The organism is Kosakonia sp. S42, from assembly GCF_016624785.1.
Lineage (GTDB): Bacteria > Pseudomonadota > Gammaproteobacteria > Enterobacterales > Enterobacteriaceae > Kosakonia > Kosakonia cowanii.
The window spans coordinates 115344-230686 of record NZ_JACVTW010000004.1 but is presented as its reverse complement, the minus strand read 5'-3'; the positions used below and the strand labels follow the sequence as shown (position 1 = coordinate 230686).

Genomic DNA, 115343 nt, shown 5'->3' with positions numbered 1-115343 from the left:
AAGAAATCTCCTCTTCTTCACTCTGAATAAATATCCGATTTCTCTGTTCCTGGCGGGCATTACGCCCGCTTTGCTTGAGGCTTGACAGATTATTGCTTTGCAGTGTTTAGTCCGGTTTCAGCCAGGTATTTCGCCAGCCCTGCAATGACTTCAGGGAAGTCTGCGCTGATGCCTTCGCCGAAAGCCTGCGCATTCGGGCCTTCTGTGCTGATGGCATAGACAACCCGGCTCTGGTCGCCGCTTAAGGGTTCAATCCGGTGTTCCACAACGACGCGGGTTTGATCCACCCAGGTCTCATCAATAAAGTATTTTCCGTCGCAGACATCCACGAGCTGGCTGCGGATGCTGTCACCGTCCGGCAGTTCCATCGTGAACCAGCTTCCTGTTACAAATGGCCCCTCGGCGTGAATGGCTTTCACGCCTGGATTCCAGCGCTTCCAGTTCGCTGTGTCGGTAAATGCCTGCCATATCGCTTCAGGGCTGCTGTCGATGGTGAGCGTATAGGCGTGATTCCAGACGTTATCGGTGCTCATATTTTTCTCGTTAGATTTAGGAAATGAATAGTACCCGCTATACCTATAATCCAGTGCCGCTCACCAGGTCAAACCACCTGTCGCTGTCAGGCGCTGTTAATACAAAAATCACCGCAGCGGAGTGAGGCTTTATGCCCGCCACCCGGCTGCGGTGTGCGCCATTTATTCAGCAAACTTCAGCAGCGCGTCGCCATCAAGGCGGTAGCGTACCCATTCAGATTGCGGCAGCGCGCCGATGCTCAGGTAAAAATCAATGGCCGGCTGGTTCCAGTCGAGCACGCTCCACTCAAGGCGGCCGCAGCGGCGCTGCACGGCATATTGCGCAATCTGTTTCAGCATCGCTCTGCCCGCGCCCTGGCCGCGATAATCCGGGGAGATATAGAGATCTTCCATATAGATACCGTTGCGGCCAAGCCAGGTGGAGTAGCTGGTGAAGAAGACGGCATAGCCGACGATGTTACCCGCGATTTCACAGATTAACGCTTCGGTATTGCTGCCCGCGCCAAAAAGCGTCTCGCGGATCTCATCGGGGGTGGTGACCACCTCTTGCGGCGCTTTTTCATACACGGCAAGCTCATAAATCATGTCGTAAATAGCGGATGCGTCTTCCGGGCAGGCCGGGCGAATGGTAAGGCTCATCGGGTTTCCTGTTGGTTTGGTCAAGAGGTGAGATTGCTGGCGCTAAGCATAAGGGGTATCGTCTGAAGAATTAAGTGCAATGAAATCACACAATGATGAATATTATGCATCCGGCGCTGCGGCGTCTTGATCTCAATCTGCTGCCGGTTTTTGATGCCGTGTACCGTTACCGTTCGGTGCGCCTTGCGGCGGATGAACTGGCGATGAGCACCTCGGCGCTAAGCCATGCGCTCTCACGGCTGCGCACCGCGCTCAACGATCCGCTCTTTTACCGGGAAGGGCACCGCATGTGCCCCAGCGTCTATGCCACCCAGCTCGCGCCCTCGATCGCCTCGGCGCTGAAATTCCTTAATCAGGAGCTGACGCCGCAGCCGGAGTTCTCACCCGCTACTACGACGGAGCGTTTGCAGATCGCCATCACCGATTTCACCGCCTTCTGCATCTTCCCCGCGCTGATGGAGAAACTGCAATACGACGCGCCCGGTCTCGGTTTTGACCTGATCTATCTCCCGCACAGCCCGGCGCTCACTGAATTACTGGCCGGAGAGATCGATCTGGCGCTGGGCTTCAGCACGCCGGATGAAGCTCGCCATCCGGAGCTGGATGAGATCGACTGGTTCAGGGATGAGTATGTCGTTATCAGCAATCAAAGCCGCTCCGCGCTGACGCTTGAGGATTATCTTGCCGCGCGGCATCTGGTGGTGACGCCGTGGAATGAGAAGCAGGGAGTGATTGATTTACAGCTTGAGCAGATGGGGTACACGCGGCAGATAGCGCTTAAAACGCCGTCGATGCTGAGCGCGCCGTTTATCGTCGCCCGGAGCGACTTGCTGATGGCGATCCCGCGTTTTGCCGCCGAGAAAGTGATGCCCGCCGTGGATATCACGCTCTTTGCCCTACCTTTCGACATCGCGCCGTTTGAAGTGAAGATTTACTCCCATAAACGCAGCGGTAAGCGAGGCGCGACAAGCTGGTTGCAGGCGACGCTGCAAACGCTGGCGCAGGAGATAAAAAGCGGGCGGTGAAACAGGGGGAGGAGAGGACGCCGCCTGGCGATGCGGGCGGCGTCTGAGTCGACGGCTCAGAACGGGTTCATTCTGAGCAGCAGACGATTACTGCGTTTTGAAGACGGCAACCAGCTGGCGCAGGCGCGCCGCGCGCTCGGCGAGATCGTCTGCCGAAGAGGCTGACTGCTGAACCAGCCCGGCGTTCTGTTGCGTCACCTGATCCATCTGGCTTACCGCGATATTAATCTGCGACACCCCGGAGCTCTGTTCGGCAGAAGAGGCGGAGACTTCGTTGATCAGCATTGAGGTCTGCTCAATTGCGCTGACGCTCTGCTTCACTTTGTCACCGGCGTTTTCCGCCATCTTAATGCCCGACTGCGCATCGCTCACCGAGTTTTCAATCAGCTCTTTGATCTCTTTCGCCGCCACAGCGGAACGCTGCGCCAGGGCTCTCACCTCGGAGGCGACAACGGCAAACCCTTTACCGTGCTCGCCCGCGCGGGCCGCTTCAACTGCGGCGTTCAGCGCCAGGATATTGGTCTGGAAGGCGATACCATCAATCACCGCGATGATCTCTTCAATCTGACCGGCGCTGTTGCTGATCTTGTGCATCGAGGCCAGCACAGACTCCATCGCTTCACCGCCAAGCAGTGCGGCACTGGTTGCCGAGCCTGCCATCGACGCGGCATGGCGGGTGTTGTCCGCATTCTGCTGAATAATCGAGGCGAGCTGCTCCATACTGGCGGCAGTCTGCGCCAGCGAAGCGGCCTGCTCCTCGGTGCGTGAAGAGAGATCGCTGTTGCCGCTGGCGATCTCTTCAGAGGAGGTCGCAATGGTCACGGCGTTGTTTTTAATATCATTCACCAGCGATGAGAGGTGTTCGCTCATCTTCATCAGGGACTGCAACAGCGCGCTCATCTCATTACTGCCGGTGACGGCAATACGGGAGGTGAGATCGCCAGTTGCCACTTCCTGCGCGATGCGCGCCGCTTCATTAACCGGGCCGGTAATCGAGCGGATGATAAATACCGTCAGGGCAATGCCCAGCAGAGCGCTAAAGATCAGCACCGCCAGCAGGGTGATCTGTGCGCTACGCTGCGCCGAAATCTGTTTAGTTAACTGCTGCGAGAGCTCATCGCTCATGCCGTTACCCAGCACGGTGAAGTTGTTAATGGCTTCGGTAAAGATCGCCACATACTCCGTCGGTGCCATCGCCGGGCGCGAATGGGTAATAAAGATTTCGCGGGCAGTAGAGAGCGCCTGCGCAGCGCCCTGAACGGCACCTTCCGTTTTACGGCCAAACAGGTTGCGAATCTCTTCGTTACCGCCCAGGTATTTCTTCATGCCGACGTCAAACAGCTGCAGCGCTTTTTCGCCGTTGCCAATCTGAAACTCCATACGGGCATTGTCGGTCTCGCTGATGCCATCTTTCTTCGCCAGCAGGGAGGTGCCGCTGGCGCGGATTTGGCCCAGGGTCTCGGTCAGCTCCGGCAGGTGAAAGAGCGCCGCCGTAATCAGTTGCGAGGTATCTAAATCAGGATCCAGCGACAGGCCATAAAAATCCAGCACGTCGATATTAAAGTCCAGCAGGCTGCGGATAAGCGCAGCATGAGAGACCAGGCTTTCCGGCGCGGTCAGGCTGCGGCTGTCGATCTGGTTTTGCAGCGCCTGCCACTGCTGATTGACCTTATCGAGCTGCTGTAAAGGGTGTGCCTCCGGGCTTTCAGCGGCGATATCTTTTCTGATCTCATCAGCCAGCACATTGATCTGGTCACGCAGCGCAATACGCGGCGGATAAGCAGGGTTCCCTTGCGTAACCGCAATAGCGGACTCGGCGCGGTGGCGCTGGATCAGGTTAAGCAGCTTCAACAATTTTTTCTCAACCGGAATCGCCTTCAATTCAACCTGTTTGGCCTGCACTTTCTGGCTGCTTTCATTTACAAATAAAGCAGTCGGCAGTGCAAAGAGGAGAAGCGAAATGATACCCAGCACCATAAACTTCGTGGAGAGGTTAATTTTATTTAAGAGGTTTTTCATTTTTACCCTGGTGATTGTAATGTTTTAAATGGCATCAATAAAATGGTTAATGCGCTCACGATAAAAATTACCCCTATATTTCGGGGGTTTTAATTTAAAGAAATCTGGCGACAGGGGAATTATAGGTACACATTGTTAATTGTCCATGAAGTAAATTGTTTAAATTTTCTAATTAAAATGAATATTTAATTTTTATTAAAATCAGTTAGTTGTGCCTGCTGATTGGCAAGGGTTGACCGAAAGGGTTCACTTCGCTTAATGGTTTATTTTTATTTGGCAAAAAGCATAAAGTTTTCATTTCTCTTGCCGATAATCATCCCTTTAATTTTATTTTCTGGGGTTTAATAATTGAATAATAAGTCGGCTGGTGATTATATTTATGATAATGAGTCGCAATCAGAAAATAAGCTTACGCAAAGTAATGCTATTTAATAATAATTACTAAATTATTTTTCTATATTAGCTACAATAAATTATTAACCCATTATTAATGGGGTTATAGGTGTGAAAAATATTTTATGGCGGTGAATTAAGTAAACGCCGCGCAATGCGGCGTCATTTAAACTCGCTCAACGACTTCAAACTCTTCCGCCACCAGCTCCATCTCTTCAGAGAAGATCCCGGCTGCGCTGAAAAAGCGCTGATGCTCTTTGCGCCAGTATTCGAGGCTTAAGTCGCCTTCACCCTCTTTACGGGCAAACGCTTCGGTGACATCACAAAAGCGCGTCAGGCGCAGCGAGATGATGCGGATCACGCACACCGGCTCATCCTGGCCGTTAAGAATAATATTGTAACTGCCCAGTTTGGGCGCGGGATCTTCTGCCTGCCAGCAAGAGAATGCACCGCAGGAGGCGGTTTTGATGCCGCTGGCGACTAACGTTGCCAGTTCATCAGCTAGCGCCGGGCTGTCGCCGATCTGCCACGCCTGCGCGCCGGGGTACTTTGCTTTTAATTGTTCGAGCGTGCTCATCATAAAACCTTTTTTAACAGTCTGTTAACGGTTGACGATAGCACGTCTTGATGCGCAATGAATGCGCCGAAAATTGGGGGGGGCAGGGAACGCGCCGACGGATTAAGCCAGCGCGTTCAGGAAAGAGAGAAGAGTGAAGTTATTTCAGCTCAGCCCAAGAAAATACTGGGCAATTTTGAAGTAGATAATCAGGCCGGTGCCGTCTATCAGCGTGGCAATAAACGGCGCGGAGACCACCGCCGGATCGATACCGACGCGTTTAATCACCATCGGGATCACGGAGGAGACTACCGCGCTCCAGAGCGTAATGCAGAGCAGCGTCAGGCTAACAATTAAGGTGATCTCCGGGCCAATGCCCATCATCCATGCGCGCAGGCATCCGGCAGCGGCAAGGGTGACGGCAATCATCAGCGCGGTAGTCATCTCTTTACGGATCACCCGGCCCATGTCGGCCATCCTGACTTCGCCCAGCGCCATCGCACGCACCAGCGTAGAGGTGATTTGCGTTCCGCTATTGCCCCCCGTGCCGATCAGCAGCGGAATGAAGAACGCCAGCGCAATCGCCGATTCCAGCGCCTCTTCAAAGTGCTGGATCACGCTGCTGGTATAGGCTTCTGCAACAAACAGCAGTAATAGCCAGAGCGCGCGTTTTTTCCATAACCCGACCGGGCTTATCTCCAGATACGACTTCTCCAGCGGCAAGGTTGCACCCTGGCGCTGGGCATCCTCTGTCGCTTCATCGGCAAGCAGGTGGGCAATCTCTTTCTCTGCCAGGCAGCCAACCAGCCTGCCGTGCTCTGTGACCGGAATCAGTGTCATCCCCCGGCTTTCGATCAGCCGGGCGGTTTCATGGCGCGTATCATCAGGCGCGGCGTGAACCAGATCGCTGGTCATTAAAGAGGTGATGGGCTTCGCGACATTCTCCTCCTGCAACAGCGCTCTGATGGGCAGAGCGCCGCGCAGCATCGCACCGCATACGATAAACACGTATGTCGGAAAATAGTCATCGCTAATCTGTTGCAGAAATGTCGAGCGACCCTCTTCAACGGTCAAATCGTCAGAGAGTGCAATAAAGTCGGCAGACATATAGTGGGCAAGCTTATCGCTAGCCTGATGCGCCTCTGGATAGTGTGCGCCGTGAGTATAAATATGTGACATACAACGTTCCCTATAGAAAACTGCTTACAGGGCGAACAAAACAGGAAGATATAGAAGAAGATCCCTACGTCCCGGTTTTAGCACTGAGCAACGTATCCGCGATAAACACGCCGGAAGTTACCTTGGCAACACCTTGATTCGATGGATGCCTGTATTTCCCTGTGTGGTCTCTCTCGACACCATCAGGGCGGTAACTTGTTTTTGCTCAGGAGCCTCGCCATAACAAGATCGAACTGCGGGCGGGAGTATACCCCTATATTTAAGGGGGGTTAATGTGAACGTGCAGATGATTGAGGGAGTGTTTAAGTTCGCAAAAACGTTCCTGAATGAGACGATAAATACAAAAAGTTTGCCGTTTGGCTTAAGCGGCTGAAGCCGCGCCACTCAAGCCTTCCGGCTCCTGCAGACAGCCGTCCAGGTGTGTAAGCGTTTAAAATAATTAAACTTAAACGTTGCCAAAAGAAATTTGCTGTGTCTTAATAGCGCCATCGGTTTGGAAGACAGACCTTATGAAAGCAGTTTTAGTAAAGCAGTCCTCAGTTCAAGAGTTATCCAAAGATACCCTTCTTCGTGAGCCTCCTCCTAAGTGCCAAATAAGATACTCTCTAATTACAGGCCATTATCGCCGCGCTAAGTGGCTCATCTATTAAGGAATTATCTATGTCTAATAAAATGACTGGTTTAGTAAAATGGTTCAACTCTGATAAAGGTTTTGGCTTTATCACTCCGGACGACGGCAGCAAAGATGTATTCGTACACTTCTCTGCAATCCAGAGCGACAGCTACAAAACCCTGGATGAAGGTCAGAAAGTTTCCTTCACCATCGAAAACGGCGCTAAAGGCCCTGCAGCTGGCAACGTTACTGCCCTGTAAGCCGCGCTGATTATCAGCAAGCCTTACAACCGCGATGACGGCGATAGCCTGAGCAGTAAGCGCAACTGATAATGAAAAAAACCCGCCATGTGCGGGTTTTTTTATGCCTTCGTTTTACTCAACCTTACTTCTTCTTGCCCAGCATCGACTTTAAATCCGCAAACGGGTTGTAGGTCGCCGCGCCCACATCTTTTTGCGCATCCTCTCCCGCAATTACGTTAGTGCCATACTGATCCGCTTCGGTGTATTTCGAGTGCTCATGATCGTGGCAAAACAGACACAACAGCTCCCAGTTGCTGCCATCTTCCGGGTTATTGGTGTGATCGTGATCGATATGATGAACCGTCAATTCACGCAGGTTTGAGTAAACAAACTCCCGCGAGCAGCGCCCGCATACCCACGGATAGATTTTGAGTGCTTTCTCACGATAGCCGCTTTCCAGCCGCGCGTAGTTTTTAGGGATTAAAGCCATTACCGACATTACCTGTGTTTTAGAAGAGGGTATTTGTTGACGCAGGCTAGCCTGCCAGGCCTGCGAGTTCAACCTATTCTCTTCGCCTGGGCGCAACCTTCTTACCCGCGATAGCTTCCGCCATACTCTACCGGCACCAGATCGCCGCGCGCCGCGCCGCTTTTTATCAGCGCCAGGATCTCGTGGGCGACCTGTTCCGGCGCGTGGATAAACGACGCGCTCTGCGCTTCCTGCGCGCTGGCCTGCCCTTGGCCCGTCTTCACCGCGTGGTAAAATTCGCTGCGCGTCATAAAGGGTAGCAGGGTGGAAACGGCGATCCCCGCGTCTGCTAGCTCAAGGCGCGCAACGTCGGAGAGCATATTGAGCGCCGCTTTCGAACTGGTGTAGGCCGCTGAACCAGGCCATGCCGCCAGCGTTGCGCCGGAACTGATATTAATAATGCTGCCCGCGCCCTGCTGGCGCATAGCAGGGATCACGGCCTGCATCATCATCAGCGGGGCGACGAGATTGAGATCCAGCAGTGCCTTAAAATCCGTCTCCGTAATCTCATCAATCGCGGCGTACAATCCTTGCCCGGCGTTATTCACCAGCACATCAATTCTGCCGAAAGTGGCAAGCGTGCTCTCAATTGCCCGCTTTACCTCCTCCGGGCGCGTTACGTCACACGCCACAGCGAGCGCATTACCGCACTCCGCCGCCAGCGCATCTAATCGCGATTTGCGCCGCGCGAGCAGCACCATGCGGGCACCCGCCTGCGCCGCAGCGCACGCGGTCGCTTCACCAATCCCGGAGGATGCGCCGGTAATAACCACAACTGCGTTCTTAATCTCCATCGATCCCGTCCTCTTTTGCGAACATTGCCAAAAGAGTAGCCACTCAGCGTTTGCCCTGCGGCCACAATCCTGTCTACTATTTGCCTGATTATGCTTTTATGCTGCCAGTCTCAGGGTGCGGAAAATGAAGAGGGGTGAGATGAACGCGTTACTCAATGCGCTGCGCCATCAGGTGGCAGAGCAAGCAGGGGAGGGGATGACAAGCACCCTGATTCCCCGTGTCGACCTCTTTAAAGTCACGCGGCCTTCAGCGCTGCCCGCCGAGGTCTATCCCCCCTTTATTAGCCTGATTGTGCAGGGAGAAAAAACGCTGCGCGTAGGTGATCGGCTTCTTACTTATTCAGCCGGGCAGGCCTTTAGCGCCTCTTTTGATCTGCCCGCAACGGGTTATATCCCTGCGGCAAGTGAGGCAGAGCCCTATCTGGCGGTGCGCCTGACCCTCGATTTCACTCTTCTTGGCGACCTGCTGCACCAGATGCCGCTTAGCGCAGAAGTTCCTACCGCCCCGGCATTTGCTATCGGCACAGTTAGTGAGGCACTGTTAGATGCCTGGCTGCGCATGGTGCGCCTCAGCGATCGGCCAGAGGAGATAAAGGTGATGGCCCCGTTGCTGGAGCGCGAAATCCTTTTTCGCACTCTGAAAGGGCCGCAGGGAGAGAGCCTGCGCCAGGCGGTGGATATTCAGAGCCATTTCTCGAAGCTGCGTGCGGCAATCGCTTTTATACGAGCCCACTCTGCTTCGCCGCTGCGTATTGCCGAGCTGGCGCGTCTTGCGGGAATGAGTCTTTCTGTTTTTCACCGGCGCTTCAAAGCCAGCACCGGCCTGACGCCGTTGCAGTACCAGAAGCAGCTACGGCTATATGAAGCGCGGAGCTTGCTGTTATACCGACCCGGCAACGTCGCCGCAGTTGCCGCGCAGGTTGGCTATCAAAGCCTGACGCAGTTTACCCGTGAATACGCGCGCCTTTTCGGCAAGCCGCCAGCGCGCGATAGCAAAAATCTCAGGCAAGCAGCAGGGGCAAATTAGCGCCTTCCCGGGGGATGAGAAGGCGCTTGCCGTTACTTAAACACTTTCTGCACAAACTCGGCGTAGGCCGGGCGCCAGACATCCATCTCATGATTGAGGCCCGGGTACATTTTGTAGTCGAAGTGGACGCCTTTGCTCTCCAGCTCCGTTTTCAGCCCGGCGATATCCTTGCCGGTAACGGAGTCTTTTTCGCCGACCACCACGGTGAAGTTGTGCAGCTGCTTATTCACCGCCTGCGCGTTATCAAGCTGGCGGGTAATTCCGGCATCCGGCACCGTTGCGGTGGTCACGCCGCTGAAGGTTGCCAGCCAGCCAAAGTGCTCAAGATGGTGCATACCGGAGTAGAGCGCCTGGAAACCGCCCTGCGATAAGCCCGCCAGCGCGCGCCCGTCGGCATCTTTGCGCACGTTAAAGCGGCTATCAACCAGCGGAATAATGTCCTGCATCAGTTCACGGTCAGCGGCCTGCGCATTCAACGGATAGAACGCCTTACGCCGCTCTTTCGGCGGGAAGTTCTCCGGGATCGCCGCAGCAATATCCCTCTCCGTATCCGGCACTACCACCAGCATCGGTTTGATTTTCCCCTCCGCCAGCAGGTTATCCATGATTTGCGGCAGGCGACCCTGGTCAATCGCCGACAGGCCGGTATCACCAAAGCCATGATAGAAGTAGAGCACCGGCAGCGGCTCGCCTTTGCCGTCATAACCCGGCGGTGTCCAGACATACATCCGGCGCTCGGCCCCCAGCGCTTTCGCGTGGTAGGTAACCGTCCGCAAATCGCCATGCGCCACCGCGCGATCGTCAAGCATCGAGCCCGGCACCAGAATCAAACTGGTGTTTACCTGGCGCTGTGGCTTCTGAAAACGGCTGCCGGTATCCACCGAGCGGAAGCCGTCAACGTCGAAGTAATACTCATAGAGGTTGGGTGTCAGCACCTCGCTTTTCCACGACCAGACGCCGCGCTCATCTTTACGCATATCATGTGAAACATAGCTGTCCGGGCTGGAGCCGGTTACCACCGAGACGCGCTTTGCGCCCGGTGCAAAAAGGCGAAAGGTGACGCTCTTATCAGCGTTGAGCTGCGTAATGTAGTGACTGACCGGCACCGATTGATCCGGCGTGACCGGAAGCGGCGCAGCCAACGCGGGCAGCGTCGAGGCACCGAGCAGGGCGGAAATAGCGAGTGTCAGGCAGGCGAGGTTTCGTTGCATTGTTGATCCTTTTTATCGTTATAGGGAGCATTCACCGGGCATCATGCGCTAAGCCCGGCGAACATCCGGTAAGGGATAAAAACAATACCATCTCCTGGGGCTGCGAACAGCCCGCTTAATCCGGAATGCAAACCCGGATGCGGTGGCCGTCCGGATCGCGGGCGACAAAGGTCCGGCCGAAAACCGCCTGCGCGGGCGGCAGCTCGATCTCAACGCCCAGCGCCAGCCACTGCTGGTAAAGCGCATCAACTGCCGCGCTATCCTGCACCATAAAACTCATCTCCATGCGGTTGCCTTCGCCACCGGAGAGAAAATCCGCGGCGTGGGTGGACCACAATCCGAGATTCAGCCCGTTGGCAAAAGAGAACGCCGCCCAGGTGGGCAGCACCACATCGGGCGCTTGCTGGAACAGCGTCTGGTAAAAATCGCTGCTGCGCTGTGGGTCGGAAACATAGAGGATGAATAAATTCGGTATCATTGGGCACTTCTCTCCTCAAGGTAATGGGGAGATGACTATCGCAGGGAGGAGTGACAAAACATGTCAGCATCAGGACCCGCGCGTGCCGGAAGATTGCTCGCGCTTTTGCAAATCCTTGCCCGCCACCGCTATCCGGTGAGCGGCGCAAGCCTGGCGGAGGAGCTGTCCATCAGCCTGCGCACGCTCTATCGCGATATCGCCTCGCTGCGCGCGCAGGGTGCGGATATTCAGGGCGAAGCGGGCACCGGTTATGTGCTTGCTCCGGGCTATCTTCTGCCGCCAATGATGTTTACCCCGGAGCAGCTGGATGCGCTGGCGCTCGGCCTGCGCTGGGTGGCGACCTATGGCGATGCGGAGATTGGTAAGGCGGCCAACGAGGTGGCGGGCAAAGTGATGCAGAGCATCCCGCCGCCGATGCAATCGCTGTTTGAACACGCCACGCTGCTGGTGGGAAGGGCAGAAACGGCGGTGGAAAGCGAGCACGTTGCCGGGCTGCGTGCTGCCATCCGGCGACAGTTGAAAGTGAGCATTCGCTATACCGACCGCCAGGGAAACCACCAGTGAGCGGGTGATCTGGCCTTTCGCCCTCGGCTACTTATCCCGCGATCTGCTGCTCGCCGCATGGTGCGAAACCCGCGGCGATTTTCGCCACTTCGCCGTGGCGCAGATTGAGAGCGTGCAGCAGCTTGCGTGCGCCGCTCCTCATTCGCGCCAGCGCCTGCTGCGCATGTGGCGCGAGGCGGGGCGCGATACGCTTGATGAGATCAGTGGCGCAGCGCCTGCGTTGCGCCTTGATAGTACGCCGTAAGCTTATCGAGAAACTGGCACAGAATATCGTTCATCTCGCGGTAATCATGGGCGCGCAGCGCGTCAGCCGTTTCGACAAAACGGAACTGCGCGGCGCGGCTCAGATCCGCTTCGGAGTGGGCGATAAGCTGCTCGACCACCTCAGGTGTTAGCTCCATATGGCACTGGAAGCCGAACACGCGATCGCTGTAGGCGACAATCTGGCGCGGGCACCCTTCACTGAAAGCGAGCACCTGCGCGTCTGCCGTCAGGCCCGGCATATCGTTATGCCAGTGCCCGACCGCCAGCGTTTCAGGGAAATGGGCAAACAGCGGGTGATTTTTGCCCGCCGCCGTCAGCGTAATGGGGAATTTACCGATCTCTTTCTCGGGGCTATGTGCGAAAGCTGCGCCCAGCGCCTCGCCAATTAATTGCGACCCCAGGCAGATGCCGATCACCGCTTTTCCGCCCGCGATCGCCGCAGCAATAAGCGCCTGCTCGGCACGGGCATCAAAATGGGGGCACTCCGCCTGCGTAGTATCCGGATCCTGAGGGCCGCCCATAACAATGAGCAGGTCAAAAGCGTCAGCCGTGGCCGGAAGCGCATCGCCCGCATAGACGCGGGAGTGGCTAACCGGGTAACCGCGCTGCTGCGCCCAGCTTTCATAGGCGCCGGGCGCTTCAAAACTTTCATGAATGATAAAATGAACCCGCATTGATGTTTGCTCCAGATTGCGATGGGGTGATATAACCCGGCCAATCATAAATGCAGGTTTTGAATCTCAAATGCCAAACAGCATAGATAAAGCGCCAAGACATGACGACGCCATTGGCTGGTCAAACCTCGCCAGAGGTTATCAACGCGGAGAGGTCGATCCGCCCCATTACCATCTGGAAGGGCAACTGCTGTTTGCCACCCGTGGCGTGTTGCTGGTAGAGACCGGCGAGCGCCGCTGGGTGATCCCGCCGCAGCGCGCGCTATGGCTGCCGCCGTTACAGGAGCATAGCTATACGCTGCTCTCGCAGACTGACCTGCGCACCCTCTACTTCAGCCGCTCGCTGATTGCGGAATGCAGCAACTTTACCAAGAGCGAACTGGTGCATGTGATTGGCGCGACGCCACTGGTGAAAGAGCTGATTGCGGGGTTGTTCAGCCATGAGTACAAAGCGCCAAGCCAGCGGAGAATGGCGCTGCTGTTGCTGGAAATCCTCAGCGAAACAGAACACCTTGCCGCTGAGCTTCCCCTGCCGCAGGACGAACGCCTCGCCCGCGCCGCCAATGAATTACTGCTCGGTCAGCGCTGGGACGCGTCGCTAAGCGATCTGGCCCATATTGCAGCGATGTCGGAACGCACCTTTTCGCGCCAGTTTATCCGCGATACCGGTTTTAGCTTCAGAAGCTGGAAGCAGCGGGCACGCATCTGCGCTTCGCTGGATCTGCTCTCTAACGGCATTCCGGTGAAGCAGGTCGCTTACCAGCTCGGCTTTTCCTGTCCCACCGCTTTCACCGCGGCCTTCCGGGCGATTCTTGGCGCAACGCCGCACGAGTTTTTGCCCTGATCTGCTTGCCATTACTCTCTACCCGGCTTCTTGCTGTTGTTGGGCATAAACCACCAGCCGAAGGTGGCGATCTTCGTCGATAATCAGCGTGGTGTGCTCGAACGGCACGGAACGCTCATCAATCCAAAAATGGCGCACGCCGTTGCACGGGGCGTGGACATCATGCTGCCGCCACCAGCCGCTGAACTCAGGCGACACGCGCTCCAGCTCCTCTACCAGTTCGACAATATCGGTGCTCTGGCTGGCGCGGGCGAAGTCGCGGCGAAAGCTCGACAGCATCAGCGGAGCCTGCTGATGCCAGGCGACAAAACGCTCCTGCAGCAGCGGATCGGTGAACAGCAGCCAGAGCAGGTTACGCCGCTCGGGCGCGTGGCGACTGAAGCCGAAAAGCCTATCCGCCGGGGCGTTAAAGCCCAGCACATCCCAGCGCAGGTTGAGTACAAAGGCGGGGTGGGGGAGATCGTGCATCAGGCGGCGCACCAGCGGCGGCAATACGCACCAGGTTTTGCCCGGTTCGGCCGGTGGGCGCGCGTGGGTGAGCATAAAGAGATGACGGCGCTCGGCCGCATCGAGTTTCAGCACCCGCGCGAGGTTGTCGAGAAACTGCGCCGAGACGCCAATATCGCGCCCCTGTTCAAGCCAGGTGTACCAGGTTAAACCGACCCCGGCCAGCGCCGCCACCTCTTCGCGCCGCAGCCCCGGCGTGCGGCGTCGGTTGCCGCTCGGCAGGCCGACATCGGCGGGCGACAGGCGCTGGCGGTGCGCGCGTAAAAAGGCTGCCAGATCGGGGCGGGTTCGTTCCAGAGTTCGCATCTCGGCTCTCGTTGCTAAAAGTAATAGTATAAATGGTTAAATTGTAACGGCTTAATGAAGCAGGGAGAATCGTCGCACACTCCGCTGATAATGGAAATGCGTTATGAAATCCTCTTCTTGTGCTGCGATCCCCTGCGATCGCACTCCCGCCGCCGCACCGCCGTGGGCAGGCTTAGCCGTGCTGCTGCTGGCAGGCTTTGTCACCATTTTCGATCTCTTTGTGGTTAACGTCGCCATCCCGAGTATGCAGAGCGGGCTGGGTGCCAGCTTCGCGCAAATCAGCTTTATCGTCGCAGGCTACGAGCTTGCCTTTGGCGTATTGCTGATCACCGGCGGGCGGCTTGGCGATCGCTTTGGTCGCCGTCGCCTCTTTGTCTTAGGTATGGCGGGCTTTACCCTCGCCTCGGCACTCTGTGGCCTGGCACCAGGCAGCGAGACGCTGATCGCCGCCCGCGTGTTGCAGGGGCTCGCAGCGGCGCTGCTCTTCCCGCAGGTCTACGCCTCGATTCGCGTTAACTTTGACGGTAATGACCGACGCCGCGCGTTTGGCCTGCTCGGCATGACGCTGGGGCTGGCGGCGATTGCCGGGCAAGTGTTGGGGGGAGCATTGATTCACGCCGATCTCTTTGGCCTGGGCTGGCGCACCATCTTTCTGATTAATATCCCGGTTGGCGTGATTGCCATCGTTGCGGCTCGCGCTATTCCCGAATCTTTCGCGCCGCAAAAACCGCTGCTCGACGGGCGCGGCGTGCTGCTGATTAGCACCGCGCTCGCACTGTTACTGGTGCCGTTGATCGAGGGGCCAACCCAGGGCTGGCCCGCGTGGACGCTCTGCTCACTGGGTGCGGCAGCGGCGATGTTAGTACTCTTTTATCGCCAGCAGGAGCGGCGTCGGATTGCAGGGTTATGGCCGCTGGTGGATATGCGTTTGCTGGCGCAACGCCATGTCGCGCTCGGTGTGGTGCTGGTGCTGCTGGTCTACTCCACCTCCAGCTCCTTCTTTCTCTGCTTTGCTCTGCTGGTGCAAAACGGGTTTGGGCTGGACCCGTTACAGGCAGGGCTGATTTTTGCACCCTGTAGCGTCGGTTTTGTGCTGGCATCACTCGCTGCACCGAGGCTGGTGGCGCGCTGGGGGATCCGGGCGATTATCGGCGGGGCGCTGATCTACGCGCTGTTTATTGCCGCGCTGATTGCCCAGGTGGCGATGGCGGGGGCGCAGCTGAACCCCGTTACCCTGATCCCGGTGCTGGTGATTGTCGGTGCCGGGCAGGGAGCGATCATGACGCCGCTGCTCAATCTGGTGCTCGGCTACGTTGACGAAGCGCAATCCGGCATGGCGTCCGGCATCATCTCTACCGTCCAGCAGGTCGGTGCCGCGCTGGGCGTAGCGGTAGTGGCGATGCTGTTCAACAACGCCCTGAGCAATGCCGGGCCAGTTGCGCAGGCGGGGCAGTATGCGTCGGCGTTTGTCGCGGGCATGCTCTGTAATCTGGCCGTCTCGGTGGCGATCTGCCTGCTGTTACTGGCGCTGGGCACGCAGCGGCGGGCAGTGTAGGGCAGCCCGCCGGGGCGAGTGCATCACGCTTTCTCCTGCCGCTCTTTTTGCACTTTGCGCAGCAGCAGCCACATTCTGACGGTGCGCACCGCCACATTGCGCGCGGCGGCGCTGGGCGGCAGCGGATCGGGGGTGGGGGCGTGGTGGGAGAATTTAAACGGCGCGCTGCCGTTGAGGGTCAGATTGGCGACAATCGCCGTCAGCGTGCCGATGGTGATGCCGCTGTGCAGAAACAGCTGCACCGTTGGTGGAAACTGGGTAAAGAGCGTCGGCACCAGCACCGGCATCATCCCCAGCCCGAGCGTCAGCGCCACCACCATACCGTTATTGTTATTGCGATAATCGACCTGCCCGAGGGTGCGAATGCCCGAGACGGCAACCATGCCGAACATCACAATCCCCGCGCCGCCCAGCACCGGTTTGGGGATTAACACCACCAGCGCCGCCAGTTTGGCAAACAGCCCCATCAGCATCAAAATCACCCCCGACATGGCAACAACAAAACGGCTGCGCACGCCGGTGAGGCCGATAAGCCCGACGTTTTGCGCAAAGGCGGCATAGGGGAAGAGGTTAAACAGCCCGCAGATCGTGGTTGCCAGCCCGCAGGTGTTAAGGCCGTTACGCAGCATCCGTGCATCGACGTTTTTACCGACAATATCGCCGGTCGCCATCATCGACGACATCGTTTCCACCATTACTACTACCATCACCATCGATAGCAGGGCGACGGGCAGCAGGTGAAACTCCGGTTTCGCAAATGGCAGCGCCTGCGGCAGATGCAGCCAGGGCGTCGCTTGCACCAGCTGAAAATCGAGCGGTTTAAACACGCTCCACAGCAGCGTGCCGACCACCAGCCCAATCAGCACCGAGGTGTTTTTAATCACCCCGGAGGCGAAGGTGTAGATATTGAGGATCACCACCAGCGTCACGGCGGCCATCAGGAGCGAAATCAGGTCGCCAAAGCCATGCATATCGCTTGCGCCGCCGCCGACCCAGCCACCGGCGACGGGCAGAATCGACAGGCCGATAAGCGTGACGATACTGCCCATCACCACTCTGGGAAAAAAGCGGATCAGCTTACTGATCCACGGCGCGCAGCAGAGGATAAAGATCCCCGAGATAATCACCGCCCCGGAGATGCCGCCGAGGCCATACTCCTTCCCAATCAGCACCATTGGGATTAGTGCTGCGAAGGTGCAGCCCTGGATCAGCGGCAGCCGACAGCCAAGCCACTGCGTCACCCCCAGCGACTGCATCAGCGTTGCGCCGCCGCAAATAAACAGATCGGCGCTGATAAGCAAAATAATCTGTTCTGCCGGCAGCCCGACCGCGTTGCCCACCACTAGCGGCACCGCCACCGCACCGGCATACATCACCAGCACATGTTGCAGGCCATAAAAAAACATCTGCGTAACGGGCAGAACCTCATCAACGGACGCGGTCGATGCCGCCATAGCACTCTCTTTCATGAGTTCTCTCTCCTGTGCGGATCGGGCAAACCACTCAACCCTACCGTGTAGCGCCAGCCCGCCCGGCTTGCACCAACGGGCGGGCTGGCGGGGTCAGTTCAGGGCATCCATCCTTGCCCATAGCCGTTTCGCCACCGCCTGCGCCTCGGCAAATAGCGGCGCGCAGTCGAGGGTAAAGCGGCGATCCTGGTAAATCATCCTGCCGTTCACCATCACGCTGTGCACGCTGTTGGAACTGAGGCCAAACGCCAGATGCCCGTCGACATTCGCATCAACCAGCGGCGTCGGCGGCAGATAGTCGCAGATGGTCAAATCCGCTTTATACCCCGCTTCGATACGGCCAAAGCGGGCGTTGAAGTTGCGGTTCAGCACTTCGTTGCCGTTATAGAGCGCACGGGCGAAGCTGTCGGGCCACAGCGCGCCGCCCGCATCGCGGTGCTTGAAGAAGGCGAACTTTAGCTCTTCAAACATATCGGAGCCGATGCCGTCAGTGCCGAGGGCAAGGTGGCGGAACTGCGCCAGCCGGTGGTTATAGCCGACGTGGTTATTCATGTTTGAACGGGCGTTATGGATCAGAAAACCGTCGTGGGCATTGAGCAGCGAGATGTCGATGTCGGAGAGATAGAGCCCGTGGGCGACAAGGGTTTTGTCATCAAGCAGGTCATACGCTGCCAGCCGCTCCAGCGGATCTTTTCCGTAGTGGTGATGGCTATGGGCGACATCATAGCGATCCTCGGCGACATGAATATGCAGCCCGCGCCCGGTCGCTTTTCGCGCCTCACTGAGCATCACCAACCCTTCGTGCGGCACGGTGAAGGGCGCATGCGCGCCAATACAGGCCTCGACCAGATAAGGTTCCTGCTCTTTTTGCCGCGCGGCGTCGATCTCTTTGGCAAAGCGGATATTCTCCTCCACGCCTTTACATACCTCGCGCAGCCCCTCGTTGCGGTCGGTGGTCTCAAAGCAGGTCATACCGCGCAGCCCGACGGTGAGAAAAGCGCGGCGCAGCTGGCTGAGCGAACCGGCGATATACCCCGGCGAAGCGTGATGATCAATCACTGCCGTGCAGCCGCTGCGCACCGCTTCCAGCGCACAGATAAGCGCGCTGTAGTAGAGCGACTCGGCGTCGATGGCCCGGTCGAGCCGCCACCAGAGGTTTTTCAGCGTCGAGATAAAATCGGGGCTGGGGGCGATTTTCGCCTGAATCCCGCGCGACAGACCAGAGTAGAAGTGGTTATGGGCGCAGACCAGGCCGGGCATCACCAGCCGACCCTGCATCTCAATCACCTTCGCGCCCATATAGCGCTGCTCCAGCCCGCTGTCGACCGCGAGGATCAGGTCATCTTTAATCGCGATATCGACCTGTTGCCACACTTTCGCCGGGAAGAGCTGCGCGGCGGTGGCATTTTTCAGGATGGTGAGACTCATTGTTCTACCTCGCTAAGCAGATAGTGATAGTGCTCATGGACGTGGCCGATAATGCGGCACATCGCCTCCAGCTGCGGCGGCACATGATCGAAATGGCCATCCGCATCGATATCCAGCTGCCACTGCTGATCATGCTGGCGGATAGAGACGCGCTGGTTGTCGATGAAAAAGCCGGGATTGTGGCTGTTGAGGAAATCCTCTTCGAGGCTGAAGAGGGTCACTTTGTCCTGATAGGGTTTCCCCTGCCACGGGCAGAACTGCGCGCAGTTGCCGCACTCGTTGCACCAGGCATCCAGATGCAGGGTCTGGAAACGGTTGTTGAAGCCGGGGATCGGCAGCGAGATATTCGCCCGGTTCGGGCAGACATCGACGCATTTGCTGCAAATGTAGCTACAGGCCAGGCAACGGCTCGCCTCCTGGGCGACAAAACTTTCCCGATCCGCCTTATCCGCCTGCGCCAGGGCGATGTCGCCTTTGCGCTGATAAATCTCCGCCGGATCGACATTGCTCCAGTATTTGCTCTGTTGATGGCTGGCGAGACTTTCACGTGCGAGGATCGCCTCCGCTGCTCGCCGGGCATTGCCGATGGCAGCGACAATCGACGCCGGGCCATGTTGCACATCGCCAATTAAAAAGACGTTGGTGAGGCGCGTTTCACCCTCGGCATTGACCGCCACGCGGCCCTGTTCATCAACAGGCAGGCCGAATGCCGCCAGCGCCGCTTTATTCTGCTGCTCGCCGATGGCGGTAATGACACTATCGACCTGTATGGTGCGCGTTTTGTCTGTAGCCAGCGGCTGGCGTCGCCCTGCGGCATCAGCCTCACCGAGCTGCATCACGCGCAGGGTCAGCGTGCCGTCTGGCGCAAACTGCTCCGGGTTGCTCAGCCACGCAAACTCCACCCCTGCACGGCGCGCCTCTTCATACTCTTCGCGCCAGGCGGGCATCTCTTTGCGCGAGCGGCGGTAAACCACGGTGGCACGCTCAACGCCCGGTATGCGCAGCGCCGCGCGGGCGCAATCCATCGCCGTGTTGCCCGCGCCGATAATCGCCACATGTTTACCCGGCTGCAAAGGCTCGCCGCGATGAAAGGCGCGCAGAAACGCCAGCGAGGCGTGAATATTCGGGTTATCGCCGCCCAGCGGCACCGCGCGGCTCTGATCCGCGCCGGTCGCCACCAGCACATAGTGGAAACCCTGCTTTCGCAGTTGCGCAACGGTCAGGTGCGGGTCGCAGCCATAGACGATCTTCACGCCGTGCTGCACCACGAAATCAATATCATGCTCAATCAGCTCCGGCGGAATACGAAATGGCGGAATGATATTTTTCACCACGCCACCGGCGCTCGCTTCGCGCTCAAACAGCGTCACCGGATGCCCGGCGCGGGCGAGAAAGTAGCCGGCCGCCAGCCCGGCAGGCCCGGCACCGATCACCGCTACCGGATGGCGCGAGCCGGAGCCTGCCGGTTTATGCCAGCGGCGTTGATACGCTTCCCACCCCTTTTCCAGCGCCACCTTCTTCAGCTCACGAATATTTACCGCGCTCTCATAATCCAGCCGCGTGCAGTTGTACTGACACTGGTGATCGCAGATATGACCCGTCATCGCCGGGAGCGCATTGCTCTGGTAAATCAACGCCAGCGCATCGGCGTAGCGCCCCTCGCCAAGCAGGCGAATATACTCGGGGATATCCTGTTTGATGGCGCAGGCGCTGACGCATGGCGCAACATAGCAGTCGGTGGCGGGCAGCGGGCTGGCGACCTCAATGCGATCGTCTGGCTTCCACCCTTTCTGCGTGTACGCCATGGTGATGGCGCGCTCGGCCAGCGCGTCGAGGCGCGCAACATCAATAGCGGTCATCTCCCAGCCCTGCGCCTGCTCCAGCTCGCGCAGGCAGGCGGTGAGGCGCAGATAGCCGCCCGGTTTCAGCAGATCCGTTGCCAGCGTAATCGGGCGAATGCCGGTCTCGAAGATATCGCGGATGGTGAGCTGGCTGGCACCGCCGGAGTAGGAGATCGGCAGCTTGCCGTCGAAGGCGCTCGACAGCCGGGCGGCAACATTGATGGCGAGCGGGAAGAGGGCGCGCCCGGACATATACATCTCGCCGCCCGGCAACACGCCGCGGGTATTGACCGTGCCGAGGGTGTTGGTCAGCTTGACGCCGAAGCTGCGCTGCTGCCCGGCTGCCAGCGCCATCAGCCGGGTCAGCATCGCCACCGCCGGGGCAAACTGTAAGTCGTGGGCGAAGGACTCCTCATTAAGCACAATCTCCTCAAAGCCGCAGCGGTCGAGGATCTCGCGTACGCGCCCATAGCCCAGCAGGGTCGGGTTGAGTTTGACGAAGGTGTTGAGCCGCTTCTCCACCAGCATATAGCGGCAGATGGCTTCAATCTCATCCGGCGGGCAGCCGTGCATGGTGGAGAGCGTCACCCCCTGCACCAGCGTGGCGGGAATGCGTTCAGAGAGGGATTGCAGCCTGGCCGAGCGGGCATGATTTGGCAGGCGGGCGAGGAAGTCGGCGTTATTCAGGCAGTGATGCAGAGTGGTGCGATAGAGGTGAAATTTTGGCTCTGCCGAGGCGTCCATCATGCGGGCGATAAAGGTCTGCATCGGCGGCTGCTTGATCCCCTCAAGGTTGTAGCCGACGCTCATATTGAAAATAAACGATTTCTCTTCTGTTCTCGGCGTCTGCGGGAACACCGCATCGAGCAGATGCAGCACAAACCAGGCTTTCAGGTACTCATCCCAGGCCTTTGCCAGGGTGAACTCCGTCGACCACTCGGTATTAAACCCGGCATCTGCGGCATCAATACAGGGTTTTTCAATCTCAAGGCGATCGAGGATCTGCACGGTTTTTAATTCGATAAAACGCCCGCCCGTCAGCCAGGCGGTAATAATATTTTGCGCCAGCTGCGTATGCGGTCCGGCGGCGGGGCCAAGCGGGGTGGCGCAGGTTTCGCCAAATACCGTGATGGGCCGCGAACGATCGGTTGAATAAAATTGCTGTTCGGGAATGCCAAATATTACCGCTGGCTCTGATACTCCGCAAAAATACGCGTCAGCAGCGCCTCAAACGGCACGGGGCGCATAATATCTCCCATAACCCTCTCCTCTGGCTTATTCAGATAAACGACATTGCCGCACTATTTTTCATCGCAGCGGCGAGGGGAGAGAAAGCAACAATCACACCACTCCTGGTTTAAGTGGTTGAAAGAGCGTGAAAGTGTGAGATGTCTCTAAAGTTATGCCGGTTGCGGGTGTTCACGTAACCGGTTATCAGGCAGGCGTGATTTTCATTTTCTCAAAAAGCGCAAAGAAACTATCAGAGTGATAATTTCCCGCCTGCCGCTACGTATTAGCGTGGTTATTACTGATTAATCTTCAGGCAACTATCAGGTTCGTTTACGACGCGGCTCACGCTTTAAAAAATAAAACGGCAGACGAGTATAAATATTGCATTACTCAAAGGTGAAAAAGCGTGCCACGCGCGGACTAAATAACCTTGAGGATGTTATGACGATTTTTGCAGAAGCAGCAAAACTTGAAGAGCAGAACCGGCCTTTTGCCCTGGCGCAGATTATTGACAGCCGTGGGTCAGCTCCCCGGCACACTGCGCAGATGTTGATTCGCGATGACGGCACGATCATCGGCACCATCGGCGGCGGCGTGATTGAGCGCCACGTTATTAACGAGGCGCTTGAGGCGCTGCGGGAGAAAACCGCCCGCGTTTTTCATGGCCGTATGGCGCGCAGCGGGCAGAATGCGGTTGGCGCGGACTGCGGCGGCGCAATGACGGTACATATCAGCGTGCATGGCCTGCGCCCCCGGCTGGTGCTGGTTGGCGCAGGCCATGTTAACCGCGCGATGGCGCACGCGGCGGTGCCGCTCGGGTTTGATATCGCCGTTGGCGACACCTATCTACAGAGCCTTACCTCTGATGCTTTTCTCCCTTCCATTCGGCTGGTGTATGGGCAAACCTTCGTCGAGGTGATCGACAACCTCGCAATTCAGCCGCAGGACTACGTGCTGATCGCCACCCATAACCAGGATCGCGAGGCGCTGGAGCTGCTGATTGACCAGCCGGTCGCGTGGCTCGGGCTGCTGTCGAGTCGGCGTAAGGTGCAATCCTTTCTGCGCCAGCTTCGCGATGCGGGCGTCAGCGACAGCGCGCTTGCCCGGCTGCGCGCGCCGGTAGGGTATGACATTGGCGCCGAGACGCCGCAGGAGATCGCCATCAGCATACTGGCGGAGATCCTGCAGGTGAAAAACCGCGCGGCGGGCGGGCTGCTCGGCCTCAACATGCCCGCACACCAACAGAGCGAAACGCCCATCGCGGTGAGCTGATCGGGCAAGCCCGGCCGCCGGTTACTGGCTAATCAGCGTGCCGGTTTTGCCCTCAATGCCCGCTTTTGCCTGGCGTAGCCCGGTGATCAGCGCCTGGCGGCCAGGGCGCGAGCGGGCAAAGGCGACGGCGGCCTCCACCTTCGGCAGCATTGAGCCTGCGGCGAAGTGGCCTTCGGCGATAAAACGCTCCGCATCCCTGACGGAGAGCCTGTCGAGCAGTTGTTGGTTGGGTTTGCCGAAGTGCAGCGCCACTTTCTCCACGGCGGTGAGAATGATCAACATATCGGCATCGATCGTGTCGGCGAGCGTGGCGCTGGCCCAGTCTTTATCGATCACCGCGCTGACGCCGCGCAGATGCTGCCCCTCACGTACCACCGGAATACCGCCGCCGCCGCAGGTGATCACCACCTGACCGGCGGCCATCAGCGCTTTTACCGTCTCTTTTTCAATGATATCGACAGGTTTTGGCGAGGCGACAACCCGCCGGTAGCCGCGCCCGGCATCCTCCTTCATGGTGTAGCCCTGGCGGATAAGCGCCTGCGCTTCAGCTGCTGAAAAGAAGGAGCCAATCGGTTTGTCCGGCTGGCTGAAGGCGGCATCGCCCGCCGCCACTTCCACCTGGGTTATCACCGTAGCGACGGGAATATCGAGGTTACGGGCGAGCAGGGCTTCACGCAGGGTATTTTGCAGATCGTAGCCAATATAGCCCTGGCTCAGGGCGACGCAGACCGACATCGGCAGCATCGGCGTGTGCGCCTCGGTTCTGGCGGCGGCCTCGAAAGCGAGGGTGATCATGCCCACCTGCGGGCCGTTACCGTGGGTGATCACTACCTGGTGCCCCTGGGCGACCAGCTCTGCAATGGACTGCGCGGTCTGCTGTAGCGCCTGCATCTGCCCGGCGAGATCGCACCCGAGCGCATTTCCGCCGAGGGCGAGAACAATCTTTTTCTTCATAGCACACTCTCTGGTAGCAACGGCTCCGCTGACGGCAGCGTAAGCGGCTGAAAAGGTTGGCGGCGTAAAAAGCGCCCCTGACCGGCGCTGCCGGTAAAGACGCCGTTATCGAAGATCACCCGCCCGCGCGACAGGGTCTGGCGGATCGCCCCCTGGCAGATAAACCCCTCCCACGGCGAGTAGTCCGCATTGTCATGCAGCCGGTCGTGGCGAATGGTGGTGGTGCGCTGCGGATCGATAATCACCACATCGCCATCCGCACCGGGAGCCAATAGCCCTTTTTGCGGCCACATGCCGAACAGTTTGGCCGGGTTGGCGCTGGTGAGCGCCACAAAGCGCTCGGGCGAGATGCGCCCGGTCATCACCCCGTAGGAGAAGAGCAGCAGCAGGCGGTTTTCCACTCCCGGCAGCCCGTTCGGGCAGCGGCTGAAATCGCCGCCGGAGAGGGTCTGGCGCTGCGTCAGCGAAAAGGCGCAGTGATCGGTGGCGACGGTATCAATCGTGCCATCGGCAATGCCGCCCCACAGCGCATCATTGTGGCGGGCGTTACGCAGCGGCGGGCTGAGCAGATACTTCAGCGCGTCCTGGCGTTCGTAGTAGCGCTCGTCGAGCAGCAGATATTGCGGGCAGGTCTCCACCCATACTGGCTGCTGCTGCGCGCGGGCCAGACGCAGGTACTCCAGCCCCAGTTGGTTGGAGAGGTGCACGATATAGAGCGGCGCATCCCCGGCCAGCCGCGCGAGGTTAATCACTCTGGCGATCGCTTCTGCTTCGCACTCCGGCGGACGGCTCAGAGCGTGGTAGCGCGGCGCGGTTTTCCCGGCATTAAGAAATGCCGCGCGGCGCTGGGCGATGGCGGCATCGTTCTCCGGGTGGACGGTGGTCAGCGCACCCGCCAGATGCAGATGGCGCATCGCCTGCAAAATCTCATCATCGTTCAGCTTGTACTGGTAGGTGAGATAGAGTTTGAAACTGCTGATGCCGCTCTCCACCATCATCGGGATCTCATCCAGAATGCCGTGGTTCACATGCTGGATCACGCCGTGAAAGCTGTAGTCGATCACTGCTTTATAGGCGGCATAGTTATGGTAAACGCCGAGCTGGTGGCGCAGATGGCAGCCGGGCGGGCCAAAGCCCATATGGTCGACCACCGTGGTGGTGCCGCCGCAGGCCGCCGCGCGGGTGCCGGTAAAGAAGTCGTCGCAGCTGCGGGCAAGCCCGGTATCAATGTTGAAATGGGTGTGAACATCGACGCCGCCGGGCATCACATAACAGCCCGCGGCATCAATCACCTTGCAGGAGGCATCGGCCTCAATCGTGCTGGCAATCTGCTTAACCCGTCCGGCATCGATAAGCAGATCCGCGCAGGTTCTCTTGTCAGCGTTGACGATAAGGCCATTTTTAATCAGTACGCGCATAGAGACTCCAGAACGCCCGCCGCCAAATCAAGCGGGCGTGACATCGACAAACTACGCAGTCGCCAGCCAGCTCAGCGGGATCGCGGCATACATCGCCGCGCAGGTGACCAGATGCGACTTCCAGGTCTTCTCATTCGGTGCATGGGCTTCCGGCTCCTTACCGGGGCCAAAACCGATAACCGGAATGCCGTGCCGCCCCATAATCGAGACGCCGTTGGTGGAGAAGGTCCACTTATCCACCACAGGCGCGCTGCCGAACAGCCCCTCATAGGCGTTGTAGAGCGCGCGCACCGTGAAGTGATCCTCCTCCACTTTCCACGTCGGGAAGTAGCACTCGGTAGGGTAGATAAGCCCGGTCCACGACGGGCGGTCATAGCTGTACATCGACACCACCGCTTCGGCCTTTTTCACCGCTGGCAGCGCGCGGATCTCCTCCAGCGCCCCCTCCCAGCTTTCGCCCCAGGTGAGGCGGCGATCGATAGAGATGGCGCAGCTATCCGCTACCGCACAGCGGCTTGGCGAGGTAAAGAAGATCTCCGACACGGTGAGCGTGCCTTTGCCGAGAAAATCATCATTTCCCAGACGTTGCGCCAGGCGCTCCAGCTCGCTGAGAATCGGAGCCATTTTGAAGATGGCGTTATCGCCGCGCTCCGGCGCGGAGCCATGACAGCTGACGCCATGCACATCGACGCGGATCTCCATGCGCCCGCGATGGCCGCGATAGATCTGGCAATCGGTCGGTTCAGTGCTGACGACAAACTCCGGGCGAATGCCGGACTGCTCAATGATGTACTGCCAGCAAAGCCCGTCACAATCCTCCTCCTGCACGGTGCCGGTCACCAGCAGGGTGTACTCATCCTCAAGGCCAAGATCTTTAATGATCTTCCCGGCATAGACCATCGAGGCCATGCCGCCCTCTTGATCGGAGGCACCGCGCCCGCCGATCAGCTCATCGGTTTCAATCCCGTGATAGGGATCAAAGCCCCAGTTTTTGATATTGCCGACGCCGACCGTATCAATATGCGCATCCATAGCCAGCAGCCGTGGGCCGTGGCCGATATAGCCGAGCACGTTGCCCATCGGGTCGATCTCCACTTTGTCGAAGCCGACGCGCTCCATCTCCTCTTTGATGCGGTGAACGACGCGCTTCTCATCACAGCTTTCGCTGGGGATGGCGATCATATCGCGCAGGAAGCGTGTCATTTCCGCTTCGTAAAGTTGTGCTTTTTCAACAATCTGTTTAAACGGGATAGCTTTAGCCATCGCTCTCTTCTCCTGTTATGACGCTTGCCGCCTGGCGGTAACGCCGGGGAAATTATTCAGCCGCCGGATGCTTGCCTGCCCACACCACCTCGCGGTAGTGCTGTGCGTCGGTATCGCCTTCGGTGCTGATCAGCAGCACTACCGAGTCGCGATTAAGCTGTAAGCTTGTTCTCAGCGACTCGCCCTGCGGGTGCAGCGGGATGGCGGCGAGCAGGCCCGCGCCGACGGCGCCGGATTCGCCGGAGATGATGCGCGGATCGTCACCCAGCGGATGGCCAAGCACGCGCATACCCAGCGCGGCGACGGCATCTTCACAGGCGATAAACTGGCTGGCGCAGTTGCGCAGGATCGTCCAGCCGAGCGGGTTGGGTTCGCCGCAGGCGAGGCCCGCCATAATGGTCTCCATCTCGCCACCGACCTTGACGATCTCCCCCTTCACGGCGGAGCGGTAGAGGCAGTCGGCATGCTCCGGCTCAATAATCACGCTGTGCAGACGCCGGGCATCAAAGGTTTCTGCCAGGTAGTTGAGGACGCTGGCCGCCATGGCGCCGACGCCCGCTTGCAGGAAAACGTGAGTGGGGTGGGGAGAGCCCATCGCGGCCATCTGTTCGATTGCCTCATCGATCAGCGTGGCGTAGCCCTGCATAATCCAGGTGGGGACTTTGGTGTAGCCGGGCCAGGCGGTATCCTGCACCACCTCCCAGCCATTTTTTTGCGCCCGTTGCAGGGTAAAGCGCACGGTATCGTCGTAATTCATATCGGTGACGATGCACTCAGCGCCGAGGCGCAAAATGGCATCGACCCGCGCCTGCGCGGAGCCTTTTGGCATATAGATCACGGCGTTCTGCCCAAGCTGCTGCGCCGCCCAGGCGACGCCGCGCCCGTGGTTGCCATCGGTGCAGGTGGCGAAGGTGAGCTTCTCTTTGCTGCTTGCTTTGAAGTGCTAAAACGAGAAGGCGTTGATATCAAGATGATATTTCTCGCACAACAGCTGGGCGATGGCGTACACGCCGCCGAGCATTTTGAAGGCGTTAAGGCCGAAGCGCTGCGACTCATCTTTCACCAGAATCGTATCCACACCGACGCACGCCGCCAGCGCGTTCAGGGCATAGAGCGGGGTGGGCTGATAGCCCGCCAGTTTTTGATGGAACTGGCGCGCCTGCTGCGCCTGCTGGCGGGTGAAGCGCGGCGAGGCTTCGCCGGTAAAAAAGTGGTTTTCTGCAATATTGATACGCAATGGAAGTGCGGACATGTTCTAACCTTCTCCATAATGTCAGAAACAGTAAGTGGCCGACCGGGCTGCCGGACGGTTACAAAATGCGTTTTTGCGCGTCGGTAAACAGTTGTTCCAGCAACTGGCCCGGCTCGGCATATTTGCGACAGAGGATCATCGAGGCGATGATGTAGGGCTTCCAGCTCGCCTCTTTGTAGGTGGCAATGCGGTATTTTTCGAACACCTCAGCCGCGACTTCGCCTTCGTCGCAGGAGACGCCGCTGATATCCGCCGGCAGGCAGTGCATATAGAGCGCTTCGCCGTTGCGGGTGGTCGCCATCAGCGCTTCGGTACACTCCCACTCTTTATGGCGGGCATTCTGCGCCAGGCACTGCTGCTCCAGCGCTTTAAGCCCCTGATGATCGCTGGCGCGCAGCAGGTCCGTGCGCTGCTCCATCACCGTGTAGGGCGCCCAGGATTTCGGGTAGACGATATCGGCATCTTTAAACGCTTCTGCCATATCATTGACCTGGCGGAAGCTGCCGCCCGAGGCTGCGGCATTGCTTTTTGCAACTTCAATCACATCCGGGATCAGGTCGTAGCCGTCGGGGTGCGCGAGGGTGACATCCATTCCAAAACGCGTCATCAGCCCGATGATCCCCTGCGGCACCGAGAGGGGTTTGCCATAGCTTGGCGAGTAGGCCCAGGTCATGGCGATTTTTTTGCCCTTCAGCGCCTCCAGCGAGCCGAAGTGTTCGCGCAGCCAGGCGAGATCCGCCATCGACTGGGTCGGGTGGTCAATGTCGCACTGTAAGTTAATCAGCGCCGGACGCTGCGGCAGCACGCCCTGTTTATGGCCGTCATCCAGCGCTTCGCCCACTTCCCGCATCCAGGCGTTACCGGCACCGAGATACATGTCGTCACGAATACCGATAGCATCCGCGCAGAAGGCGATCATATTGGCGGTTTCGCGTACCGTTTCGCCGTGGGCGATCTGCGATTTTCCCTCATCAAGATCCTGTTGTGCGAGGCCGAGCAGATTCAGCGCCGAGGCATAGGAGAAGCGGGTACGGGTAGAGTTATCGCGGAACACCGAAATGCCCAGCCCGCTGTTGAACACGCGGGTGGCAATATTCTCTGCACGCAGCGCCTTTAGTGCCGCGGCGACATCAAGCACCTGCCTCAGCTCATCCGGCGACTGCTCCCACGTCAGCAGAAAATCTTTCTCATGCAGATGCGAGTGAAGGGTGCGGATCTCCTTGATTAATTCATTAACAGTTTTCATTTTGCAATCCTGATTAAGAATGACGGGCTTACGCGTGGCGGTGCGGTTGCAGGGGGAGTGTGACGCGCGACGGCCAGCGTGTAGTGGCACCCTAACAATAAGCGTGCCACTTCCCGCCGGCTGCGCTGGCGGGCGGGTAAAGGACCGGGATAATGCGAGCCACATCACGGATTTTTGCGGAATTGCGCAGAAAACAAGCAATACGCTGCGGCGTGTGAACAGACGATGCGGAGGCGATATAAAGGCGAAACGGGAAATGCGGGAAAAATAACCGGGAAATAACCGCTAAATTGATAAACTGCGCAGCGTAATTATCATATTGATAGCGAAATGTGATAGCTATTACATATTTACCATTCGTCACAAAGCGGTCGGGTGTGGTTATTCCGTAATACGCGAAGGGGAGTGTTATCCTGCAACGACGGAAAGCAGAGCGGAAAGATGCTGTTAAAAGTTTGTGAGCAATAAATAAGGACGATTATGATTCCATCCACCACGCCCTCCATTTTGATGCAGATTCAACCTAAGATACAAAAATTCGCCGGAATGCTGGCGAGCGTTCTGCAACTGGAAGTGGAAATTGTTGATAATTCATTATGCAGGGTCGCCGGAACAGGAATTTTTGATACGCAAATTGGGCGTAAATTAAATACAAGTTCACAACTATTGCGCCACATTGTTGAGACAAAAAAGGAAAAAGTGGTTACCCACTCGCGCTTCGATCCCTTCTGTAATGGTTGCCACAGCAAAGCGAACTGCAAAGAGAAAGCCTTTATCGGCACCCCGGTTATCTATCATGGGCAGTGTGTTGGAGTGATTAGCCTGGTGGCATTAACCCATGAGCAGCAAGTTCGCATCAACGATAATATTCAGGCCTTCTCAGATTATGTTCGCCATGTCTCGTCGATATTTGTCTCGCGCTTTCTTCAGGATCTCTCCAGCAACGATAATATTCAGAAAGTCTTTTTGACCATGATTGAATTTATGGATCAGGGCGTGCTGGTGGTCGGCCACGATCATAAAATTAAATTCGCTAACCCTTCGGCGCTGAAAATTATCGGTGCGTCAGCGGGAAATATGATTGGCAAGAGTATTCACTTTCGCCCGCTAACCTTTGAAGACCATTTCCGCCACGGCCATATGCTGCACGTCGTTTCATTCGATGATAAGAAAGAGCTTATTATCGGTCAGCTGCATGCGGTTCAGGATCAGTGGTTATTTTTAATGGCCTTTCACCAGTCCCACTCATCAGCAGAATTAAGCGCCGCCCACGAGGAGCCCTTAATTGAGAGCCTGATCGGGGAGTGCCGCCCGATGCGGCAGTTGAAAAAGCTGATTCACCGCGTCGCGCCCGTCCCCTCAAGCGTGATGATTGTTGGCGAGAGCGGTACTGGCAAAGAGGTGGTCGCCAGAGCGATCCATAAACTGAGCGACCGCAGCGTCAAACCTTTTGTCGCTATCAACTGCGCGGCGATCCCTGAGCATCTGCTGGAGAGCGAGCTGTTCGGCTACGTTAAAGGCGCGTTTACCGGCGCATCGGCCAATGGCAAAACGGGACTTATTCAGGCGGCAAATCATGGCACCCTGTTTCTCGATGAGATTGGCGATATGCCATTAACTCTGCAGGTGAAGCTGTTGCGCGCTATTGAGTCGCGGGAAGTGCAGCCAGTGGGCGCCTGTCATCCGGTGCCGGTGGATATTCGTATTATCTCCGCCACCAATCAAAACCTTGCACAGGTTATCGCCGAGGGTAAATTCCGCGAAGATCTCTACTATCGCCTGAATGTGATCCCGCTGCGCTTACCGCCGCTGCGCGAGCGCCAGCAGGATATTGAGCTGCTGATCCACTACTTCCTTCATCTGCATACGCACCGGCTGGATCTGGTCTATCCCGGCGTTGCGCCGGAGGTAGTGGCCTTTCTGCAACGCTACCGCTGGCCGGGCAATATTCGTGAGCTGAGCAATCTGATGGAGTATCTGGTCAACGTCGTCCCCTCCGGGGAGGTTATCGATATCTCGCTTTTGCCGCCCAATCTGTTGAGCAGCGACAACGTCAGCGCAACCGGCGCGCACGTTACAGCAGCTGCCGAAGGGCGCGCAGAGAGCGTTACGGCGCTGGAGGAGATGGAGCGGCAGATGATCTGTGACGCGCTTTCACGCTACGGCAATAAAAAGCAGGCGGCGGATGTGCTGGGGATTGGTATTGCCACGCTCTATCGCAAAATTAAAAAGTATGCGCTGGAGGGGGTGTGAATAAAGGGGAATGGTCGGGGGCAGAATATCAGTATGTCCCCTGCAGGAATCGAACCTGCAACTAGCCCTTAGGAGGGGCTCGTTATATCCATTTAACTAAGGGGACGCAGAGCGGGGCCGTGAATTGGCGTGCGTATGCTACCGTAACTGTTTGCTGCGCTTCAAGGTTTTTGTTCTTTTGTTTTAGCGTGGGGCGATATGGCGTAGGGGCAGGATGCCATCCTGAGATGGCATCCTTCTGTTCAGGCTTTTTTTAATAAGTACTTTCTGAACAGCGAGCTGAGCTTTTTCTCTAACAAATAGTGAGAGATGACGGCAAAGATAAATGAGAGGATCACCGCGAGCACAAAGAGCATTAAACCGCCCCAGGCAGATTGATTATGGTGCAGCGCTTTGCTGAGCAGTGATTTCGCACGGTAATGCACAAGGTAAAGAGAGAAAGAAATTTTCCCGGTATAGAGCACCGGCTTCGGTGCCCAAAAAGCGTACTGCGCTTCGTGATTGGTCAGGGAAAATACCAGTGTAAAGGCGGCGAGAATATAACCGAGGCCGCCAATCTTGCTGTAATGGGTTAACAGAATAAAGAGGAACAGCGCGAAGCTAAGCACGATTAAGGCAATGCTGACGCCTTTGCCGTAGGTGATCTTTTTATTCACTACCAGCCAGCCGATAAAGGTGCCGACAAGAAATTCGAGCATCAAACTATTAGTGAGGGTGGCGAGATAGCCCGGGTAGTTATAGTGGTTTGAGGGTGAAATCGCCACGTTATGCAGCCAGGCAGGGATGGCGACCGCCAGAGCCACAATCACAAACAGCACACTGTTTTTACGCGTTTTGAACAACATGCAGAGGGTAAACAAAGTGTAGAAAATAAATTCGTAGTTGAGCGTCCAGCCAACAAACAGTTTAGCCACGCCAAACCAGGGTGCGATTTGCGTCGTGTCTAACGGAATAAACAGCAGTGAAGTGGCGGTTTGCATCCACGACTCAACGCTACTGCCAGCCACCAACAGCGTAATAGCGAAATAGGGCGGGAAGACACGGCAAAAACGCTTAATAAAAAAGAGCTTCGCAGAAGCTAAACCGCCGTTATCGTCGCGGGTAATGTAGTAAATAATAAACCCGCTGATGACGAAAAAGAGATCGACACCGATATCACCGTTGAGAAAAAGTCGATCGCCCCAGCCTTGAAATGACTGATTAATAAAGCTTTTAAAATGAAAGCACATCACTATTACCGCAGCGAAGGCCCTCAATGCCTGTATTGAATAGAAATTTCTATCAGTCATTACATCATCCATATTTTATGAGTTTTACTGCCACGTGTTTTTTATTGTGATGTCGCTAACACGCATTTTAAGAGTAATTAATTCAATCTAAAACGGGGCTAAATGCCCAAAGAGAAGCAAACCTCCCCACAGTTACCACGTGGGGAGGCTAAAAATCACAATGAAACTTTTTCTACATGACCTTCAGGAATATGGCTGTAATACCAGTGCTCGCCATTGATTTCCGTTGATTTCAGTTTTTCTGCCGCGAGCGTACGGTGCGTGTGACCCACTTCAACGGTGACCGGCTGAATAATTGGCTGCGGGCTGATGATAATTAAATCACCCTGCGCGTTGCTATAGGCGGTGATGTTGTCCGCAACCCGGATAACCTCGCCATTAGCAATAGCGGAGTAATCAAAGTCCACCGTTTCGGGGTAAATATTATCAACACCAAAATATTGGCCATAGATTTCAGGATCGTGGAACAGACCAAATTGACCGCCGCTGTTCTGCATTTTAATAAAGTGGTAATCAGGAATGGTGATCTCTCTTTTTCCCTGCGCGGACTCTTTTTCGATAATGCTCATCCGCACCTGCTCTTGCAGCGCAATACGCGTGTAGCTTTTATGCATCAGCGTCCATGACCAGGCGAAAGTGCCCGCGCACAGCAGGGTGATAATCGCTGTGCAGATAACAGCTTTTCTGACACCGCTCATTAAAATGCCGTAGGCGATAAAAGCGATGGTCAACAGGAAAAACATAAAGGTGCCGTTGACGACCCGGTCCGGATAGGAGGGCGAGGCGAACATAATCAGCACCGTGCCGACGCCAAAAATCGTCGTCAGGATAGCGGGCAGCACCGTGCGGCGGGTAATTTTCGCTTTCACCTCTTTATTAAAGAGAATAACCAGCACCAACAGCAGCAGCACAACGTAGCTAATCCAGATTAATGCCAGATGGTTGTGTACCCGTTCGGTTAAGTGAATGGCAATACGCTCCAGCAGCGGTTTGCCGTACCAGTAGGTTTTACTGGCCGCACGTACAAAATTACCCGGAGAGAAGATCAGCGTACAGGAGCCCGCCAGCGCTGATAAAGCATAGATGATTTTGTTTTTGGCTACCGATTTCGCCGTGACCATTTCATAAATAATGGCGGCCAGCGCGAGAAGCACGACAAAAGGTGACACGCTCTCATTCGAGCAGCCCGCCATAAAAGCGAGCACCATCAGTAATGGATTAATGGTTTTAATATTATCGACGGTGATGCGGTAGAGATAAAAAATCCACGCGGCGACAAACAGGTTTGTCCAGAGATAGTTGGCCGCGCCGACCAGCCAGAAGGTGGTTTGCCCTAAATTGGGGTTGGCGATCCAGTAAGTGCAGAAGACCAGCGGCAGCAAAATATTATCGCTTTTTTGCCAGCGCAGGGTTTTACCCGGCGTTTTGGCAATGAAATAACAGAAGGCTAAAGCCGCAAACGCGGTTGAAAAAGCGTAGACAAATTGCGACTGGGTGATGAGTATCAGTGAGCTGGCGTAATCTGCCACGATCCTGCCGCTCCAGGTCATATACCACTGGTAATGGCTGGCAGGGGAGATACCCAACAGATAGTAGCGGTAATCATCTGAGTGAATCGGCGTCAGCCACTCAATGGCGAACAAGCTCGCAAAAACGAGCGCAATAAGCAGAACTTTATAAGATTTCTCTAACATAGTAATTAACGTTCCAGGGTTCTTTTTCTGTTCTTAATAAGATAACGCGGTCTCTCTTTTACTTCGGTATAAACGCGTCCCATATATTCGCCAAGAATACCGATGCCGATAAGCTGAATACCGCCTAAAAAGAGGATCGCCGTCATCAAAGAGGGATAACCGGGTACCGGATTTCCCCATAACAACTTATCGATAACCATCCAGATGGCGTAGAAAAAGGAGAGCAACGAGACGCTGAGACCGATATAGGTCCAGATACGCAGCGGGAAGGTGGAGAAACTGGTGATGCCATCAAGCGCAAGATTCCACAGCTTCCAGCCATTGAATTTTGACTTACCGGCAACGCGGTCAGCGCGAATATATTCAACAATATCGGTGTTACCGCCAACCCACGAAAGGATGCCTTTCATAAACAGATTACGTTCAGAAAGCAGTTTGATATTTTCAACGACCTCCCGCGACATCAGGCGAAAATCACCTACGTTCTCTTCTATCTGCGGATAGCTGATTTTATTGTGCAGCTTATAAAACCACTCTGCTGATTTGCGCTTCATGCGGCCATCGGTTGAGCGATCGCTACGCTTCGCCAGCACCATATCGGCACCCGCTTGCCACTTCGCAATCAGATGAGGGATGACCTCAACCGGATCCTGCAAATCGACATCCATCGGAATAATGGCCTCTCCCGTCGCGTGCTCTAGCCCGGCAAATAACGCCGGTTCTTTGCCGAAATTACGCGTAAAAGATAACGGCACGACCAGCGGATCGGAGAGCGCGAGAGTATTAATAATGGTTTCAGTGGCATCTTTACTGCCATCATTAATAAAAACCAGTTCAACGGTATAGGGCTTTAACGCGTCAAAGCCGCGCACCGTTTTATAAAAGATGGGTATCGCCTCTTCTTCATTAAAGACGGGCACCACCAAAGAGATTTTCATTTCGCATCCCTGAAAACAATTAACTTTGACCAGGCGAAGCCGCACACCAGGCTGATAGCGGAAAAGAGAATCAGCGTTACGATGGGCGCCATGCCGGAACGATCGGCAAGCCAGCCAACGGCGACACTCAGCATGCCCATAAATCCGACATACATCAGATAACGCCCGGTAGTGGTTGATGATTTGAAGGTGAATTTCGCATTAGCGAAAAAGCTGAAACTGACCGCCACAATAAAGCCAGCAAGGTTAGCCAGCGCCTGGCGCGTCGAGAAACCATAAACGCACAGACAAAAAATAAGCCAGTGCAGCGCGGTATTTAATAAACCAATAGAGGCGTAGGTAGAAAATCGTTTAAACATAATTCTGAGCAATGAGTCGCTGATGCCGCGAGTGTAGCAGACAACCCCTGGAAGGTCATTAAAGGGTGCCAGTCCGCGATAATCAGCGCTCACTGCTCAATGTGATATATCACCGCAATTTATCAGTTGCTGGCAAATTACGCTTCGCCTCGCGCCTGTTTCTCCTCTTTCGCTTTGGCTTTCGCCTCCGCTTTGCGGGCGTTGCTCATATCATTGCGGATCTGCGCATGGCTGAGCAGGGCAAAAATAAAGGTGCCGCCGCAAATATTCCCGGCGAGCGTCGGCAGGGCGAAGGGCCAGAGGAATTCGCTCCAGTGTAGCGAGCCATTAAACACCAGGTAGAAGATCTCTACGGCACCGACCACAATATGGGTGGTGTCACCGAGCGCGATAAGCCACGTCATCAGAATAATCACCACCAGTTTTGACGCACCCGCCGCCGGGAACATCCACACCATGGTGGCGATGATCCAGCCGGAGATAATCGCATTGGAGAACATCTCCAGCGGCGTATTTTTCATCACGTCCATGCCGATTTTGACAAAGGCATCGCGGGTTGGCTCATCGAAGATCGGCATATACTCAAAGGCAAAGGCTGCCACGGCGGTGCCGACCAGGTTACCCAGCAGCACCACTCCCCATAGCCGCCCGAGCAGACCCATATTTTTCCAGCTTGGGTTTTGCATCACCGGCAGAACGGCGGTAACGGTGTTCTCGGTAAAGAGCTGCTGGCGCGCCATGATGACAATGATAAAGCCGAAGGTGTAACCAAGGTTCTCCAGCAAAAATCCGCCGGGAATCCCCTCCAGCTGGACATGAAAAATGCCTTTTGCCAGTAACGATGCGCCCATCGATAAGCCTGCGGCAATCGCCGACCAGAAGAGCGCCATCGCGTCACGCTCCATCTCTTTTTCGCCATCCTGGCGAATATGTTCATGGATCGCCATCGCCCGCGAGGGCAGACGCTCCTCATCAACCTCTATCTCCTCGCCGCGCTGCTTCTCTTCGCTTTCGACTTTCATATCATCGCTGTGCTGGTCGATCTTCTCTTCTTCTATTTTGTCCACGAAGGCCTCACTTTATTGATTTTTGTGCGTTAAGCGTAGCGGCTTTCTCCCCGTATTCAGGGCGGTATCCTCCGAAATTATAGTGAAGAGCAAAAAAGGCGATAGATTGCCTGGAAACAATGTATAAGATTATTAACACGCCGCACCGGCAACTGCGGCTATGCTGAAGTGAATCACACAGTCCACGACATAGACATCATAAGACGCGCTGTTACAATGCGTTGCATTTTGATGAATGGCCTCGAAGAAGGCCGTATTCTGCAGGGAGAGAATGATGAAATACCGCCTGTCGGCGCTTGCGCTGGCCACCACTGTGCTGGTCGGCTGCGCCAGCTCGAACGAGACGCAAGGGCGCTCGGACCCGTTAGAAGGGTTTAACCGCACCATGTATAACTTCAACTTCAATGTGCTGGATCCCTATGTTGTCAGACCTGTTGCCGTTGCCTGGCGTGATTATGTGCCGCAGCCGGCGCGTAACGGGCTGAGCAACTTCACCAGTAACCTTGAAGAGCCGGCAGTGATGGCGAACTACTTCCTGCAGGGTAATCCTTATCAGGGGATGGTTCACTTCACCCGCTTCTTCCTTAATACCGTATTGGGGATGGGTGGCTTAATGGATGTGGCCGGAATGTCCAACCCGAAACTGCAGCGCGAAGAGCCGCACCGTTTTGGTAGCACGCTGGGCCACTACGGCATGGGTTACGGCCCGTATATGCAACTGCCGTTCTATGGCAGCTTCACCCTGCGTGAAGATGGCGGCGATATGGCGGATACGCTCTATCCGGTGCTCTCCTGGCTCACCTGGCCGCTCTCCGTCGGTAAATGGACGGTTGAAGGCATCGAGTCGCGCGCCCAGTTGCTCGACTCCGACGGCCTGCTGCGCCAGTCCTCCGATCCCTATATCCTTGTGCGTGAAGCCTACTTCCAGCGCCATGACTTTATCGCCAACGGCGGTAAGCTGAAGCCGCAGGAGAACCCGAACGCGCAGGCGATTGAGGGTGATTTAAAAGATATCGACTCGGAATAAGAGCCAATAAAAAAGGTGAGCCAGAAGCTCACCTTTTTTTATACCTACGCGCTTATCAGAAGGCGTAGTTAAAGTTGGCACCGTACAGCCAGGCGCGACCTTCAGATTTGAAGGTGTACGGCCCTTCGGTGAACTTCACTTTCTGACCATGCATATAGGAGACGCCGACGTCTACTGATGCATCTTTATTAAATGCATAGGTTGCACCGGTGCTCAGCCAGAAGCGATCCTGGTCCGGAATGGAGATAGAGCGTTTGTCAGCCGGAACCGGGCTGTCATCAAAGGCGATACCGCCGCGGAAGGTCCAGTTATCATCCATGTAATAGGTGGTGCCGAGCGCAATACGGTAGGCGTCTTTAAAGCCCTCTTCTTTATAGAAGAGCTGCTGACCCTGGCTACCCGTCGCTTTCAGCTGCTGGAACTGGCTCCAGCTGGTGTAGGCCAGGCTGTAGTGGATTGCCCACTGCGGATCGACACGGTTATAACCCGATACTTCCCACATTTCCGGCAGGTTAAGCGTCAGTGAACCCGGGATCGTTGCGCCGCCTGTAGCAAAAGGCAGTCCGTTCAGACCGAGCGCGGGTGCCAGCGTATTTACTGCTGTCGGCAGGCTGCTCTTATAGTCGCCATCGAAATCAACTTTCACTTCCGAGCGGTAGGTCAGACCCCAGCGGTTATTTTTATCCAGTTCATACAGGATACCGGCGTTCCAGCCGAAGCCCCACTCGTCGCCTTTCAGGTGGGCAATCTGCGTATCAGGCGGAATCAGCCCGCTAAGGCCAAATGCACCGCCGGTCGCGGCGTCAACCTGCTGCGGCAGATCGCCCGCGTAGCGTTCAATTTTCGCACGCGCATAGACAGCGTCAAAACCGAGGCCGAAGCTCCAGTTGTTATTAAGACGGTACGCGCCGCTGAGGTTCAGGTTCAGCGTTTCGAGGTCGGTTTTACCGCCCACGGAGCCAGCCGAATAGTTGTTGTTGAACTCTGTCGCCAGACCGTAGTTGGAGGTGACGGATGCGCCCCAGCCAAACTGATCGTTAATCGGCGCAACAAAGTGCAGGTTTGGCACCCATGCCGTCGGTGCGATGTTATCCTGGCTGGCATTATTTAAACGGGAGCTGCCGGTAACATCCACACCCGGGTCTACAAACACCGCGCCGCCAGAGAAAGTCGGGCGATCAAACATGGTGATCAGGGCCGGGTTACGGCTGGCATTGCCTGCATCATCAGCAATTGCGCCTTCACCAGAGTAAGCGCGACCGAGGCCGGAGGCGGAGAATTCGTTGAGTTGAAAGCCTGCGGACCAGGCCTGGGTAGAAACGAGTGCCACTGCGACTGCCAGAGCAGACTTGGTAAAACGGGTTTTCTGGCTCATGACCATAACCTCATTCGAAGCGAGTTATTTTTATACAAACTTTCTTACGCCTTGTTAAAGAAGCGCGAAGTGTAGGGTCTGAGCTACCACAGAGAAATCAGACCAGTGGCGAGAGTATAGGTCTGACCAGAACTAATGTTGCAAGTATGTAATCAAGATTTTTCAATTGTGATCTCCGAAACGGGATCTGCGTGGCAAATTTGGCCGTAGCACGGATCCCCGTTTTCGGTAGTTTTTGTTTTAGATCATTTTTAATTGTGATTTCGGTCACTTAAGGCCGTTCCGGCGATTAACGACTGGAGCGACCCTGCGCGGCGGCGTAAAATATGTTCAATCTTGACCTGGCACCCAGGGTGCGAATTTAGAGGAAATCTTCTATGAGTAAATGCAGTGCTGATGAAACCCCGGTTTGCTGCTGTATGGATGTCGGAACCATTATGGATAACTCCGACTGCACCGCCTCTTACAGCCGCGTATTCGCTAACCGCGCCGACGCCGAAGAGACGCTGGCGGCGCTGACCGCTAAAGCACGCAGTGTCGAGTCTGAACCGTGTGAAATCACGCCGACTTTCACCGAGGTGGCAGACGGCGTTCAACTTGATATCGATTTTGTTTTCGCCTGCGAAGCGGAAACCCTCATTTTCCAGCTCGGTTTGCGCTAAACCGCCTCTCAACGCTCCCCCCTGTGGGAGCGTTTTTTTATCCGTTTATCTGTGCCTTAGCTCCCATTTTTTCCTCCCTGCCATTGGCTAAATGTAAAAGATTGGTTAAGACTGTTATCAGGTCAGACCACTTTATTGATTCCGTTGTTAACAGGGGAGTGTTATGAGTCAGGCGTTACCGCTTGTCACCCGTCAGGGCGACCGCATTGCCATTGTCTGCGGGTTACGAACCCCATTTGTCCGTCAGGCGACCGCGTTTCACGGCGTGCCGGCGATCGATCTCGGCAAAATGGTGGTGGGGGAGATGCTGGCGCGCAACGAAATTCCCCCCGAAGTGATTGAACAACTGGTCTTCGGCCAGGTGGTGCAGATGCCGGAAGCGCCGAATATCGCGCGTGAAATTGTGCTCGGCACCGGCATGAGTGTGCATACCGACGCCTACAGCGTTAGCCGCGCCTGCGCGACCAGCTTTCAGGCGGTGGCGAACGTAACGGAAAGCCTGCTGGCGGGCACCATCCGCGCGGGTATCGCCGGTGGCGCGGACTCCTCTTCTGTACTGCCTATTGGCGTCAGTAAAAAACTGGCGCGCGTGCTGGTGGATGCCAACAAAGCGCGCACCGTCGGGCAGAAACTCAAACTCTTCTCGCGCCTGCGTCTGCGCGATCTGCTGCCTGTCCCACCTGCGGTCGCCGAGTACTCGACCGGCCTGCGCATGGGCGACACCGCCGAGCAGATGGCGAAAACCTACGCCATCAGCCGTCAGGAGCAGGATGCGCTGGCGCACCGCTCTCACCAGTTCGCCGCTCAGGCCTGGGCCGAGGGCAAGCTGGCTGAGGAGGTGATGACCGCCTACGCACCACCGTTCCGCGATCCCATCGGGCAGGACAATAACGTGCGCGGCAACTCCAGCCTCGCCGATTATGCCAAACTGCGCCCGGCCTTTGACCGTAAACATGGCACCGTCACCGCAGCCAACAGCACGCCGCTCACCGACGGCGCAGCGGCGGTGATTTTAATGACCGAATCACGCGCCAGAGAGCTGGGCCTCGTGCCGCTGGGCTATCTGCGCAGCTACGCCTTTACGGCAATTGGCGTGCAGAAAGATATGCTGCTCGGCCCGGCCTGGGCAACGCCGCTGGCACTGGATCGTGCCGGGTTAACCATGGCCGATCTGACCCTGTTTGATATGCATGAAGCCTTTGCCGCCCAGACCTTAACCAACCTGAAACTGATGGCCAGCGATCGTTTCGCGCGCGAGGTGCTGGGGCGCTCGCAGGCCACCGGTGAGGTGGATGAGAGCAAATTTAACGTGCTTGGCGGCTCAATTGCCTATGGTCACCCCTTTGCCGCCACCGGCGCGCGGATGATCACGCAAACCCTGCATGAGCTGCGGCGTCGCGGCGGCGGTTTCGGTCTGGTCACCGCCTGCGCGGCGGGAGGATTAGGTGCGGCAATGGTTCTGGAGGCGGAATAATGACGGTTTCTGCATTTACCCTTACTGTGCGCCCCGACAATGTCGCGGTCGTTACCATCGATGTACCCAATGAAAAGATGAACACCCTGAAAGCGGAGTTTGGCGCACAGGTGCGCGCCATCTTAAAAGCGATCCGTGATAACCGCGCTCTGCGCGGCGTGGTGTTTATTTCGGCGAAGACGGACAACTTTATTGCCGGTGCCGATATCAATATGATTGGCCGCTGCCAGAGCGCGAAAGAGGCGGAAGAGCTAGCCCTGCAGGGGCAGAAGATCATGGCGGAGATCTACGCCCTGTCGATCCCGGTTGTTGCCGCCATCCACGGTGCCTGTCTTGGCGGCGGGCTGGAGCTGGCGCTGGCCTGTCATCGCCGCGTCTGCTCGGACGATGGCAAAACTATTCTCGGTCTGCCGGAAGTGCAGCTCGGCTTGCTGCCCGGCTCCGGCGGCACCCAGCGTTTGCCCAGGTTGGTGGGTGTCAGCACTGCGCTGGATATGATCCTGACCGGCAAACAGCTTCGTGCGCGTCAGGCGCTGAAGGTGGGGCTGGTGGATGATGTGGTGCCGCACGATATTCTGCTGGAAACTGCGGTAGAACTGGCGCAGCAGGAGCGTCCGCTCAGCCGCCGTTTGCCGGTGCGCGAACGCATTCTCGCCGGGCCGCTCGGCCGCACGCTGCTGTTTAAGATGGCAGCGAAGCGCACCGAGCAGAAAACCCACGGTAACTATCCTGCCGCACCGCGAATTTTATCGGTGATTGAGACCGGCCTGGCGCAGGGGCGCAGCAGCGGCTATGAAGCGGAAGCGCGCGCCTTCGGTCAACTGGCGATGACGCCGCAGTCGCAGGCACTGCGTAATATCTTCTTTGCTTCAACCGATATCAAAAAAGATCCCGGCAGCACGGTTGCTGCCGCGCCGCTGCACTCCGTCGGTATTCTCGGCGGCGGATTAATGGGCGGCGGCATTGCGTATGTCACTGCCAGCAAGGGCGGGTTGCCGGTTCGCATTAAAGATATTAATGCGAAAGGGATTAACCACGCGCTGAAGTACAGCTGGCAGGAGTTGGATAAAAAGGTGCGTCGCCGCTTTATTAAACCGGGCGAGCGCGACAGCCAGATGGCGAAGATCTCCGGCTCGCTTGATTACCGCGGCTTTGCGCATCGCGATGTGGTAATCGAAGCGGTGTTTGAAGATCTCTCCCTCAAACAGAAGATGGTCAGCGAAGTGGAGGCGCACTGCGCGCCGCACACCATTTTTGCCTCTAATACCTCGTCGCTGCCGATTGCGGATATTGCCGAAAACGCCGCGCGTCCGGGAAAGGTGATCGGATTACATTTTTTCAGCCCGGTGGAGAAGATGCCGCTGGTGGAAGTAATCCCGCACGTCGGTACCGATGAGCAGACTATCGCTACTACCGTGAAGCTGGCGAAGAAGCAGGGCAAAACGCCGATTGTCGTGGCAGATAAAGCGGGCTTTTACGTCAACCGCATTCTCGCACCCTATATCAGTGAAGCGATGCGCATGCTGAGCGAGGGCGAGCCGATTGAGGCCATCGACCGGGCGCTGGTGAAGTTTGGTTTCCCTGTCGGCCCCATCCAGTTGCTTGATGAAGTGGGCATCGATACCGGCACGAAGATCATTCCGGTGCTTGAGGCCGCTTACGGCGAGCGTTTTAGCGCGCCTGCAACGCTTGTCTCCGCGATTTTGAATGACGATCGCAAAGGGAGAAAAAATGGTCGTGGTTTCTATCTTTACCCGACAAAAGGGCGTAAAAGCAAAAAACAGTCCGACGCCTCGATCTACCGCTTAATCGGCGTGTCGGCGAAAGGGCACTCCTCGGCGCAACAGATTGCCGAGCGCTGCGTCCTGCTGATGCTTAACGAAGCGGCGCGCTGTTTTGATGAGCAGGTGATTCGTAGCGCGCGCGATGGCGATATTGGTGCCGTTTTCGGCATTGGCTTCCCGCCATTTTTAGGGGGGCCTTTCCACTATATGGATACGCTGGGCGCGGCAAGCGTCGTGGCGTCGCTGCAGCAGATGGAGGCGCGTTATGGGGCACGATTTGCACCGTGTGAAGCCCTGGTACGCATGGCTCAGGAGGGGAAACGCTTCTGGCCGACAGCGGAAAGTGAGCCTGTAAGTTAAGGGCGAAAAAAGTAAATGTGTTATACCTCATGGCCTTTGCGGTTATTTCATAAACAGTGATTGACTATACTTGCGCCATTGAGGTAAAAAACAGCGTTTCATTCAACGAATGAATCAGGCAAAATGCCCGGCCATCCCGTTTTTTTGCCAGCGTGATCTCCTTTCACCGGCAAAAGCGCGATGCTTCTGGTTAACAAAAGCGGTGCAATATGCAAGTTTTTATCATGCGTCACGGCGATGCTGCCCTCGATGCAGCCAGTGACTCCGTTCGTCCGCTTACCCCTTGCGGCTGCGACGAATCGCGTCAAATGGCAACGTGGTTGAAAGGCCAAAAAGTGGATATCGATCGTGTTCTGGTTAGCCCGTTTTTACGCGCTGAGCAGACGCTGGAGAAGGTAGGGGAGTGCATGAACCTGCCTGACAACGTGGATGTCCTGCCGGAGTTGACGCCCTGCGGCGATGTCGGCCTGGTAAGCGCTTATCTGCAGGCGCTGGCCAATGAAGGCACCGAAACGGCGCTGGTGATCTCGCACCTGCCGCTGGTAGGCTACCTGGTTGCCGAGCTCTGTCCCGGCGAAACGCCACCCATGTTCACCACCTCGGCTATCGCCAGCGTCACGCTGGATAAAGAGGGCAAAGGGGTGTTCAACTGGCAAATGAGTCCCTGCAACCTGAAGATGCCGAAAGCCATCTGATTCATCGGACCGATGCAAAAAAAGAGCCGCACAGTGCGGCTCTTCTCATTTCTGCCTCAGGGCAACTCCGGCGGCTGCCACTCTTCGACTTCAATCAGCACCAGCACTGCCGCATCGCCGCCATACTCTTTCGGGGCCTGGTGAAACGCCATTACATGCGGATGTTGTGCCAGCCAGAGCGGCGTTTGCTGCTTAAGAATGTGTTTGCCGTGGCCGTGCATCACGCAGGCGCAAAAGACATGCTCGCGCCGACAGGCGGCAATCAGCGCGCCGAGCTCCTGTTTGGCCTGCATCTGCGTTAAACCGTGCAGATCGAGAAACAGCTCCGGGGAGTAATCGCCGCGGCGCAGTTTTTTCAACTCAAAGTGGCTGACATCGCTGCGGACATATTTCACCGGGCCATCGGTGTTGAGCAGCGGCTGAAACTCGTCGGAAAAGTAGTGGCTGTTATCCGCCTGCTCCTGCAACAGGCGCTTGACCGGCACTTCGGCGATCTTCTTGCGCGCCGGGCGGTGAACAACGGTGTCCTGCTTCATCTGGCGCGTCCCGGTCATCAGCTGCCGGAACAGGGCCTGCTCCTCCTCGCTAAGCGATGGTTTCTTTTTCATTTGCGCATCCTGTTTTTTCTTTGCGCCAGTGTACCCGACTGCAGGCGGCTGCGGTGCAGCAAAATGCATTTTTACGCCGCGCAGATGCGCGTGGATGCTGATTTATCCCCATCTTCATGGCAAACTAGCCGCCGAATTTATTGCGAGCATGCCCTGGGGGATAGTATGGATAAAATTTTCGTCGACGAAGCAGTGAATGAGCTGCACACCATTCAGGACATGTTGCGCTGGTCGGTCAGCCGATTTAGCGCCGCCAACATCTGGTACGGCCACGGCACCGACAACCCCTGGGACGAAGCGGTGCAACTGGTGCTGCCAACTCTCTATTTACCGCTGGATATTCCCGAAGAGATGCGTAACGCGCGCCTCACCTCCAGCGAGCGCCACCGCATCGTTGAGCGCGTGATCCGCCGCGTTAACGAGCGCATTCCGGTGGCTTATCTCACCAATAAAGCCTGGTTCTGCGGCCACGAATTTTATGTCGATGAGCGCGTGCTGGTGCCGCGTTCGCCGATTGGCGAGCTGATTAACAACCACTTCGCCGGGCTTATCGATCAGCAACCGCAGCACATTCTTGATATGTGCACCGGCAGCGGCTGTATCGCTATCGCCTGCGCGTACGCCTTCCCGGAAGCGGAAGTGGACGCGGTGGATATCTCCGCCGATGCGCTGGCGGTAACGGAACACAATATTGAAGAGCATGGCCTTATTCACCACGTCACGCCGATCCGCTCCGATCTCTTCCGCGATCTGCCGAAAGTGCAGTACGACCTGATTGTCACCAACCCGCCGTACGTTGATGAAGAGGATATGTCCGACCTGCCGTCGGAATACCGTCATGAACCGGAACTGGGTCTTGCCTCCGGCAGCGATGGTCTGAAATTGACGCGCCGCATTCTCGCCTGTGCTCCGCAGTACCTCTCTGATAACGGCATCCTGATTTGTGAAGTCGGCAACAGCATGGTACATCTGATGGACCAGTACCCCGATGTGCCGTTCACCTGGCTGGAGTTCGACAACGGCGGGGACGGTGTCTTTATGCTGACCAAAGCGCAACTGATTGCCGCACAAGAACATTTCAGCATCTACAAAGACTGATCAACGCGCAAACACACAACGAATAACGGAGCCGTGATGGCAGGAAACACGATTGGACAACTCTTTCGCGTCACCACTTTCGGTGAATCGCACGGGCTGGCGCTGGGCTGTATTGTTGATGGCGTGCCGCCGGGCATTCCGCTGACGGAAGCGGATTTACAACACGATCTCGACCGCCGCCGTCCTGGCACCTCGCGCTACACCACCCAGCGCCGCGAGCCGGACCAGGTCAAAATCCTCTCCGGCGTGTTTGAGGGCGTGACTACCGGCACCAGCATCGGCCTGCTGATTGAAAACACCGATCAGCGCTCGCAGGACTACGGTGCGATCAAAGATCTCTTCCGCCCCGGTCATGCGGATTACACCTACGAACAGAAATATGGCGTGCGCGACTATCGCGGCGGCGGTCGCTCTTCCGCCCGTGAAACGGCGATGCGCGTCGCGGCTGGCGCAATTGCGAAAAAATACCTCGCACAGAAATTCGGCATCGTCATTCGCGGCTGTTTAAGCCAGATGGGCGACATTCCGCTGGAGATCAAAGCGTGGGATCAGGTTGAGCTTAACCCCTTCTTCTCCCCGGATCCGGACAAGATCGAGGCGCTGGACGAGCTGATGCGCGGCCTGAAGAAAGAGGGCGACTCTATCGGCGCGAAAGTGACGGTGGTGGCTGACAACGTTCCGCCAGGCCTTGGTGAGCCGGTATTTGACCGTCTGGATGCCGATATTGCCCACGCCATGATGAGCATCAATGCGGTGAAAGGCGTTGAGATTGGCGACGGCTTTGAAGTGGTGAAACTGCGCGGCAGCCAGAACCGCGATGAACTGACCCGCGACGGCTTCCAGAGCAACCATGCTGGTGGCATTCTCGGCGGTATCAGCAGCGGTCAGCAGATCGTTGCCAATATCGCGCTGAAGCCTACCTCCAGCATCACTGTGCCGGGTAAAACCGTGACGCGTTCTGGCGATGAGGTGGAGATGATCACCAAAGGGCGTCACGATCCCTGCGTTGGTATTCGCGCGGTGCCGATCGCCGAGGCGATGATGGCAATCGTATTAATGGATCACTTCCTGCGTCAGCGCGGTCAAAACGCTGATGTCACTCCTACACTTCCACGCTGGTAACTGATGAAAAAAACGGCAATCGCGCTGTGTGCGCTGCTGCTGAGCGCCGCCGCTACGGCGGCGACACCGTGGCAAAAACTGACCCATCCGGTGCCCGGCAGCCCGCAGTCGATTGGCGCATTCTCGAATGGCTGCATCGTCGGCGCGCAGGAGCTGCCGCTGCAATCTGACACTTATCAGGTGATGCGCACCGATCAGCGCCGCTATTTCGGCCACCCGGATCTGGTGCTGTTTATTCAGCGCCTCAGCACCCAGGTGCATAACCTGGGTCTTGGCACCGTGCTGGTGGGCGATATGGGCATGCCGGCGGGCGGGCGCTTTAACGGCGGTCATGCCAGCCATCAGTCGGGGCTGGATGTGGATATCTTCCTGCAACTGCCGACCACGCGCTGGAGCGCGGCGCAGCTGCTAAAACCGCAGGCGCTGGATCTGGTTTCACAGGATGGAAAAAGCGTGGTGCCTTCGCTGTGGAAGCCGGAAATCAGCAGCCTGATTAAGCTTGCCGCGCAGGATGATGAGGTTACGCGTATTTTCGTCAACCCGGCGATCAAGCAGCAACTCTGCCTCGATGCCGGCACGGATCGCGACTGGCTGCGCAAGGTGCGTCCATGGTTCCAGCATCGCGCACATATGCACGTGCGCCTGCGCTGCCCGGCCGACAGCCTTGAGTGTGTCGATCAGCCAGCGCCGCCACCGGGCGACGGCTGCGGCGCGGAGTTGCAAAGCTGGTTTGAACCGGCGAAACCGGGCAGCAGCACGCCTGAGAAAAAGACGCCGCCACCATTGCCGCCTTCCTGTCAGGCTCTACTGGATGAACACGCCCTCTGATGGAACTCTTTGATTCGCTGTTTATGATGACACCGCTGATGCTGGCGGTGCTCTTTTTTGTCGCGATACTGGCAGGCTTTATCGATGCGCTGGCAGGTGGTGGCGGGCTGTTAACCGTTCCGGCGCTATTAGCCATGGGGATGAGCCCGGCGCAGGCGCTGGCAACCAATAAGCTGCAGGCCTGCGGTGGATCGCTTTCCGCCTCGCTCTACTTTATTCGCCGCAAAGTGGTCAATATCGCCGATCAGAAGCTCAATATTTTGATGACTTTTATCGGCTCTACCAGCGGTGCACTGCTGGTGCAGTATGTGAAATCAGACGTGCTGCGCCAGATCCTGCCAATATTAGTTATTTGTATCGGTCTCTACTTTTTATTGATGCCGAAGCTTGGCGAAGAGGATCGGCAGCGTCGTCTGTATGGCCTGCCATTTGCGCTGGTCGCCGGTGGCTGCGTCGGTTTCTATGACGGCTTTTTCGGCCCCGGTGCCGGGTCGTTTTACGCGCTGGCGTTTGTCACCCTCTGCGGGTTCAACCTCGCGAAATCGACCGCGCACGCCAAAGTGCTTAACGCCACCTCCAACGTCGGCGGGCTGCTGCTGTTTATCATCGGCGGCAAAGTCGTATGGGGCACCGGTTTTGTGATGCTTATCGGCCAGTTTCTTGGCGCGCGCATGGGATCGCGGCTGGTGCTGAGTAAAGGGCAGAAGCTTATCCGTCCGATGATTGTGATTGTCTCGGCGGTAATGAGCGCAAAACTTCTCTATGACAGTCACGGCCAGGAGATCCTCCAGTTTCTGGGGGTGAATGTATGACGCACCACTATCAGCAATTAATTGATATTTTTGATGGCTGCTTTGCCAGCGATTTTAATACCCGTCTGATTAAAGGCGATGACGAACCGATCTATCTTCCCGCTGATGCCGACGCGCCTTACAACCGTGTGGTGTTTGCCCATGGCTTTTACGCCAGCGCCCTGCATGAGATATCGCACTGGTGCATCGCCGGGGCAGAGCGGCGCAAACTGGTTGATTTCGGCTACTGGTACTGCCCGGACGGGCGTGATGCTGCAACCCAGGGGCAGTTTGAGGATGTCGAAGTGAAGCCGCAGGCGCTGGAGTGGCTCTTCTGCGCGGCAGCGGGCTTCCCGTTTAATGTCAGCTGCGACAACCTTGAGGGCGATGTCGAGCCGGATCGCGTGGCGTTTCAGCGCCGCGTACACGCCCAGGTGATGGTGTGGCTGGAGCAGGGGATCCCGGCGCGTCCGGCGCGCTTTATCAAGGCATTACAGGATTATTATCAGACGCCGCCGTTAGCGGTAGCACAGTTTCCGTGGCCGGAAGATCTGTAGGGCCACGTTTTTACGAGAGGAAGAGAGATGATCGCGGAGTTTGAATCACGCATTCTGGCGTTAATTGACAATATGGTGGATCACGCCAGTGATGATGAACTGTTTGCTGGCGGTTATCTGCGCGGGCACCTGACGCTGGCGGTGGCCGATCTGGAGAGCGGCGACGACCACTCGCCGGAAGCGGTATCCGCACGCGTGACCACCAGTGTGGAGCACGCCATTCAGGCCGGTGAGCTGTCGCCGCGTGACCAGGCGCTGGTGCTCAGCATGTGGGAAAATCTTTACCAGCAGGCGAAGGCGCACTAAGCCTGCTTTTACCTGTGGCGGAGTTGCCGGATGGCGGCTCCGCCTTATCCGGCCTACGGCTCGGGGATGCGGAAACGGCGTGGTTGGGTATGCACGGATTGCCGGATGGCGGCTCCGCCTTATCCGGCCTGGGGCTCGGGGCTGCAAAAACGTGTATGGAGCGGCTGAAACGGCGTAGGCCGGATAAGCGTTTACGCGCCATCCGGCAATCGGTTTACGGCGATATACCTGCCGCCACCCCTTATTTGACCGCTTTTCCCTTCAACAACTTACGTACCCATAACCGATTCGGGTTCATCGCCGCCAGCGTTTCGCCATCCAGCGGAATGGGCTCGTTGCTCATCTGCGCGGCGAGAATTTCTGCCGCCAGCGGTGCGCTGCACAAGCCGCGCGAACCGAGCGCACCGATCATAAATAACCCCTCATGCACCGGCGCACTGACCGCCGTCTGCGGATCTTCTGCAAGCTTTGCATAGGCTGACAACGTGGCATCGTAATCCGCCACATTACCAACCATCGGCAGATGATCGCGCGTTGCGCAGCGCACGCCGCAACGCGCCTCTCCGGCACTGACATCTACCGTCTGCGCCCACTCAGCCTGCGGGAAGCAGTCAATCAGGCGCTGGCGGTTCTGCTGCTGATCCGCTTCGCTGTAGGTCGCTTCCTGTTGGCCGCGATGGTAGCTCGCGCCAATGCAGTGCTGCTGGTTATGCGGGTTGTGCGGCGTTAGATAGCCGTCATAACAGAGCACCTGGCGCAGGTGGGCCAGCGGCGCGGTGGTAGGAATATGGCTTACCTGACCGGCGACCGGGTAAACCGGTAACTTCTCCGTTTGGGAAAAGTGCTGAATGCGGTGACCGTTGGCCAGCACCACGCTCTCATGCTCGCGCTCGCTGCCATCGGCGAAACGCAGCTGCCAGCCATCGCTGTTGCGAACAAGCGCTGCAACCTCATGGCGATAGTGCACCTGCAAACCCTGTTCGATTCCCAGTGCAATAGCGCCCGCGGTCAATTGCGCCGGGCACAACCAACCGCCGGCAGGGTAGGTGATGCCGCCGCAGCCGGTCTCCACGCCGCTCTGTGCCAGCACCTCATCCGCATTGATATGTTGCGCCAGCTCGTGGGGCAGCTCCAGCGTCAGCATCTGCTCGATCTTATGCTGGCTCTTCTCATCCCAGCCAAGTTGCGTGACGCCGCACCACTGGTGATCAAACGCCACCGGCAGCCCATCATAAAGCCTGCGGGCAAAGATAAACGCGGCGCTGAAAAAGCGCGCCAGCGCCGGATCGTGCGCGCTAAGTAGCGGGTAGAGTGCGCCCTGGCGGTTGCCGGATGCGCCCTCTGCCGGGGCGTCATCCGCGCAGTAGAGCGTGACCTGCCAGCCACGGCGCAGCAGCGCAAGGGCAAGCAACGCGCTCGCCACGCCGCCGCCGACCAGCGCGACCTCCCGCGTCTCTGTTCCGCTGCGGGCAAACCACGGCGCGCGCGGCGCGCAGATAACACCCTTTTCCATCACACCGCTTAGCATCTCCCGCTTACGGCCAAAACCTTTGCGCTTGTGCATGGTAAAGCCCGCTTCCTGTAAACCGCGGCGCACAAACCCGGCGGAGGTAAAGGTCGCCAGCGTCCCGCCAGCACGGGTGAGGCGCGCCATCGCCTGAAAAAGCGCGGGCGTCCACATATCGGGGTTTTTCGACGGTGCAAAGCCATCAAGGAACCAGGCATCAACTTGCTGGTTCAGGCTCTCATCAAGGGTGTCGGTCAGCTGGTTAATATCGCCGAACCAGAGATCGAGCGTCACACGCCCCTCATCCAGTAACAGCCGGTGACACCCGGCAAACGCCTGCGGCCACTGCGCCTGCAACTGCCCGGCGAAGGGCGCCAGTTCCGGCCAGTGGGCGTGGGCTTTTTGCAGGTCATCACGGGTAAGCGGAAATTTTTCGAAACTGATGAAATGTAATCTTTCCAGGGTAGCGTCAGGATGTTCGGCGCGAAAAGCGGCGAAAGCCTGCCACAGCGTCAGGAAGTTGAGGCCGGTACCAAAGCCGCTTTCCGCAACAATGAATAGCTTCCTTGAATGTTCTGGAAAACGCGTCTGGAGGCTGTTACCGCCGAGAAAAACATAGCGGGTCTCTTCAAGCCCGTTATCATTAGAGAAGTAGACATCGTCAAAATCTCGGGAAACAGGTGTACCCTCAGCGTTGAATTCGAGGTTGGCAGTCTGTATAGCGGTGTGTTTCACGTAAGTTACTCGTCCGGCAAGCAGTGCGTCGATCTTAACGAGGGTCAAAGAAAGGCGCAAATTTCTCTGTGAAATGTCTGATCGGACTTGTTCGGCGTACAAGTGTACGCTATCTTGCGACACGAAACTTAATTAGTGCGACTTAGGGGTATTGAATGAAGCGTGCAGTAATTACTGGCCTGGGCATCGTTTCCAGCATTGGTAGTAACCAGCAGGAAGTCCTGGCATCTCTGCGTGAAGGACGCTCAGGGATCACATTTTCTCAGGAGTTCAAAGATTCCGGCATGCGCAGCCACGTCTGGGGTAACGTTAAACTGGACACTACGGGTTTGATCGACCGTAAAGTGGTTCGTTTCATGAACGATGCCTCTATCTATTCCTACCTCTCCATGCAGCAGGCTATTGAAGATGCCGGCCTGAAAGAAGAGGTTTATCAGAACAACCCGCGCGTGGGCCTGATTGCCGGTTCCGGTGGTTCGTCTAAAGCGCAGGTTTTCGGCGCGGACGCTATGCGCACCCCGCGCGGCCTGAAAGCCGTTGGTCCTTATGTGGTGACCAAAGCGATGGCCTCTGCGGTTTCCGCCTGTCTCGCCACGCCGTTCAAAATTCACGGCGTTAACTACTCAATCAGCTCCGCGTGTGCCACTTCTGCACACTGTATCGGTAACGCGGTAGAACAGATTCAACTGGGCAAACAGGACATCGTTTTTGCTGGCGGCGGCGAAGAGCTGTGCTGGGAAATGGCCTGTGAGTTCGACGCGATGGGCGCGCTCTCCACCAAATACAACGAAACGCCGGACAAAGCGTCCCGTACCTACGATAAAGAGCGTGATGGCTTTGTTATCGCTGGCGGCGGCGGCATGGTCGTGGTTGAAGAGCTTGAGCACGCGCTGGCGCGCGGTGCGCACATCTACGCAGAGATCGTCGGCTATGGCGCGACCTCCGATGGCGCTGACATGGTTGCACCATCAGGCGAAGGCGCAGTGCGCTGCATGAAGATGGCAATGCACGGCGTTGATACGCCGATCGATTATCTCAATTCCCACGGCACCTCCACGCCGGTTGGCGATGTGAAAGAGCTGGGTGCGATTCGTGAAGTGTTTGGTGATAACACGCCTGCCATTTCCGCCACCAAAGCAATGACCGGCCACTCACTGGGTGCGGCTGGCGTGCAGGAAGCGATCTACTCTCTGCTTATGCTGGAACACGGCTTTATCGCGCCGAGCATTAACATTGACGATCTGGACGATCAGGCGGCGGGCATGAATATCGTGACCAAACCGACCGAGCAGACGCTGAACACGGTAATGTCCAACAGCTTCGGCTTCGGCGGCACCAACGCCACGCTGGTGATGCGCAAGCTGAAATAAGTGAGCGATTTCATTCATTGATGCCACGGCGTGACATGAATGATTTAGCAGCTGAATTAAAAAAGGGAGCCCTCGGCTCCCTTTTTTTGGTATTGACAAGCCGTTGTTACGGCAGGCAAACTCCAGCCCAACATTATCGTTTTGATAATGCGTAAGCGTTTAACGTCAACCAACGCACCCTAATCCTGACTGTCAGCTGGAGGGGGCGTGGTCAAAATCTCTTCCCGCCTTGCTCTGCCCTATGGAGTAATGCATGTCCGTTCAAGCAGACGCTGTTCATTCCCCTGCAGCCACATTCTCGCTGTTTCGCATCGCCTTCGCGGTGTTCCTGACCTACATGACGGTTGGCCTGTCGCTACCGGTCATTCCACTGTTTGTTCATCATCAGCTGGGCTTTGGCAACACCATGGTCGGTATTGCCGTTGGTGCGCAGTTTCTCGCCACGGTTTTAACGCGCAGCTACGCTGGTCGGCTGGCCGATCAATACGGCGCAAAACGCTCGGCGATACAGGGCCTGTTTGCCTGCTCGCTGGCGGGTGTTGCCTTGTTGCTGGCAGCACTCTTGCCTGTTGATGTATGGGCCAGGTTCGCGCTGTTGATCGTCGGGCGATTGATCCTCGGCTTTGGTGAAAGCCAGTTGTTGACAGGCACGCTCACCTGGGGTGTTGGCCTGGTTGGCCCGTCGCGTTCTGGCAAAGTGATGTCATGGGTCGGTATGGCAATTTATGGCGCGCTGGCCGCCGGCGCACCGCTCGGGCTGCTGATCAATAGCCATTTTGGCTTCACAGCGCTGGGGGCGATCTCCCTTCTCTTACCGCTGTTCGCCTGCCTGTTTAACGGTGGCGTGCGTAAAGTTCCGGCCCATGCCGGAGAACGCCCGTCGCTCTGGAGCGTGGTTGGCCTTATCTGGCAGCCGGGTTTAGGGCTGGCGCTACAGGGCGTTGGCTTTGCAGTGATTGGCACCTTTATTTCCCTCTATTTCGCCAGCGAAGGCTGGTCAATGGCAGGCTTTACGCTCACCGCGTTTGGCGGCGCATTCGTTCTGATGCGCATCCTGTTTGGCTGGACGCCGGACCGTTTTGGCGGTGTGCGGGTGGCGCTCGTTTCTCTGCTGGTGGAGATCGCCGGGCTGGTATTGCTGTGGCAGGCCAGCGGGGCGTGGATGGCGCTGTTCGGCGCGGCGTTAACCGGCTGTGGCTGCTCGCTGATCTTCCCGGCGTTAGGCGTAGAAGTGGTCAAACGCGTGCCGCCGCAGGTTCGTGGGACGGCACTGGGCGGCTATGCGGCGTTTCAGGATATTGCCTATGCCGCCAGCGGCCCGCTGACCGGCTTTCTGGCCACCTCGCTCGGTTATGCCTCCGTCTTTCTTGCAGGGGCGATTTCAGCGGCGCTCGGGATTGTCGTAACGCTGATCGCGTTTCGACCGCGCAATAAATAGCAGCAAATACTCTCTTTGCAACCGGTTTCACAAAACGCGACCGCGGCGATGTCATCTCTGCGCGGTCGCGTTTATGCTTTTCGCACTGATGAGCGAAAGGAGAGTGATATGTCCGGTTTTAAAGCGGATTTTCTGTGGGGCGGGGCGGTTGCCGCGCATCAACTGGAAGGCGGCTGGCAGGAGGGCGGTAAAGGCGTCAGCGTGGCGGATGTGATGACCGCAGGCGCACACGGCGTACCGCGTGAGATCACCGATGGCGTGCTGCCGGGGAAAAACTACCCCAACCACGATGCCATCGACTTCTATCACCGCTACAAAGAGGACATCAAACTCTTTGCCGAGATGGGCTTCAAATGTTTTCGCACCTCGATCGCCTGGACACGTATCTTCCCCAATGGGGATGAGCTGGAGCCAAACGAAGCCGGTTTGCAGTTCTACGACGATCTGTTCGACGAGTGCCTGAAGTACAACATTGAGCCGGTAATCACGCTCTCCCATTTCGAAATGCCTTATCACCTCGTCAAAAAGTATGGCGGCTGGCGCAACCGTGAAGTGATTACCTTCTTTGTGCGTTTTGCCAACGCCGTCTTCACCCGCTATCGCAGCAAGGTCAAATACTGGATGACCTTCAACGAAATCAACAACCAGGCCAACTACAACGAAGACTTCGCGCCGTTTACCAACTCCGGCGTGAAGTACCAGCCGGGCGAAGATCGTGAAGTGATCATGTACCAGGCCGCGCACTATGAGCTGGTAGCCAGCGCGCTGGCGGTGGAAGCGGGCCATAAAATTAACCCCGATTTCAAGATTGGTTGCATGATCGCCATGTGCCCGATCTACCCGCTCACCTGCGATCCAAACGACATGATGATGTCGGTGGTGGCGATGCATCGCCGGTACTGGTTCACCGATGTTCACGTGCGTGGTTACTACCCGCAGCACCTGCTCAACTACTTTGCCCGCCGGGATTTCAAGCTTGATATTACCGACGAAGACTTGCAGATCCTGACCCGCGGTTGCGTCGACTACATCGGCTTTAGCTACTACATGTCTTTTGCCACCAAAGCGACGGAAGATAACCCGCAGCTTGATTACGACGAAACCAAAAGCCTGGTGAAAAACCCGTACGTCAAGGCATCGGACTGGGGCTGGCAGATTGACCCGGTTGGCCTGCGCTACTCGCTGAACTACTTCTATGACCACTACCAGCTGCCGCTGTTTATTGTTGAAAACGGCTTCGGCGCTATCGATCAGTTGGGTAGCGACGGCGTGGTCGACGACCAGTACCGCATTGAGTATCTGCACAACCACATCCGCGAAATGAAAAAAGCGGTGGTGGAAGATGGGGTCGATTTGATGGGGTATACGCCGTGGGGCTGTATCGATCTGGTTTCTGCCGGCACCGGCGAGATGAAAAAACGCTACGGCTTTATCTACGTCGATAAGGACAACGAAGGCAACGGCACGCTGGCGCGCAGCCGTAAGAAATCCTTCTGGTGGTACCAGGATGTGATCAAACAGAACGGCGATAACATCAAGTAAGAGGGTGATCCGTAGGTCACTAAAGCGCCATCAGGTTATTGCCTGATGGCGCTTCGCTTATCAGGCCTGCGGTTTTTTACAGGCTTACAGAAAAGCTAGATCACCAGCCACAGTACAAACATCACCACCAGCAGGGCAATGAAAAAGAGGCCCGGACGCATCGACATCGCTTTTACCGTATCGACTATCGGCGCGACGAAGGGGCTGTAGATCGGCTGCACATCACGCACTTCGATCATTCCCGACGCGCGCTCGGTGCGTCGTAAAAAGACCTGGTTGAGAATATCCTGCACCTGGGCATTGGTCAGCACCGTCTGCGGCGTCACCTGGAATGTCTGCTGCGCATAGTCGCTGATGCCGCGCCACTCGGCGCTGTCCAGCGGCTGTTTCAGCGTGGCCTGCACCGTTTGCAGTGTCGGTGCCGTATGCGTCGCCAGCGTCTGGCGCGCCTGCAGCCAGGTCATCAGCGGCGTAAAATGTTTCGCCGGGATCAGCTCGCCGCTTTTTACGCCGGAGAGCTCCAGCATTGATTGCCAGATAAGCTTGCTCGACTCGCCGGTTGCCGCCGCTAGTTTCGTCACCGCCTGGTTGAGCGAGTTGTGCTCCGCCGCCACCAGTGGACGCTCGGTTGCCGGGCGCTGTTGTGGCTGCGGGATCGCAATCTGGTTGTTCTGCAACATCGTCAACACCGTCTTTAACTGCTGCGGCGTAAGCTGGCTGAGCGCCGTCTGGCCAAACTCCTGACGAATAAAATCGCTCACCGCCTGGCGATTGTTCCCCTTGCCGAGCAGCTCGGTCAACTGGGTCACCATCTGGCGCGTGGTGTGGTTCTGCGTGGCCGTCTCCATACGCTGAGTCAGATTCTGCTCAGCCGCAGGGAAGTGGCGCGAGAGCAGGGGCGCATCGTTTTTCAGCCCCAGGTCATGCTTTACGCCTGCCCAGACCTCAGCGCTCTGCTGTTGGGTCAGGGCGATCAAACGCGTCACCAGCCGCTCCAGCACCGTACGCTGCTGGGTGGATAATGGCTGCTCGCCGACTGGGTTAGCGGCTTGCGGTGGCTCTTGCCCGGGAGGACGCGCGGGTGCGCCCGGAATGGGTTGAATCATGGGTTTCCTCTTACTCTCGCATGGCGGTGGCCGGCATTGCGGGTATGCCTGGCGGCGAGATTATGGCACACTTGCGCGCTCAACTCCCGCTCTCAAACAGGTACTGTAGTGTGAAAATCCTTGTTGATGAAAATATGCCTTACGCCCGCGATCTTTTTAGCCGACTGGGCGAGGTTAAGGCCGTGCCCGGACGCCCAATTCCGCTGGCGGAACTGGCTGATGCAGAAGCATTAATGGTGCGATCTGTCACCAGGGTGAATAACGATTTACTGCAAGGGACCGGGATCAAATTTGTCGGTACCGCCACGGCGGGGACCGATCATGTTGATGAGGCTTTTCTGAAACAGGCGGGCATCGCATTCTCCGCAGCACCGGGGTGTAACGCTATCGCCGTGGTGGAGTATGTCTTCTCCTCTTTATTAATGCTGGCGGAGCGCAACGGTTTTGCGCTCACGGACCGCACTGTGGGGATTGTCGGTGTCGGTAACGTCGGCGGCCGCTTACAGGCGCGGCTGGAAGCGCTGGGCATCCGCACGCTGTTATGCGATCCGCCGCGCGCCGATCGCGGTGATGCGGGCGACTTCCGCTCGCTGGATGAGCTGGTAAGTGAAGCAGATATCCTCACCTTCCATACCCCGCTGTTTAAAGAGGGGCCTTATAAAACCCTGCATCTGGTCGATGACGCGCTGCTCAGCCGCCTCAATCCTGGCACTATTCTGATTAACGCCTGTCGCGGGCCGGTGGTGGATAACGCCGCGCTGTTGCAGCACCTGCAGGCCGGGCAGGATCTTAGCGTCGTGCTGGATGTCTGGGAGCCGGAGCCGGATCTCAACGTTGAGCTGCTGGCGAAGGTCGATATTGGCACGGCGCATATTGCGGGCTACACGCTGGAGGGGAAAGCGCGCGGCACTACGCAGGTGTTTGAAGCCTATAGTGAATTCCTCGGCCAGCCGCAGCAGGTGGCGCTGAATACGCTGCTTCCTGCGCCAGAGTGCAGCCGCATCTCCCTTCATGGTCCGGTTGGACAGGCAATGTTAAAAAGGTTGGTGCATTTGGTGTATGATGTGCGCCGCGACGATGCCCTGCTGCGAAAAGCGGCGGGCACACCGGGTGAGTTCGATAAGTTGCGTAAGCACTATCTTGAGCGCCGCGAATGGTCGTCACTCACCGTTGAGTGCGATGACGCGGACGCCTCGGCGCTGCTGCAAAAACTGGGCTTCGACGCCGTTTATCACCCGGTACGTTAATTCATCTTTATGCTCCCCGTCGCCGACGGGGACGCTTTTTTCTGGAGTGAATCACCATGTCTGAAGGCTGGAATATTGCCGTTCTCGGCGCCACTGGCGCGGTCGGAGAAGCCTTGCTCGAAACGCTGGCGGAGCGCCAGTTCCCGGTTGGCGAACTCTATGCGCTGGCAAGGAGCGAAAGCGCCGGAGAAAACCTGCGTTATGCCGGTAAAACCGTACGCGTGGAAGATGCTGCCGAATTCGACTGGACGCAGGCGCAACTGGCGTTCTTTGTCGCTGGTGCGCAAGCCACTGCCACCTATATTGAAGAAGCAACCAACGCCGGTTGTCTGGTGATCGATACCAGCGGTCTGTTTGCCCTTGAGCCGGACGTGCCGCTGGTGATGCCGGACGTCAACCCGTTCGTGCTGGCGGACTACCGCAACCGCAACGTTATCGCTATTCCGGACAGCCTCACCAGCCAGCTGCTGGCAGGCCTCAAGCCGCTGATTGACGAAGGCGGCCTGTCGCGTATTGCCGTAACCAGCCTGCTCTCTGTTTCCCGCAGCGGTAAACAGGCGGTGGATGCGCTGGCAGGGCAGAGCGCCAAACTGCTGAACGGTATTCCCATTGATGATGATGACTTCTTCGGTCGCCAGCTGGCATTCAATATGCTGCCGCTGCTGCCAGACAGTGAAGGCAGCGTGCGCGAAGAGCGCATCATTATCGATCAGATGCGTAAAATCCTGCAGGACGAGGGGCTGATGATCTCCGCTAACTGCGTGCAGTCGCCGGTCTTCTACGGTCACGCGCAGATGGTGAATTTTGAAGCGTTACGCCCACTGGCAGCGGAAGAGGCGCGCGATGCGTTTGCCCGCTTTGAGGATATTGCGCTCTCTGAAGCGAACTCATTCCCGACCCAGGTGGCGGATGCTTCCGGTCAGGCGCATCTCTCCGTCGGCTGCATTCGCAACGACTACGGCATGCCGGAGCAGATCCAGTTCTGGTCAGTGGCCGATAACGTCCGCTTTGGCGGCGCGCTGATGGCAGTGAAAACCGCGGAGAAACTGGTGCAGGAGTATCTGTACTGATGCAGGAAGAAACCACCGCGCCGCGCTACAAAATCGCGCTGGGAATTGAGTATGACGGCAGCCACTACTATGGCTGGCAGCGTCAGCAGGAAGTGCGCAGCGTGCAGGAGAAGCTGGAAAAGGCGCTCTCGCAGGTCGCCAATGAGCCGATCTCGGTCTTTTGCGCCGGGCGCACCGATGCCGGTGTGCATGCAACAGGACAGGTGGTCCATTTTGAGACGACTGCGCTGCGCAAAGACGCCGCGTGGACGCTGGGCGTAAATGCGAATTTGCCTAAAGACATCGCGGTGCGTTGGGTCAAAGATGTGCCCGATGATTTTCATGCGCGTTTTAGCGCGACGGCTCGCCGTTACCGCTACGTCATCTACAATCATCGCTTGCGTCCGGCGGTGCTCGGTCATGGTGTCACGCACTATCATCAGCCGCTGGATGCCGAACGCATGCACCGCGCGGCGCAGTGCCTGATTGGCGAAAACGACTTTACCTCGTTTCGCGCCGTGCAGTGCCAGTCGCGTACGCCCTGGCGCAATCTGATGCATATCAACGTCAGCCGCTACGGCGCCTATATTGTGGTCGATATCAAAGCCAATGCCTTTGTACATCATATGGTCAGGAATATTGTCGGCAGCCTGATGGAAGTAGGCGCCCACAACCAGCCGGAGAGCTGGATAGCAGAGCTGCTGGCGGCAAAGGACAGAACGCTTGCAGCAGCAACGGCGAAAGCGGAAGGGCTCTATCTGGTGTCGGTGGATTATCCATCCCACTTTGCGCTGCCCGCTGCGCCAATGGGCCCGCTGTTCCTGGCGGACTAGTCGCACATTAATAAGGCATAAGTAGATGGACTTAATACGCTTCCTGATTGACTTCATTCTTCATATTGACGTTCACCTCGCTGAGCTGGTGGCGCAGTATGGCGTCTGGGTCTATGCGATCCTGTTTATTATTCTCTTTTGCGAAACGGGTCTGGTGGTCACGCCGTTCCTGCCGGGCGACTCGCTGCTGTTTGTCGCGGGCGCGCTGGCGTCGCTTGAGACCAACGATCTCAATGTGCATATGATGGTGCTGCTGATGCTGGTGGCCGCTATTGCGGGCGATGCTGTGAATTACACCATCGGGCGGCTGTTCGGTGAGCGGTTATTCAGTAACCCCAACTCAAAGATTTTCCGTCGCAGCCATCTTGATAAAACGCATCAGTTTTATGAGAAACATGGCGGGAAAACGATTATCCTTGCGCGTTTTGTGCCGATAGTGCGTACTTTTGCACCTTTCGTCGCCGGTATGGGCCATATGTCCTATCGCCACTTTGCTCTCTATAATGTCGTGGGCGCGCTGCTGTGGGTGTTACTTTTCACCTACGCCGGATACTTCTTTGGCACCATCCCGATGATTCAGGACAATCTCAAGCTGATGATTGTCGGAATTATCGTAGTGTCTATACTTCCCGGGGTCTTTGAGATTATCCGCCATCGCCGCGCCGCGTCCCGGCAGACAAAATAATCACCTGTTGGCGGTTCGACCACTTTTTTATCCCAAGTTGCGAACCGTTATGTTTTAATGTGCCCCAGTCAAGGGCTACCAGGTTCATGTAGAAAGGTTATCAATGAGCTGGATTGAAAGAATTAAAAGCAACATCACCCCCACCCGTAAGGCGAGCATCCCTGAGGGCGTGTGGACAAAATGCGATAGCTGTGGTCAGGTGCTTTACCGCGCCGAACTGGAGCGTAACCTTGAAGTCTGCCCAAAATGTGATCACCACATGCGGATGTCAGCGCGTAATCGCCTGCATAGCCTGCTGGATGAAGGATCGCTGGTTGAACTGGGCAGCGAACTTGAGCCGAAAGATGTGCTGAAGTTCCGCGACTCGAAGAAGTATAAAGACCGTCTGGCGACAGCTCAGAAAGAGACCGGCGAGAAAGACGCGCTGGTCGTGATGAAGGGCACGCTGCATGGCATGCCGGTTGTCGCAGCGGCCTTTGAGTTCGCGTTCATGGGCGGTTCAATGGGTTCCGTAGTTGGCGCGCGCTTTGTGCGTGCGGTTGAGCAGGCGCTGGAAGATAACTGCCCAATGATCTGCTTCTCCGCTTCCGGCGGTGCGCGTATGCAGGAAGCGCTGATGTCGCTGATGCAGATGGCGAAAACCTCTGCGGCGCTGGCGAAAATGCAGGAGCGCGGTCTGCCGTACATCTCCGTGCTGACCGACCCGACCATGGGCGGCGTCTCTGCCAGCTTCGCGTTGCTGGGCGATCTCAACATCGCTGAGCCGAAAGCGCTGATCGGTTTTGCCGGCCCGCGCGTTATCGAACAGACCGTGCGCGAGAAACTGCCTGCCGGTTTCCAGCGCAGTGAGTTCCTGATCGAAAAAGGCGCTATCGATATGATTATTCGCCGCCCGGAGCTGCGCTTTAAGCTGGCGCGTATTCTGGCGAAGATGATGAATCTGCCGGCGCCGGATGCGGACGATACGCATATTGGCACGGTGGTGACGCCAGAGCCGGATCAGGAAGGCGAAGCCTGATAATACACGTCACGCTTTCTGCTGCGGGTGCGTTGATGCGCCTTGCTTAGCTCGCTCTTTCTCCACACAGGAAAGCGGGATGGCTATGTGACCACGCGCCAGCAGCGAAAACGAGCATGTGTATACTCATGAGGGCAGGGCCAAAAGGCACTGCCCTTTTGCTTTTCAAACCGCACACTATCAACGGGCATCATGGACACTCTCTCTACTCCGCAAGCCACGTCGCCCCTGGCCGCATGGCTCTCTTATCTGGAACAGCTGCACAGTAAACCTATCGATTTAGGGCTCGATCGCGTAAGCCAGGTGGCGGCGCGGCTTGATGTGCTGCGTCCCGCACCTTTTGTCTTCACCGTCGCCGGAACCAACGGCAAAGGCACCACCTGCCGCACGCTGGAGTCGATCCTGCTGGCGGCCGGTTATCGCGTCGGCGTTTATAGCTCGCCGCATCTGGTGCGCTACACCGAACGCGTACGCGTGCAGGGCGGGGAGCTGGCAGAAAGCGCGCATACCGCTTCCTTCGCGGAGATCGAAGCCGTGCGCGGTGATATCTCTTTAAGCTATTTTGAATTTGGCACCCTGTCAGCGCTGTGGCTGTTTAAGCAGGCGCAGCTGGACGTGGTGATCCTCGAAGTGGGCCTCGGTGGTCGTCTCGACGCCACCAATATGGTCGATGCCGATGTCGCGGTGGTCACCAGCATTGCGCTCGATCATACCGACTGGCTCGGGCCGGATCGCGAAAGCATCGGTCGTGAAAAAGCGGGCATCTTCCGCGCAGGTAAGCCTGCCGTAGTCGGCGAGCCGGATATGCCGCACACCATCGCGGAGGTGGCGCAGGAGAAGGGCGCGCAGCTGTTACAGCGCGATGTGGCGTGGCACTACGAGGTTGGCGCACAGAGCTGGCGTTTTCGCGATGCGCAGGGCGAGCTGAGCGATCTGCCGCTGCCGCAGGTGCCGCAGCCGAACGCGGCTACCGCGCTGGCCGCGCTGCGCGCCAGTAAACTGGCAGTCAGCGAGCAGGCGATCCGCGACGGCATAGAACGGGCGATTTTACCCGGTCGTTTTCAGATTGTGAGCGAATCACCACGTCTGATCCTCGATGTCGCGCATAATCCTCATGCCGCAGGCTATCTTGCCGGGCGGCTGGCGGCGCTGCCGAAAAGCGGCCGCGTGCTGGCGGTGGTTGGCATGCTGCATGATAAAGACATTAGCGGAACGCTTGCCTGTCTGGAGCCGGTGGTCGATAGCTGGTATTGTGCCCCTCTGGAGGGGCCGCGCGGCGCGACGGCGGAGCAGCTGCTGGCGCACCTGACGTCGGGGCAAGCATTCCCGGACGTGACCCAGGCCTGGCAGGCGGCAATGGCGGAAGCTGACGCCTGCGATACCGTGCTGGTGTGTGGCTCGTTCCACACCGTGGCGCATGTCATGGAAGCGATGGAAGCGGGGAGAACCGGTGGCAAGTAAGTTTCAGAACCGTTTAATGGGCACCGTTATACTGGTCGCGCTTGGGGTGATTATTCTGCCCGGGCTGCTCGACGGGCAGAAAAAGCATTATCAGGATGAGTTCGCGGCGATCCCGCTGGTGCCGAAGCCGGGCGATCGTGACGAGCCGGATATGATGCCGGCTGCAACCCAGGCGCTGCCCGCGCAGCCGCCGGAAGGCGCAGCGGAAGAGGTGCGTGCTGGTGATGCCGCCGCACCGTCCCTTGATGCCTCAAGGTTTGCGGCAAACAGCAATCCCGATCCGGAAGTGACCACCACGCCGGTGACGCCAAAGCCAAAACCCGTTGAAAAGCCGCAGCCTAAACCGCAGCCGCAGCAGCAGTCACAACCGCAGCCTGCGCGCGAGCAGCAGACGGCGGCGAACGCGGCACCGGCTAAAGCGCAGGAGGAGAAACCTGCTCCGACCGGCAAAGCCTATGTGGTCCAGTTGGGCGCGCTGAAAAACGCCGATAAAGTAAATGAAGTGGTGAGTAAACTGCGCGCGGCGGGCTATCGCGCTTACACATCGCCGACGACGCCGGTTCAGGGTAAAATCACCCGCATTCTGGTCGGCCCTGATGCTTCGCGCGATAAACTCAAAGCGTCGCTTGGTGAGCTGAACCAGCTGTCAGGACTCAATGGCGTGGTGATGAACTACAGCGCCAATTAACCGCGCAACCCTGCGCTATTTTGCTGGCAACGGCCCGTAAAACGGGGCAGGGAAGCCAGATAAATGTGCGGTCATTAGGGCCAATGTTCTGCTGGCGTTGAATATTTTTTCAGCGCCATTTTTATTTCCGCGCGGGAAGGAAATCCCTACGCAAACGTTTTCTTTTTCTGTTAGAATGCGCCCCGAACTGGATGACAGGGCGTAAAATCGTGGGACACATATGGTCTGGATTGATTACGCCATCATCGCGGTGATTGGTTTTTCCTGTCTGGTAAGCCTGATCCGCGGCTTTGTTCGTGAAGCGTTATCGCTGGTGACATGGGGTTGTGCTTTCTTTGTCGCCAGCCATTACTACACTTACCTGTCAGTCTGGTTCACGGGCTTTGAAGAGGAACTGGTACGTAATGGAATTGCCATCGCGGTGCTGTTTATCGCGACGTTGATTGTGGGCGCTATCGTTAACTACGTTATCGGTACGCTGGTGGAGAAAACCGGCCTGTCGGGTACAGACAGGGTGTTGGGGATCTGCTTTGGTGCGCTTCGTGGCGTACTGATCGTCGCCGCCATTCTGTTCTTTCTGGATACCTTTACAGGCCTGTCGAAAAGCGAAGACTGGCAAAAGTCGCAGCTTATCCCGCAATTCAGCTTCATCATCAGGTGGTTCTTTGACTATCTGCAAAGCTCGTCGAGTTTCTTGCCCAGGGCTTAAGCCCTGAGATGTGGCTTAGAGTTTGGTTTAACAGGCGGTTTTCGCGCGCTGTCGCTGTTCAAGCGGTCTTTGACGATTACGCCTGGTAAACCAAGCTCTTAACGAGGAAAAGACGTATGTGCGGTATTGTCGGTATCGCCGGTTTCATGCCGGTAAACCAGTCGATTTATGACGCGTTGTCGGTGCTGCAGCACCGTGGGCAGGATGCAGCGGGCATCATCACCATTGATGCCAATAACTGTTTCCGTCTGCGTAAAGCGAATGGCATGGTGAATGATGTATTCGAAGCCCGCCATATGCAGCGCCTGCAGGGCAATATGGGGATTGGCCACGTGCGTTACCCTACCGCGGGCAGCTCCAGCGCTTCAGAAGCGCAACCCTTCTACGTTAACTCCCCGTACGGCATTACGCTTGCGCACAACGGCAACCTGACCAACGCGCACGAACTGCGTAAAAAGCTGTTCGAAGAGAAGCGTCGCCACATTAACACCACCTCAGATTCTGAAATCCTGCTCAATATTTTCGCCAGCGAGCTGGATAACTTCCGTCATTACCCGCTTGAAGCGGATAACGTTTTCGCCGCGATTGCCGCGACCAACCGCCAGATCCGCGGTGCCTACGCCTGCGTGGCGATGATTATTGGTCACGGCATGGTTGCCTTCCGCGACCCGAACGGCATTCGCCCGCTGGTGCTGGGCAAGCGCGAACTGGGCGATGGCCGCACCGAATATATGGTGGCCTCGGAGAGCGTAGCGCTCGATACGCTGGGCTTTGAGTTCCTGCGTGATGTCGCACCGGGTGAAGCGGTTTATATCACCGAGAAAGGGCAGCTTTACAGCCGTCAGTGTGCGGAAAACCCGGTCAGCAACCCGTGCCTGTTCGAGTACGTCTACTTTGCGCGCCCGGACTCCTTTATCGACAAAATCTCCGTCTACAGCGCCCGCGTCAATATGGGCATGAAGCTCGGCGAGAAGATCGCCCGCGAGTGGGAAGATCTCGATATTGACGTGGTGATCCCGATTCCGGAAACCTCCTGCGATATCGCGCTGGAGATCGCCCGCATTCTGGACAAGCCTTACCGTCAGGGTTTTGTAAAAAACCGCTACGTTGGCCGCACCTTTATCATGCCGGGCCAGCAGCTGCGCCGTAAATCGGTTCGCCGCAAGCTGAACGCCAACCGCGCCGAGTTCCGCGACAAGAACGTGCTGCTGGTGGATGACTCCATCGTACGCGGCACCACCTCGGAGCAGATTATCGAGATGGCGCGCGAAGCCGGGGCGAAGAAGGTTTACCTCGCTTCCGCAGCACCGGAAATTCGCTTCCCGAACGTCTACGGCATTGATATGCCTACCGCCAATGAGCTGATTGCCCACGGTCGTGAAGTGGATGAAATCCGCCAGATCATCGGCGCCGACGGGCTGATTTTCCAGGATCTTAACGATCTGATTGATGCCGTACGCGCAGAGAACCCGGACATTCAGCAGTTCGAGTGCTCGGTGTTTAACGGTATTTACGTCACCAAGGATGTCGATCAGCAGTACCTTGATTACCTCGACTCCCTGCGTAATGACGATGCCAAAGCGGTACAGTTGCAGAACGAAGTAGAAAGCTTAGAGATGCACAACGAAGGCTGATCCCGCCGCGCCCCTCGCGTGAGGGGCGCAACTTGTTGCAACACCCTCTGTAATCAGGCAAAGTTTGCGCTTATGTTAGCGGGTGGATAAGCAGATGAAACGACTGATTGTGGGCATTTCCGGCGCCAGCGGCGCAATTTATGGCGTTCGCCTGTTACAGGTGCTGCGCGATGTCGCTGAAGTAGAGACCCATCTGGTGATGAGCCAGGCCGCCCGGCAAACTCTCTCCCTTGAAACCGACTACTCCCTGCGCGATGTCCAGGCGCTGGCAAACGTGGTGCATGACGCCCGCGATATCGCTGCCAACATCTCCTCTGGCTCGTTCAAGACCGCAGGCATGGTGATCCTTCCCTGTTCTATCAAAACCCTCTCCGGCATTGTCCACAGCTACACCGACGGGCTGCTGACCCGTGCGGCGGACGTGGTGCTGAAAGAGCGTCGCCCGCTGGTGCTCTGCGTGCGTGAAACGCCGCTGCATCTTGGCCACTTACGCCTGATGACCCAGGCGGCAGAACTTGGTGCGGTGATCATGCCCCCGGTGCCGGCGTTTTATCACCGTCCGCAGAGCGTGATGGATATTGTCGATCAGACCGTCAACCGCGTCGTGGATCAGTTTGATATCGAACTGCCGGAAGATCTTTTTGCCCGCTGGCAGGGTGGTGATGCTGCAAAATAGTGCAACGTATCGCCGGATGCGCTTTTTTAGGGCAATTTTGTAAGCGCGATCATATCCTCAACATTTAATCCTCTTTTCCCCCGCTTACTGCTGCGGTTCGTTCCGCAGACCTGCTATCTTTCATCACAACGGTCAATCTGCAACGTTTTATTAACATTTCCCGCACCACATTATTTGGCCCTCGGGAAAGTGGCATAAGACGTGCAAGGCTACTGGCTGCAACACAACACACGACACAATAAAAAAACAGCACACTTGAGGGTAATGTATGAAGAAGACGGTCCTCGCTCTGTCTTTACTGCTGGGGCTCTCCGCCACCGCCAGCGTTTATGCAGCGCTTCCCCAGACAGTCCGTATCGGCACCGATGCCACCTATGCACCTTTCTCCTCGAAAGATGCGAAAGGGGAGTTTGTGGGCTTTGATATCGATCTTGGTAATGAGATGTGCAAACGCATGCAGGTGAAATGCACCTGGGTCGGCAGCGATTTCGATGCCCTGATCCCCTCGCTGAAAGCGAAGAAGATTGACGCCATTATCTCGTCGCTCTCCATCACCGAAAAACGCCAGCAGGAGATCGCCTTCTCCGAGAAGCTCTACGCGGCGGATTCACGCCTGATTGCAGCTAAAGGCTCACCCATCAAACCGACACTGGAGTCGCTGAAAGGTAAACATGTCGGCGTGCTGCAAGGCTCAACGCAGGAAGGCTACGCCAATGATAACTGGCGCAGTAAAGGTATCGACGTGGTCGCCTATCAGAACCAGGATCAGATCTACTCTGACCTGGCTGCCGGTCGCCTCGATGCGGCATTCCAGGATGAAGTGGCCGCCAGCGAAGGCTTCCTGAAACAGCCTGCGGGCAAAGAGTTTGCTTTTGCCGGCCCGTCGGTGAAAGACAAAAAGTACTTTGGCGACGGCACCGGGATTGGCCTGCGTAAAGATGATACCGAGCTGAAAGCGGCGTTCGACAAAGCCTTTACCGAGCTGCGTAAAGATGGAACCTACGACAAGCTTGCCAAAAAATATTTCGACTTTAACGTCTACGGCGAGTAAGGCTGTACGGCCTGCGCCAGCGGGCCGTGAGGGAAAACGCTGCGCCATGCGCCTTTCGCGGCATGGTGCAGCAAACGGTGTCTGTTCCAGCGTGGTGCAGTGGCTGCATCACAATAGTGCAGGGCTGCATAGTTACGCACTCAGATTGCAAAAAAAGTTATCCTGCCGCGTTTATCTTTTGCCTTGCCGGGGGAGATGATGGCACGATAACGCACCGTTAAGTTGTGAGAATTCCCTTAGGAAAGACAGTCTGTTGAGGATAATGATGAAAAAATTGGTGCTCTCCCTTTCTCTGGTGCTCGCTGTTTCCAGCGTCTCTACTGTATTTGCTGCAATCCCGCAAAAATTACGTATCGGTACCGATCCCACTTATGCCCCGTTTGAATCAAAAAATGCGCAGGGTGAGTTGGTCGGTTTTGACATCGATCTGGCAAAAGAGCTCTGTAAGCGCATTAATACGCAGTGTGTGTTCGTTGAAAACCCGCTGGACGCGCTGATCCCTTCATTAAAAGCGAAGAAAATCGACGCGATTATGTCCTCGCTGTCGATCACCGAAAAGCGCCAGCAGGAGATTGACTTCACCGACAAACTCTACGCGGCGGATTCCCGTCTGGTGGTGGCAAAAGATTCTGACATTCAGTCGGAGCTGGATAAGCTGAAAGGCAAGCGCATCGGCGTATTGCAGGGCACCACTCAGGAGACCTACGGTAACGTGCACTGGGCACCGAAAGGCGTTGAGATCGTCTCCTATCAGGGCCAGGACAATATCTACGCCGACCTGACCGCAGGCCGAATTGACGCCGCGTTCCAGGATGAAGTAGCCGCCAGCGAAGGTTTCCTGAAAACCCCGATGGGCAAAGCCTACAAATTCGGCGGGCCGTCGATTAAAGATGAGAAGCTGTTTGGCGTCGGCACCGGCATGGGCGTGCGTAAAGGCGATAGCGAACTGCGTGACGCGCTGAACAAAGCCTTCGCCGAGATGCGCGCTGACGGCACCTACGACAAGCTGGCGAAGAAGTATTTCGATTTTAATGTTTACGGTGGTTAATCCCACCCCCCATTAACGTGCGCCCCCTCCCGCAAGGGAGGGGAAGAGACACGGCAAACACCACACACGACAGGACAGGCTGCATGCTGCACGGGTTTTCTCAAGTGATATTCCAGGGCGCGCTGGTGACCCTCGAGCTGGCGCTCAGCTCCGTGGTGCTGGCGGTGCTGATTGGCCTGGCGGGCGCAGGCGCGAAGCTCTCCAAAAGCCGCGCACTGGCGCTGATCTTTGAAGGTTACACCACGCTTATTCGCGGCGTGCCCGATCTGGTGCTGATGCTGCTTATCTTCTACGGCCTGCAAATTGCCCTTAACGCCATTACCGACGCGCTCGGCATGGCGCAGCTGGATATCGATCCGATGGTGGCTGGCATCATTACCCTCGGCTTTATTTACGGCGCTTACTTTACCGAAACCTTTCGCGGCGCTTTTATGGCGGTGCCGAAAGGGCAGATTGAAGCGGCGACGGCGTTTGGCTTTACCGGCCGCCAGGTGTTCCGCCGTATTCTGTTTCCGGCGATGATGCGTTTTGCGCTGCCGGGCATCGGCAACAACTGGCAGGTGATCCTGAAAGCGACGGCGCTGGTCTCCTTACTGGGGCTGGAAGATGTGGTGAAAGCGACGCAGCTCGCAGGTAAAAGCACCTGGGAGCCGTTCTACTTCGCCATTGTCTGCGGCGCGATCTATCTCATTTTTACCACGGCCTCCAACGGTGTCCTGCTGCTGCTTGAACGCCGCTACTCGGTGGGTGTGAAGAGGGCCGACCTGTGATTGAGATTATTCAGGAGTACTGGCAATCCCTGCTCTGGAGCGACGGCTACCGCATTACCGGCGTGGCGATCACCCTCTGGCTGCTGATCGCCTCGGTGGTGATGGGCGGCATACTGGCGCTGTTTCTCGCTATCGGGCGCGTCTCCAGCAACAAATTTATCCGCTTCCCGATCTGGTTATTCACCTATATCTTTCGCGGCACGCCGCTCTATGTGCAGCTATTGGTCTTCTACTCCGGCATGTACACGCTGGAGATTGTGAAAGGTACCGAGCTGCTAAACGCCTTTTTCCGCAGCGGCCTCAACTGTACGGTGCTGGCGCTGACGCTCAATACCTGCGCTTACACCACCGAGATTTTTGCCGGGGCGATCCGCTCGGTGCCGCACGGTGAAATTGAAGCGGCGCGGGCGTATGGCTTCTCATCTTTTAAAATGTACCGCTGCATTATTTTGCCTTCGGCGCTGCGTATCGCGCTGCCGGCCTACAGCAACGAGGTGATCCTGATGCTGCACTCCACGGCGCTGGCCTTTACCGCGACGGTGCCGGATCTGCTGAAAATCGCCCGTGATATTAACTCCGCCACCTACCAGCCCTTTACGGCGTTTGGTATCGCGGCGGTGCTCTATCTCATTATTTCGTATGTCCTGATTAGCCTCTTCCGCCGGGCGGAAAAGCGCTTTTTACAGCATATGAAGCCCTCTTCGACGCACTGAGAGCACGATGTCTGAGAATAAATTAAACGTTACCGATCTGCATAAGCGCTATGGCGAGCATGAAGTTTTGAAAGGCGTGTCGTTGCGGGCTAACGCCGGGGATGTGATCAGCATCATCGGCTCCTCCGGCTCCGGCAAAAGCACCTTCCTGCGCTGCATCAACTTCCTTGAGAAACCGAGCGAAGGCACCATTGTGGTGAGCGGGCAGAATATTAATCTGGTGCGTGACAAAGATGGCCAGCTGAAAGTCGCTGACAAGAATCAGCTGCGCCTGTTGCGCACGCGTCTGACGATGGTGTTCCAGCACTTCAATTTGTGGAGCCACATGACGGTGCTGGAGAACGTGATGGAAGCGCCGATTCAGGTGCTGGGGTTAAGCAAGCAGGAAGCGCGCGAGCGGGCGGTGAAATACCTGGCGAAAGTGGGTATCGATGCGATGCAGCAGATCAAGTATCCGGTGCATCTCTCCGGCGGCCAGCAGCAGCGCGTGTCGATTGCCCGTGCGCTGGCGATGGAGCCGGAAGTGCTGCTGTTCGATGAGCCGACCTCAGCCCTCGATCCGGAACTGGTGGGTGAAGTGTTGCGCATCATGCAGAAGCTGGCAGAAGAGGGGAAAACCATGGTGGTGGTTACCCACGAAATGGGCTTCGCCCGCGATGTCTCCAGCCACGTCATCTTCCTGCATCAGGGCAAAATTGAAGAAGAGGGGACGCCGGATGAGCTGTTCGGCAACCCGAAAAGCCTGCGCTTGCAGCAATTCCTCAAGGGATCGCTGAAGTAAGCCATGATTGCCTGATGGCGCTGCGCTTATCAGGCCTGGGGGGAGTGCAGTTGTAGGCCGGATAAGGCGAACGCCGCCATCCGGCACTGCGCCGTCGCAACATCACTTATCCGGGCGATTAACCGGCCACCAACCTTGCGGAATACCTGAGGCGGAAATAAAACGGTAATGGGTGAATATCGCCCCACGTGCGGAGACGCGCTTCTCAAGCTGAACCGTTCGCGCGCCGGGCGGCACAAGCGCGTCGCGGGTGCAGAGTTCAATCGGGCGGTTTAACCACGTATCGTAAAAGCGCAGCCCCGCCGGGCAACGGTTGGTGCGGGTGATGGGCGGGCCCGGGTGACCAATAGTAAAGGTCACCTCGCTCTCTACTATCTCGCTGGCGGTAAACTTTACCCACGCTTCCGGCACGTTCCACAGGGTTGCGAGGCTAAGCAAACACAGGGCAACAAAACAAAGCAGCTTATTGCGCAGCGTCGTAAAGGGGCCGCGCCAGGCCGCCAACAATCCCACCAGCACGGCAACGATCAGGATAATCCAGGGATCCGGCTCACCGTTTTTCAGATAGACCTTGTGGCTAAACCCGCTGGAGAAAAGCAGCCATATCACCCACAAAAAGAAGATCACAATCCCGAGAGTGGCTTTCGCTTTGGCTGATTTGAACATCCTCTTAGTGCTTTTCACGGCGATAGATCCAGTCATCATAATATTTCCCGCGCAGCAAATAGGCCTGCTCCAGCACCTGTACGCGGGTGAAACCGCTCTTCTCCAGCACCCGCACCGAGCCGAGGTTGTCCGACAGCACCCAGGCGTTAAGGGCGTGAATATCGCGCTGGGTAAAGGCGGAATCGCACAGGGCGGCAACCACTTCTGACGCCACGCCCTGGCCTTGTGCTTCAGGCAGGATCGAGTAGCCGAGATCCGCTTCCTGCACAAGATGCGGACTCGGGCGCAGGCCGACATCACCAATTGCATGACCCTGCCCATCGCGGATCACAAAGGCATTCGGATCGTTAAGCCGGTCTTCAAACAGGGTGCGGATCTGGCTTTCAGAGGCGATCTCCGCCATATAGCGCATCACGCGTTTATCTTGCCGTATCTGCAAAAAGAAGGGCCAGTCAGACGCCTGAAATGGCGTCAGGGTAAAACGGGGAGTCTGCAACGTCATTACGCGTCCTTGTGAGAATCAAACGAAGAAGCTTAGCACTGCAAAGGCGCGCGCGAGCGCCACAAATATTAGGGGGTAGCGGGTTGCCAGGCATAGGCTTTGCCGTTATCGGTCATAAAGCGGTAGCGGGTAAACCAGGCGCCGCGTGCAGCGAGGCGTTTTTCGACCTGCACCGAGCTGGCGTCGCGCGGCACGCTCTCTGTGTGGGTGCACAGCGTGACTACTCGCCCGAGCCACGCATCATCAATGCGCAGGCCCGCTTCGCAGTGGCTTTTGCGCCCCAGCGAAGGGCCAGGATAGGTGAGGCGAAAGGTGACGTCGCTCTGTACCGTTTCGCCTGCCGTCAGACGCACCCAGCCTTCCGGGACATTAAGCAGCGTAACGCCAACAAAGGCTGCGACGCTGAGGAAAAGCTGCCACGGGGCTAACGCCTTAAATGCGCTCGCCTCACCGCGTACTGCCCTGCGCCAGCCACACCAGAGTCCAGTCAGCAGGGCAACCGCCAGCAGAACTGGCGTATCGGGCGCATCGTCACGCATAAAGACCATTACGCCCAGCCGATCGCTCTCCCACATCCAGAGTGCCCATACCAGCACCAGCAGGCAAAGTGCGCAGAGGCGGATTTTTTGCGACCTGGTCAATGGCAGCCCTTTTGCTTCAAAAGGCGTAGCTTACCACCATCACTCCTGGCTCAACGCAACAAAATTTATGCGTTCACCACATCCGTCAGCGCCTCTTCAAGATCGTGCCAGCGAAAGGCAAACCCGGCCTCTTCCAGGCGTTTAGGCAGCGCGCGCTGGCCGCCGAGCACCAGCACCGAGGATTCGCCCATCATCAGGCGTACGGCCGTTGCGGGCGCGCGCATAAACGCCGGGCGGTGCAGGGCATGACCGAGCGCGTGAGCGAACTGCTCGTTGCGCACCGGGTAGGGCGCGACCATATTAAACGGCCCGCGCAGATCGTTATCCAGCAACCAGAGGATGGCGTTGACCATATCGTCGATATGGATCCACGCCATATATTGCCGGCCGGTGCCAATCGGCCCGCCGAGACCGAGGCGGAACAGCGGCAGCAGTTTGCCGAGAATGCCGCCTTTAGGCGTCAACACCACGCCGGTGCGCAGCAGGCAGACGCGGGTGCGGTCGCTCTGTGCTTCACAGGCGATCTGCTCCCAGCGCGCGCAGAGCTTATGGGTAAACTCGTTATGCGGCGGCTCCTCTTCTGTCACCACCACTTCGCCGAGATCGCCGTAGTAGCCGCAGGCGGAACCGGAGATCAGCACTTGCGGCGGGTTGTCGCTGGCTTTGATCAAGTCCGCCAGTTGCTGCGTGATTTGCCAGCGGCTGTTACATAAGCGCTGCTTCTGCTCCTCGGTCCAGCGCTTATCTGCAATCGGCTCGCCCGCAAGATTGATCACCGCATCGAAGTTGTTGAGATCCGTAAGATCGTTAAGCCCCTTCAGCAGGCTGACGCGGGCATCAAGCTTTTGCTGCGCTTTGGCCGGATTTCGCGTGACCACCGTTACGCTGTGGTGTAACTCCAGCAGACGGGGGATCAGATGGTGGCCAATCAGGCCGGTACCGCCAGTAACGAGTATCTTCATGCTTCCCTCCGAAGCGTGATTATCCTTAAAACGCGCAGCTTATGGCAGCTGCGCTTTCTGCAATGCACTCTCAGTGGCCGGGCGCGTGCGAATGCGCTCAAACCAGTTAAAGACCGCCGGGTAATCCTCAAGCGAAATACGCTGGCGCGCATGGGCGTTGATCCATGGCCAGGCGGCGATATCCGCAATGCTGTAGTGCTGGCCCGCCAGCCAGGGCACCTGCTCAAGACGTTTATTCATCACCTGGTAGAGCCGCTGTGTCTCCACCTGGTAGCGCTCAATGGCATAAGGCACCGGCTGCGGCGCGAAGTGGTTGAAGTGGTGATTCTGCCCGAGCATCGGCCCAAGCCCCGCCACCTGCCAGAATAGCCACTGCAAAGTGACATGACGCTCGCGCAGTTCACCGCTCAGGAGCTGGCCGGACTTCTCCGCCAGATAGAGCAGGATCTCGCCCGACTCGAACAGGCTAAGCGGCGCGCCGCCGTCGGCGGGCTCATGATCGACAATCGCCGGGATCTTATTATTTGGTGAGATATCTAAAAATTCCGGGCGAAACTGCTCGCCTTTACTAATATCTACGCGGATCAGACGATACGGCAGCCCGGCCTCTTCGAGAAACAGCGTGATCTTATGGCCGTTCGGTGTCGGGGCGAAATAGAGGTCTATCATCGAAACTCCTGTGAGCGGAATGGGCGTCGCCTGTTAAGTATAGGTGTTCCCCGTAATGACAGCGTTTTCCGCGAGTGACAGAAGGCAGAAGAGGCTATATTTTGGTCGAAACCTACACGCTAAACGAGGATGTTATGAGCGAACCGGCAATCACGTTGTGGTCTGACAAAGAGTACTTCTCCCCGTATGTGCTGTCGGCGTACGTTGCCCTGCATGAAAAGGCGCTGCCTTTCACGCTGAAAACCGTCGATCTGGCGAGCGGCGCGCAGCATGGCGCGGGCTGGCCCGGCTTTCGTCTGACGCAGCGCGTTCCCTCCTTAGAGATTGATGGCTTTGTGCTGAGCGAGTCCTCGGCGATTGCCGAATACCTCGACGAGCGTTTTGCGCCGCCGGAGTGGGAGCGTCTCTATCCTCACGACCGTGAGAACCGCGCCCGCGCGCGGCAGGTGCAGGCCTGGCTGCGCAGCGACTTGCTGCCGATCCGCGAAGCGCGCTCAACGGACGTGGTGTTTGCCGGGGCGAAAAAAGCGCCGCTCAGCGAAGCAGGCCAGGCGAGCGCCGATAAGCTGTTTACCATCGCAGGTGAATTGCTGGCGCACGGTAAGCCGAACCTGTTTGGCGAGTGGTGCATTGCCGATGTCGATCTCGCCCTGATGCTTAACCGGCTGGTGATGCATGGTGACCCGGTGCCGGAGCGCTTAGCGGAGTACGCCACCTTCCAGTGGCAGCGCTCCTCGGTTCAGCGCTATGTTGCACTTTCCGCTAAGCGAGCGGGCTGATAAGCGGTTCGCGTTCCGGTATCATATGGGCGTTTTTTTCAAAGAGGTGCAGTGATGAAACTGATGTTTGCATCGGATATTCACGGGTCGTTGCCCGCGACGGAACGCATACTGGAACGGTTCGCGCAAAGCGGCGCCCGCTGGCTGGTTCTGCTTGGCGATGTACTCAATCACGGGCCGCGTAACGCGCTGCCGGAGGGGTATAATCCGGCGCAGGTGGCAGAACGGCTCAATACGCAGGCGAGCAGGATTATCGCCGTACGCGGTAATTGCGACAGCGAAGTGGATCAGATGCTGCTGCGCTTTCCCATTACCGCGCCCTGGCAGCAGGTTTTATTACCCGCGTGCCGCCTGTTTTTGACCCACGGTCATCTCTTCGGCGCGGAGAATATTCCGCCGCTGGAGGCAGGCGATGTGCTGGTGTATGGGCATACCCATATTCCGGTTGCCGAGCAGCGTGATGGGATTGTGCACTTCAACCCCGGCTCGGTCTCTATCCCGAAAGGTGGGTTTGCCGCCAGCTACGGCATGCTGGAAGAGAATATGTTACGTGTTATCGCACTTAATGATCAGCGGGTTATTGCGCAGGTTGCGATTAATCCGTAATTTACCCGTCAACCGAAACGCGCCGTAAGAGCGCCATAAAGAGAAGATGTCCCGATGGTGGAACAGAGTCATTTTGCAGGCATGGAATGGGTAGATATTGTCAACGAAGACAATGAGGTGATTGCACAGGCCAGCCGGGAGCAAATGCGCGCGCAGTGCCTGCGTCATCGCGCAACCTATATTGTGGTGCATGATGGGATGGGCAATATTCTGGTGCAGCGTCGTACCGAGCTAAAAGACTTTATGCCCGGTAAGCTGGACGCCACCGCGGGCGGCGTGGTACAGGCGGGTGAAAACCTGCTGGAGTCCGCGCGCCGCGAAGCGGAAGAGGAGCTGGGCATTGCCGGCGTACCGTTTGCCGAGCACGGTCAGTTCTACTTTGAAGATGAGCATTGTCGGGTGTGGGGCGGGCTGTTTAGCTGCGTCTCCCACGGGCCGTTTGCCCTGCAGGAAGAGGAGGTGAGTGAAGTCTTCTGGATGACGCCGGAAGAGATCACCGCCCGCTGCGATGAGTTTACCGACGATTCGCTGAAAGCGCTGGCGCTGTGGATGAGCCGTAACGCCAGCAATGATGTGGAAAAGCGCGAGCAGGAGACGGAGTAACCTCTCTTGCTTTGCAGAAAAAAGCGACCTTGAGGGTCGCTTTTTTATTGCCGGTTTGCGGTTGCGGAGGGTGTTTTTTTGCCGGATGGCGCTGCGCTTATCCGGCCTACATTTCTCAGTATAAAAAAGGCGACCCGAAGGTCGCCTTTTCTGTGCACTGACGCAGCCGCCAGAAGGCATATTACTGCTGCTGGGACGCCTGAATCGCAGTCAGAGCGATGGTGTAGACGATGTCGTCTACCAGCGCGCCACGAGAGAGGTCGTTCACCGGCTTGCGCATACCCTGCAGCATCGGCCCGATGGAGATCAGGTCGGCAGAGCGCTGTACCGCTTTGTAGGTGGTGTTACCGGTGTTCAGATCCGGGAAGATGAACACGGTAGCGCGACCGGCAACCGGTGAGTTCGGCGCTTTGGATTTTGCTACATCTGCCATAACCGCGGCGTCATACTGCAGCGGACCGTCGATAACCAGGTCAGGACGTTTTTCCTGCGCCAGGCGAGTCGCTTCACGCACTTTCTCAACGTCGCTACCCGCGCCGGAGTTGCCGGTGGAGTAGGAGAGCATCGCCACGCGCGGCTCGATGCCGAACGCGGTTGCGGAGTCAGCGGACTGAATCGCGATCTCGGCCAGCTGTTCAGCGGTCGGATCTGGGTTGATTGCACAGTCACCGTAAACATAAACCTGTTCCGGCAGCAGCATAAAGAATACGGAGGAGACCAGCGAGCTGCCCGGCGCAGTTTTGATCAGCTGCAGCGGCGGACGAATGGTGTTCGCAGTGGTGTGAACCGCACCGGAAACCAGGCCGTCAACTTCATCCTGCTCCAGCATCAGCGTGCCGAGCACCACGTTGTCTTCCAGCTGTTCGCGCGCCACGGCTTCGGTCATGCCTTTGCTCTTACGCAGCTCAACCAGGCGAGCAACGTAGCTTTCACGTACCACGTCCGGATCGACGATTTCGATCCCGGCGCCCAGCTCAACACCCTGTGCTGCCGCAACGCGATTGATCTCATCCGGGTTGCCCAGCAGGATACAGGTCGCGATACCGCGCTCAGCACAGATAGCGGCCGCTTTCACGGTACGCGGCTCGTCGCCTTCCGGCAGTACGACGCGTTTGCCCGCTTTGCGCGCCAGCTCGGTCAGCTGGTAACGGAAGGCTGGCGGCGAGAGGCGACGGCTGCGCTCAGAGGTGGCGGTCAGGGAGTCGATCCACTGCGCGTTGATGTAACGGGCAACGTACTCCTGCACGTTTTCAATACGCTCGTTATCGTCAACCGGCACTTCCAGGTTGAAGCTCTGCAGGCTCAGGGAGGTCTGCCAGGTGTTGGTGTTCACCATAAATACCGGCAGGCCGGTGGCAAACGCGCGCTCGCACAGCTTGCGCACGCTCTCTTCCATCTCGTAGCCGCCGGTCAGCAGCACGGCACCAATCTCAACGCCGTTCATCGCTGCCAGGCAGGCCGCAACCAGCACGTCAGGACGATCGGCAGAGGTCACCAGCAGTGAGCCCGGACGGAAGTGTTCCAGCATGTGCGGAATGCTGCGCGCACAGAAGGTGACGGACTTCACGCGGCGGGTTTTGATGTCGCCTTCATTGATGATGGTTGCATTCAGGTGGCGCGCCATATCGATCGCACGGGTGGCGATCAGATCGAAGCTCCACGGCACTGCGCCCAGCACGGGCAGAGAGCTGGTCTCTTGCAGCTGCGCCGGATCGATATGCACCACTTTTGCTTTTGAGGAGTCATCAAAGATCTCAGAGAGATCCGGGCGCGTACGGCCCTGCTCATCAACCGGGGCGTTCAGTTTGTTGACGATAACGCCGGTGATGTTGCTGTTTTTCACGCCGCCGAAGCTGTTGCGCGTCAGCTCGATGCGCTCTTTCAGCTGCTCCTGCGTGTCAGTGCCCTGGGACATGACGAAGACGATTTCCGCGTTCAGCGTTTTCGCGATTTCGAAGTTCAGGGACTGGGCGAACTGGTGTTTACGGGTCGGGACCAGGCCTTCAACCAGCACCACTTCAGCGTCTTTGCTGCTTTCGTGGTAGCGGGCGATGATCTCTTCCATCAGCACATCTTTCTGATTGCTGGAGAGCAGCGACTCGACGTGGCTCATTTTCAGCGGTTCAGCCGCCGGCAGCCCGGAGTTAGCGCGCACGATAGTGGTGGTCTGGTCAGGCGCATCGCCGCCCGCACGTGGCTGGGAGATCGGTTTAAAGACGCTCAGACGAACGCCTTTGCGTTCCATAGCACGGATCACGCCAAGGCTGACGCTGGTCAGGCCGACGCTGGTTCCGGTAGGGATCAGCATAATAATACGGGACACGGTTAATCCTCTTTCGTTACCGTCGAAGCGGACGGGTTACAAAACAGCACCGCCAGCGTTGGCTGGCGGTGTGGGTAAGCTATCAGGCAGTCAGGCGGCTTGCGTCTTGCGCAATCACCAGCTCTTCGTTAGTCGGGATAACGATCGCCGGGCGGGTGCCTTCTTTGTTGATAAAACCAGACTTGCCGAAACGGGCAGCCAGGTTGCGTTCGTGGTCAACTTCGAAGCCGAGCACGCCCAGTTTGCCCAGGGAGAGCTCGCGTACCATCGCTGCGTTTTCACCGATACCGCCGGTGAAGATCACCGCGTCCAGACGACCATCCATCAGCGCAGTGTAAGAGCCGATGTATTTCGCCAGGCGATGGCAGTAAACGTCCATCGCGCGCTTCGCGTCTTCTTTGGTTTCGTAGTTATCTTCTACATAACGGCAGTCGCTGGTGACTTCGGTCAGGCCCAGCAGGCCAGACTCTTTGGTCAGCATTTTGTTGATCGCTTCAACGCTCATGCCCAGGGTGTCATGCAGATGGAAAATGATCGCCGGGTCGATATCACCAGAACGGGTACCCATTACCAGGCCTTCCAGCGGGGTCAGACCCATGGAGGTATCGACACACACGCCGTTACGGATAGCGGAAACAGAACCGCCGTTGCCGAGGTGGCAGGTGATGATGTTCAGTTCAGAAACCGGTTTGTTCAGCACTTTTGCCGCTTCCTGAGTTACATAGAAGTGGCTGGTGCCGTGCGCGCCGTAGCGACGAACGCCGTGCTCTTTGTACAGTTTGTACGGCAGGGCGTAGAGGTAGGACTCTTCCGGCATGGTGGTGTGGAACGCGGTGTCGAACACGGCAACGTTCTTCTCTTTCAGGCTCGGGAAGGATTTCAGCGCTTCGGCGATACCGATCAGGTGAGCCGGGTTGTGCAGCGGGGCGAAGGAGGCCGCGTCTTTAATACCCTGAATCACAGACTCATCGATCACCACGGAACGGGTGTATTTTTCACCACCGTGGACGATACGGTGACCGATTGCGGTCAGCTGAGCAGACAGTTCTGGTTTTTGTGCCAGAATAGTGTTAACGATAAAGTTAAGCGCTTCGCTGTGAGCGGCACCTGCACCTAAAGCCGCTTCTTGTTTACCGCTATCCATTTTCCACTTGATGCGTGCTTCAGGAAGGTGGAAACATTCGGCTAAACCAGAGAGGTACTCTTCACCGTTAACAGCATCGATAATTGCGAATTTCAGTGAGGAGCTACCGCAGTTCAGAACCAGTACTAACTTACTCGACATGGAAGTACCTATTTATGATACGTGGCTAAAAAAGGTCAGTGAGTCGCACAGCGTAGCGCAGGTTGACGCTGACATTTATGATTAACATCATGTCGAGAGAACTTTCTGACACGATGAAAGAATAGTTAAAATTTTAAGCTATTTTGCGCAATTTTCAGACAGTGGCATAATGAGCTTATTATTTGACGACTCAAACCTATTCGTCTAAGGCCTGGTAAAGGCCGCCACAGAATACCCGATAGCAGGTGGGATTGACAAAAAATTTTAACGTTGTCATTCACAGTTGTTGTTTTGCATAAAATTTTTAATTTTTATACGTGAAGTTGAGGTAAAGCCATGTCAAATCCTGAGATTCGACCCGTCAGTTTCTTCAGTTTATTTCGCCGGGGTCAGCACTATGCGAAGACCTGGCCTATGGAAAAACGCCTCGCTCCAATGTTTGTAGACAACCGTACCATTCGCGCGACACGCTACGCGATTCGCTTTATGCCGCCGCTGGCAATCTTCACGCTCTGCTGGCAAATCGCCCTCGGCGGGCAGCTCGGCCCGGCTGTTGCCACCGCGCTGTTTGCCCTGAGCCTGCCGATGCAGGGGCTATGGTGGCTCGGCAAGCGCTCGGTCACGCCGCTGCCGCCCTCGATTCTGAACTGGTTCTATGAAGTGCGCGGTAAGTTGCAGGAGGCGGGCCAGGCGCTGGCACCGGTTGAAGGCAAGCCGGACTACCAGGCGCTGGCCGATACCCTTAAGCGCGCCTTTAAGCAGCTGGATAAAACCTTTCTCGATGAGCTTTAAAGTTGTGCGTGATTGATAAGAAGAGAGCATCCCCCCGATGCTTTCTTTTTTGGTAGATACGCGTAACACCCCCGGCAAATCAAGAAAGCACCTTTTACTCACAGGTAGACTGAGGCCAACTTATTTTACTGCGCCGAAGTGCCACAGGAGTCGAAGATGGAAATGACCAATGCCCAACGTCTGATCTTATCCAATCAATACATGATGATGACCATGATGGACCCGGCCAATGCGGAGCGTTATCGTCGTTTGCAAACCATTGTCGAACGGGGATATGGTTTGCAGATGCGCGAGCTGGATCGCGAATTCGGCGAGCTGAAAGAGGAAACGTGCCGCAACATTATCGATATCATGGAGATGTATCACGCACTCCACGTTTCCTGGACCAACATGAAAGATAACGCCACCATTGACGAGCGTCGTGTCACTTTCCTCGGCTTTGACGCTGCGACCGAAGCGCGCTACCTCGGATATGTGCGCTTTATGGTTAATATTGAAGGGCGCTATACCCATTTTGATGCCGGTACCCACGGCTTTAATGCCCAAACGCCGATGTGGGATAAATACCAGCGTATGCTGAGCGTGTGGCACGCCTGCCCGCGCCAGTACCACTTAAGCAGTAACGAAATTAATCGAATTCTCAACGCCTGAGGAGGTGAACGTGCAGTGCAAAGGCTTTCTGTTTGATCTGGATGGAACCCTGGTAAATTCACTCCCCGCCGTTGAGCGAGCCTGGTGCAGCTGGGCCGATCGCTTTGGCATCAGCCATGACGAGGTGCTGAATTTTATTCACGGCAAACAGGCCATCACCTCACTGCGTCACTTTATGGCGGGTGCCTCAGAAGCGGAGATTGCGGCTGAATTTACCCGCCTTGAGGAGATTGAAGCGTCAGACACGGACGGCATTACGCCGCTGCCGGGCGCGATTGAACTGCTTGAGCATCTGGATGCCTCCGCGATTCCGTGGGCCATTGTTACCTCCGGCTCAGTGCCGGTTGCCCATGCGCGCCATCGCGCGACCGGTTTGCCGATGCCGAAAGTCTTTGTCACCGCCGAACAGGTGAAGCATGGCAAGCCTGAACCGGATGCCTACCTGCTCGGTGCCGAGCTGTTAGGGCTGGCACCGGAAACCTGTGTGGTGGTGGAAGACGCGGCTGCGGGCGTGCTCTCCGGCCTCGCCGCCGGATGTCACGTGATTGCCGTCAATGTGCCGCCGGGTTCACCGGGGCTTGAGAAGGTCGACTTCTCGCTGACCAGCCTGGAGGCGATAAGCGTCACAAAACAGCATGACGGTATCGTCAGCGTCGATCTAAAAGCCTGATTCAATGATGTAACCCCACCCCGGTGGGGTTTTTTTATGGCACTCTTTTACCACCCTCAACAAACAAGGACAGGTTGTGAACGGTGAATTGATTTGGGTTCTCTCTCTGCTGGGCATTGCCGTGCTGCTCTTTGCGACGAGCAAAGTGCGCATGGACGCAGTGGCGCTGTTTGTCATTGTCGCTTTTGTGCTGAGCGGTACGCTGACGCTTCCCGAAGCGCTCTCCGGTTTTAGCGATCCAAACGTTATTTTGATTGCCGCGCTGTTTATTATCGGCGACGGGCTGGTGCGCACCGGCGTGGCAACCAATATGGGCGCCTGGCTGGTGACGATGGCGGGCAGCAGCGAAACCAAAATGCTGGTCCTGCTGATGATCACCGTCGCCGGGCTGGGTGCCTTTATGAGTTCGACCGGCGTGGTGGCGATTTTCATCCCGGTGGTGTTGAGCGTCTCGCTGCGCATGCAGGTCTCGCCGTCGCGGTTAATGATGCCGCTCAGCTTCGCCGGGTTGATTAGCGGCATGATGACGCTGGTGGCGACGCCGCCAAACCTGGTGGTGAACAGCGAACTGCTGCGCGAAGGGCTGGAGGGATTTGGCTTTTTCAGCGTCACGCCGCTTGGCCTGGTTATCCTGCTGCTCGGCATCGTCTATATGCTGTTGATGCGCTTTACGCTTAACGCGGAGGGGAGCGACGCCCAGCGCGAGAGCTGGAAGCGGCGCTCGTTTCGCGATCTGATCCGCGAGTATCACCTGGCGGGCCGCGCGCGGCGGTTAGCGATTCGCCCCGGCTCGCCGATGATTGGTCAGCGTCTTGACGATCTGCAACTGCGTGAGCGCTATGGTGCCAATGTTATCGGCGTCGAGCGCTGGCGGCGTTTTCGCCGGGTAATTGTTAATGTTAATGGCGTCTCGGAGTTTCGCGCCCGTGACGTGCTGCTGATTGATATGTCCTCTGCGGATGTCGATCTGCGCCAGTTCTGCGTCGAGCAGCAGCTGGAGCCGATGATCCTGCGCGGGGAGTACTTCTCCGACCAGGCGCTGGATGTCGGCATGGCGGAAGTCTCGCTGATCCCCGATTCCGAACTGCTGGGCAAAACGGTGCGCGAAATCGGTTTTCGTACCCGCTACGGTCTGAACGTGGTAGGCCTGAAGCGCAACGGCGTGGCGCTGGAAGGGGCGGTGACTGACGAGCCGCTGCAACTCGGCGACATTTTCCTTGTGGTCGGCAACTGGAAGTTAATCAGCCAGCTTGCCGGACACGCCCGCGACTTTGTGGTGCTGAACCTGCCCGTTGAAGAGAGCGCGGCTTCGCCAGCGCACAGCCAGGCGCCGCATGCGATTTTCTGCCTGGTATTGATGGTTGCGCTGATGCTGACCGACGATATTCCCAATCCCATCGCCGCCATTATCGCCTGCATGCTAATGGGGAAATTCCGCTGCATCGACGCCGAGAGCGCCTATAAAGCGATCCACTGGCCAAGCATCATTCTGATCGTTGGCATGATGCCTTTTGCGCTGGCGCTGCAAAAAACCGGCGGCGTCGATCTGGTGGTCAAAGGGTTGATGGAGCTGGGCGGGGGCTATGGCCCGCACTTGATGCTGATCTGTCTGTTTGTGATGTGCGCGGCGATTGGGTTGTTTATCTCCAATACCGCCACGGCTGTGCTAATGGCACCCATTGCGCTGGCGGCAGCGAAATCGATGGGCGTCTCGCCTTATCCCTTCGCCATGATGGTGGCGATGGCTGCCTCGGCCGCCTTTATGACGCCGGTCTCATCGCCAGTGAACACGCTGGTATTAGGGCCGGGCAACTACCGGTTCAGCGACTTTATCAAACTCGGTGTGCCCTTTACCCTGCTGGTAATGATGGTGTGCGTGGTGATGATCCCGATGCTGTTTCCCTTTTAACCGGGCGGGTTCGCCCTTGTTATAAGGGCGAATCCTGGCTGATCTCATCCAGCGACAGCTGGAAGCTCGGCACAAACACCTGCATAAAGTAATCCATCTCCGGGCTGCGCCTGGCGTCGAGGGTTTTCTCCAGCCGCGATTTGGCCAGCAGAAACTCATTGTTGCCGGCGGAAAGCTCTTCGAGGCACTTCAGGTAGGCGCAGAGCGCATCGGCCTGTTTAACAATTAATCGCTCCTCTTCGCTGTAGTGATGCTCATCAATCAGCGGGGCGAAAATATCCTGCAGCTCTTCCGGCACCATCTCGACCAGCTTCTGCTGGGCGATCTTCTCAATCGCTTTGTACTCCTGGGCAATCTGCGAGTTGAAGTACTTCACAGGGGTCGGGAGATCGCCGGTGATCACTTCAGAGGCATCGTGATAAATCGCCAGCAGCGCAATGCGCTCTGCGTTAAGCGAGCCGCCGAATTTGCGGTTTTTGATCGCCGCCAGCGCGTGCGCGACCATTGCCACTTGCAGGCTATGCTCGGAGACATTCTCGGTGCGCACATTGCGCATCAGCGGCCAGCGGTTGATCAGTTTCAGGCGGGAGAGGTGGGCGAAGAAGTGACTCTGACTCATAGTTAACCTTGTCTTGAATGCGACTGGAGCCATTGTGCGCAGAGAGTGGGGGAAGATGCAAACCCTCCCCCTGAGTCAATTATTGATGATAACCGGAGAGGAAACGCCCAAAGCGGGTGATGGCCATTTCCAGATCGTCCTCGCGCGGCAGGGTAACGATGCGGACGTGATCCGGCCATGGCCAGTTGAAGGCGGAACCCTGTACCAGCAGCACCTTCTCCTGTAGCAGGAAGTCGAGCACCATCTTCTGGTCATCCAGAATATTGAAACGTTTCGCGTCGATTTTCGGGAACATATAGAGCGCGCCGCTCGGTTTTACGCAGGAGACGCCGGGAATGTCGTTAATCAGCTCCCACGCGCGGTTGCGCTGCTCATAGAGACGCCCGCCGGGCACGATAAATTCGCTGATGCTCTGATAGCCGCCGAGAGCGGTCTGGATCGCATGCTGTGCCGGCACGTTGGCGCACAGGCGCATTGAGGCAAGCATCTCCAGCCCTTCGATATAACCTTTGGCGTGCTTTTTCGGCCCGCTCAGCACCATCCAGCCCTGGCGGAAACCAGCCACGCGGTAGGTTTTCGACAAACCGTTAAAGGTAATGGTGAAGAGATCCGGTGCCAGCGCGGCGATAGAGTGGTGCTGCGCTTCGTCGTAGAGGATCTTGTCGTAGATCTCATCGGCGAAAATAATCAGGTTGTGCTGGCGCGCCAGCTCGACAATTTCCAGCAGCAGCTCTTTTGAGTAGACCGCGCCGGTCGGGTTGTTCGGGTTGATGATCACAATGCCGCGCGTGCGCGGGGTGATTTTGGCGCGAATGTCGTCCAGATCCGGGAACCAGCCGGCGGATTCATCACAAAGGTAGTGCACCGCTTTGCCGCCGGAGAGCGACACCGCCGCGGTCCACAGCGGATAGTCCGGCGCCGGGACCAGCATCTCATCGCCGCTGTTCAACAGCGCCTGCATCGACTGCACGATCAGCTCAGAGACGCCGTTGCCGATATAGATATCTTCGACGGTGACTTCACGCATGCCGCGCGCCTGATAGTGCTGCATGATCGCTTTACGGGCAGAGTAGAGCCCCTTTGAATCGCAGTAGCCCTGGGCGCCAGGGAGGTTGCGGATCACATCGACCAGAATCTCATCCGGGGCTTCGAAGCCGAACGGGGCAGGGTTACCGATGTTGAGTTTGAGAACTTTGTTGCCTTCTTCTTCCAGACGCTTTGCTTCTTTAAGAACCGGGCCACGGATGTCATAACAGACGTTATCTAACTTGCTGGATTTTTCGATGGAGGACATGAACCTTTGCCTTTTTACTGGAATCGCCACTCCCTGCCGTGGAAGTGAATACGGAACAATGTACTCCCACGCCCGTCTGTTTTGAAGGGTTAACAGGAGAAGATTTTGCCAGGCCGGGCAGTTGCCTTTAACGATCTTTTAACTATTAAGCGCGCTATTTTTCTCTTTTATGTGCTGTCAATTTGCATATAGTCAGTAATTAATGCCAGTTAATGATTGATTGCCACTACTTTTCACCATTCAATGGCCTCCCGGCAGTGGGGGATTAAATCTTTTGTCGCGGCTATTCGCGTGAGGAAGATGAAAAAAGAGGGTTATAACGAAGATATAAAGTAACGGTTAGCGTCCCGCTTTGTTGCTGTGAAGATAATGTTAATTTCTATTAAAGAGATCCATTTTCAGAACCGTTCGCTATTTAATATTGAGAATAGTAACTATGACCATCACTAATATTTATATGTCTCATTTTTTCGTACTGACATTTTAAGAATTTAAGATAATTCGTATTAACGCTTATAAATAAAAAGGTTTTGGGGTAAACTCAGACAGCCTGAAAGGGCGCTCCGGGGCAAAGCCCTGAGTTCAGTAAGGTTGAATTCTTAATTTTACTTAATTGCTATTACTCTTTTTTTACTTCAGAGCCTCTGTTGGGTTCACCTTTATCTGCGACGCGCGATGTTGAATCGGTATTCGCCGCGAAAGACGCGTTTTAAATGCATCAACACCATTTGGCTGGTTTATATATCCCCGAGCGGGATGTTTGCCAAATAAAAGACGTTGAGTTCTGCTTGCATCAGGTGGCGAACAAAAACATCACACACATTGCCAGGTTTCATCGGCAATGGCAGTGCAGGATGCGCTTTTTAAATGGATTTACTTAATCTTATGAACACAGCATAAACCCGGGGCACGCAACGCGAGCAACCCGTAAGTGAAAAATGATGATAAATGCAAATCGTCCGATACTGAATCTCGACCTCGATCTGCTGAGAACCTTTGTTGCAGTCGCGGATTTAAACACCTTTGCAGCCGCCGCTGCGGCGGTTTGCCGTACGCAATCCGCTGTAAGCCAGCAAATGCAGCGCCTTGAACAGCTAGTGGGTAAAGAGCTGTTCGCCCGTCATGGCCGCAATAAATTGCTGACTGAGCATGGTATTCAGCTATTAGGCTATGCGAGAAAGATCCTGCGCTTTAATGACGAAGCCTGCACCTCGTTAATGTTCAGCAATTTGCAGGGCGTATTAACTATTGGTGCGTCAGACGAATCCGCCGATACGATCCTGCCGTTCCTGCTTAATCGTATTAGCTCGGTCTATCCAAAGCTGGCGCTGGATGTGCGCGTAAAACGCAATCCGATGAGCAGCGATCAGCTTCAGGAGGATGAAGTTGATCTGGTGGTGACCACGCATCGTGTCCAGCCGTTTGACTATTTAACGCTGCGCACCTCACCGACGCTCTGGTATTGCGCGGCGGAGTATGTGCTGCAAAAAGGGGAGGCGGTGCCGCTGGTCCTGCTGGATGAGCCGAGCCCGTTCCGCGATATGGTGCTTAACGCGCTTAATGAAGCCGAGATTCCATGGCGCATGGCCTATGTGGCCTCAACGCTCTCGGCGGTGAAAGCAGCCGTTAAAGCAGGCCTTGGCGTGACGGCGCGACCGGTCGAAATGATGAGTCCTGACCTGCGGGTATTAAGTCACGCTGAAGGCTTCCCGGCCTTGCCGGAAACGGAATATCTGCTCTCGCGCAACCCGAACAGCGGGAACGAGCTGGCGCAGGTAATTTTCGATGCCATGGAGCACTATCGCGACCCCTGGCACTACAAAGGATCTACTCCGGAAGGGGGAGATGAACAGCTGCTGGTTGATGGCGATTTCTAGCTACCATTTCGCCGCAAACTGGTAACAATTTGTAAGTGTAAAAATGGCCCACTGATGAGAGAAACGATCACAGTGGGCCATTTTTTGCACAAATAATAAGCATCTGAATTATTCCTGCTCTAAATCATTATTTCTTTCAATCTGTTAATCCACCTCACAGCACAATCCCCCTTTATCATCTATAGTCTTTCATGCCCTCTGCTCATGTTAAAAATCAAGCAAGATTGTTGCCGAATCATTGTATGAATTAACAAAAGCGTGTCTCAGATCAAAAAAATACCTCCGCAGAGGGGGAGGAATCCTGGGTAAATCCTGTCAAAATAGGAGGGTAATTTTTGTAATCCTCCACAACGGACTCGATTCAACACCGGATTTTGCCGCAGGAAAAGTTGTTGCTGGTCAATAAAACGGCACTAAATGTTAATGGATTGCTGCCGATGTAAACTAATGTGAGGAAACTTTTGTTAAAGTTGACAAAAGGTTATAGAAAGGAGTAAAAACCCACATCATTTAGCTGTTTTTCAGCTTTTTGCACAGTAAGTATGTGGTTTTTTATTCCTCCCCGTGAATCGATGTGGCGTCATCTGCCAGCAAGAGCAGAGGTTTTAACGCTACCTTTTGAGTTAAGCAATGCGTATGTCAACATCCACTGAAATCATCGCTCATCACTGGGCATTCGCTGTCTTTCTTATTGTCGCCATCGGCCTCTGTTGCCTGATGCTGGTCGGCGGTCGGTTTTTGGGCGGACGCGCGCGCGCAAGGCACAAAAACGTACCTTTCGAATCTGGTATCGACTCCGTCGGTTCCGCTCGCTTACGTCTCTCCGCCAAGTTCTATCTGGTTGCCATGTTCTTCGTCATCTTCGATGTCGAAGCGCTCTATCTCTACGCATGGTCTACGTCCATTCGTGAGAGTGGCTGGGTGGGATTTGCCGAAGCCGCAATTTTTATCTTAGTGCTGCTGGCTGGTCTGGTTTATCTGGTGCGTATTGGCGCGCTCGATTGGACGCCGGTGCGTTCGCGCCGTGCGCAGGTTAACCCTGAGACCAACAGCTACACTGACAGTCAACGCTAACCGCGAGGCAATAAGATGGATTATACGCTCACCCGCATAGATCCTAACGGTGAGAACGACCGTTACCCCCTGCAAAAACAGGAGATCGTAACTGACCCCCTGGAACAAGAGATCAACCGTAGCGTCTACATGGGCAAGCTCGAAAATGTCCTGCACGATATGGTGAACTGGGGTCGTAAGAACTCAATTTGGCCGTATAACTTCGGCCTTTCCTGCTGCTACGTTGAGATGGTGACCTCGTTTACCGCCGTGCACGACGTGGCGCGTTTTGGCGCGGAAGTACTGCGTGCCTCGCCGCGTCAGGCTGACCTGATGGTCGTTGCCGGTACGCCCTTCACCAAGATGGCACCGGTTATCCAACGCCTCTATGACCAGATGCTGGAGCCGAAATGGGTTATCTCCATGGGTGCCTGCGCAAACTCTGGCGGTATGTACGACATCTACTCCGTCGTGCAGGGCGTCGACAAATTTATCCCGGTGGATGTTTACATCCCTGGCTGCCCGCCGCGTCCTGAAGCCTATATGCAGGCGCTGATGCTGCTGCAGGAGTCGATTGGCAAGGAGCGTCGTCCGCTCTCCTGGGTGGTTGGCGATCAGGGCGTTTACCGCGCCAACATGCAGTCAGAGCGTGAACGTAAACGCGGTGAACGTATTGCCGTCACCAACCTGCGTTCGCCGGACGAGATTTAATTTGCGCCTGTGGGCAAGGGTAAAAAGCGTCGCATTTCAATAATCCAATAACGCGACGCACTGCCCCACAGTCACCACGGACCCTTTGCAATGGTGAAAAATATGACCGATTTAACTGCGCAAGAAGCCCCATGGCAGACCCGCGATCATCTGGATGATCCGGTCATTGGCGAATTGCGCAACCGTTTTGGGCCGGATGCCTTTTCCGTTCAGGCGACCCGCACCGGGGTACCCGTCGTTTGGGTGAAGCGTGAGCAGTTACTGGAAGTGGTCGATTTCTTAAAGAAATTACCGAAGCCTTACGTCATGCTGTTCGATCTTCACGGCATGGACGAGCGTCTACGCACACACCGCGCCGGTCTGCCCGCCGCGGATTTTTCCGTTTTCTACCACTTCCTGTCGATCGATCGTAACAGCGACATCATGCTGAAAGTGGCCCTCGCAGAAAACGATTTGCATGTGCCGACTATCACTAAACTCTTCCCGAACGCTAACTGGTATGAGCGTGAAACCTGGGAGATGTTTGGTATCACTTTTGATGGCCACCCGCATCTGACGCGCATCATGATGCCGCAGACCTGGACCGGCCACCCGCTGCGTAAAGACTACCCGGCGCGCGCCACCGAATTCGATCCGTTTGAGCTGACCAAAGCCAAGCAGGATCTGGAGATGGAGGCGCTGACCTTCAAGCCGGAAGATTGGGGCATGAAGCGCGGCACCGACAACGAGGACTTCATGTTCCTCAACCTCGGTCCGAACCACCCCTCTGCGCACGGTGCGTTCCGCATCATTCTGCAGCTTGATGGCGAAGAGATCGTCGACTGCGTGCCGGATATCGGTTATCACCACCGCGGTGCGGAGAAGATGGGCGAACGCCAGTCATGGCACAGCTACATTCCTTATACTGACCGCGTTGAGTACCTCGGCGGCTGCGTCAACGAGATGCCATACGTACTGGCGGTCGAGAAACTGGCAGGCATTACCGTGCCGGAACGCGTGGAAGTGATCCGCGTGATGCTCTCTGAGCTGTTCCGCATCAACAGCCACCTGCTCTATATCTCTACCTTTATTCAGGACGTCGGCGCGATGACGCCGGTCTTCTTCGCCTTTACCGATCGTCAAAAAATCTACGATCTGGTGGAAGCGATCACCGGTTTCCGTATGCACCCGGCCTGGTTCCGCATCGGCGGCGTCGCGCACGATCTGCCGCGCGGCTGGGATCGCCTGCTGCGCGAGTTCCTCGACTGGATGCCGAAACGTCTGGCTTCCTATGAGAAAGCCGCACTGCGCAACTCCATTCTGAAAGGCCGTGCTCAGGGCGTTGCCGCTTACGGCGCGAAAGAGGCGCTGGAGTGGGGCACCACCGGCGCAGGCCTGCGTGCTACCGGCATCAACTTTGACGTGCGTAAAGCGCGCCCGTACTCCGGCTATCAGAACTTCGACTTCGAAATCCCGGTCGGCGGTGGCGTCAGCGACTGCTACACCCGCGTGATGCTGAAAGTGGAAGAGCTGCGCCAGAGCCTGCGCATTCTTGAGCAGTGCCTCAACAATATGCCGGAAGGGCCGTTCAAAGCGGATCACCCGCTGACCACGCCGCCGCCGAAAGAGCGCACGCTGCAACATATCGAAACCCTGATTACTCACTTCCTGCAGGTATCGTGGGGCCCGGTGATGCCGGCTAACGAATCCTTCCAGATGATTGAAGCAACCAAGGGTATCAACAGTTACTACCTGACCAGTGACGGCAGCACCATGAGCTACCGTACCCGTATCCGCACGCCGAGTTTCCCGCATCTGCAGCAAATTCCGGCGGCAATCCGCGGCAGCCTGGTCTCAGACTTGATTGTCTACCTGGGTAGTATCGATTTTGTTATGTCAGATGTGGACCGCTAATTATGCACGAGAATCAACAACCAGAAACCGGGGCTTTTGAGCTGAGTGCGGCAGAGCGTGAGGCAATTGAGCACGAGATGCACCACTACGAAGACCCGCGTGCGGCGTCCATTGAAGCGCTGAAGATCGTTCAGAAACAGCGTGGCTGGGTGCCGGACGGCGCAATTTACGCTATTGCCGACGTGCTGGGCATTCCGGCGAGCGATGTCGAAGGCGTGGCAACGTTCTACAGCCAGATCTTCCGCCAGCCGGTCGGCCGCCATGTGATCCGCTACTGCGACAGCGTGGTGTGTCACATCACGGGCTATCAGGGGATCCAGTCGGCGATTGAGAGCCACCTGAAGATCAAGCCGGGCCAGACCACCTTTGATGGCCGCTTTACGCTGCTGCCAACCTGCTGTCTCGGCAACTGCGACAAAGGGCCGACCATGATGATCGATGAGGACACCCACAGTTCTCTGACGCCGGAAACGATCCCTGACTTGCTGGAGCGGTATAAATAATGAAGACCATTATCCGTACTCCCGAAACCCATCCGCTGACCTGGCGTCTGCGCGATGACAAACAGCCGGTCTGGCTTGAAGAGTATCAAAGCAAGAACGGCTATGCCGGTGCGCGCAAAGCCCTGACCGGGCTGGCACCGGACGAAATTGTCAACCAGGTAAAAGACGCCGGCCTGAAAGGGCGCGGCGGCGCGGGCTTCTCCACCGGTCTTAAGTGGAGCCTGATGCCGAAAGACGAATCGATGAACATTCGTTACCTGCTGTGTAACGCCGATGAGATGGAGCCGGGCACCTATAAAGACCGCCTGCTGATGGAGCAGTTGCCGCACCTGCTGGTGGAAGGCATGCTCATCTCCGCCTTTGCACTGAAAGCCTATCGTGGCTACATCTTCCTGCGCGGGGAGTACATCGAAGCGGCGGTGCATCTGCGCCGTGCCATTGCTGAAGCTACCGAAGCGGGCCTGCTCGGCAAAAATATTCTCGGCAGCGGGTTCGACTTCGAACTTATCGTCCATACCGGCGCGGGTCGTTATATCTGCGGCGAAGAGACGGCGCTGATCAACTCGCTGGAAGGGCGTCGCGCCAACCCGCGCTCAAAACCGCCTTTCCCGGCAAGCTCCGGCGTATGGGGCAAACCGACCTGCGTTAACAACGTCGAAACCCTGTGCAACGTCCCGGCGATCCTTGCCAACGGCGTGGAGTGGTATCAGAACCTGTCGACCAGTAAAGATGCCGGTACCAAACTGATGGGCTTCTCCGGGCGCGTGAAAAACCCGGGCGTCTGGGAGCTGCCGTTTGGCACTACCGCGCGTGAAATCCTCGAAGAGTACGCGGGCGGCATGCGCGACGGGCTGAAATTTAAAGCCTGGCAGCCGGGCGGCGCGGGAACCGACTTCCTTACCGAAGCGCACCTCGATCTGCCGATGGAGTTCGAAAGCATTGGTAAAGCGGGCAGCCGTTTAGGTACCGCGCTGGCGATGGCCGTTGACCATGAAATTGGCATGGTGCCGCTGGTGCGTAACCTGGAAGAGTTCTTCGCCCGCGAGTCCTGCGGCTGGTGTACGCCGTGCCGCGACGGGCTGCCGTGGAGCGTCAAAATCCTGCGTGCGCTGGAGCGTGGCGAAGGCCAGCCTGGCGATATCGAAACCCTGGAGCAACTCTGCCGCCAGCTGGGGCCGGGTAAAACCTTCTGCGCACACGCGCCGGGTGCGGTTGAACCGTTACAGAGCGCAATTAAGTATTTCCGCGAAGAGTTCGAAGCGGGGATCAAGCAGCAATTCAGCAATACCCATGCGATTGGCGGTATCCAGCCAAACCTGCTGAAAGCGCGCTGGTAATGGTTCCCCCTCATCGTGAGCAGGTGAGGGGACGCGGAACGAATTTTGATTAATTCTCAGCTCCGGCTGAGACAACTGGAAGCATGCTAATGGCTACTATTCACGTAGACGGCAAAGAATACGAGGTAAACGGCGCAGACAACCTGTTAGAGGCTTGTCTCTCGTTGGGCCTTGATATTCCTTATTTTTGCTGGCATCCGGCGCTGGGGAGCGTGGGTGCGTGCCGCCAGTGTGCGGTGAAGCAATATCAAAACGCGGAAGACACGCGTGGCCGCCTGGTTATGTCCTGTATGACACCGGCATCCGACGGCACATTTATCTCTATTGACGATCACGAAGCGAAAGAGTTCCGTGAGAGCGTGGTGGAGTGGTTAATGACCAACCACCCGCACGACTGTCCGGTTTGCGAAGAGGGCGGCAACTGCCACCTGCAGGATATGACCGTTATGACCGGTCACAGCTTCCGTCGCTACCGTTTCACCAAACGTACGCACCGTAACCAGGATCTCGGTCCGTTCATCTCTCATGAGATGAACCGCTGTATCGCCTGCTACCGCTGTGTGCGCTACTACAAAGATTATGCCGACGGTACCGATCTGGGCGTCTATGGCGCACATGACAACGTCTACTTCGGCCGCCCGGAAGAGGGTACGCTGGAGAGCGAGTTCTCCGGTAACCTGGTTGAAATCTGCCCGACCGGCGTTTTCACCGACAAAACTCACTCCGAGCGCTATAACCGTAAATGGGATATGCAGTTCGCGCCGAGCATCTGCCAGCAGTGCTCGATCGGCTGTAACACCAGCCCGGGCGAGCGTTACGGCGAACTGCGTCGTATCGAGAACCGCTACAACGGCACGGTTAACCACTACTTCCTCTGCGACCGCGGTCGTTTCGGCTATGGCTACGTCAACCTGAAAGATCGTCCGCGCCAGCCGGTACAGCGTCGCGGCGACGATCTCATCACCCTCAACGCCGAACAGGCGATGCAGGGCGCGGCGGATATTCTGCGCCAGTCGAAGAAAGTGATCGGTATTGGTTCTCCGCGCGCAAGCGTTGAGAGCAACTTCGCGCTGCGCGAACTGGTCGGTGCGGAGAACTTCTACACCGGTATCGCGAAAGGCGAGCAGGAGCGACTGACGCTGGCGCTGAAAGTGCTGCGCGAAGGTGGCATCCGTACTCCGGCGCTGCGTGAAATCGAATCTTACGACGCGGTGCTGATCCTCGGCGAAGACGTCACCCAGACCGGCGCGCGCGTCGCGCTGGCGGTCCGTCAGGCGGTGAAAGGTAAAGCCCGCGAAATGGCGGCGGCGCAGAAAGTTGCCGACTGGCAGATTGCGGCGATCATGAACATCGGTCAGCGCGCTAAACATCCGCTGTTTGTCACCAACGTCGACAGCACCCGTCTGGACGACATCGCTGCGTGGACCTACCGCGCACCGGTAGAAGATCAGGCGCGTTTAGGCTTTGCCATCGCCCATGCGCTGGATAACTCCGCACCGGCGGTTGACGGCCTGAGCAGCGATCTGCAGGGCAAAGTGGATGTGATTGTCCAGGCACTGGCCGGGGCGAAGAAGCCGCTGATTATCTCCGGCACTAACGCCGGTAGCAGCGACGTGATCCACGCGGCGGCGAACGTGGCGAAAGCGCTGAAAGGGCGCGGTGCCGATGTCGGCATCACCATGATTGCCCGCTCCGTTAACAGCATGGGCCTCGGCCTTATCGGCGGCGGCAGCCTCGATGATGCACTCTCCGAACTGGAGAGCGGCAGCGCCGACGCGGTCGTGGTGCTGGAAAACGATCTGCACCGTCACGCTTCTGCTGCGCGCGTAGATGCTGCGCTGGCGAAAGCGCCGCTGGTGCTGGTGGTCGATCACCAGCGCACGGCGATTATGGATAACGCCCATCTGGTGCTCTCTGCGGCAAGCTTCGCAGAAAGCGACGGCACGGTGATCAACAACGAAGGCCGCGCTCAGCGCTTCTTCCAGGTTTATGACCCGAGCTACTACGACAACGTAGCGCTGATGCTGGAAAGCTGGCGCTGGCTGCACTCGCTGCACAGCACCGTGCTGAACCGCGAAGTGGACTGGACGCAGCTCGATCATGTGATCGACGCCGCCGTCGCCGCGCTGCCGCAGCTGTCGGGCATCAAAAATGCCGCACCGGATGCCAGCTTCCGCATTCGCGGGCAGAAACTGGCGCGTGAGCCGCACCGCTACAGCGGTCGCACCGCGATGCGCGCCAATATCAGCGTCCACGAACCGCGTCAGCCGCAGGATAAAGACACCATGTTCGCCTTCTCGATGGAAGGGAACAACCAGCCTTCAGCGCCGCGCTCGCAAATTCCGTTTGCCTGGGCACCGGGCTGGAACTCCCCGCAGGCCTGGAACAAATTCCAGGACGAAGTGGGCGGCCATCTGCGTCACGGCGATCCGGGCGTGCGCCTGATTGAAGCGACGGAGAGCGGGCTGGATTACTTCACCGTCGTTCCGGGCGCTTTCAGCGCACAGGATGGCGAGTGGCGTATCGCGCCTTACTATCACCTGTTCGGCAGCGATGAGCTGTCGCAGCGTTCGCCGGTGTTCCAGAGCCGTATGCCGCAGCCTTACATCACGCTTAACCCGGCCGATGCCGCGAAGCTTGGCGTAAACGCAGGCGCGCACGTCTCCTTCACCTACGAAGGGCAGACCCTCAGCCTGCCGCTGCAGGTATCGGAAGGTCTGACGGCGGGGCAGGTCGGTTTGCCGATGGGCATGCCGGGTATTGCACCGGTGCTGGCCGGGGCACGTCTTGAAAATCTGCGGGAGGCGCAAGCATGAGCTGGTTAACACCGGATGTTATCGACATTCTGTTAAGCATTCTGAAAGCGGTGGTCATCCTGCTGGTGGTCGTCACCTGCGGCGCCTTCATGAGCTTTGGCGAACGTCGCCTGCTCGGCCTGTTCCAGAACCGTTATGGGCCGAACCGTGTGGGCTGGGGTGGTTCACTCCAGCTGGTCGCGGACATGATCAAGATGTTCTTTAAAGAGGACTGGATCCCGCGCTTCTCGGATCGCGTGATCTTCACCCTCGCGCCGGTGATCGCCTTCACCTCGCTGCTGTTAGCCTTCGCCATTGTGCCGGTCAGCCCCACCTGGGTGGTGGCCGACCTCAATATCGGGATCCTCTTCTTCCTGATGATGGCGGGTCTGGCAGTTTACGCGGTGCTGTTCGCTGGCTGGTCGAGTAACAACAAATACTCCCTGCTCGGCGCGATGCGTGCCTCTGCGCAAACCCTGAGCTACGAAGTGTTCCTCGGGCTGTCGCTGATGGGCGTGGTGGCGCAAGCCGGTTCATTCAATATGACCGACATCGTCAACAACCAGGCGGGTTTGTGGAACGTCATTCCGCAATTCTTTGGCTTCGTTACCTTTGCTATCGCTGGTGTTGCGGTGTGTCACCGCCACCCGTTTGACCAGCCGGAAGCGGAGCAGGAGCTGGCGGATGGTTACCATATTGAATACTCCGGCATGAAGTTCGGTCTCTTCTTCGTCGGCGAGTATATCGGTATCGTCACCATCTCTGCGCTGATGGTCACCCTCTTCTTTGGTGGCTGGCAGGGTCCGCTGTTACCGCCGTTTATCTGGTTCGCGCTGAAAACCGCGTTCTTTATGATGATGTTCATTTTGATTCGCGCCGCACTGCCGCGTCCTCGCTACGATCAGGTGATGTCTTTCGGCTGGAAAATCTGTCTGCCGCTGACACTGCTTAACCTGTTGGGCACGGCGGCAGTCATTCTTTGGCAGGCGCCGTAATAAGGGGTGATGAGACCATGACGTTAAAAGAGTTATTCGTGGGCTTTGGCACCCAGGTTCGCAGTATCTGGATGATTGGCCTGCATGCGTTCGCTAAACGCGAAACGCGTATGTACCCGGAAGAGCCGGTTTACCTGGCCCCGCGCTACCGTGGCCGTATCGTGCTGACGCGCGATCCGGACGGCGCAGAGCGCTGCGTAGCCTGTAACCTGTGTGCGGTTGCCTGTCCTGTCGGCTGTATCTCGCTGCAGAAAGCGGAAACCGTTGATGGCCGCTGGTATCCGGAGTTTTTCCGTATCAACTTCTCGCGCTGCATCTTCTGCGGCATGTGCGAAGAGGCGTGCCCGACAACAGCGATTCAGCTGACGCCGGACTTCGAACTCGGTGAGTTCAAGCGCCAGGATCTGGTGTATGAAAAAGAGGATCTGCTGATCTCCGGTCCGGGCAAATACCCGGAATATAACTTCTACCGGATGGCAGGTATGGCAATCGACGGCAAAGATAAGGGCGAAGCGGAAAACGAAGCCAAGCCTATCGACGTCAAAGGCCTGTTACCGTAAGGAGAGGGGCAATGGAGTTCGCTTTTTATATCTGTGGCCTGATCGCCATCCTGACGACGGTACGCGTTATTACGCATACCAATCCGGTGCATGCGCTGCTGTACTTGATCATCTCACTGCTGGCGATTGCCGGGGTCTTCTTCTCCCTCGGCGCGTACTTTGCCGGGGCGCTGGAGATCATCGTCTACGCCGGGGCCATCATGGTGCTGTTCGTCTTCGTGGTGATGATGCTCAACATGGGCAATTCGGTGGTCGAGCAGGAGCGTAACTGGCTCACGCCGCAAATCTGGATTGGTCCTGCGGTGCTCTCTGCGGTGCTGCTGGGCGTCATGATCTACGCCATTATGGGCGTTAACGATCAGGGCATCGAGGGCACGGCGATTGGCGCGAAAGCGGTCGGTATTACGCTGTTTGGTCCTTACGTTCTGGCGGTTGAGCTGGCCTCAATGCTGCTGCTGGCAGGTCTGGTTGTCGCGTTCCACCTTGGACGTGAAGAGAGACCTGGCGAATTGCTGAGCAATCGCACGGATGACCGCGCGAAAAGAAAAACGGAGGAGCACGCATGATCCCGTTACAACATGGATTGATCCTCGCGGCGATTTTGTTTGTGCTGGGTCTGACTGGTCTGGTTATTCGCCGCAATCTGCTGTTTATGCTGATTGGGCTTGAGATCATGATCAACGCCGCCGCGCTGGCCTTTGTGGTCGCCGGTAGCTACTGGGGCCAGACCGACGGTCAGGTAATGTATATTCTCGCCATTAGCCTTGCCGCTGCGGAAGCGAGCATTGGCCTGGCGCTGCTGCTGCAACTTCATCGTCGCCGCCAGAGTCTGAATATCGATTCAGTAAGTGAGATGCGTGGATGAACATGCTCGCCTTAACCATTATTTTTCCTCTTATTGGCTTTGTGTTACTGGCTTTCTCCCGTGGCCGCTGGTCGGAGAATCTCTCCGCCGCCGTTGGCATGGGCTCAATTGGTCTCTCGGCGCTGGTCACGGCGCTGGTTGGCGTTGAGTTCTTCAACAACGGCCAGCAGGCGTTTGTTCAGCCGCTGTGGACGTGGATGGCGGTCGGTGATTTCAATATCGGTTTCAACCTTGTGCTGGACGGCCTGTCGCTGACCATGCTCTCGGTAGTCACCGGCGTTGGTTTCCTGATCCATATGTTCGCCTCCTGGTATATGCGTGGGGAGGAGGGCTACTCCCGCTTCTTCGCCTACACCAACCTCTTTATCGCCAGCATGGTGATTCTGGTGCTGGGCGATAACCTGCTGCTGATGTACCTCGGCTGGGAAGGCGTGGGTCTCTGCTCCTATCTGCTGATCGGTTTCTACTACACCGATCCGAAGAATGGCGCAGCGGCGATGAAAGCGTTTGTCGTGACCCGCGTCGGTGACGTCTTCCTCGCGTTCGCACTGTTCATCCTCTACAACGAGCTGGGCACGCTGAACTTCCGCGAGATGGTCGAGCTGGCTCCGCAGCACTTCGCCAATGGCAACCATATGCTGATGTGGGCGACCCTGATGCTGCTGGGCGGCGCGGTCGGTAAATCGGCGCAGCTGCCGTTGCAGACCTGGCTTGCTGACGCAATGGCTGGCCCGACGCCGGTCTCTGCGCTGATCCACGCCGCAACGATGGTTACCGCAGGTGTCTATCTGATTGCCCGTACCCACGGTCTGTTCCTGATGACGCCGGAAGTGCTACATCTGGTCGGTATCGTTGGTGCGGTCACGCTGCTGATGGCCGGTTTCGCCGCGCTGGTGCAGACCGATATCAAACGCGTACTCGCCTACTCGACGATGAGCCAGATTGGTTACATGTTCCTGGCGCTTGGCGTACAGGCATGGGACGCGGCGATTTTCCACCTGATGACGCACGCCTTCTTTAAAGCGCTGCTGTTCCTCTCCTCCGGTTCGGTGATCCTTGCCTGCCACCACGAGCAGAACATCTTCAAGATGGGCGGCCTGCGTAAGTCGATTCCGCTGGTCTATGCCTGCTTCCTGGTCGGTGGCGCGGCGCTCTCTGCACTGCCGCTGATTACCGCGGGCTTCTTCAGTAAGGATGAGATCCTCGCAGGAGCGGTAGCGAACGGTCACGTTAACCTGATGATTGCGGGTCTGGTCGGGGCGTTTATGACCTCGCTCTACACCTTCCGTCTGATTTTCATTGTCTTCCACGGCAAAGAGCAGATTCACGCCCACGCAGGGAAGGGGATTACCCATCACCTGCCGCTGATTGTGCTGCTGATCCTCTCCACCTTCGTTGGCGCGATGATTGTGCCACCGCTGCGCGGTGTTCTGCCGGAAACGGCTGAGCTGGCGCACAGCAGCGTGGTGATGCTGGAAGTGGCTTCTGGCGCAGTGGCGGTGATCGGCATTCTGCTGGCCGCCTGGCTGTGGCTGGGTAAACGCACGCTGGTGACATCGATTGCCAACAGCGCGGCGGGCCGCTTCTTCGGCACCTGGTGGTTCAATGCCTGGGGCTTCGACTGGCTCTACGATCGCATCTTCGTTAAACCGTATCTGGGCGTTGCCTGGCTGCTGAAGAGCGATCCGCTGAATGCGCTGATGAACATTCCGGCGATCCTCTCCCGCTTTGCCGGGAAAGGGCTGCTGTTCAGCGAGAACGGTTATCTGCGCTGGTATGTGGCCTCCATGAGTATCGGTGCCGTTGTGGTGCTCGGTCTGCTGATGGTGTTGCGCTGAGTTCCTGGGCCGGGGAGCAGAGTTGTTCTCCGGCCTAAGAGCAGAATCTGAATTTTGTGAAAATTCGTTGAAAATCAGGTCCGAAAGGACAGGCAGTAACGGTGAAGTCAGATGACGAGCCAGAAAGCCTGAGCTGGACTTAAACAAGGAATATGAATCGCCATGTTATTACCCTGGCTAATATTGATTCCCTTTATCGGTGGTTTCCTGTGTTGGCAAACCGAGCGCTTCGGCGTGAAGGTGCCGCGCTGGATCGCCCTGATCACCATGGGACTGACGCTGGCGCTCTCTCTGCAACTCTGGTTGCAGGGTGGCTACTCTTTATCGCAGGCTGCCGATTTCCCGACGTGGCAGGAGAGCTTTAAACACGACTGGATCCCGCGCTTCGGCATCACTATCCATCTGGCGATGGACGGTCTGTCGCTGCTGATGGTCGTGCTGACCGGCTTTCTTGGCGTGCTGGCGGTTCTCTGCTCCTGGCGTGAAATCGAGAAATATCAGGGCTTCTTCCACCTGAACCTGATGTGGATCCTCGGCGGCGTTATCGGCGTGTTCCTTGCCATCGACATGTTCCTGTTCTTCTTCTTCTGGGAAATGATGCTGGTGCCGATGTACTTCCTGATTGCGCTGTGGGGCCATAAAGCCTCCGACGGGAAGACGCGTATCACCGCGGCGACGAAATTCTTCATCTATACCCAGGCAAGCGGTCTGGTGATGTTGATTGCCATCCTCGGCCTGGTGTTTGTGCACTACAACGCCACCGGCGTGTGGACCTTCAACTATGAAGAGCTGCTGAAAACGCCGATGTCCCACAACGTTGAATACCTGCTGATGCTCGGCTTCTTTATCGCCTTTGCGGTGAAAATGCCGGTGGTGCCGCTGCACGGCTGGCTGCCGGATGCGCACTCACAGGCACCGACCGCGGGTTCCGTTGACCTCGCCGGGATCCTGCTGAAAACCGCCGCTTACGGTCTGCTGCGCTTCTCGCTGCCACTCTTCCCGAACGCTTCGGCGGAGTTTGCACCGATTGCCATGTGGCTGGGCGTGATTGGTATCTTCTACGGCGCGTGGATGGCCTTCACCCAGACTGATATCAAACGTCTTATCGCCTACACCTCCGTTTCCCACATGGGCTTCGTACTGATTGCCATCTACACCGGCAGCCAGCTGGCCTACCAGGGCGCGGTGATTCAGATGATTGCTCACGGTCTCTCGGCGGCGGGTCTGTTTATTCTTTGCGGTCAGCTTTACGAACGCCTGCATACCCGCGATATGCGCATGATGGGCGGTCTGTGGAGCAAGATTAAGTGGCTGCCGGCGCTGTCGATGTTCTTCGCTGTGGCGACGCTGGGGATGCCGGGTACCGGTAACTTCGTCGGTGAGTTCATGATCCTGTTCGGTAGCTACCAGGTTGTGCCGATGATTACCGTGATCTCCACCTTCGGTCTGGTCTTCGCCTCCGTTTACTCGCTGGCGATGCTGCATCGCGCTTACTTCGGTAAAGCGAAGAGCGAAATCGCGAACCAGACGCTGCCGGGTCTGTCACTGCGCGAGCTGTTTATGATCCTTATCCTGGTCGTGCTTCTGGTACTGCTTGGCTTCTATCCGCAGCCGATTCTGGATACCTCGCACGCTGCGATGGGCAATATCCAGCAGTGGTTTGTTAACTCCATTACTACAAGGCCGTAATTCGCCATGACAATAACTCCACAACACCTGATTGCGCTGCTGCCGCTGCTAATCGTCGGATTGACGGTGGTGGTTGTGATGCTCTCCATTGCGTGGCGACGCAACCATTTCTTCAATGCCACGCTGTCGGTCGTTGGTCTGAACGTTGCACTGCTCTCGCTGTGGTTCGTTGGCCATGCCGGAGCAATGGATGTGACGCCGCTGATGCGCGTCGATGGCTACGCCATGCTCTACACCGGGCTGGTGCTGCTGGCGAGCCTCGCCACCTGCACCTTTGCCTATCCGTGGCTTGAAGGTTATAGCGACAACAAGGAAGAGTTCTACCTACTGGTGCTGATTGCCGCGCTGGGTGGCATTCTGCTGGCTAACGCCAATCACATGGCGTCGCTGTTCCTCGGTATTGAGCTGATCTCGCTGCCGCTGTTCGGGCTGGTGGGCTACGCCTTCCGCCAGAAACGCTCGCTGGAAGCCAGCATCAAATACACCATTCTGTCGGCGGCCGCCTCCTCATTCCTGCTGTTCGGGATTGCGCTGGTCTACGCCCAGAGTGGCGATCTGTCGTTTGTCGCCATTGGTAAAAACCTCGGTGAAGGCGTGCTGCACGAGCCGCTGCTGCTGGCGGGCCTCGGTCTGATGATTGTCGGCCTCGGCTTTAAACTGTCGCTGGTGCCGTTCCATCTCTGGACGCCGGATGTTTACCAGGGCGCGCCTGCGCCGGTCTCCACCTTCCTGGCGACCGCCAGCAAAATCGCCATCTTTGGCGTGCTGATGCGTCTGTTCCTCTATGCGCCGGTAGGTAACAGCGAAGCCGTACGCGTGGTGCTGGGCGTTATCGCCTTTGTCTCCATTATCTTCGGTAACCTGATGGCGCTGAGCCAGACCAATATCAAACGTCTGCTCGGTTACTCCTCCATCGCTCACCTTGGGTATCTGATGGTGGCGCTGATTGCCCTGCGCGGCGGCCAGATGTCGATGGAGAGCGTTGGCGTTTACCTGGCCGGCTATCTCTTCAGCAGCCTGGGTGCTTTTGGCGTAGTAAGCCTGATGTCCAGCCCGTATCGCGGTCCGGACGCCGAGTCGCTCTACTCCTATCGCGGCCTCTTCTGGCACCGTCCGATTCTCTCGGCGGTAATGACGGTGATGATGCTGTCGCTGGCGGGTATCCCGATGACGCTGGGCTTTATCGGTAAGTTCTACATTCTGGCTGTCGGTGTGCAGGCCAACCTGTGGTGGCTGACCGGTGCGGTGGTGGTTGGTTCTGCAATCGGTCTCTACTACTACCTGCGTGTTGCGGTGAGCCTCTATCTCAACGCGCCGCAGCAGCTGAACCGCGATGCGCCGTCGAACTGGGCCTACAGCGCGGGCGGTATTGTGGTACTCATCTCCGCTCTGCTGGTGCTGGTGCTCGGTATCTATCCGCAGCCGCTGATTAGCATCGTCCAGCTGGCGCTGCCGATGATGTAATCGCGCCTTGCGCAAATGAAAAAACCGCCGGGTTTGCAGCCTGGCGTTTTTTTTTGTGCATAAAAAACCCCAGCGGGGGAGCTGGGGTTTTAACGGTATAGCGCAAACTGGTGAGGGATGCGCCACGCCGTTGTTTACGTTTCCGGCCCGTCAGGGGGTAAGAGCGTATGCAATACTCAACGCGTTGAAGCTTCCGATATATGCTGTTTTATTTCAAGCGCAAACAGTTGGGTTAGCGGATGTTTAAGAAAAACGCCCGAAAACAGGTCGTTTTCCCTGATTTTTTTTAATTATATTTCAGTTGGTTATGTGAGGTGTAGAATCAAATTCGTTGGGGTTACTGCATCTAACTTTCGGGCCGGGCAAAGGATTTCCCCCGCTGTAACACGTGGTGGTGGCAGGGTTCAGGCCTGGAAGGGGCGTAAGTAATACTCAACATCTGCTCGCCCTGATTCGGGGGAGTTTGAGGACCAGTCCGGGCGGCTCCTTCCTCGGTTGAGGAAAACGGATGATGGATAACCGTGAATTCGCGAAACGCGTAATCACGATCATCATTGCTGTACTACAGCTGATCTTGTCGTTCTTGTAATGACCTGAAACGTACTTAAGGCGCTACCGTTTGACCGACGGTAGCGCCTTTAATCGTTGTGCCGGCGTTACTTCGCCAGCAGCGGGGTCGGGGCCATCTGGCGGTGGCTGATCAGCGGGCCGCGAACGTTGTTCGCTGCGCGATCGAGCACCTCCTGGATCACCGCTGAAAGTTCGTTAATTTCGAACTTCGCGACATAGCCATCGGCCTGCACTTTGCGGACGTGATCTTCGTTAGCGCTGCCGGAGAGGGAAGAGTGGATCACCACCGGGATATTTTTCAGGCGCGGATCGGTTTTGATCAGGCGTGTCAGGGTAAAGCCGTCCATCTCCGGCATCTCCAGATCGGTCAGCACCATTGAGATCTTATCGCTTACCGGCACACCCTCTTTTTCCGCCTGCTGGGCAATAAGCTGGATTTTCTCCCACGCATCTTTGCCCGTAATGTGCATCATGCTCGGGATCTCCATGGCATTCAGGCCTTTTTCCAGCATGGCGCGCGCCACTTTGGAGTCTTCAGCCACAATCGCGATGGAACCCGGTTTCAGGTTGAATTTCTTATCCGGCACATGATCGCCGTGAACGTCATGATCCGCCGGAACGATGTCATAGAGGATCTGTTCAACGTCCAGCACCATCGCCAGGTTGTTGGTGTCCTTATCATCATCGAGGCAGGCAATACTGGTGATATAGCGGCCATTGATCGCTTTCTCCGCCGTGTGCACCTGTTTCCAGTCCAGGCGCGTGATGTTCTCGACGGACTCGACGGCAAAAGCCTGCACGCTACGGGCATACTCAGTGATCAGCAGAATGTTTAAGCCGGTCTCCGGTTTACACCCGGCGACGGCGGAGAGGTCAATTACCGGGATCACCTGATCGCGGATATTGACCATCCCCATCAACGGCGGCTTCATTCCCGCAGGGCGAGTAAATGTGGGCATCGGTACGATTTCGCGCAACTTAAACACATTGATGCCAAACAGCTCAGATTTCGTCGCATCTAATGATGTGCCAAGGCGAAACAGCAACAGCTCAAACCGGTTCGACAGAGTAAGATTCGCCCTGTCATCGATGTCTTTCTGGAAATTATCCATCATGCCCTCAAAGAAGAAATGCCTGCGTATAACTTATTATCGGCATGACGGCGAAAAAATAGAGTGCCTAAATTAAAATCAAATGCGAACTACGTCAAAATCTGCTGCTAAGGTCGTCTCCGGGAAGATTTCACGACACTCTTTTAGCAGCGCCTGGCTCCCCTCAGCGTCATAACGCGAACTGATATGGGTAATCACCAGACGTGAAGCGCCAGCCTGCTGAGCCAACTGCGCCGCCTGCCGCGCTGAGCTGTGCCCGCGGCTGTTGGCCTTCTCTTCCATGGCACTCTCAAGCGTCGCTTCATGCACCACCACATCAACATCTTTCGCTAACTCAAGCGCGGCGGGGCAGGGTGAAGTATCGCCGAAGATTGCCAGCCGTTTACCCGGCTCGGAGGGTGCCAGGTAATCTTTACCATCGATAACGCGCCCGTCATCCAGCGTCACCCTACCGCCCGCCTTTAATGTCTGGAACAGCGGCCCGGCGGGAACGCCCGCGGCGACAAGTGCTGCGGCATTCAGCGTACCGGGTTTATCGTGCTCTTCGACGCGATAGCCGTAACACTCCACCGGATGCGCCAGCGGGAAGGCTGTCACTTTGTGTAGCCCATCATCCATCACCACCCCCGGCTTCACCTCTTCAATAGTCAGCGGATAGTCGGTCCACGAACCGCTCAGGCGCAGCGCGGTCTCAACAAACTCCTTGATGCCGTGCGGGCCGTAAATATGCAGTGGCTGCGTATTGCCCGCCATCGACCGGCTGCAAAGCAGGCCCGGCAGGCCAAAAATATGGTCGCCATGCAGATGGGTAATAAAAATTTTGTCCAGCTTGCCCGGATTAAACGCGGTGTGCAGCAGTTGATGCTGAGTACCTTCACCACAGTCGAAAAGCCACAGCCCGGCGCTCGTCGGGTGCTGAAGATTGACCAGAATGGCGGTGACGTTGCGCGCCCGCGTCGGGACGCCTGCTGAAGTACCTAAGAAGATCAGTTCCACATGCTTTGCCTGAAATGAAAAGAATCTAGTATAACCACATGAGTCTATTTGAGGAGATAACGATGATCCGCTGGCAAGACCTGCACCATTCCGAACTGACCGTGCCTGCGCTCTATGCGCTGTTGAAACTGCGCTGCGAAGTATTTGTGGTCGAACAGACCTGCCCTTATCTCGATATTGATGGCGACGACCTGGTGGGAGAGAGCCGCCATCTGCTCGGCTGGCAGGGTGATGAGCTGGTGGCGTATGCGAGGATTCTGAAAAGTAACGATGATTTCTCGCCCGTTGCCATCGGCAGAGTGATTGTCAGCGCCAGCGTACGCGGGGAAAAACTGGGTTATCAACTGATGTCGCGCGCGGTGGCCTCCTGCCTGCAATACTGGCCGCAGCACGCGTTATACCTGAGTGCACAGGCGCATCTGCAACCCTTTTATCAACAGTTCGGTTTCCAGCCGGTCACCGAAATCTATGATGAGGATGGCATTCCCCACATCGGCATGGCGCGCGAGGTCGGCCAGGCGTAAACGCCAGCTATTGTCTATAGTTAGCGTACAGGTGCATAACATGGAGAAAAGAGATGACTAATCAATTCGATTCACACATTGACGACGACCTGACCCTGCTGAGCGAAACGCTGGAAGAAGTTCTCCGCTCATCGGGCGATCCCGCTGACCAGAAGTACATTGAGCTGAAAGCACGTGCCGAACAGGCGCTGCATGATGTGAAAAACCGCGTCAGCAGCGCGTCTGATACCTACTACTATCGTGCGAAAAAAGCGGTTTACCGTGCCGATGACTATGTGCACGAAAAACCGTGGCAGGGCGTTGGTGCTGGTGCTGCTGTAGGTCTGGTGCTGGGTCTGCTGTTAGCCCGTCGCTAATCTTTATCTCCCCTCCCTGGAAGGGGGTACTGCTATTCATCGTAGTACCCCGTATACTGTGTGGTTTTTAAAACCGTGCCGTTTTTCCGGGAGGGGTTCGCATGTTTTCTTTGTCCTCTGCGCTTGACGATCTACATCAGCGCCTTGCCGACACGTTTCCTGATGCTGCTGGTTTTACCCTCTTTGATGTTCCCTTCCCGCTAAACAATGCATTCGACCCGCTGACATGGCTTACGGCTCAGCGTGTTTTTCCACAATTTTACTGGCAGCAGCGCAGCGGTGATGACGAAGCGGCCGCCCTTGGCGCGTTACGCACGTTTACTTCACTTGCTGAGGCGCAACAGCAATTGCAGGCGTATCCCGACGATGTACGCGTCTGGGGGCTTAACGCTTTTGAACCAAGCGAGGGCGCGCTCTTTTTGCCCCGCCTCGAATGGCGGCGCGAAGGGGGCAAAGCGATGCTGCGCCTCTATCTCTATAGCGCCACCTCGCTGCGTGATGATGCGCAGTGTGCTGCCGATTTTCTTAACGCGCTTTCACCTGCTACTCCACTGGCAATGAGCCCAGTGCGCTGTGTTGAACAGCACCACTTCCCGACGCGTGAGGGGTGGGAAACGCTGATAAGCCAGGCGCTTGAGACCATGCAGCGCGGCGAGCTGGATAAAGTCGTGTTCGCCCGCGCCACCGATTACCGCTTCGATGCGCCAATTAATGCTGGCGCGCTGATGGCCGCCAGCCGACGCCTCAACCTGCACTGCTTCCACTTTCTCTATCGTTTCAACGACCAGACCGCCTTTCTCGGATCGACCCCCGAACGGTTATGGCGGCGACGCGGCGTGGCGCTGCGCACCGAAGCGCTGGCCGGGACGGTGGCTAATCATGATGACGACGCACAGGCACAGCAGCATGCAGCATGGTTGATGAGTGACGATAAAAACCAGCGTGAAAATATGCTGGTGGTGGAGGATATCTGCCAGCGGTTGCAGCAGCAGACTGGCGCGCTGGATGTGCTGCCGCCGCAGGTGGTGCGGCTGCGCAAAGTGCAGCACTTGCGGCGCTGTATCTGGAGCGACCTGCGGGTGGCAGACGATGCCCTCTGTTTAGATCTGCTCCAGCCGACAGCGGCGGTGGCGGGGTTACCGCGCCCTGAAGCCCGTCGTTTTATCGCCCGCCACGAGCCGTTTGCCCGCGAGTGGTACGCCGGGTCGGCAGGTTATCTTTCGCGTAAGCAGAGTGAGTTCTGCGTGACGCTGCGCTCGGCGAAGGTGAGCGGCGAGACGGTGCGGCTCTATGCCGGGGCGGGCATTGTGCCCGGTTCAGATCCTGAGCAGGAGTGGCAGGAGATCGATAATAAAGCCGCCGGTCTGCGATCGTTGTTGCTACAGACGCACCCATAGACGACCTATATCAAAAACTCATCATTTCAGAAAATTTATACTTAGTCCCAATATTGATACCGGACAAATTCATGTCGATAAGCTCATTCAACCGACGCTGGGCCGCGGTGATTCTGGAAGCCTTAACGCGCCACGGCGTCAGGCATATCTGCATTGCGCCAGGCTCCCGTTCGACGCCGCTGACGCTCGCCGCCGCCGAAAACCGCGCATTTATTCATCACACCCATTTTGATGAACGCGGGCTGGGCCATCTTGCGCTCGGGCTGGCGAAAGCGAGCCGTGAACCGGTGGCGGTGATCGTCACCTCCGGTACCGCCGTGGCGAACCTCTACCCGGCGCTGATTGAAGCCGGGCTGACCGGCGAAAAACTGGTGCTGCTGACGGCAGATCGCCCACCGGAGCTGATTGATTGCGGCGCCAACCAGGCGATTCGCCAGCCCGGCATCTTTGCTTCCCATCCGACAGAGGCCATCGCCTTACCGCGCCCGTCACAGGATATTCCGGCGCGCTGGCTGGTCTCGACGATTGATAATGTAGTGGGCACATTGCAGGGCGGGGCGGTGCACATTAACTGCCCGTTCGCCGAGCCGCTGTATGGCGAGATGGATGAGACCGGTCTTGGCTGGCAGCAGGCGTTAGGCGACTGGTGGCAGGATGATAAGCCCTGGTTACAGGCCAGCGCATCCTGTGGCGTTGATACCCAGCGGGACTGGTTCTCCTGGCGGCAGAAACGTGGCGTGGTGATTGCCGGGCGTATGAGCGCTGCCGAAGGACGCAAGCTGGCGGAGTGGGCGAAAACCCTCGGCTGGCCGCTGATTGGCGATGTGTTATCGCAAACCGGGCAGCCGCTGCCCTGCGCCGATCTCTGGCTTGCTAATAGCCAGGCCGTTGAGGCGCTCAGCGAGGCGCAGATTGTGCTGCAATTTGGCAGCAGCCTGACCGGAAAACGTCTTTTACAGTGGCAAGCAACCTGCGCGCCGCAAGAGTACTGGCTGATTGATAACCTTCCCGGCAGGCTCGATCCGGCGCACCATCGCGGCCGTCGTTTAGTCGCGGATGTGGCTGGCTGGCTGGCGCTGCATCCCGCTGAACCCCGCGCGCCGTGGTGCGAAACGCTGGCCTCGCTTGCAGCAGTTGCCTGGGAGCGCGTGCGTCTACAGCGTGATGAGTTCGGCGAAGCGCAGCTCGCACATCGTATTAGTGACTACTTACCAAACCAGGGGCAGCTTTTTCTCGGTAACAGCCTGGTGGTGCGGCTGGTGGATGCGCTGGCGCAGCTGCCGGCAGGTTATCCGGTCTACAGTAACCGCGGCGCGAGCGGCATTGATGGCCTGCTCTCCACGGCGGCCGGGGTGCAGCGGGCCACCGCGCGCCCGACGCTGGCTATCGTCGGCGATCTCTCTGCGCTCTACGATCTTAACGCCCTCGCACTGCTGCGCCAGGCCTCCGCGCCTTTTGTGCTGCTGGTGGTCAATAACAACGGCGGCCAGATCTTCTCCCTGTTACCGACGCCGCCCGCCGAGCGCGAGCGCTTCTATCTGATGCCGCAGAATGTCCATTTCGATCATGCCGCCGCGATGTTCGATCTTCCTTACCATCGCCCGGAGAGTTGGACGCAGCTGGAGCAGGCGCTGAGCGAGGCCTGGCAGAAGCCGGGCGCGACGGTGATTGAGGTGGTGGTAAACGAGACGGATGGCGCGCAGACCCTGCAAAACCTTGTCGCGCAGGTCAGCCAGCTATGAGTTTGCACGCAGAGATCCATGCCGGTCGACAACCGCTGCCGTGGCTGGTTTTTCTGCACGGTTTTTCTGGTGATGGCCGCGAATGGCAGCCCGTCGGCGCAGCGCTTGCGGATTTCCCGCGCCTCTATCTCGACCTGCCAGGCCACGGCGCATCCGCCACAACCTGTGTCGACTCCTTTAGCGGGATGGATGCGCTGCTGCAATCGACGCTTAGTCGTTACAACATACTAAGCTACTGGCTGGTGGGGTACTCCCTCGGCGGCCGCATTGCGATGTTTCACGCTTGCCAGCAACCAGCGGGGCTGCAGGGCATCATTATCGAAGGCGGTCATCCGGGTCTTGCCGATGAGCAGGCGCGTGTTGCGCGGCTGGAAGCGGATGAGCAGTGGTGTCAGCGCCTGCGTCACCAGCCGCTCAGTGAGGTGTTTGACGCCTGGTATCGCCAGCCGGTATTTGCCGCACTGACAGAGACAGAACGTGCGGCGCTGGTTGCGCTTCGTAGCCTCAACAATGGCAACGCGCTGGCGCATATGCTGGCGGCGACGTCCTTGGGCCGCCAGCCCGATCTGCGCGCTGCGCTGCGGGACGCCGCTTTTCCCGTTCACTATTTCTTTGGCGAACATGACCGTAAGTTTCGGGCGCTGGCGAGCGAAGTCGCGCGCCACTGTTACGCCATTCCTGCCGCCGGGCACAACGCGCACCGGGAGAATCCCGCGGCCGTTGCTGCCCTGCTGGCGCGAATTCTGCCTCTTGAGATTAAGGACCGACCATGATCTACCCTGATGAAAAAGAACTCTACGCCGCCGTTGAGTGGCACGACTGCTCCGAAGGCTTTAGCGATATCCGCTATCAAAAATCCGCTGACGGCATCGCTAAAATCACTATCAACCGCCCGGAAGTGCGCAACGCGTTTCGTCCTGTCACGGTAAAAGAGATGATCCAGGCGCTGGCCGATGCGCGCTACGACGACAATATCGGGGTGATTATCCTGACCGGTGAAGGTGATAAAGCCTTCTGCGCCGGTGGCGATCAGAAGGTACGCGGCGATTACGGCGGCTACCAGGATGACTCCGGTGTGCACCACCTCAACGTCCTCGATTTTCAGCGCCAGATCCGCACCTGCCCGAAACCGGTGGTGGCGATGGTGGCGGGCTACTCCATCGGCGGCGGTCATGTGCTGCATATGATGTGCGATCTCACCATCGCAGCGGAAAATGCGATCTTCGGCCAGACCGGCCCGAAAGTTGGCTCCTTCGACGGCGGCTGGGGCGCGTCCTATATGGCGCGCATTGTTGGCCAGAAGAAAGCGCGCGAAATCTGGTTCCTCTGCCGCCAGTACGACGCGCAGCAGGCACTGGATATGGGGCTGGTCAACACCGTGGTGCCATTAGCGGATCTGGAAAAAGAGACCGTGCGCTGGTGCCGTGAAATGTTGCAAAACAGCCCGATGGCGCTGCGCTGCCTGAAAGCAGCGCTGAACGCAGATTGCGACGGCCAGGCGGGGCTGCAGGAGCTGGCGGGCAACGCCACCATGCTCTTCTATATGACCGAAGAGGGTCAGGAGGGTCGCAACGCTTTCAACCAGAAGCGCCAGCCTGACTTCAGCAAATTTAAACGGAACCCGTAATGCGCCGGGCGCAGATCTACCGCTGGCAGATCCCGCTGGATGCAGGCGTGGTGCTGCGCGAGCGTCGGCTGAAAACCCGTGACGGGCTTTTTATCCAGCTACAGGAAAACGGCGGCGAAGGGTGGGGGGAGATTACCCCACTGCCGGGGTTCAGCATTGAGACGCTGGATGAGGTGCAGCCTGCGGTGATGGCGTGGGTGCAAGCCTGGCGTGACGGCGCATCGCCCGCGCTGCCATCGCAACCCAGCGCGGCGTTTGGTCTGAGCTGTGCGCTGGCCGAGCTGGCGGGGCAGTTGCCGCAGCCTGCCGACTACCGCGCGGCGATGCTCTGCACTGGCGATCCCGATGAGCTGTTTGCCGCACTCGCCGCGCTGCCGGGTGAGAAGCTGGCGAAGGTGAAAGTCGGTCTGTACGAAGCGGTGCGCGACGGCATGGTGGTCAATCTGCTGCTGGAGTCGATCCCCGATCTGCGCCTGCGTCTGGATGCCAACCGCGCCTGGACGCCGCTGAAAGCGCGCCAGTTCGCTAAATATGTCTCACCAGCCAACCGCTCACGCATCGCTTTTCTGGAGGAGCCGTGCCAGAGCCGCGAAGCGTCACTGGCCTTTGCTGAGGAGACCGGCATTGCGATTGCCTGGGATGAGAGCCTGCGCGAGGCGGATTTCACCTTTACGCCTCAGCCCGGTGTCAGGGCGGTAGTGATCAAGCCAACCCTCACCGGCAGCCTGCAAAAGGTGGCGCAGCAGGTCGCGGCAGCACATGCGCTCGGCTTGACGGCGGTGATCAGCTCATCGCTGGAGTCGAGCCTTGGGCTAACGCAGCTGGCGCGGATTGCCGCCTGGCTGACGCCCGGTACCGTGCCTGGTCTTGATACGTTGCAGTTGATGACCTCGCAGCTGGTTCGCCGCTGGCCCGGCAGCGAACTGCCCTGCATCGCGGCGGCGGATCTGGACGCGTTACTATGACTTTCCCTGACTGGCCGTGGCGATACTGGCGCGAGCAGCGCGGCGACCAGCCTGCGCTGCGCTCAGGCCAGCACACCCTCACCTGGCAGCAGCTTTGTGACGAGGTGGATGCGCTGGCAAACGGCTTTGCCCGCCAGGGCGTCGACGTGGGGGATGGGGTGATGCTGCGCGCGCGCAACCAGTCGCAGACGGTGCTCGCCTGGCTGGCGCTATTGCAGTGCGGCGCGCGGGTGTTACCCATCAACCCGCAGCTTCCCGCCGCCTTGCTCGATACGCTGCTGCCCACCATGACGCTACGCTTCGCCCTCGATCTGACCTCCGCGCCGCTGGCGCACGATTTTATCCCTCTGCGCTGCGCGCAAGCGCCGGGTGAGCACGCGGTTGCATGGCAGCCGCAGCGGCTGGCGTCAATGACGCTCACTTCCGGCTCGAGCGGCTTGCCAAAAGCGGCGGTGCATACCTGCGCCGCCCATCTTGCCAGCGCGCAGGGCGTAGTGGCGCTTATTCCCTTTAATGCGGACGATGACTGGCTGCTCTCGCTGCCGCTATTTCATGTCTCCGGGCAGGGCATTTTATGGCGCTGGCTGTTGGCGGGGGCGCGCATGACGGTGCACGACAAGCTGCCGCTGGATCAGGCGCTGCGCGGCTGCAGCCATGCGTCGCTGGTGCCGACGCAGCTTTGGCGCCTGCTCAATGAGAATACCCCGCTGTCGCTGAAAGCGGTGCTGCTCGGCGGCGCAGCGATCCCCGTTGAGTTGACCGAACAGGCACGCGAGCGCGGTATTCGCTGCTGGTGCGGGTATGGTTTAACGGAGTTTGCCTCAACGGTATGTGCAAAAGAGGCCGACGGCGCGCCGGATGTCGGTTATGCGTTGCCGGGACGTGAGGTGAAAATTGTCGGCGAAGAGGTGTGGCTGCGAGCAGAGAGCCTCGCCGCAGGCTACTGGCGCAACGGCGCGTTGCTGCCCCTGCTTAACGATGCAGGCTGGTTTGCCACCCGCGATCGCGGCACGCTACATGAAGGGAGGCTGACCCTGCACGGCCGGCTGGATAACCTCTTTTTCAGCGGCGGCGAAGGCATTCAGCCTGAAGAGGTAGAGCGCGCCATCGCCCGTCATCCGCAGGTCCAGCAGGTGTTTGTGGTACCGGTTGATGATGTGGAGTTTGGGCAGCGCCCTGTCGCGGTAATTGAGTGCGAAAGCGAGGTCAATGCCGCGGCCCTCAGCCACTGGGCGGCGGATAAGCTGGCGCGTTTTCAACAGCCGGTGCGCTGGCTGCCGTTGCCAGAGGAGCTGAAAAACGGCGGCATCAAAATCTCCCGCCGCGCCCTGCAAACATGGGTGAACCAGCAGCAGCGCTAGTGCCGCAACTCTTTTTGCGAGCTGCCTCGACAGAGCGAAAACCGACGGCTGACACGCGCTCAGAGTGTGTTAATTTGCGCTAAGGATGCAAAAGCCGAGCAGCAGAGGGAGACGTTAATGAACATTGCACAATATCTTCGCGAAGAAGGGCAGGCTCAGGGGCTGGTTAAAGGCCTGGCTCAGGGGCGAGCAGAAGGCGTCCAGCAGGAGGCGATGCGTATCGCGAAAGTGATGCTGAAAAAGGGGATGGAGCCTGACGTTGTGGCCTCCCTGACCGGTATTCCGGTTGAGATGGTAGAGAAAGCCCGCCACTGATACGCTCCGGTGCAAGGCTTTTCGTCCTCGGGCCCGAAAGCGTATTTGCCTCAGGCCGTACACGCTATTAGACGTTCTTCTGCCGGGAAAATAAGCGTACAATCAGACGCTTTGGGGCGCTGCCCCGTTTCGTGCGGAACGTGAAAATGAAAAA

Annotated in this window: 106 protein-coding genes, 1 tRNA gene, 3 pseudogenes and 1 riboswitch (2 of these 111 cut by a window edge); of the genes and pseudogenes, 70 read left to right on the top strand and 40 right to left on the bottom strand. The window is 57.2% G+C overall.

Annotation, left to right across the window (positions count from 1 at the left end; all coding sequences use genetic code 11):
* Positions 1-26, top strand: the end of a protein-coding gene (locus tag IAE50_RS08260; RefSeq protein ID WP_232045304.1) for a hypothetical protein. Its footprint begins 424 nt before the window's first position; the window shows 26 of its 450 coding nt (coding positions 425-450); its start codon lies beyond the left edge, outside the window; its stop codon occupies positions 24-26.
* A 63-nt stretch (positions 27-89) separates the two neighbouring features.
* Here the strand turns inward: IAE50_RS08260 and IAE50_RS08255 are convergent, their stop codons facing one another.
* Entirely contained in the window at positions 90-533 is a 444-nt protein-coding gene (locus IAE50_RS08255; protein WP_200580009.1) for an SRPBCC family protein, read from the bottom strand.
* 162 nt (positions 534-695) lie between these two features.
* Complete coding sequence (locus IAE50_RS08250; RefSeq protein ID WP_200580008.1) at positions 696-1172, bottom strand: GNAT family N-acetyltransferase; 477 nt, start codon at positions 1170-1172, stop codon at positions 696-698.
* Positions 1173-1264: 92 nt separating this feature from the next.
* Here IAE50_RS08250 and IAE50_RS08245 point away from each other — a divergent pair, with 92 nt between their 5' ends.
* Positions 1265-2197 (top strand): LysR family transcriptional regulator, encoded by a 933-nt coding sequence (locus IAE50_RS08245; RefSeq protein ID WP_200580007.1) that lies wholly within the window; start codon positions 1265-1267, stop codon positions 2195-2197.
* Between the two features lie 87 nt (positions 2198-2284).
* Here IAE50_RS08245 and IAE50_RS08240 read toward each other — a convergent pair whose 3' ends face one another.
* From IAE50_RS08240 to IAE50_RS08230, 3 genes are all read right to left on the bottom strand, one after another.
* Positions 2285-4216 carry a methyl-accepting chemotaxis protein gene (locus IAE50_RS08240; RefSeq protein ID WP_200133403.1) on the bottom strand — a complete coding sequence of 644 codons (1932 nt, stop codon included), beginning with the start codon at positions 4214-4216 and terminating at the stop codon, positions 2285-2287.
* 559 nt (positions 4217-4775) lie between these two features.
* Positions 4776-5186 carry an ASCH domain-containing protein gene (locus tag IAE50_RS08235; RefSeq protein ID WP_200580006.1) on the bottom strand — a complete coding sequence of 137 codons (411 nt, stop codon included), beginning with the start codon at positions 5184-5186 and terminating at the stop codon, positions 4776-4778.
* A gap of 144 nt (positions 5187-5330) precedes the next feature.
* Positions 5331-6344, bottom strand: a complete 1014-nt coding sequence (locus IAE50_RS08230) for a magnesium transporter (protein WP_232045305.1) — start codon at positions 6342-6344, stop codon at positions 5331-5333.
* A gap of 55 nt (positions 6345-6399) precedes the next feature.
* A riboswitch (M-box (ykoK) riboswitch) is annotated at positions 6400-6578 on the bottom strand.
* Positions 6579-7004: 426 nt separating this feature from the next.
* Here IAE50_RS08230 and cspA point away from each other — a divergent pair.
* The gene (gene cspA / locus IAE50_RS08225; protein ID WP_023479762.1) at positions 7005-7217 is read left to right on the top strand and encodes an RNA chaperone/antiterminator CspA; all 213 of its coding nucleotides are present in this window, start codon (positions 7005-7007) and stop codon (positions 7215-7217) included.
* Between the two features lie 124 nt (positions 7218-7341).
* Here the strand turns inward: cspA and yajD are convergent, their stop codons facing one another.
* Positions 7342-7689, bottom strand: coding sequence for an HNH nuclease YajD (gene yajD, locus IAE50_RS08220; RefSeq protein WP_023479696.1), 348 nt, complete (start codon positions 7687-7689; stop codon positions 7342-7344).
* Between the two features lie 101 nt (positions 7690-7790).
* Positions 7791-8522: an SDR family oxidoreductase gene (locus IAE50_RS08215; protein ID WP_200133402.1), complete on the bottom strand. Its 732-nt coding sequence runs from the start codon at positions 8520-8522 to the stop codon at positions 7791-7793.
* Positions 8523-8661: 139 nt separating this feature from the next.
* Between IAE50_RS08215 and IAE50_RS08210 the strand changes: the two genes are divergently transcribed.
* Positions 8662-9549 carry an AraC family transcriptional regulator gene (locus IAE50_RS08210; protein WP_200133401.1) on the top strand — a complete coding sequence of 296 codons (888 nt, stop codon included), beginning with the start codon at positions 8662-8664 and terminating at the stop codon, positions 9547-9549.
* A 32-nt stretch (positions 9550-9581) separates the two neighbouring features.
* On the opposite strand, the gene IAE50_RS08205 is transcribed toward IAE50_RS08210, so the two are convergent.
* Positions 9582-10760 carry an alpha/beta hydrolase-fold protein gene (locus IAE50_RS08205; RefSeq protein ID WP_200580005.1) on the bottom strand — a complete coding sequence of 393 codons (1179 nt, stop codon included), beginning with the start codon at positions 10758-10760 and terminating at the stop codon, positions 9582-9584.
* Positions 10761-10875: 115 nt separating this feature from the next.
* Complete coding sequence (locus tag IAE50_RS08200; RefSeq protein ID WP_200133399.1) at positions 10876-11238, bottom strand: VOC family protein; 363 nt, start codon at positions 11236-11238, stop codon at positions 10876-10878.
* Between the two features lie 60 nt (positions 11239-11298).
* On the opposite strand from IAE50_RS08200, the gene IAE50_RS08195 reads away from it, so the two are divergent.
* Positions 11299-11802, top strand: coding sequence for a YafY family protein (locus IAE50_RS08195; protein ID WP_232045306.1), 504 nt, complete (start codon positions 11299-11301; stop codon positions 11800-11802).
* 4 nt (positions 11803-11806) lie between these two features.
* Positions 11807-12046, top strand: coding sequence for a WYL domain-containing protein (locus IAE50_RS25950; protein ID WP_232045307.1), 240 nt, complete (start codon positions 11807-11809; stop codon positions 12044-12046).
* On the opposite strand, the gene IAE50_RS08190 is transcribed toward IAE50_RS25950, so the two are convergent.
* Complete coding sequence (locus IAE50_RS08190; RefSeq protein ID WP_200580004.1) at positions 12003-12740, bottom strand: type 1 glutamine amidotransferase; 738 nt, start codon at positions 12738-12740, stop codon at positions 12003-12005. The genes IAE50_RS25950 and IAE50_RS08190 overlap by 44 nt on opposite strands.
* A gap of 70 nt (positions 12741-12810) precedes the next feature.
* Between IAE50_RS08190 and IAE50_RS08185 the strand changes: the two genes are divergently transcribed.
* Entirely contained in the window at positions 12811-13584 is a 774-nt protein-coding gene (locus IAE50_RS08185; RefSeq protein ID WP_200580003.1) for a helix-turn-helix transcriptional regulator, read from the top strand.
* 18 nt (positions 13585-13602) lie between these two features.
* On the opposite strand, the gene IAE50_RS08180 is transcribed toward IAE50_RS08185, so the two are convergent.
* Positions 13603-14397 (bottom strand): helix-turn-helix transcriptional regulator, encoded by a 795-nt coding sequence (locus IAE50_RS08180; RefSeq protein WP_094421335.1) that lies wholly within the window; start codon positions 14395-14397, stop codon positions 13603-13605.
* Between the two features lie 103 nt (positions 14398-14500).
* Here IAE50_RS08180 and IAE50_RS08175 point away from each other — a divergent pair, with 103 nt between their 5' ends.
* Entirely contained in the window at positions 14501-15952 is a 1452-nt protein-coding gene (locus tag IAE50_RS08175) for an MFS transporter (protein WP_200580002.1), read from the top strand.
* A 23-nt stretch (positions 15953-15975) separates the two neighbouring features.
* On the opposite strand, the gene IAE50_RS08170 is transcribed toward IAE50_RS08175, so the two are convergent.
* From IAE50_RS08170 to ygfK, 3 genes and pseudogenes are all read right to left on the bottom strand, one after another.
* On the bottom strand, positions 15976-17421 hold the full coding sequence (locus IAE50_RS08170) for a nucleobase:cation symporter-2 family protein (RefSeq protein ID WP_200580001.1): 1446 nt from the start codon (positions 17419-17421) through the stop codon (positions 15976-15978).
* A gap of 93 nt (positions 17422-17514) precedes the next feature.
* Positions 17515-18849, bottom strand: a complete 1335-nt coding sequence (gene ssnA / locus IAE50_RS08165) for a putative aminohydrolase SsnA (protein ID WP_200580000.1) — start codon at positions 18847-18849, stop codon at positions 17515-17517.
* Positions 18846-21949: pseudogene (gene ygfK, locus IAE50_RS08160) on the bottom strand (putative selenate reductase subunit YgfK). Before ygfK ends, ssnA begins: the two are co-directional and overlap by 4 nt.
* A 412-nt stretch (positions 21950-22361) precedes the next feature.
* On the opposite strand from ygfK, the pseudogene IAE50_RS08155 reads away from it, so the two are divergent.
* A pseudogene (locus IAE50_RS08155) lies at positions 22362-23165 on the top strand (XdhC family protein); the annotation flags it as partial.
* 48 nt (positions 23166-23213) lie between these two features.
* Here the strand turns inward: IAE50_RS08155 and arcC are convergent.
* The 5 genes and pseudogenes from arcC to ygeW all read right to left on the bottom strand — a co-directional run bounded on the left by arcC (position 23214) and on the right by ygeW (position 29325).
* Positions 23214-24146, bottom strand: a complete 933-nt coding sequence (gene arcC, locus IAE50_RS08150; protein ID WP_200579998.1) for a carbamate kinase — start codon at positions 24144-24146, stop codon at positions 23214-23216.
* A complete protein-coding gene (gene hydA / locus IAE50_RS08145; protein WP_200579997.1) occupies positions 24143-25564 on the bottom strand; it encodes a dihydropyrimidinase in 1422 nt (473 codons plus the stop codon). Before hydA ends, arcC begins: the two co-directional genes overlap by 4 nt.
* A gap of 51 nt (positions 25565-25615) precedes the next feature.
* A complete protein-coding gene (locus IAE50_RS08140) occupies positions 25616-26827 on the bottom strand; it encodes a YgeY family selenium metabolism-linked hydrolase (protein WP_200579996.1) in 1212 nt (403 codons plus the stop codon).
* 52 nt (positions 26828-26879) lie between these two features.
* Positions 26880-28079 (bottom strand): annotated as a pseudogene (gene dpaL / locus IAE50_RS08135) (diaminopropionate ammonia-lyase).
* A gap of 58 nt (positions 28080-28137) precedes the next feature.
* Entirely contained in the window at positions 28138-29325 is a 1188-nt protein-coding gene (gene ygeW / locus IAE50_RS08130) for a knotted carbamoyltransferase YgeW (protein ID WP_200579995.1), read from the bottom strand.
* 480 nt (positions 29326-29805) lie between these two features.
* On the opposite strand from ygeW, the gene IAE50_RS08125 reads away from it, so the two are divergent.
* Complete coding sequence (locus tag IAE50_RS08125) at positions 29806-31578, top strand: sigma-54-dependent Fis family transcriptional regulator (RefSeq protein WP_200579994.1); 1773 nt, start codon at positions 29806-29808, stop codon at positions 31576-31578.
* A gap of 34 nt (positions 31579-31612) precedes the next feature.
* Here the strand turns inward: IAE50_RS08125 and IAE50_RS08120 are convergent.
* The 6 genes from IAE50_RS08120 to IAE50_RS08095 form a co-directional block, all read right to left on the bottom strand.
* Positions 31613-31684 (bottom strand) — tRNA-Arg (locus IAE50_RS08120).
* Between the two features lie 136 nt (positions 31685-31820).
* Positions 31821-32867, bottom strand: a complete 1047-nt coding sequence (locus tag IAE50_RS08115; protein WP_200579993.1) for an acyltransferase — start codon at positions 32865-32867, stop codon at positions 31821-31823.
* A 155-nt stretch (positions 32868-33022) separates the two neighbouring features.
* Positions 33023-34561 carry a DUF6056 family protein gene (locus IAE50_RS08110; RefSeq protein ID WP_200579992.1) on the bottom strand — a complete coding sequence of 513 codons (1539 nt, stop codon included), beginning with the start codon at positions 34559-34561 and terminating at the stop codon, positions 33023-33025.
* Between the two features lie 5 nt (positions 34562-34566).
* Entirely contained in the window at positions 34567-35499 is a 933-nt protein-coding gene (locus tag IAE50_RS08105; protein WP_200579991.1) for a glycosyltransferase family 2 protein, read from the bottom strand.
* Positions 35496-35858 (bottom strand): GtrA family protein, encoded by a 363-nt coding sequence (locus IAE50_RS08100; RefSeq protein ID WP_200579990.1) that lies wholly within the window; start codon positions 35856-35858, stop codon positions 35496-35498. The genes IAE50_RS08105 and IAE50_RS08100 overlap by 4 nt, the downstream gene beginning before the upstream one ends.
* 137 nt (positions 35859-35995) lie before the next feature.
* Positions 35996-36925: a formate/nitrite transporter family protein gene (locus IAE50_RS08095; protein WP_094421298.1), complete on the bottom strand. Its 930-nt coding sequence runs from the start codon at positions 36923-36925 to the stop codon at positions 35996-35998.
* Between the two features lie 274 nt (positions 36926-37199).
* Here IAE50_RS08095 and mlaA point away from each other — a divergent pair, with 274 nt between their 5' ends.
* Complete coding sequence (gene mlaA / locus IAE50_RS08090) at positions 37200-37952, top strand: phospholipid-binding lipoprotein MlaA (protein WP_076770204.1); 753 nt, start codon at positions 37200-37202, stop codon at positions 37950-37952.
* Positions 37953-38007: 55 nt separating this feature from the next.
* On the opposite strand, the gene fadL is transcribed toward mlaA, so the two are convergent.
* Positions 38008-39327, bottom strand: a complete 1320-nt coding sequence (gene fadL, locus IAE50_RS08085) for a long-chain fatty acid transporter FadL (protein WP_200579989.1) — start codon at positions 39325-39327, stop codon at positions 38008-38010.
* 377 nt (positions 39328-39704) lie between these two features.
* Between fadL and IAE50_RS08080 the strand changes: the two genes are divergently transcribed.
* From IAE50_RS08080 to sixA, 4 genes are all read left to right on the top strand, one after another.
* Positions 39705-39989, top strand: a complete 285-nt coding sequence (locus tag IAE50_RS08080; RefSeq protein ID WP_042717384.1) for a YfcZ/YiiS family protein — start codon at positions 39705-39707, stop codon at positions 39987-39989.
* 163 nt (positions 39990-40152) lie between these two features.
* The gene (fadI, locus tag IAE50_RS08075) at positions 40153-41463 is read left to right on the top strand and encodes an acetyl-CoA C-acyltransferase FadI (RefSeq protein WP_094421292.1); all 1311 of its coding nucleotides are present in this window, start codon (positions 40153-40155) and stop codon (positions 41461-41463) included.
* On the top strand, positions 41463-43607 hold the full coding sequence (gene fadJ / locus IAE50_RS08070; RefSeq protein WP_234467142.1) for a fatty acid oxidation complex subunit alpha FadJ: 2145 nt from the start codon (positions 41463-41465) through the stop codon (positions 43605-43607). The genes fadI and fadJ overlap by 1 nt, the downstream gene beginning before the upstream one ends.
* Positions 43608-43816: 209 nt before the next feature.
* The gene (gene sixA, locus IAE50_RS08065; protein ID WP_054804315.1) at positions 43817-44302 is read left to right on the top strand and encodes a phosphohistidine phosphatase SixA; all 486 of its coding nucleotides are present in this window, start codon (positions 43817-43819) and stop codon (positions 44300-44302) included.
* A 56-nt stretch (positions 44303-44358) separates the two neighbouring features.
* Here sixA and smrB read toward each other — a convergent pair whose 3' ends face one another.
* Entirely contained in the window at positions 44359-44910 is a 552-nt protein-coding gene (smrB, locus tag IAE50_RS08060) for an endonuclease SmrB (RefSeq protein ID WP_023479810.1), read from the bottom strand.
* A gap of 165 nt (positions 44911-45075) precedes the next feature.
* Between smrB and prmB the strand changes: the two genes are divergently transcribed.
* The 6 genes from prmB to IAE50_RS08030 are packed head-to-tail and all read left to right on the top strand — an operon-like array spanning position 45076 to position 49612.
* On the top strand, positions 45076-46008 hold the full coding sequence (prmB, locus tag IAE50_RS08055) for a 50S ribosomal protein L3 N(5)-glutamine methyltransferase (protein ID WP_054804316.1): 933 nt from the start codon (positions 45076-45078) through the stop codon (positions 46006-46008).
* 36 nt (positions 46009-46044) lie between these two features.
* Positions 46045-47130 carry a chorismate synthase gene (gene aroC / locus IAE50_RS08050; protein ID WP_200579988.1) on the top strand — a complete coding sequence of 362 codons (1086 nt, stop codon included), beginning with the start codon at positions 46045-46047 and terminating at the stop codon, positions 47128-47130.
* A gap of 3 nt (positions 47131-47133) precedes the next feature.
* A complete protein-coding gene (gene mepA, locus IAE50_RS08045; RefSeq protein WP_200133379.1) occupies positions 47134-47958 on the top strand; it encodes a penicillin-insensitive murein endopeptidase in 825 nt (274 codons plus the stop codon).
* Complete coding sequence (locus IAE50_RS08040) at positions 47958-48770, top strand: sulfite exporter TauE/SafE family protein (protein ID WP_200579987.1); 813 nt, start codon at positions 47958-47960, stop codon at positions 48768-48770. Before mepA ends, IAE50_RS08040 begins: the two co-directional genes overlap by 1 nt.
* Positions 48767-49306, top strand: coding sequence for an elongation factor P hydroxylase (locus tag IAE50_RS08035; RefSeq protein ID WP_200579986.1), 540 nt, complete (start codon positions 48767-48769; stop codon positions 49304-49306). The genes IAE50_RS08040 and IAE50_RS08035 overlap by 4 nt, the downstream gene beginning before the upstream one ends.
* A gap of 27 nt (positions 49307-49333) precedes the next feature.
* A complete protein-coding gene (locus tag IAE50_RS08030) occupies positions 49334-49612 on the top strand; it encodes a YfcL family protein (RefSeq protein WP_023479659.1) in 279 nt (92 codons plus the stop codon).
* 241 nt (positions 49613-49853) lie between these two features.
* On the opposite strand, the gene mnmC is transcribed toward IAE50_RS08030, so the two are convergent.
* Positions 49854-51854: a bifunctional tRNA (5-methylaminomethyl-2-thiouridine)(34)-methyltransferase MnmD/FAD-dependent 5-carboxymethylaminomethyl-2-thiouridine(34) oxidoreductase MnmC gene (gene mnmC / locus IAE50_RS08025; RefSeq protein WP_200579985.1), complete on the bottom strand. Its 2001-nt coding sequence runs from the start codon at positions 51852-51854 to the stop codon at positions 49854-49856.
* 155 nt (positions 51855-52009) lie between these two features.
* On the opposite strand from mnmC, the gene fabB reads away from it, so the two are divergent.
* The 3 genes from fabB to IAE50_RS08010 all read left to right on the top strand — a co-directional run bounded on the left by fabB (position 52010) and on the right by IAE50_RS08010 (position 56204).
* Positions 52010-53224 carry a beta-ketoacyl-ACP synthase I gene (gene fabB, locus IAE50_RS08020; RefSeq protein WP_094421284.1) on the top strand — a complete coding sequence of 405 codons (1215 nt, stop codon included), beginning with the start codon at positions 52010-52012 and terminating at the stop codon, positions 53222-53224.
* Positions 53225-53477: 253 nt separating this feature from the next.
* On the top strand, positions 53478-54662 hold the full coding sequence (locus tag IAE50_RS08015) for an MFS transporter (protein ID WP_200579984.1): 1185 nt from the start codon (positions 53478-53480) through the stop codon (positions 54660-54662).
* Between the two features lie 108 nt (positions 54663-54770).
* Positions 54771-56204 (top strand): 6-phospho-beta-glucosidase, encoded by a 1434-nt coding sequence (locus tag IAE50_RS08010; protein ID WP_023479624.1) that lies wholly within the window; start codon positions 54771-54773, stop codon positions 56202-56204.
* A gap of 95 nt (positions 56205-56299) precedes the next feature.
* Here the strand turns inward: IAE50_RS08010 and flk are convergent, their stop codons facing one another.
* Positions 56300-57307 (bottom strand): flagella biosynthesis regulator Flk, encoded by a 1008-nt coding sequence (gene flk / locus IAE50_RS08005; RefSeq protein ID WP_042718481.1) that lies wholly within the window; start codon positions 57305-57307, stop codon positions 56300-56302.
* Positions 57308-57420: 113 nt separating this feature from the next.
* Here flk and pdxB point away from each other — a divergent pair, with 113 nt between their 5' ends.
* The 15 genes from pdxB to hisP all read left to right on the top strand — a co-directional run bounded on the left by pdxB (position 57421) and on the right by hisP (position 71673).
* Positions 57421-58557 carry a 4-phosphoerythronate dehydrogenase PdxB gene (gene pdxB / locus IAE50_RS08000; protein ID WP_200579983.1) on the top strand — a complete coding sequence of 379 codons (1137 nt, stop codon included), beginning with the start codon at positions 57421-57423 and terminating at the stop codon, positions 58555-58557.
* A gap of 56 nt (positions 58558-58613) precedes the next feature.
* Positions 58614-59627 carry an aspartate-semialdehyde dehydrogenase gene (locus IAE50_RS07995; RefSeq protein WP_200579982.1) on the top strand — a complete coding sequence of 338 codons (1014 nt, stop codon included), beginning with the start codon at positions 58614-58616 and terminating at the stop codon, positions 59625-59627.
* Entirely contained in the window at positions 59627-60439 is an 813-nt protein-coding gene (truA, locus tag IAE50_RS07990; RefSeq protein WP_042718474.1) for a tRNA pseudouridine(38-40) synthase TruA, read from the top strand. The genes IAE50_RS07995 and truA overlap by 1 nt, the downstream gene beginning before the upstream one ends.
* 25 nt (positions 60440-60464) lie before the next feature.
* On the top strand, positions 60465-61124 hold the full coding sequence (locus IAE50_RS07985; RefSeq protein WP_200133374.1) for a DedA family protein: 660 nt from the start codon (positions 60465-60467) through the stop codon (positions 61122-61124).
* A 103-nt stretch (positions 61125-61227) separates the two neighbouring features.
* Entirely contained in the window at positions 61228-62142 is a 915-nt protein-coding gene (gene accD, locus IAE50_RS07980; protein ID WP_200579981.1) for an acetyl-CoA carboxylase, carboxyltransferase subunit beta, read from the top strand.
* 192 nt (positions 62143-62334) lie between these two features.
* Complete coding sequence (gene folC / locus IAE50_RS07975) at positions 62335-63603, top strand: bifunctional tetrahydrofolate synthase/dihydrofolate synthase (protein ID WP_200133373.1); 1269 nt, start codon at positions 62335-62337, stop codon at positions 63601-63603.
* Complete coding sequence (gene dedD / locus IAE50_RS07970; RefSeq protein ID WP_200579980.1) at positions 63593-64291, top strand: cell division protein DedD; 699 nt, start codon at positions 63593-63595, stop codon at positions 64289-64291. Before folC ends, dedD begins: the two co-directional genes overlap by 11 nt.
* Positions 64292-64511: 220 nt before the next feature.
* Positions 64512-65000 carry a colicin V production protein gene (cvpA, locus tag IAE50_RS07965; protein WP_042716765.1) on the top strand — a complete coding sequence of 163 codons (489 nt, stop codon included), beginning with the start codon at positions 64512-64514 and terminating at the stop codon, positions 64998-65000.
* Between the two features lie 116 nt (positions 65001-65116).
* Positions 65117-66634 carry an amidophosphoribosyltransferase gene (gene purF, locus IAE50_RS07960; RefSeq protein WP_023479726.1) on the top strand — a complete coding sequence of 506 codons (1518 nt, stop codon included), beginning with the start codon at positions 65117-65119 and terminating at the stop codon, positions 66632-66634.
* A gap of 94 nt (positions 66635-66728) precedes the next feature.
* Complete coding sequence (locus IAE50_RS07955; RefSeq protein ID WP_023479639.1) at positions 66729-67310, top strand: UbiX family flavin prenyltransferase; 582 nt, start codon at positions 66729-66731, stop codon at positions 67308-67310.
* 268 nt (positions 67311-67578) lie between these two features.
* A complete protein-coding gene (gene argT / locus IAE50_RS07950) occupies positions 67579-68361 on the top strand; it encodes a lysine/arginine/ornithine ABC transporter substrate-binding protein ArgT (RefSeq protein ID WP_023479789.1) in 783 nt (260 codons plus the stop codon).
* 265 nt (positions 68362-68626) lie between these two features.
* Positions 68627-69409 carry a histidine ABC transporter substrate-binding protein HisJ gene (gene hisJ / locus IAE50_RS07945; RefSeq protein WP_200580053.1) on the top strand — a complete coding sequence of 261 codons (783 nt, stop codon included), beginning with the start codon at positions 68627-68629 and terminating at the stop codon, positions 69407-69409.
* Positions 69410-69492: 83 nt separating this feature from the next.
* A complete protein-coding gene (locus IAE50_RS07940; RefSeq protein WP_023479875.1) occupies positions 69493-70179 on the top strand; it encodes a histidine ABC transporter permease HisQ in 687 nt (228 codons plus the stop codon).
* On the top strand, positions 70176-70892 hold the full coding sequence (hisM, locus tag IAE50_RS07935) for a histidine ABC transporter permease HisM (RefSeq protein ID WP_200133370.1): 717 nt from the start codon (positions 70176-70178) through the stop codon (positions 70890-70892). The genes IAE50_RS07940 and hisM overlap by 4 nt, the downstream gene beginning before the upstream one ends.
* Before the next feature lie 7 nt (positions 70893-70899).
* Positions 70900-71673, top strand: coding sequence for a histidine ABC transporter ATP-binding protein HisP (hisP, locus tag IAE50_RS07930; RefSeq protein WP_042712051.1), 774 nt, complete (start codon positions 70900-70902; stop codon positions 71671-71673).
* Positions 71674-71775: 102 nt separating this feature from the next.
* Here hisP and IAE50_RS07925 read toward each other — a convergent pair whose 3' ends face one another.
* From IAE50_RS07925 to yfcG, 5 genes are all read right to left on the bottom strand, one after another.
* Entirely contained in the window at positions 71776-72378 is a 603-nt protein-coding gene (locus IAE50_RS07925; RefSeq protein WP_232045311.1) for a hypothetical protein, read from the bottom strand.
* Positions 72344-72841: a GNAT family N-acetyltransferase gene (locus IAE50_RS07920; RefSeq protein WP_200579979.1), complete on the bottom strand. Its 498-nt coding sequence runs from the start codon at positions 72839-72841 to the stop codon at positions 72344-72346. Before IAE50_RS07920 ends, IAE50_RS07925 begins: the two co-directional genes overlap by 35 nt.
* Positions 72842-72909: 68 nt before the next feature.
* A complete protein-coding gene (locus tag IAE50_RS07915; RefSeq protein WP_200579978.1) occupies positions 72910-73482 on the bottom strand; it encodes a hypothetical protein in 573 nt (190 codons plus the stop codon).
* A 65-nt stretch (positions 73483-73547) separates the two neighbouring features.
* Entirely contained in the window at positions 73548-74444 is an 897-nt protein-coding gene (locus IAE50_RS07910) for a TIGR01777 family oxidoreductase (RefSeq protein ID WP_200579977.1), read from the bottom strand.
* 39 nt (positions 74445-74483) lie between these two features.
* Complete coding sequence (gene yfcG, locus IAE50_RS07905) at positions 74484-75113, bottom strand: GSH-dependent disulfide bond oxidoreductase (protein ID WP_023479771.1); 630 nt, start codon at positions 75111-75113, stop codon at positions 74484-74486.
* Between the two features lie 134 nt (positions 75114-75247).
* Between yfcG and yfcF the strand changes: the two genes are divergently transcribed.
* From yfcF to yfcD, 3 genes are read left to right on the top strand one after another with little or no spacing between them, the layout of a single operon-like run.
* Positions 75248-75892 (top strand): glutathione transferase, encoded by a 645-nt coding sequence (gene yfcF, locus IAE50_RS07900; protein ID WP_200579976.1) that lies wholly within the window; start codon positions 75248-75250, stop codon positions 75890-75892.
* A 54-nt stretch (positions 75893-75946) separates the two neighbouring features.
* Positions 75947-76498 (top strand): phosphodiesterase, encoded by a 552-nt coding sequence (gene yfcE / locus IAE50_RS07895; RefSeq protein ID WP_200579975.1) that lies wholly within the window; start codon positions 75947-75949, stop codon positions 76496-76498.
* Positions 76499-76552: 54 nt separating this feature from the next.
* Positions 76553-77101, top strand: a complete 549-nt coding sequence (gene yfcD, locus IAE50_RS07890) for an NUDIX hydrolase YfcD (RefSeq protein ID WP_023479717.1) — start codon at positions 76553-76555, stop codon at positions 77099-77101.
* 181 nt (positions 77102-77282) lie between these two features.
* Here the strand turns inward: yfcD and pta are convergent, their stop codons facing one another.
* A complete protein-coding gene (pta, locus tag IAE50_RS07885) occupies positions 77283-79424 on the bottom strand; it encodes a phosphate acetyltransferase (protein WP_094421263.1) in 2142 nt (713 codons plus the stop codon).
* An 82-nt stretch (positions 79425-79506) separates the two neighbouring features.
* On the bottom strand, positions 79507-80709 hold the full coding sequence (ackA, locus tag IAE50_RS07880) for an acetate kinase (RefSeq protein WP_200579974.1): 1203 nt from the start codon (positions 80707-80709) through the stop codon (positions 79507-79509).
* A 336-nt stretch (positions 80710-81045) separates the two neighbouring features.
* On the opposite strand from ackA, the gene yfbV reads away from it, so the two are divergent.
* From yfbV to IAE50_RS07860, 4 genes are all read left to right on the top strand, one after another.
* Positions 81046-81501, top strand: coding sequence for a terminus macrodomain insulation protein YfbV (gene yfbV / locus IAE50_RS07875; protein WP_200579973.1), 456 nt, complete (start codon positions 81046-81048; stop codon positions 81499-81501).
* Positions 81502-81657: 156 nt separating this feature from the next.
* Complete coding sequence (locus IAE50_RS07870; RefSeq protein ID WP_200579972.1) at positions 81658-82152, top strand: YfbU family protein; 495 nt, start codon at positions 81658-81660, stop codon at positions 82150-82152.
* A 10-nt stretch (positions 82153-82162) separates the two neighbouring features.
* A complete protein-coding gene (locus IAE50_RS07865; RefSeq protein WP_200579971.1) occupies positions 82163-82822 on the top strand; it encodes a sugar phosphatase in 660 nt (219 codons plus the stop codon).
* A 76-nt stretch (positions 82823-82898) separates the two neighbouring features.
* Positions 82899-84731: an SLC13 family permease gene (locus IAE50_RS07860; RefSeq protein ID WP_200579970.1), complete on the top strand. Its 1833-nt coding sequence runs from the start codon at positions 82899-82901 to the stop codon at positions 84729-84731.
* A gap of 19 nt (positions 84732-84750) precedes the next feature.
* Here the strand turns inward: IAE50_RS07860 and yfbR are convergent, their stop codons facing one another.
* Both yfbR and IAE50_RS07850 read right to left on the bottom strand, forming a co-directional pair.
* On the bottom strand, positions 84751-85350 hold the full coding sequence (gene yfbR, locus IAE50_RS07855) for a 5'-deoxynucleotidase (protein WP_094421250.1): 600 nt from the start codon (positions 85348-85350) through the stop codon (positions 84751-84753).
* Positions 85351-85429: 79 nt separating this feature from the next.
* Positions 85430-86644 carry a pyridoxal phosphate-dependent aminotransferase gene (locus tag IAE50_RS07850; RefSeq protein WP_200579969.1) on the bottom strand — a complete coding sequence of 405 codons (1215 nt, stop codon included), beginning with the start codon at positions 86642-86644 and terminating at the stop codon, positions 85430-85432.
* Between the two features lie 941 nt (positions 86645-87585).
* Between IAE50_RS07850 and lrhA the strand changes: the two genes are divergently transcribed.
* From lrhA to nuoN, 14 genes are all read left to right on the top strand, one after another.
* Positions 87586-88521 (top strand): transcriptional regulator LrhA, encoded by a 936-nt coding sequence (gene lrhA / locus IAE50_RS07845; RefSeq protein ID WP_094421246.1) that lies wholly within the window; start codon positions 87586-87588, stop codon positions 88519-88521.
* 630 nt (positions 88522-89151) lie between these two features.
* Positions 89152-89595 carry an NADH-quinone oxidoreductase subunit NuoA gene (nuoA, locus tag IAE50_RS07840; RefSeq protein ID WP_034812950.1) on the top strand — a complete coding sequence of 148 codons (444 nt, stop codon included), beginning with the start codon at positions 89152-89154 and terminating at the stop codon, positions 89593-89595.
* 15 nt (positions 89596-89610) lie between these two features.
* Positions 89611-90285: an NADH-quinone oxidoreductase subunit NuoB gene (nuoB, locus tag IAE50_RS07835; RefSeq protein WP_023479723.1), complete on the top strand. Its 675-nt coding sequence runs from the start codon at positions 89611-89613 to the stop codon at positions 90283-90285.
* A 90-nt stretch (positions 90286-90375) separates the two neighbouring features.
* Entirely contained in the window at positions 90376-92178 is a 1803-nt protein-coding gene (nuoC, locus tag IAE50_RS07830) for an NADH-quinone oxidoreductase subunit C/D (RefSeq protein WP_128482496.1), read from the top strand.
* 2 nt (positions 92179-92180) lie between these two features.
* Positions 92181-92681, top strand: a complete 501-nt coding sequence (gene nuoE / locus IAE50_RS07825; protein WP_200579968.1) for an NADH-quinone oxidoreductase subunit NuoE — start codon at positions 92181-92183, stop codon at positions 92679-92681.
* Positions 92681-94018 carry an NADH-quinone oxidoreductase subunit NuoF gene (gene nuoF / locus IAE50_RS07820; protein WP_200133360.1) on the top strand — a complete coding sequence of 446 codons (1338 nt, stop codon included), beginning with the start codon at positions 92681-92683 and terminating at the stop codon, positions 94016-94018. Before nuoE ends, nuoF begins: the two co-directional genes overlap by 1 nt.
* Before the next feature lie 89 nt (positions 94019-94107).
* Positions 94108-96834 carry an NADH-quinone oxidoreductase subunit NuoG gene (gene nuoG, locus IAE50_RS07815; RefSeq protein ID WP_200579967.1) on the top strand — a complete coding sequence of 909 codons (2727 nt, stop codon included), beginning with the start codon at positions 94108-94110 and terminating at the stop codon, positions 96832-96834.
* Positions 96831-97808 carry an NADH-quinone oxidoreductase subunit NuoH gene (gene nuoH / locus IAE50_RS07810; RefSeq protein WP_094421240.1) on the top strand — a complete coding sequence of 326 codons (978 nt, stop codon included), beginning with the start codon at positions 96831-96833 and terminating at the stop codon, positions 97806-97808. The genes nuoG and nuoH overlap by 4 nt, the downstream gene beginning before the upstream one ends.
* 17 nt (positions 97809-97825) lie before the next feature.
* Positions 97826-98368, top strand: coding sequence for an NADH-quinone oxidoreductase subunit NuoI (nuoI, locus tag IAE50_RS07805; RefSeq protein ID WP_023479728.1), 543 nt, complete (start codon positions 97826-97828; stop codon positions 98366-98368).
* Positions 98369-98379: 11 nt separating this feature from the next.
* On the top strand, positions 98380-98934 hold the full coding sequence (gene nuoJ, locus IAE50_RS07800) for an NADH-quinone oxidoreductase subunit J (protein ID WP_023479675.1): 555 nt from the start codon (positions 98380-98382) through the stop codon (positions 98932-98934).
* Complete coding sequence (gene nuoK / locus IAE50_RS07795) at positions 98931-99233, top strand: NADH-quinone oxidoreductase subunit NuoK (RefSeq protein ID WP_023479838.1); 303 nt, start codon at positions 98931-98933, stop codon at positions 99231-99233. The genes nuoJ and nuoK overlap by 4 nt, the downstream gene beginning before the upstream one ends.
* Complete coding sequence (gene nuoL / locus IAE50_RS07790; RefSeq protein WP_023479646.1) at positions 99230-101071, top strand: NADH-quinone oxidoreductase subunit L; 1842 nt, start codon at positions 99230-99232, stop codon at positions 101069-101071. The genes nuoK and nuoL overlap by 4 nt, the downstream gene beginning before the upstream one ends.
* Before the next feature lie 162 nt (positions 101072-101233).
* A complete protein-coding gene (nuoM, locus tag IAE50_RS07785; RefSeq protein ID WP_023479637.1) occupies positions 101234-102760 on the top strand; it encodes an NADH-quinone oxidoreductase subunit M in 1527 nt (508 codons plus the stop codon).
* A gap of 6 nt (positions 102761-102766) precedes the next feature.
* Positions 102767-104224 (top strand): NADH-quinone oxidoreductase subunit NuoN, encoded by a 1458-nt coding sequence (nuoN, locus tag IAE50_RS07780; RefSeq protein ID WP_023479817.1) that lies wholly within the window; start codon positions 102767-102769, stop codon positions 104222-104224.
* A gap of 656 nt (positions 104225-104880) precedes the next feature.
* Here nuoN and IAE50_RS07775 read toward each other — a convergent pair.
* Positions 104881-105906 (bottom strand): chemotaxis protein, encoded by a 1026-nt coding sequence (locus IAE50_RS07775; protein ID WP_023479862.1) that lies wholly within the window; start codon positions 105904-105906, stop codon positions 104881-104883.
* A 78-nt stretch (positions 105907-105984) separates the two neighbouring features.
* The gene (gene rnz, locus IAE50_RS07770; RefSeq protein WP_200579966.1) at positions 105985-106902 is read right to left on the bottom strand and encodes a ribonuclease Z; all 918 of its coding nucleotides are present in this window, start codon (positions 106900-106902) and stop codon (positions 105985-105987) included.
* 62 nt (positions 106903-106964) lie between these two features.
* On the opposite strand from rnz, the gene IAE50_RS07765 reads away from it, so the two are divergent.
* From IAE50_RS07765 to IAE50_RS07720, 10 genes are all read left to right on the top strand, one after another.
* On the top strand, positions 106965-107426 hold the full coding sequence (locus IAE50_RS07765) for a GNAT family N-acetyltransferase (protein ID WP_200579965.1): 462 nt from the start codon (positions 106965-106967) through the stop codon (positions 107424-107426).
* A gap of 53 nt (positions 107427-107479) precedes the next feature.
* Positions 107480-107782 (top strand): stress response protein ElaB, encoded by a 303-nt coding sequence (elaB, locus tag IAE50_RS07760; RefSeq protein WP_023479917.1) that lies wholly within the window; start codon positions 107480-107482, stop codon positions 107780-107782.
* A 101-nt stretch (positions 107783-107883) separates the two neighbouring features.
* The gene (gene menF, locus IAE50_RS07755) at positions 107884-109179 is read left to right on the top strand and encodes an isochorismate synthase MenF (RefSeq protein WP_200579964.1); all 1296 of its coding nucleotides are present in this window, start codon (positions 107884-107886) and stop codon (positions 109177-109179) included.
* Positions 109180-109250: 71 nt separating this feature from the next.
* Complete coding sequence (gene menD, locus IAE50_RS07750; protein WP_200579963.1) at positions 109251-110921, top strand: 2-succinyl-5-enolpyruvyl-6-hydroxy-3-cyclohexene-1-carboxylic-acid synthase; 1671 nt, start codon at positions 109251-109253, stop codon at positions 110919-110921.
* Positions 110918-111694, top strand: a complete 777-nt coding sequence (gene menH, locus IAE50_RS07745) for a 2-succinyl-6-hydroxy-2,4-cyclohexadiene-1-carboxylate synthase (protein WP_200579962.1) — start codon at positions 110918-110920, stop codon at positions 111692-111694. Before menD ends, menH begins: the two co-directional genes overlap by 4 nt.
* The gene (gene menB, locus IAE50_RS07740; protein ID WP_042714289.1) at positions 111691-112548 is read left to right on the top strand and encodes a 1,4-dihydroxy-2-naphthoyl-CoA synthase; all 858 of its coding nucleotides are present in this window, start codon (positions 111691-111693) and stop codon (positions 112546-112548) included. Before menH ends, menB begins: the two co-directional genes overlap by 4 nt.
* Positions 112548-113513, top strand: coding sequence for an o-succinylbenzoate synthase (gene menC / locus IAE50_RS07735; protein WP_200579961.1), 966 nt, complete (start codon positions 112548-112550; stop codon positions 113511-113513). Before menB ends, menC begins: the two co-directional genes overlap by 1 nt.
* The gene (menE, locus tag IAE50_RS07730; RefSeq protein WP_200579960.1) at positions 113510-114874 is read left to right on the top strand and encodes an o-succinylbenzoate--CoA ligase; all 1365 of its coding nucleotides are present in this window, start codon (positions 113510-113512) and stop codon (positions 114872-114874) included. Before menC ends, menE begins: the two co-directional genes overlap by 4 nt.
* 117 nt (positions 114875-114991) lie before the next feature.
* The gene (locus IAE50_RS07725; RefSeq protein WP_200579959.1) at positions 114992-115189 is read left to right on the top strand and encodes a hypothetical protein; all 198 of its coding nucleotides are present in this window, start codon (positions 114992-114994) and stop codon (positions 115187-115189) included.
* A 146-nt stretch (positions 115190-115335) separates the two neighbouring features.
* Positions 115336-115343, top strand: partial view of a YfaZ family outer membrane protein gene (locus IAE50_RS07720; protein ID WP_023479894.1) — the 5' end (the start) only. Its footprint extends 535 nt past the window's final position; only the first 8 of its 543 coding nucleotides appear in the window; it begins with the start codon at positions 115336-115338; its stop codon lies beyond the right edge, outside the window.

What these genes read in the sequence shown, in the direction of transcription:
- ackA (WP_200579974.1), bottom strand. Translation starts at nt 80,709, where the DNA reads ATGTCGAGTAAGTTAGTACTGGTTCTGAACTGCGGTAGCTCCTCACTG.
- yfbR (WP_094421250.1), bottom strand. Translation starts at nt 85,350, where the DNA reads ATGAGTCAGAGTCACTTCTTCGCCCACCTCTCCCGCCTGAAACTGATC.
- IAE50_RS08255 (WP_200580009.1), bottom strand. Translation starts at nt 533, where the DNA reads ATGAGCACCGATAACGTCTGGAATCACGCCTATACGCTCACCATCGAC.
- menB (WP_042714289.1), top strand. Translation starts at nt 111,691, where the DNA reads ATGATCTACCCTGATGAAAAAGAACTCTACGCCGCCGTTGAGTGGCAC.
- IAE50_RS08230 (WP_232045305.1), bottom strand. Translation starts at nt 6,344, where the DNA reads ATGTCACATATTTATACTCACGGCGCACACTATCCAGAGGCGCATCAG.
- IAE50_RS07940 (WP_023479875.1), top strand. Translation starts at nt 69,493, where the DNA reads ATGCTGCACGGGTTTTCTCAAGTGATATTCCAGGGCGCGCTGGTGACC.
- IAE50_RS07920 (WP_200579979.1), bottom strand. Translation starts at nt 72,841, where the DNA reads ATGACGTTGCAGACTCCCCGTTTTACCCTGACGCCATTTCAGGCGTCT.
- IAE50_RS08040 (WP_200579987.1), top strand. Translation starts at nt 47,958, where the DNA reads ATGGAACTCTTTGATTCGCTGTTTATGATGACACCGCTGATGCTGGCG.
- prmB (WP_054804316.1), top strand. Translation starts at nt 45,076, where the DNA reads ATGGATAAAATTTTCGTCGACGAAGCAGTGAATGAGCTGCACACCATT.
- fabB (WP_094421284.1), top strand. Translation starts at nt 52,010, where the DNA reads ATGAAGCGTGCAGTAATTACTGGCCTGGGCATCGTTTCCAGCATTGGT.
- menE (WP_200579960.1), top strand. Translation starts at nt 113,510, where the DNA reads ATGACTTTCCCTGACTGGCCGTGGCGATACTGGCGCGAGCAGCGCGGC.
- lrhA (WP_094421246.1), top strand. Translation starts at nt 87,586, where the DNA reads ATGATAAATGCAAATCGTCCGATACTGAATCTCGACCTCGATCTGCTG.
- nuoG (WP_200579967.1), top strand. Translation starts at nt 94,108, where the DNA reads ATGGCTACTATTCACGTAGACGGCAAAGAATACGAGGTAAACGGCGCA.
- menD (WP_200579963.1), top strand. Translation starts at nt 109,251, where the DNA reads ATGTCGATAAGCTCATTCAACCGACGCTGGGCCGCGGTGATTCTGGAA.
- accD (WP_200579981.1), top strand. Translation starts at nt 61,228, where the DNA reads ATGAGCTGGATTGAAAGAATTAAAAGCAACATCACCCCCACCCGTAAG.
- IAE50_RS08215 (WP_200133402.1), bottom strand. Translation starts at nt 8,522, where the DNA reads ATGGAGATTAAGAACGCAGTTGTGGTTATTACCGGCGCATCCTCCGGG.
- fadL (WP_200579989.1), bottom strand. Translation starts at nt 39,327, where the DNA reads ATGAGCCAGAAAACCCGTTTTACCAAGTCTGCTCTGGCAGTCGCAGTG.
- IAE50_RS08030 (WP_023479659.1), top strand. Translation starts at nt 49,334, where the DNA reads ATGATCGCGGAGTTTGAATCACGCATTCTGGCGTTAATTGACAATATG.
- smrB (WP_023479810.1), bottom strand. Translation starts at nt 44,910, where the DNA reads ATGAAAAAGAAACCATCGCTTAGCGAGGAGGAGCAGGCCCTGTTCCGG.
- sixA (WP_054804315.1), top strand. Translation starts at nt 43,817, where the DNA reads ATGCAAGTTTTTATCATGCGTCACGGCGATGCTGCCCTCGATGCAGCC.
- menF (WP_200579964.1), top strand. Translation starts at nt 107,884, where the DNA reads ATGTTTTCTTTGTCCTCTGCGCTTGACGATCTACATCAGCGCCTTGCC.
- yfcG (WP_023479771.1), bottom strand. Translation starts at nt 75,113, where the DNA reads ATGATAGACCTCTATTTCGCCCCGACACCGAACGGCCATAAGATCACG.
- nuoA (WP_034812950.1), top strand. Translation starts at nt 89,152, where the DNA reads ATGCGTATGTCAACATCCACTGAAATCATCGCTCATCACTGGGCATTC.
- ssnA (WP_200580000.1), bottom strand. Translation starts at nt 18,849, where the DNA reads ATGAGTCTCACCATCCTGAAAAATGCCACCGCCGCGCAGCTCTTCCCG.
- hisP (WP_042712051.1), top strand. Translation starts at nt 70,900, where the DNA reads ATGTCTGAGAATAAATTAAACGTTACCGATCTGCATAAGCGCTATGGC.
- IAE50_RS08200 (WP_200133399.1), bottom strand. Translation starts at nt 11,238, where the DNA reads ATGATACCGAATTTATTCATCCTCTATGTTTCCGACCCACAGCGCAGC.
- elaB (WP_023479917.1), top strand. Translation starts at nt 107,480, where the DNA reads ATGACTAATCAATTCGATTCACACATTGACGACGACCTGACCCTGCTG.
- arcC (WP_200579998.1), bottom strand. Translation starts at nt 24,146, where the DNA reads ATGAAGAAAAAGATTGTTCTCGCCCTCGGCGGAAATGCGCTCGGGTGC.
- IAE50_RS07985 (WP_200133374.1), top strand. Translation starts at nt 60,465, where the DNA reads ATGGACTTAATACGCTTCCTGATTGACTTCATTCTTCATATTGACGTT.
- yfcF (WP_200579976.1), top strand. Translation starts at nt 75,248, where the DNA reads ATGAGCGAACCGGCAATCACGTTGTGGTCTGACAAAGAGTACTTCTCC.
- IAE50_RS08125 (WP_200579994.1), top strand. Translation starts at nt 29,806, where the DNA reads ATGATTCCATCCACCACGCCCTCCATTTTGATGCAGATTCAACCTAAG.
- IAE50_RS08205 (WP_200580005.1), bottom strand. Translation starts at nt 10,760, where the DNA reads ATGCAACGAAACCTCGCCTGCCTGACACTCGCTATTTCCGCCCTGCTC.
- IAE50_RS07725 (WP_200579959.1), top strand. Translation starts at nt 114,992, where the DNA reads ATGAACATTGCACAATATCTTCGCGAAGAAGGGCAGGCTCAGGGGCTG.
- IAE50_RS08010 (WP_023479624.1), top strand. Translation starts at nt 54,771, where the DNA reads ATGTCCGGTTTTAAAGCGGATTTTCTGTGGGGCGGGGCGGTTGCCGCG.
- fadJ (WP_234467142.1), top strand. Translation starts at nt 41,463, where the DNA reads ATGACGGTTTCTGCATTTACCCTTACTGTGCGCCCCGACAATGTCGCG.
- yfcE (WP_200579975.1), top strand. Translation starts at nt 75,947, where the DNA reads ATGAAACTGATGTTTGCATCGGATATTCACGGGTCGTTGCCCGCGACG.
- IAE50_RS08235 (WP_200580006.1), bottom strand. Translation starts at nt 5,186, where the DNA reads ATGAGCACGCTCGAACAATTAAAAGCAAAGTACCCCGGCGCGCAGGCG.
- IAE50_RS08190 (WP_200580004.1), bottom strand. Translation starts at nt 12,740, where the DNA reads ATGCGGGTTCATTTTATCATTCATGAAAGTTTTGAAGCGCCCGGCGCC.
- nuoK (WP_023479838.1), top strand. Translation starts at nt 98,931, where the DNA reads ATGATCCCGTTACAACATGGATTGATCCTCGCGGCGATTTTGTTTGTG.
- mlaA (WP_076770204.1), top strand. Translation starts at nt 37,200, where the DNA reads ATGAAATACCGCCTGTCGGCGCTTGCGCTGGCCACCACTGTGCTGGTC.
- yajD (WP_023479696.1), bottom strand. Translation starts at nt 7,689, where the DNA reads ATGGCTTTAATCCCTAAAAACTACGCGCGGCTGGAAAGCGGCTATCGT.
- nuoF (WP_200133360.1), top strand. Translation starts at nt 92,681, where the DNA reads ATGAAGACCATTATCCGTACTCCCGAAACCCATCCGCTGACCTGGCGT.
- nuoL (WP_023479646.1), top strand. Translation starts at nt 99,230, where the DNA reads ATGAACATGCTCGCCTTAACCATTATTTTTCCTCTTATTGGCTTTGTG.
- IAE50_RS08245 (WP_200580007.1), top strand. Translation starts at nt 1,265, where the DNA reads ATGATGAATATTATGCATCCGGCGCTGCGGCGTCTTGATCTCAATCTG.
- IAE50_RS08240 (WP_200133403.1), bottom strand. Translation starts at nt 4,216, where the DNA reads ATGAAAAACCTCTTAAATAAAATTAACCTCTCCACGAAGTTTATGGTG.
- argT (WP_023479789.1), top strand. Translation starts at nt 67,579, where the DNA reads ATGAAGAAGACGGTCCTCGCTCTGTCTTTACTGCTGGGGCTCTCCGCC.
- IAE50_RS08140 (WP_200579996.1), bottom strand. Translation starts at nt 26,827, where the DNA reads ATGGCTAAAGCTATCCCGTTTAAACAGATTGTTGAAAAAGCACAACTT.
- IAE50_RS08180 (WP_094421335.1), bottom strand. Translation starts at nt 14,397, where the DNA reads ATGCGAACTCTGGAACGAACCCGCCCCGATCTGGCAGCCTTTTTACGC.
- ygeW (WP_200579995.1), bottom strand. Translation starts at nt 29,325, where the DNA reads ATGAAAACTGTTAATGAATTAATCAAGGAGATCCGCACCCTTCACTCG.
- IAE50_RS08105 (WP_200579991.1), bottom strand. Translation starts at nt 35,499, where the DNA reads ATGAAAATCTCTTTGGTGGTGCCCGTCTTTAATGAAGAAGAGGCGATA.
- IAE50_RS08035 (WP_200579986.1), top strand. Translation starts at nt 48,767, where the DNA reads ATGACGCACCACTATCAGCAATTAATTGATATTTTTGATGGCTGCTTT.
- IAE50_RS07955 (WP_023479639.1), top strand. Translation starts at nt 66,729, where the DNA reads ATGAAACGACTGATTGTGGGCATTTCCGGCGCCAGCGGCGCAATTTAT.
- IAE50_RS08115 (WP_200579993.1), bottom strand. Translation starts at nt 32,867, where the DNA reads ATGACTGATAGAAATTTCTATTCAATACAGGCATTGAGGGCCTTCGCT.
- IAE50_RS07775 (WP_023479862.1), bottom strand. Translation starts at nt 105,906, where the DNA reads ATGGATAATTTCCAGAAAGACATCGATGACAGGGCGAATCTTACTCTG.
- IAE50_RS07995 (WP_200579982.1), top strand. Translation starts at nt 58,614, where the DNA reads ATGTCTGAAGGCTGGAATATTGCCGTTCTCGGCGCCACTGGCGCGGTC.
- IAE50_RS08015 (WP_200579984.1), top strand. Translation starts at nt 53,478, where the DNA reads ATGTCCGTTCAAGCAGACGCTGTTCATTCCCCTGCAGCCACATTCTCG.
- yfbV (WP_200579973.1), top strand. Translation starts at nt 81,046, where the DNA reads ATGTCAAATCCTGAGATTCGACCCGTCAGTTTCTTCAGTTTATTTCGC.
- IAE50_RS08080 (WP_042717384.1), top strand. Translation starts at nt 39,705, where the DNA reads ATGAGTAAATGCAGTGCTGATGAAACCCCGGTTTGCTGCTGTATGGAT.
- nuoC (WP_128482496.1), top strand. Translation starts at nt 90,376, where the DNA reads ATGGTGAAAAATATGACCGATTTAACTGCGCAAGAAGCCCCATGGCAG.
- fadI (WP_094421292.1), top strand. Translation starts at nt 40,153, where the DNA reads ATGAGTCAGGCGTTACCGCTTGTCACCCGTCAGGGCGACCGCATTGCC.
- hydA (WP_200579997.1), bottom strand. Translation starts at nt 25,564, where the DNA reads ATGCGCGTACTGATTAAAAATGGCCTTATCGTCAACGCTGACAAGAGA.
- IAE50_RS08250 (WP_200580008.1), bottom strand. Translation starts at nt 1,172, where the DNA reads ATGAGCCTTACCATTCGCCCGGCCTGCCCGGAAGACGCATCCGCTATT.
- mepA (WP_200133379.1), top strand. Translation starts at nt 47,134, where the DNA reads ATGAAAAAAACGGCAATCGCGCTGTGTGCGCTGCTGCTGAGCGCCGCC.
- IAE50_RS07765 (WP_200579965.1), top strand. Translation starts at nt 106,965, where the DNA reads ATGATCCGCTGGCAAGACCTGCACCATTCCGAACTGACCGTGCCTGCG.
- IAE50_RS08185 (WP_200580003.1), top strand. Translation starts at nt 12,811, where the DNA reads ATGCCAAACAGCATAGATAAAGCGCCAAGACATGACGACGCCATTGGC.
- IAE50_RS07870 (WP_200579972.1), top strand. Translation starts at nt 81,658, where the DNA reads ATGGAAATGACCAATGCCCAACGTCTGATCTTATCCAATCAATACATG.
- nuoE (WP_200579968.1), top strand. Translation starts at nt 92,181, where the DNA reads ATGCACGAGAATCAACAACCAGAAACCGGGGCTTTTGAGCTGAGTGCG.
- IAE50_RS08170 (WP_200580001.1), bottom strand. Translation starts at nt 17,421, where the DNA reads ATGAAAGAGAGTGCTATGGCGGCATCGACCGCGTCCGTTGATGAGGTT.
- menC (WP_200579961.1), top strand. Translation starts at nt 112,548, where the DNA reads ATGCGCCGGGCGCAGATCTACCGCTGGCAGATCCCGCTGGATGCAGGC.
- nuoM (WP_023479637.1), top strand. Translation starts at nt 101,234, where the DNA reads ATGTTATTACCCTGGCTAATATTGATTCCCTTTATCGGTGGTTTCCTG.
- nuoB (WP_023479723.1), top strand. Translation starts at nt 89,611, where the DNA reads ATGGATTATACGCTCACCCGCATAGATCCTAACGGTGAGAACGACCGT.
- truA (WP_042718474.1), top strand. Translation starts at nt 59,627, where the DNA reads ATGCAGGAAGAAACCACCGCGCCGCGCTACAAAATCGCGCTGGGAATT.
- IAE50_RS08210 (WP_200133401.1), top strand. Translation starts at nt 8,662, where the DNA reads ATGAACGCGTTACTCAATGCGCTGCGCCATCAGGTGGCAGAGCAAGCA.
- nuoH (WP_094421240.1), top strand. Translation starts at nt 96,831, where the DNA reads ATGAGCTGGTTAACACCGGATGTTATCGACATTCTGTTAAGCATTCTG.
- purF (WP_023479726.1), top strand. Translation starts at nt 65,117, where the DNA reads ATGTGCGGTATTGTCGGTATCGCCGGTTTCATGCCGGTAAACCAGTCG.
- IAE50_RS07925 (WP_232045311.1), bottom strand. Translation starts at nt 72,378, where the DNA reads ATGATGACTGGATCTATCGCCGTGAAAAGCACTAAGAGGATGTTCAAA.
- yfcD (WP_023479717.1), top strand. Translation starts at nt 76,553, where the DNA reads ATGGTGGAACAGAGTCATTTTGCAGGCATGGAATGGGTAGATATTGTC.
- IAE50_RS08100 (WP_200579990.1), bottom strand. Translation starts at nt 35,858, where the DNA reads ATGTTTAAACGATTTTCTACCTACGCCTCTATTGGTTTATTAAATACC.
- IAE50_RS07850 (WP_200579969.1), bottom strand. Translation starts at nt 86,644, where the DNA reads ATGTCCTCCATCGAAAAATCCAGCAAGTTAGATAACGTCTGTTATGAC.
- IAE50_RS08195 (WP_232045306.1), top strand. Translation starts at nt 11,299, where the DNA reads ATGTCAGCATCAGGACCCGCGCGTGCCGGAAGATTGCTCGCGCTTTTG.
- cvpA (WP_042716765.1), top strand. Translation starts at nt 64,512, where the DNA reads ATGGTCTGGATTGATTACGCCATCATCGCGGTGATTGGTTTTTCCTGT.
- nuoI (WP_023479728.1), top strand. Translation starts at nt 97,826, where the DNA reads ATGACGTTAAAAGAGTTATTCGTGGGCTTTGGCACCCAGGTTCGCAGT.
- aroC (WP_200579988.1), top strand. Translation starts at nt 46,045, where the DNA reads ATGGCAGGAAACACGATTGGACAACTCTTTCGCGTCACCACTTTCGGT.
- cspA (WP_023479762.1), top strand. Translation starts at nt 7,005, where the DNA reads ATGTCTAATAAAATGACTGGTTTAGTAAAATGGTTCAACTCTGATAAA.
- hisJ (WP_200580053.1), top strand. Translation starts at nt 68,627, where the DNA reads ATGAAAAAATTGGTGCTCTCCCTTTCTCTGGTGCTCGCTGTTTCCAGC.
- nuoJ (WP_023479675.1), top strand. Translation starts at nt 98,380, where the DNA reads ATGGAGTTCGCTTTTTATATCTGTGGCCTGATCGCCATCCTGACGACG.
- nuoN (WP_023479817.1), top strand. Translation starts at nt 102,767, where the DNA reads ATGACAATAACTCCACAACACCTGATTGCGCTGCTGCCGCTGCTAATC.
- folC (WP_200133373.1), top strand. Translation starts at nt 62,335, where the DNA reads ATGGACACTCTCTCTACTCCGCAAGCCACGTCGCCCCTGGCCGCATGG.
- IAE50_RS07910 (WP_200579977.1), bottom strand. Translation starts at nt 74,444, where the DNA reads ATGAAGATACTCGTTACTGGCGGTACCGGCCTGATTGGCCACCATCTG.
- IAE50_RS08110 (WP_200579992.1), bottom strand. Translation starts at nt 34,561, where the DNA reads ATGTTAGAGAAATCTTATAAAGTTCTGCTTATTGCGCTCGTTTTTGCG.
- IAE50_RS08175 (WP_200580002.1), top strand. Translation starts at nt 14,501, where the DNA reads ATGAAATCCTCTTCTTGTGCTGCGATCCCCTGCGATCGCACTCCCGCC.
- menH (WP_200579962.1), top strand. Translation starts at nt 110,918, where the DNA reads ATGAGTTTGCACGCAGAGATCCATGCCGGTCGACAACCGCTGCCGTGG.